Raw genomic sequence first — 115,343 nt, 5'->3', positions numbered from 1 at the left:
CGCCGTCAGCTCCAGCGGGTGCGCCGGCGGCAGCAGGAGCGGGGCAGCGTCGGCGAGGTAGAGCGAGACCCAGCCGTCCTTTCCCGGCAGGGCACCGGCGCCGGCCCAGACGATCTCCCCGGCCGCGGTCAGCTCGTCGAGCATCGCGGGCGTGTAGTTCGACACGCGGGACGGGAGGACCAGCTTCTCCAGCGCGGACGCCGGCACGGACGCGCCCTGCAACTGCTCGACGGCACGGACCAGTCCGTCGACCCCGCGCAGGCCGTGCCCGCTGTCGACGTGCTGCCACTGCGGGAGGAACTGCGCGAGCGCGGCGGGCGGAACCGGCTCCAGCTCGTGGCGCAGCGCGGCCAGGGACCGGCGGCGCAGGCGGCGCAGGACGGCCGCGTCACACCACTCCTGGCCGATGCCCGCGGGATGGAACTCGCCCTGCACGACACGTCCGTTGGCCGCGAGCCGCTGAAGCGCCCCCTCGGTGACGGCCGTGCCGAGCCCGAAGCGGCCCGCTGCGGCGGCCGACGTGAACGGGCCGTGCGTGCGCGCGAACCGGGCGAGGAGGTCGCCCAGCGGGTCCTTGACCGGCTCGGTGAAGGCCTCCGGGACACCGACGGGCAGGGCCGTGCCCAGCGCGTCGCGCAGCCGGCCGGCGTCCTCGATCGCCGCCCAGTGCTCGGCACCGGCGATCCTGACCCTGATGGCACGGCGCGCCCCGGCCAGCTCCTGGGCCCACTGCGGCTCGGCGCCGCGCTCGGCCAGTTCGGCGTCCGTGAGCGGGCCCAGGACGCGCAGCAGGTCGGCGACGCCCTCCGCGTCCTTGATCCGGCGGTCGTCGGTGAGCCACTGGAGCTCCCGCTCCAGCTCGGTCAGCACGTCGGCGTCGAGCAGCTCGCGAAGCTCCGCCTGTCCCAGCAGCTCCGCCAGCAGCCGCGAGTCCAGCGACAGCGCGGCGGCGCGCCGCTCGGCGAGCGGCGAGTCACCCTCGTACAGGAACTGCGCGACGTACCCGAAGAGCAGGGAGCGGGCGAAGGGCGACGGCTCCGGTGTGGTGACCTCCACCAGGCGCACCTTGCGCGACTCGATGTCGCCCATCAGCTCCGTGAGGCCCGGTACGTCGAAGACGTCCTGGAGGCATTCGCGGACCGCCTCCAGGACGATGGGGAACGAACCGAACTCGCTCGCCACCTGGAGCAGTTGGGCCGCGCGCTGCCGCTGCTGCCACAGCGGGGTGCGCTTGCCCGGACTGCGGCGGGGCAGCAGCAGCGCGCGGGCCGCGCACTCGCGGAACCGGGACGCGAAGAGGGCCGACCCGCCGACCTGGTCGGTGACGACCTGGTCGACCTCGCCCTTGTCGAAGACGACGTCCGCGGCGCCGACGGGCGCCTGCTCCGCGTCGTACTCCCGGCCGAGCTTGACGGGCTCCTGGTCGAGGAGGTCCATGCCCATCAGGTCGGCGTCGGGCAGCCGCAGCACGATGCCGTCGTCGGCGTGCATCACCTGGGCGTCCATGCCGTACCGCTCGGAGAGCTTGGCGCCGAGCGCGAGCGCCCAGGGGGCGTGCACCTGGGCGCCGAAGGGGGAGTGCACGACGACCCGCCAGTCGCCCAGCTCGTCACGGAACCGCTCGACGACGATCGTGCGGTCGTCCGGGATGTGCCCGCAGGCCTCGCGCTGCTCGGACAGGTACGACAGCACGTTGTCCGCGGCCCAGTCGTCGAGGCCGGCGGCGCGGAGCCGCACCCGGGCGGCGTCCTGGGACAGCGAGCCGACCTCGCGCAGGAACGCGCCGAGCGCGCGGCCCAGTTCGAGGGGGCGGCCCAGCTGGTCGCCCTTCCAGAACGGCAGCCGCCCGGGGACACCGGGCGCGGGCGAGACGAGGACCCGGTCGCGGGTGATGTCCTCGATGCGCCAGGAGCTGGTGCCCAGTGTGAAGACGTCGCCGACCCGGGACTCGTAGACCATCTCCTCGTCCAGCTCGCCGACCCGGCCGCCGCCCTTCTTCGGGTCGGAGCCCGCGAGGAAGACGCCGAAGAGGCCGCGGTCGGGGATCGTGCCCCCGGAGGTGACGGCGAGGCGCTGGGCACCGGGGCGGCCGGTGATCGTGCCGGTGACCCGGTCCCACACCACGCGCGGACGCAGCTCCGCGAAGGCGTCCGACGGATAGCGGCCCGCGAGCATGTCGAGGACGGCCGTGAACGCCGACTCCGGGAGCGCGGCGAAGGGGGCGGCGCGGCGCACCGTGGCCAGGAGGTCGTCGAACTGCCAGCTGTCGAGGGCGGTCATGGCGACGATCTGCTGGGCCAGCACGTCCAGCGGGTTGGCCGGGACCCGGAGGGACTCGATCGAGCCGGTGCGCATCCGCTCGGTGACCACGGCGGCCTGGACGAGGTCGCCCCGGTACTTCGGGAAGACGACACCCGTGGACACCGCGCCGACCTGGTGACCGGCGCGGCCCACGCGCTGCAGGCCGGAGGCCACGGACGGCGGCGACTCCACCTGGACGACGAGGTCCACGGCTCCCATGTCGATGCCGAGTTCCAGGCTGGACGTGGCGACCACCGCGGGCAGGCGGCCGGCCTTGAGGTCCTCCTCGACGAGGGCGCGCTGCTCCTTGGAGACGGAACCGTGGTGGGCGCGGGCGATGACCGTGGGGGCACCCTGGGCCGCGCCCGAGCCGCCCATCAGCTCTGCCGGGGAGTGGTGCTCGTCCAGGGGCTCGCCGGTGGCCCGCTCGTAGGCGATCTCGTTGAGCCGGTTGCACAGGCGCTCCGCCAGGCGGCGCGAGTTCGCGAACACGATCGTCGACCGGTGGGACAGGACGAGGTCGGTGATCCGCTCCTCCACGTGCGGCCAGATGGAGGGCTTCTCGGCTCCCTCCTTGCCGTCGGAGGCCGGGGAACCGCCCAGCTCACCCAGGTCCTCGACCGGGACGACGACGGAGAGGTCGAACTCCTTGCCCGACGGCGGCTGGACGATCTCCACCTTGCGGCGCGGTGAGAGATAGCGGGCCACCTCGTCCACCGGGCGCACCGTGGCCGACAGGCCGATGCGGCGGGCGGGCCTGGGCAGCAGCTCGTCCAGGCGCTCCAGGGACAGCGCCAGGTGCGCGCCGCGCTTCGTGCCCGCGACGGCGTGCACCTCGTCCAGGATCACCGTCTCGATGCCGCTCAGCGCGTCGCGCGTGGCCGACGTGAGCATCAGGAACAGCGACTCCGGGGTCGTGATCAGGATGTCCGGCGGGCGGGTGGACAGGGCGCGGCGCTCCGCGGGAGGCGTGTCCCCGGAGCGGATGCCCACCTTCACCTCCGGCTCGGGCAGGCCGAGCCGGACCGCCTCCTGCCGGATACCGGTCAACGGGCTGCGCAGATTGCGCTCCACGTCGACCGCGAGGGCCTTGAGCGGTGACACGTACAGCACCCGGCAGCGCTTCCTCGGGTCCGCCGGCGGCGGGGCCGACGCCAGCTGGTCCAGCGCGGACAGGAAGGCGGCCAGGGTCTTGCCGGAACCGGTCGGGGCCACCACCAGCACGTCCGAGCCCTCGCGGGTCGCCTGCCACGCACCGGCCTGGGCCGCGGTGGGCGCGGAGAAGGCCCCCGTGAACCAGCCGCGGGTCGCGGGGGAGAAGCCCTCCAGGGCTCGATGCGCAGAGCTCGCCATGCGTCCATCCTGCACCCGGCCACTGACATCGCGCCTGACCTGCGGAAACGAGGCGTGTGCGGCGGCGGGGGGAGGGCAGGGGCGGGGGCGGGCGCAGAATGGAGGACATGGCGGGTTCCGGGGAGCGGGCACGGCACTGGCAGTACGCGGAGCTGCCCGGTGTCGACCTGCTGCGCGCCAGCTACGTAGAAAAGATCTTTGTGCGGCACACCCACGAGAACTTCGTGATCGCCGCCATCTCCGAAGGCGTCGAGGTCTTCCATCACGGCGGCGCCGACCAGTACGCGGGCCCCGGCTCCCTGGCGCTGGTCAATCCGGAGACCCCGCACACGGGCCGGGCGGGCGTCCCGGAGGGCTGGCGGTACGGAGCCGTGTACCCGTCGCCCGACCTGGTGGCGGAGATCGCCGCGGAGACCACCCGCATCAAGGGAACGCCCGGCTTCACGAGCCCGGTGCTCGACGACCCGTACGCCGCCGGCCTGGTCCACCAGGTGCTCCGGGCGGCCGACGAGGGCAACGCGCTCGCCGCCGACACCCTCCTGCGGGTGGCCGTCACCCGGCTGCTGCGGCTGAACGGCGGACCGATGCCGCGCCGCGCGGTACGCACCGCGGGCGCCCGGATCGCGGCACGCGCGCGTGCCGTGCTCGAGGAGCGCATGGCCGACCCGCCGTCCCTGGAGCGGCTCGCCGCCGACCTCGGTGCCGGCCCGTTCGCGCTCCTGCGCGCCTTCCGGGACACCTACGGGATGCCGCCCCACACCTGGCTGACGGACGCCCGGGTACGCCGGGCACGGCACCTCCTGGACGCCGGTACCACCCCCGTGGAGGCCGCGGTCGCGGTCGGTTTCACCGACCAGCCGCATCTCAACCGCCACTTCACGCGGATCGTGGGGGTGCCTCCGGGGGCGTACCAGCGGGAGCGCCGGAAGACGGCCGAAGGCGTGCGCGAGCGCGGCAGCGACCGGCCGCGCAAGAACGTACAAGACCCACCGGACGGGCTTCTCCTACCGTCACGGGTGTGGGAGAACAACCAGCGATCGCAGACACACGCGGCCAGGACCGACCCGGCGGTCCCGGCGGCCGGACCCGACGGGACGCAGACGCGGAGGATATCCGGGGAGCAGGAGTCGACCAGGACACAGGCGGGCACGGAAGGCACGCGGGGAAACCCGACGCCGCCGTCGTACGAGACGCACTCGGAGTCGGGGTCGCCGTCGGCCTGTCCGGTTTCGCCTTCGGGGTGACCTCGGCGGGCAGCGGGCTGACGCTGTTGCAGACCTGCGCGCTCAGCCTCCTGGTGTTCACCGGCGCCTCCCAGTTCGCGCTGGTGGGCGCGCTGGCCGCCGGGGGCAACCCGCTGACGGCCGCGGCCGGAGCGTTCTTCCTGGGGGTGCGGAACGCCTTCTACGGGCTCCGTCTGTCGCAGTTGCTGGCCCTCCCGCGCGCGTTGCGGCCGCTCGCCGCGCAGTGGGTCATCGACGAGACCACCGCCGTGGCGCTCGCCCAGCCCACGCGGCGCAGCGTCCGTATCGGCTTCACCGTCACCGGCCTCACGCTCTACGTGCTGTGGAACCTGACCACGCTGCTCGGCGCGATGGGCGCCGAGGCCATCGGTGACACCGACGCCTGGGGGCTGGACGCCGCCGGACCCGCGGTCTTCCTCGCGCTCCTCGCGCCGATGCTGAAGTCCGGGACCGAGCGCGCGGTGGCGGGCGTCGCCGTCGTCCTGGGACTCGGCCTGCTCCCCGTCCTGCCCGCCGGCGTGCCCGTCCTGGTGGCAGCGCTGGCCGCCCCCGCCGTCCTGTGGGCGACCGGCCGCCGCGGGGCGACCGAGGCCGGCGAAGAACGGAAGGAAGACCGGTGAACATCTGGATCGCGATCGGCGTCACCGCCGTCGGCTGCTACCTCGTCAAGCTCCTGGGGCTGCTGGTCCCAGCCGGAGTCCTCGAACGGCCCCTCGTCCAGCGCCTCGCGGCACTCCTGCCGGTCGCCCTGCTCGCGGCCCTCACGGCCCAGCAGACCTTCGCGGACGGACGCGCGCTGGTGCTGGACGCCAGGGCCGCGGGACTCGCGGCGGCCGCGGTGGCCCTGCTCCTGCGCGCGCCCTTCCTGCTCGTCGTGGTGGCGGCGGTGGCGGTGACGGCCGGGGTGCGGGCGCTGACGGGCTGACGGGGCGGTGGGACGGCGGTCGGGTGGCCTCGGCCCGGGGGCCGGCCACGGCGGCGGACCGTCGCCGTGTGGGGCGTCAGCCAGAGGGCCGACACGGCGACGGGGCGGCGGCCCGGGCGCCAATGCCCCGGTGGTCGGCCACGGTGACGGGGTGCGGCCGGGTGAAACGCGGCTCCGCCGAGACGGCCTGGTCCGTCCGGCAGGCGGGGCCGCGCCCGCCGGCACCGTCAGCCCACCGGCCGCCCGTACGCGCGCAGCGTGCGCAGTGCCTCGATCGTCACCATGGGGCGGCACTCCAGGGCCGTCCCCGGCGCCCACTGGCGCCAGCGGACCGGCCAGCCGCCGTCCTCCCGCTGCTCGCCCGCCAGATGCTCCAGGGAGCGGGCCATCTCGTCGTCCGTGAACCACGCGCGCGCGAGGGAGTCCGGCGTCCGCGCGTAGTCGTACGGGAAGTGGTGCTCGCCGGGCGCGTAACCGGGGGCCACCGGGTACGCGTCCGGACGGGCCGGATCCAGCACCGCGAGCCGCTGCTCGCGCACCAGTCGGCCCAGCCGGTCGGCGGCGGCCTCCGCGCGCGAGCGGTCGGGCGCCGCGTCCAGGAAGGCGACCGCGGCCTCGATCTCGTACGGATGGGATTTCTTCAGGGAATCCACCGCCTGCCAGCAGAAGTCGGTGGCCCGGAACAGCCAGGCGTGCCACACCTCATTGCGGTGCAGCAGGCCCACCACGGGGCCGGTGGCCAGCAGATCGCTCGGCGGGTCGTCCACCACCGGCACGAACGGGGCCGCCGGATAGCCGCGCTGGCTGGGATGGATCGCGGGCAGGGCACCGTCCGGTGTCGACACGGAGGTCAGATAGCGGCACACCCGCTCCACCCGCTGTCCGCCGCACCGCCCGATGGAGTCGAGCACGCGCAGCGCGTGCGCGGTGTGCAGCGGCTGGCTCACGGGACCGCGCAGGTCGGGTTCGAGCGCGTGACCGTACCCGCCGTCCTCGTTGCGGTACGCGGCCAGCGCGGTCTCCACCGCGTCGGCGTTCCCTTCGCCGTCGTTGAGGAAGTGGTACGTGAACCGCCGCTGCTCCAGCACGCGCGCGGTGAGCCAGACGAAGTGCTCGGCGCGCGAGAGCGGGGTGCGCGCCGGGGGCGTCGGGGGGAGTGGGGATGCTCCGGTTTCGGCCATGGGTCAGACCGTAGGGCGGAAAGCGTTTCCGGCAAGGGGTACCGGCCGGGGCCCACTCTCAGGGGCGGGATACTGGAGTCATGCGGTTGACGGTCTTCTGGCAGCGAATGGCGGATCACTTCGGAGCGGGGTACGCCGACACCTTCGCGCGCGATCACGTGATGACGGAACTCGGCGGGCGCACGGTGCGGCAGGCGCTGGACGCGGGCTGGGAGGCCAAGGACGTGTGGCGCGTCGTGTGCACGGCCATGAACGTGCCGCACGAGAACCGCTGACACGTCGGGAAAGCGAAAGCCGGGCCAGGGCCGCGGGCGCCGACGGGCCTCGGAGCCCGCGCCGGAGTCCGGCCGCCGGGAGTCCGCGAAGCCTGTGAGTCCGGCCGCCGGGAGTCCGCGAAGCCTGTAAGCCCGGCCGCGGGGAGTCCGCGAAGCCTGTAAGCCCGGCCGCCGGGAGTCCGCGAAGCCTGTGAGTCCGGCCGCCGGGGTCCGTGAAGCTTGTGAACCCGGCGCCCCGAGCCGCTGAAGGGTCACGAGATCGGACGAGTGGAGCCGATTGTCGGTGGCGTGGGCGAGACTTGCACCGTGGCCCCGACAGACGAGACCTCGCAGGTCGCCCAGCACCCGTCGCCGCTCGGCACGACGCCGCCCGCAGGTCCTCCGGCCGGGGACGCCGCCGGGCAGGGCGGTCGCATGCCCCGGTGGCTGCCGCGCGCGATGGTGCTCGCCCTCGCCCTCGTCGCCGTCTTCCAGCTGGGCAGTTGGGCGTTCCACCAGCTCACCGGCCTGCTGATCAACATCCTCATCGCGTTCTTCCTGGCGCTCGCGATCGAGCCCGCGGTGAGCTGGATGGCCGGCCACGGGATGCGCAGGGGGCTCGCGACCTTCCTCGTCTTCCTCGGCGCGATAGTCGTGGCCGCCGGTTTCGTCACCCTCCTGGGCTCGATGCTCGCCGGTCAGATCATCAAGATGGTCGAGGGGTTCCCGGAGTACCTCGACTCGGTCATCAACTGGATCAACGGGACCTTCCACACCGATCTCAGACGGGTGGACATCCAGGACAGCCTGGTCCACTCGGACTGGCTGCGGAAGTACGTGCAGAACAGCGCCACGGGCGTTCTGGACGTGTCCGCGCAGGTGCTGGGCGGCCTCTTCCAACTGCTGACGGTCGCGCTGTTCTCGTTCTACTTCGCCGCCGACGGGCCGCGGCTGCGACGCGCGCTCTGCTCCGTGCTGCCGCCCGCCCGGCAGGCCGAGGTGCTGCGCGCCTGGGAGATCGCCGTCGACAAGACCGGCGGCTACCTGTACTCGCGCGGTCTGATGGCACTGGTCTCGGGCGTCGCGCACTACGTCCTCCTCCAGGCTCTGGGCATCCCCTACGCGCCCGTGCTCGCCGTCTGGGTCGGCCTGGTGTCCCAGTTCATCCCCACCATCGGCACCTATCTCGCGGGCGCCCTGCCGATGCTGATCGCCTTCACGGTCAACCCCTGGTACGCGCTGTGGGTGCTGCTCTTCGTCGTGGTCTACCAGCAGTTCGAGAACTACGTGCTGCAACCCAAGCTGACCTCGAAGACCGTGGACATCCACCCCGCGGTCGCCTTCGGCTCGGTCATCGCGGGCACCGCGCTCCTCGGCGCCGTCGGCGCGCTCGTCGCCATCCCGGCGGTCGCCACGCTCCAGGCGTTCCTGGGCGCCTACGTCAAGCGGTACGACGTCACGGACGACCCGCGGGTCCACGGGCACCGGGGGCGCAGACCGGGCAGCCTCCTGAGACGCGCGCGGGGGCTGCGCACAGGGCAGGAGCCGGAGTCCGGGGACGAGTAGCCCTCAGGGGCCGAGCAGCGCCCACACCCCCGCGGCGGCCACCGCCGTCCCGTAACCGGCCACCGCCGCGAGCACGAGCCGCCGCCTCGTCCGGTCGCTCCACGACGTGCGCGAGAGGAACCAGGCCAGCGCCGGCAGCACCAGCACGGCGTGCAGGCTGACGCCGTGCAGCGGCTTGAGCGGTGCCGTCGAGTCGTACGCCGCCGTCTGGTGGCCGGTCCGGGTGAGCACGACGCCGCGCGCGATCATCGCGGCTCCCGACAGGAGCGCCACGAGCAGGATCGCGAACCCGGCACGCAGGGCCAGCGGCATCCCCGCCGGGCCGTCGGGCGGCCGCCGGAACGAGGCGAGCGCGAACGCGGTGAGCACCACGACGAGCACGCCGCCGCCCACCGCGAGCGTCATCGACACCCCGGTGTCGAAGGCGGTCTCCATGTTGAGGTGCGAGGGCACCCGGCGCCAGGCCTGGAGGGTGATGCCGCCGACCTCCAGGACGCAGTCCGCGGCGAAGACGACGAGCAGCGCGGTCCGCGGCCGGGCCCCCATCTGCAGATACGAGGTGACCCAGGTGACCGCCATCAGCGTCAGTCCGAAGGAGAGCCCGAAGGTGACGGGCTTGCGCCAGGAGACCGGTCCGTCCCACGGGCCGCCGTCCACGGCGAACACCGCCAGGTGGGCCAGACCGGACAAGGTGAGCGCGATGCCGGTGCCGTAGCAGAGGCGCTCGGCGGCACGTGCCGGGCGCCACGGGGCACGTGCGCCCGCGCGGGCGGTGAGCGGTGCGGCCGGGGGAGCGGGCGCCGGGACGGCGATGCCGACGGGGGTGCGGGAGCCGCTGCGACGTTCCATGGGCTCAGCTTCGGCGGGACGGGCCCTCGGGGTCGTCGTACGGCCGAAGTCTCCTGCCGTACGCCCTCGGGAGTAGGGGCGGGTCAGTAGGGCAGTAGGGGCGGGGCGGCGGCCGGACTCGGAGCGGGGCGAGGGCCGGGCTGGGAGCAGGGGAGCCGGGGTCCGGGAGCGCTCGCCGAGCCCGATGTCGGGCGGGCGGAAGCGCCCGGTTTCAGGGAGGGGGAGTGCTCGGTTTCGTGGCGGGGGAGCGCTCGACGTCCGGCTCGGTGTCGGGGGCCGCAAGTAGGGTCACTCGCATGCCGTGAGCCCGCGTGGTGCGCTTGACACTGAAATCGAACATCCATTCTTATGGAGTCTCCGGCCGGGCTTTCGACGGGGATTCAGGCAGAAGTGTCCGAGTTATCCACAGGGCGGGCGGCCGTCGAGGCGCATTGTCAGTGGCAGGCGTTAGCGTCTTTGACGTGAAGCGATCGACTCAAGCAAATCGGGTGGAACCCATGGCAGGAACCGACCGCGAGAAGGCGTTGGACGCCGCGCTCGCACAGATTGAACGGCAATTCGGCAAGGGCGCGGTGATGCGCCTGGGCGAGCGGCCGAACGAGCCCATCGAGGTCATCCCCACCGGCTCGACCGCCCTCGACGTCGCTCTCGGCGTCGGCGGCCTGCCCCGCGGCCGCGTCGTGGAGGTGTACGGCCCGGAGTCCTCCGGTAAGACGACCCTGACCCTGCACGCGGTGGCCAACGCCCAGCGGGCGGGCGGCCAGGTCGCGTTCGTGGACGCGGAGCACGCCCTCGACCCCGAGTACGCGAAGAAGCTCGGCGTCGACATCGACAACCTCATCCTGTCGCAGCCGGACAACGGCGAGCAGGCCCTGGAGATCGTCGACATGCTGGTGCGCTCCGGCGCGCTCGACCTCATCGTCATCGACTCCGTCGCGGCCCTGGTGCCGCGCGCGGAGATCGAGGGCGAGATGGGCGACTCGCACGTGGGTCTCCAGGCCCGTCTGATGAGCCAGGCCCTGCGCAAGATCACCAGCGCGCTGAACCAGTCGAAGACCACCGCGATCTTCATCAACCAGCTCCGCGAGAAGATCGGCGTGATGTTCGGCTCCCCGGAGACCACGACCGGTGGCCGGGCGCTGAAGTTCTACGCCTCGGTGCGTCTGGACATCCGCCGTATCGAGACGCTGAAGGACGGCACCGACGCGGTCGGCAACCGCACCCGCGTCAAGGTCGTGAAGAACAAGGTCGCGCCGCCCTTCAAGCAGGCCGAGTTCGACATCCTCTACGGACAGGGCATCAGCCGCGAGGGCGGCCTGATCGACATGGGCGTGGAGAACGGCTTCGTGCGCAAGGCGGGCGCCTGGTACACGTACGAGGGCGACCAGCTCGGCCAGGGCAAGGAGAACGCGCGCAACTTCCTCAAGGACAACCCCGACCTCGCCAACGAGATCGAGAAGAAGATCCTGGAGAAGCTGGGCGTCGGAGTGAAGCCGGAGAAGCCCGCAGCGGCCGAGCCGGGTGCGGACGCGGCGGCCCCGGTCGCCTCGGACGACGCGGCGAAGACGGTGCCCGCTCCCGCGGCCAAGACGACCAAGGCCAAGGCCGCGGCGGCGAAGAGCTAGTCCGTGACACGGCGAACCGACTGGGCCGAGTACGCCGGACCCGTCGCCCCCGAAGGGCGGTCGTCCCGACGGGACGGCACTCCGTCCCCGGACGGCGACGGGTGGAAGGCCGAGGTGTACGACGCCGAAGGGCCGTACGACGGTGACGCTCACGGCACTGCCGGGCCGTTCGGCGACGGAGCCGACGGGGGCCCTGCCGACGGTGAGGGAGCGTCGGCGGGCGGACCGCGCCGCGGCGGTGGCAGGCGGTCGGGTGACGGGGGTCCGCGCGGGGGCGGACGAAACCGGGGCCGCCGGCGGCGCGGGGGATTCGGCGACCCGTCCGGTGACACCTCCACCGCACAGGACGGAGGCCCCCCTTTCTCGTCGAGGGCCGAGAAGGGGGAGCCCCCGCGGGACCCGGCTGAGCAGGCACGGGCGATCTGCCTGCGCCTGCTCACCGGGACCCCGCGCACACGCAGGCAACTGGCCGACGCGCTGCACAAGCGCGAGATCCCGGACGACGTGGCGGAGGAGGTGCTGTCCCGGTTCGAGGAGGTCGGACTGATCAACGACAGCGCCTTCGCGGACGCCTGGGTGGAGTCCCGGCACCACGGCCGGGGCCTGGCCCGCCGGGCGCTCGCGCGGGAGTTGCGGACGAAGGGGGTGGACTCGACGCTGATCGACGAAGCCGTCGGCCGGCTCGACTCCGAGCAGGAAGAGACGACGGCGCGCGAGCTCGTGGCCCGCAAGCTGCGTTCCACCCGTGGCCTCGACCGCGACAAGCGGCTGCGCCGACTCGCGGGCATGCTGGCCCGCAAGGGCTACTCCGAGGGCATGGCGCTCCGGGTGGTCCGACAGGCCCTGGAGGAAGAGGGCGAGGACACGGAAGGGCTGGGGGACGAGGGTTACTGACCCCCGGGGAAGGCCCGGGACGCCCTGGTCGTCGTCGATGGGGAAGCGGCTTGCGTCCGGGGCGGGGGAGCCCGCCGGGGTAGGCACGGCGGCTGGGCAGGCGTGCCGAAGCGGTCGTGCGGGGACGACTGCGCGGGGGTGCCGGAGCAGGTGGGCGTCACGAGCGGGAATGCGTCAGAGCGGGGGCGGGCGTGGCGACTTGGCGTGTGGGTGCGGAAGCGGACGGGCGTGCCGGAGTAGGCGCGTGTGAGAGACCGGCCAGCCGTGTCGGGCCCGGTGCGCGTGACGGCGCGGCGGGTGTGACGACGGGAGTCCGTTCCGTGGCGGGCGTGACGCTCCAGCCGCGGTAGCTCGGAGCGGCGCGCGCAGCGGCAGTCCGGTCACGGCCCCTGAACTCGGCGGACGCGCGGGGGTGCCGATCGTTCGGGACTGGACGCGGGGCCAGTGGGCGTGACGGATGAGGTCCGTTCCGTGGTGGCCGGGCAGGTCTGGCCCCGGTAGCCAACATCGGCGCCCACACCGGCAGTCCGGTCACGGGCCCTGTACTCGGTGGACGCGCGGGGGTGTCGACCGTCTTCGGGGTCTGGACGGCGGGTCGCGGTGGGCGTAACAGACGGCGGTCCGCTCCGTGGTGGGCGAGCCGGGCCGTGCTGGCCGGGGTATCTCACACCAGCACCCTCGCCGACGGTCCGGTCACGGCCTTGTACTCGGTGGACGCGCGGGGGCGCCGACCGCGCTCGGGACTTTGGCGGTGTAGCGCAGCGGTGTAGCAGCGCCTCGCGCGTACCCGGCTGCGGGTCGCCGCGCACATGGCGCTCCCCGCCCGACGGCTACTCCCCGCCCGACGGCTAACCCCGCCCGACGGCTAACCCCCGCCACACCGCCTCCGTACCGCGGTCGCGGCAACTCCCTCTGCCCGAGGTGGGGTTAACCCCCGTCCAAGACGCCGGGCCACCGCAATGCACAGGCACCTGTGCACAGACGACTGTGTACGCATGGCACAGGAACCCGGCGCGAAGGAATCTCCGCAGACGTCGCCCGCCCCCGTCGAGCTTTCCGACCTCGGGGCACTGAAGGCGCTTGCGCAGCCCCGACGGCAGCGCATGCTCCAGCACCTCACGGTGCACGGTCCCGCCACCTCGGCGACACTCGCCCGCGCGCTCGGACTCAACACCGGAGCGACCAGCTACCACTTGCGTGAACTGGCGCGCTACGGCTTCGTGGAGGAGACGACCGAGGCGAATGGCCACGGTCGCGAGCGCTGGTGGCGAGCGGTACCCGGCGACCGGCGGTTCCCGCCGCGCAGCCGCCAGAGCCCCGAGATGCGCCTCGTGATGGACGAGCTGAACCATCACGCGTACGCCGCGGACCTCGAACTCTTCGAGCGGATGCAGCTCCAGCAGAGCGGGGCCGACGACCCGTGGGCCGACGCCTTCCCGTACTCACGCGGCGCCATCCGGCTGACGCTGCCGGAACTCCGGGAGTTCTTCGAGGAGTACATCGCCCTGCTCAACCGCTACAAGCGCTCCGACGACGCGACCCCGGCCGGCGCCCGCACGGTGCTCACCCGGTTCCTGGCCTTCCCCGCCGCAGATCCCGCGGACGGTACCGCCGTTCCCGCCGACAGCGCCGCCGATTCCGTCGGCGACACGGCCGCCGAAGTCACGCCGCCCACGATTGCTCCCCCCTCGGCCGCTCCCACCGGAACCGTTCCCGCCACCACCGCTCCCCCCACGCCTGCTTCCGCAGGGACCGCTCCCGTCGAGTCCATCTGTGTCACCCGCCCGGGCAGCCATGAGATGCCCGACCACACAAGCGAGGCCGATCCGTCATGATGCTGCGCTACGCCCTTCGCACCGTCCGCGCCCGCAAGGGCGGTTTCCTCGGTGCCTTCCTCGCCCTGATGTGCGCCGCGGCCCTCATCACCGCCTGCGGCACCCTCCTTGAAACGGGACTGCGCGGCACGATCGGCACGGAGCGCTACGCCGCGGCCCCCGTCGTCGTCTCCGCCGACCAGAATGTCCACCAGACCACCGTCAAGCACAAGAAGGGCAAGACCAAGGTCAAGCACAAGGCCAAGCCGATCGCCGAGCGGGCCTGGCTCCCCGAAGGCCTCGCCGCACGCCTGCGCGACGCCCCCGGTGTCGGCCGCGTGATCCCCGAACTGACCTTCCTCGCAGAGCCGTTGATGCCGGACGGCGATGGTGTCGAGAAGTCGAGACCCGCCTACGGTCACGCCTGGGACTCCGCCGCCCTCACCCCCTACCGGCTCACCGGCGGCACGGCGCCCCGGTCGGCCGGTGAACTCGTCGTCGACCGGCACTTCGCCGAACGCGCTCACCTGAAGCCCGGCGACCGCCTCACCGTCCAGTCCACGAGCTCACCACGCACGTACCGTGTGAGCGGCGTGGCCGCACCGCGAGGAGCGGTATGCCACCAGACCGCCCTCTTCTTCTCCGCCGAGGAGGCCCGGCGTCTGGCGGCGCACCCCGGCAAGGTCACCGCGTTCGGCGTCCTCCCGGCCAAGGGCACGGACACGGCAGCCCTGGAGAAGGCCGTCACCAAGGCGCTGCGCGGCACGACCGCGCAGGTAAGCACCGGTGCGGACCGGGGACCCGTGGAGTTCCTGGACGCGGCGGACGCCCGCGTCAGGCTGGTCAGCATGGGGGGCGCCATGGGCGGCACCTCCCTGCTCGTCGCGGTCCTGGTGGTCGTCGGCACCTTCGCTCTCTCCGTGCAGCAGCGCCACCGCGAACTCGCCCTGCTGCGGGCCATCGCCGCCACCTCGGGTCAGGTCCGCGCCCTCCTCGGCCGGGAGGCCCTGATCGTCGGCGCGCTCGCCGGCACCACGGGTGCCCTGCTCGGTCTGCCGCTCGGTGCCTGGCTGCACGGCCGCTTCGTGGCCATGGACGCCGTACCCGCCACGCTGGAACACAAGGCCAGCGTCTTCCCGTTGTTCGCCGCGGTCGCCGCCACCCTGCTCGGTGCCTGGGCCGCTGCCCGGATCACCTCACGACGGGTCTCCCGCATCCGTCCGGCGGAAGCGCTCAGCGAAGCCAGGGCCGAGCGCACCCGTCCGGCCTGGGGGCGGATCCTCGCCGGGCTCGTGACGCTGGCGGGCGGCGTCGTCCTGATCGCCGTGCTCAGCGGCCTGCGCACGGAGCCCGCCTCGACCCCCGTCACCTTCCTCGCGGTCGTCGTCCCCGCCGGTGCCGTCGCGCTGCTCGGTCCGCTGCTGGTCAGGGGAGCGGTTGCGGTCCTCGGGGGCCCGCTGCGGCTGCTCGGCCCGGGCGGCAGGCTCGCCAGGGCCAACCTGCGCGGCAACGCGACCCGCATGGCCTCCGTCGTCACGCCGCTCACCCTCCTGATCGGCATGACCTGCACTGTCCTGTTCGTCCAGCCGACCCTCGGCGACGCCGCCCGGGCGCAGGCCCGCGAGGGCATCCAGGCCGACTGGGTGGTGGCCGCCCAGGGCCCCGGCGTGCCGGCCGAGGCCGCACGGCAGTTGCGTGAGCAGCACGACACCGTCACCGAGATCGTCCGCACGACGGTCCGCGTCGGCCTCGACAAGTACGCCGCCCAGGGCGTCACCCCGGCCGGACTCGCCCGCACCTGGAACCCGGACGTCACCGCGGGGTCCCTCGCCCGACTCAGGAACGACACGGTCGCCGTCAGCGAACTCGCCGCCGATCACAAGGGCTTGAAGCCCGGCAGCACCCTGAAACTCACCCTCGGTGACGGCACGCCCGTCCGACTGACCGTCGCCGCCGTCTACGCCAAGGGTCTCGGCTTCGGCGACCTCACCCTCGCCCACGACCTGGTCGCACGCCATGTGGACAACCCCCTCGCCTCCTCCGTGCTGGTCGGCACCGACCGCACACAGGGACAACTCGCGACCACGCTCCGTGATTTCCCGGGCGTCCAGGTGCTCGCACCGGCCGCCGCCGACTCCGTGCAGGCCGAACGGCAGCAGGCGAACGCCGTGGTGAACTACCTGGCCATGGGGCTGGTCCTGGCCTTCACCGCCATCGCCGTCGTCAACACGCTCGCCATGTCGGTGTCCGAGCGCTACCGGGAGTTCGCGATGCTCCGCCTCGCGGGTGCCCGCCGCCGCCAGGTGCTGCGGATGCTGCGCACCGAGGCGCTGTCGGTCCTCCTGCTGGCGACCGCGCTCGGCAGCGGCATCGCCTTCGCGGTCCTCACGGCGTTCAGCGCCGGCATGACCGGAGGCGCGGTACCCGCCGTCCGGCCGCTCGTGTACGTCGCCGTGATCGCGACCGCCGGGACGCTGGCCCTCGTCGCCACCGCCGTGCCGGGGCGGGTGGCCCTGCGGATCCGCCCGGTCACCGTGGCCACCGCCCAGGAGTAAGGAGCGATACGCAATGGTGGGCGCCCCTTACGGCAAGGGGCACCCACCTCCGCGTACGACCGCCGGAACCGGCACTTCGGTGCGGAGGACGGTCCTACGGTGCCGGGACCCGCACCGGCGCCGTAGGACCGTCCTCTTTATGAGGAAGTAGGGAACCGCACTCCGGTGCGGAAGCCGCCCTACGGTGCCGGAACCTGTCCCGGCGCCGCAGGGCCGTCCTCGTGTGAGGGAGCGGTCACGGGGAAGCCGGCCGCCTTCCATGCCTGGAACCCGCCGATCAGATCGGTGGCCCGCCGCAGCCCCAGTTGCCGCAGCGACGCCGCCGCCAGACTCGACGCGTAGCCCTCGTTGCAGACGACCACGACGCGCAGGTCATGGTGCGTGGCCTCCGGCGCGCGGTGGCTGCCCTGGGGGTCCAGGCGCCACTCCAGTTCGTTGCGCTCGACGACCAGGGCGCCCGGGATGAGTCCGTCGCGCTCGCGCAGGGCCGCGTACCGGATGTCGACCAGCAGGGCCTCGTCCGTGCGGACGGCGTCGTACGCCTCCCCGGCCGTCACGCGGTCGAGGCCCTCGCGGACTCGCTCAAGCAACTCGTCGATGCCGACGGGGAGTTCGGGGTGGGTGCTCACTGCCAGTCCTCCGGACGCTCGACCTGCTCGAGACGCAGCACCTGGCCTGTACGGCTGTAGCGGCGGATCTGCGGCAGGGGCGGATAGTAGGCGTGCACGGAGATCGCGTGCTCCTCGGTGGACTCGTTCAGCACCTCGTGCACGTGGTGACGGCCGAAGGAGCGGCCCTTGCCGGCGGTCAGGCGCCGTTCCCGGTCCACGCCCTCGGTGAGTTCCAGGGTCCGCCAGCCGTCGGTGGGCAGACGGGCGGCCAGCGAGTTCTCCTTGAGCTCGCCCGACGCGATGAGGAAGGCGCCGACCGACTCGGCGTGGTCGTGCCAGCCGGTCCCCGTGCCGGGCGGCCAGCCGATGAGCCACGCCTCGCTGCCGCCGGGGCCTTCGAGGCGTACCCAGGTACGGCCCTCGGGGTCGAGCGGAAGGGAGCCGATCAGCGCGGCGTCGGCGGCCGCGCGGCGCACGAAGTCCAGCAGTTCGGCCTGGGTGGGGGTGTGCGCGGGGGCGGAGACAGAGGGGGACACAGACACGGGTACCGTCCTGGGCTTTTCGCGTGGGGGCGCGCCGCGCCGAGGACGGCGGGCACGCGGGAGGAAAGAGGCGAATTCAGCAGGACGGACGACACACGCAGCCCGCATAGCGGACGAGGTCCATGTGGACCCTCCGCCACAGGTGCACGCAGGTGTCGGTCACGATCGGGAGTAGACCACGACGACGCGGGCGGTTCAACTCACTGTCACCATGTGGACCGCGCGGCAGCCCGGGAGTCGGCCGGACACCGGGTGACCTGGCCCGTCAGCACGGCGGCTCGCGTCCGGCCCGAGCGCCGCTCGGTTCCGGTTCGGGGGACGCCCGCGGCGGGGTCGCGGCGGGACGGTGGCTGGGCGCCCCGGCGCGTCCGCGGAGCCGTGGAGCGCGCCCACTCCGGGCCCGTACGAGGGAGCGTCGAGCGCGCCACGACCCGGACGCGCCCGCGCCTCAGCTCTTGCCCGCGGTCGCCTGCGCCCCCGTCCGTGCCGGTCCGCCGAGGGTCGCCTCGGCCGCCGCGTAGAGGTCGGCCGGGCGGACGCCGCTGAGCGCGGTGACCAGGTGGCCGTCGGGCCGGACGAGCAGCACGGTGTGCGCGGCGGCGCCCGGATAGCTCTCCGCGACCAGCAGCTCGGCCGGATGCGGCAGCGCGGTCACGGCGGCGGCGAGCCGGGGCATGATCCCCGCCGAGACCCAGTGCTTGCGCTCCCACACGCCCGTTCCCGGCGCGATCAGCACCACGAGCAGCGCCGCCCGGCCCAGCCGGTCGCGGAGCCGCACGAAGGAGCCGTCCTCGGCGGTCACCCGTACGTCCGTCACCGGCGAGCCCGGCGCCGTGGCGACCGCGGCCGCCGCCTCGCTGGGCTCGGGGGCGAGCGGCGAATCGGCGTACGCCCCCGGCGCGCCCAGCGAGCCGCGCCCCAGGTGGCCGTCGGTGAGCAGCGCGTCGTGGCCGCGGGCCGAGCCGGGGACGTACGAGCGCAGCCCTCCGCCCCCGCGCAGCAGCGGGAGCGCCTGGTCGGCGGCGCGGAGCCGGGCGGCGACGACGGCGCGGCGCTCGGCCTGGTAGCTGTCGAGTAGTGCCTCGTGCGGGCCGTGGTGCCAGGCCAGGGCCAGTTTCCAGGCGAGGTTGTCGGCGTCCCGGAGCCCCTCGTCCAGGCCCTGCGTGCCCAGCGCGCCGAGCAGGTGCGCGGAGTCTCCCGCGAGGAAGACCCGGCCCACGCGCCAGCGGCGGGCGAGGCGGTGGTGGACGGTGTGGACGCCGGTGTCGAGCAACTCGTACGGCGGTGTCGGGCCGCCCTCCCAGCCGGCCAGGGTCTCCCGGATGCGGGCCACCAGCAGGTCCGGGGTGACCAGGTCCTTGCCCGGCGGCAGCAGCCAGTCCAGACGCCAGACACCGTCCGGCAGCGGGCGTCCGGTCACCTCACCGGCCGAGGGGCCCGAGGTCCGCCAGGGCGGCATCCGGTGCAGCACCGCCTCGCCGGGCCAGGGCAGCTCGGTGCGCAGCGCCGCCACGGCGTGCCGCTCCACGGCCGTACGCCCCGGGAAACGGATGTCGAGGAGCTTGCGCACGGTCGAGCGCAGACCGTCGCAGGCGACCAGGTGGCTGCCGCGCCACCAGGTGCCCTCGGGTCCGCGGGTGCGGGCGCTGACGCCGGACTTCTCCTGCTCCAGGGCGTCGAGCCGGCTGTTCACCGCGATCCTGACCAGCGGCTCGCGGGCGACGGCCTCGCGCAGTACGGCGGTCAGGACGTGCTGGGCGAGGTGCAGCGGCGGCGCCTGACCGGCGTCGACGGGTCCCTGGGCGGCGGCCGGGCCCTGGGCGGCGCCGTAGCCACCCGCGCCGACGGAGCCGCGCCCGCCGCCGGGCTTCTGCGCCGGCACCACGGCGCCACCGGAACGCTCCGCGCCGCCTTCCGCGGCGGCCGTGTCGTCCCCGCCGAACCTGATCTCGCGCATCACCTGCTTGCGCCGCATCGACCGCCATCCGGCCCAACGCAGACCGGCCGCGTCCAGCGGGAAGCCGGTCAGCCGCTCGACGAGCGCGGCGGTGTCCTCGCGCAGGACGACGGTGCGTGCCAACCGCTGCTCGTCCTTGCCCGGGCTCTCGTCGAGGACCACGGACGGGACCTCGTGACGGGCCAGCGCAAGGGAGAGCGTGAGCCCCACGGGCCCCGCGCCGACGATGATCACCGGATCCACGACGCGGTGCCCCCTGCCCGGAGCGGAGTCCTCGAAGACGTACGGAAACAGGCAGTTGGAGCGGGGTGCACGATCACAGAACGTATGCAACCCATTGCCGGTGCTTGCGTCAAGTGACGGAGGCAGCGGGTCCCCGGCCGGACGCCGGACGACACCCGGGCGGGGTGCGGCTCGTGCCGTCCGGCCGGCACGCGCCCCTCGCCCGCCCCTCGCCCGTCTGCCGGCCGGTCCGGGCACCGGCGGAGCGGCCGCCGCCGCCAGCGGGACGTGCGGGCGGGCTAGCTGTTCTTGCCGTGGAAGAGCGGGACGGGCGGGCGGGCTGCCTGTTCCAGCCGTGGGGGAGCGGGACGTGCGGGTGGCCTGCTCGTTCCCGTGAAGCCAGGCACATGCGGGCGACCCGTGGGCTCCTCGTGTCGGCCAGGACGGCGAACGGGGGCGGCAGGAGTCCTGCCGCCCCCGTCAGGAGCCTTGAGCCTTGCCGCCGGGACGGCCGTCGGCCGGGGCGGTCGCATCGTGCGCGGTGTCCCGCCGTGAGCCACCGTCATGCGGCCGGGTCGGGCCAGACGGCCCGGCGTGGGTCAGACCCCGCCGCCTCCGGCACCGGTTCCGAAGGTGCCACCTACCTCGGCGGCGTTGATCTCTTCCACGTCCTTGGTGCCGAGGACCGCGCCGGTGCTCTTCTTGCTGCGGCGCAGCCTGCCTTCCAGCCAGCTCGCGAAGCTGGTGAGGATGAAGTTCAGCACGATGTAGAGGATCGCGACGACGATGAAGCTCGGGATGACGTTGGCGTAGTTCGCGGCCAGCGTGGCGCGCTCGCTGAGCAGCTCGGTGAAACCGATCATCACACCGCCGAGTGCGGTGTCCTTCACGATGACGACGAGCTGGCTGACGATGGCCGGGAGCATGGCCGTGACCGCCTGCGGGAGCAGGATGCTGGACATCGTCTGGCTTTTGCGCAGGCCGACCGCCATGGCGGCCTCGGACTGCCCCTTGGGGAGGGAGAGGATGCCCGCCCGGACGATCTCCGCGAGGACCGAGGCGTTGTAGAGCACCAGGCCGGTGACGACCGCGTACAGGGGCCGGATCTCGCTGGTGACGTCCGTGGAGCGGACGTAGACCTCGTTGGCGAAGAGCATCAGCAGCAGCACCGGGATGGAGCGGAAGAACTCCACCACCACGCCGGCCGGGACGCGCACCCAGCGGTGGTCCGACAGGCGGGCGATGCCGAAGACCGCGCCCAGCGGAAGGGCGATGACCATGGCGAGCGCCGCGGCCTTCAGGGTGTCCGCGAGGCCCGGCAGGAGATAGGTCGTCCAGGCCTGACCCGTGGTGAAAGGCTCCCACAGCGCCCACTCCAGCTGGCCCTTCTCGTCCAGCTTCGTCCAGACCCACCACAGCACCAGGGCGAGCAGCACGAAGAAGACACCGGAGAGGACCACGTTGCGCCGCTTGGCGCGGGGGCCCGGGGCGTCGTAGAGGACGGAGGTCATCGCTTCACCGCCAGTCGCTTGCTCAGCCAGCCGAGGATGAGACCGGTGGGCAGGGTCAGGAGCACGAAGCCGAGGGCGAACACCGCGCCGATGGCGAGGGTCTGGGCTTCGTTCTCGATCATCTTCTTCATCAGGAGAGCGGCCTCGGCGACGCCGATGGCGGCGGCCACGGTGGTGTTCTTGGTCAGCGCGATCAGGACGTTCGCCAGCGGGCCGATCACCGAACGGAAGGCCTGCGGAAGCACGATGAGCCGCAGCACCTGGCTGAAGCTCAGGCCCAGGGCGCGGGCGGCCTCGGCCTGGCCGACCGGCACGGTGTTGATGCCGGACCGGATCGCCTCGCAGACGAAGCAGGCGGTGTACGCGATCAGACCGAGCACGGCCAGCCGGAAGCTCTGATCGTCGAAGTTGTCGGGTGCGCCCATCGTCATGCCGAAGATGTCGGCGAGACCGAGTGAGGTGAAGACGATGATGACGGTCAGCGGGATGTTCCGGACGATGTTCACATAGGCGGTGCCGAACCCGCGCATCAGCGGGACCGGGCTGACCCGCATCGCGGCGAGGAGCGTGCCCCAGATCAGCGAGCCGATGGCGGACAGGACGGTGAGTTTCACCGTCATCCAGAACGCCCCGAGGACGTCGTAACCTTCAAGAAAGTCGAACACGATCTCCCGCGCTTCCGGGTGTGTGGAGTACGTGGCTACGGGGCGGACACGGCGCGCCGCCGCCGTGATCGCGGCGGGCGGCGGCGCGCTGTGGACCTGCGGGAACTGCGTTACTTGACGATGACGCCGATCTTCGGCGCCGGCTCGTTCTTGTACTGGGCGGGACCGAAGTTGTCCTTCACGGCCTTGTCCCAGGCGCCGTCGCTGACCATCTTCTCGAGGGCGGCGTTGATCTTCTTCTCGGTCGCGGCATCGCCCTTCTTGATGCCGATGCCGTAGTTCTCGTTGCTGAGCTTGAGGCCCGCGAGCTTGAACTGGCCCTTGTACTTGTCCTGCGCGGCGAAGCCCGCGAGGATCGAGTCGTCCGTGGTCACCGCGTCCACGGCGCCGCTCTGCAGGCCCGCGATGCACTCGGAGTAGCCGGCCTGCTGCTTCAGCTGGGCCTTCGGGGCGATCGTCTTCTGGACGTTCTGCGCCGAGGTGGAGCCGGTCACGGAACACAGCTTCTTGCCGTTGAGGTCCGTGCCCTTGGCGATGTCCGAGTCGGCCTTGATCAGCAGGTCCTGGTGGGCCAGCAGGTACGGGCCGGCGAAGTCGACCTTCTGCTTGCGCTCGTCGTTGATCGAGTAGGTGGCCGCGATGAACTTGACGTCGCCGCGGGCCAGCGCGTTCTCGCGGTCGGCGCTCTTGGTCTCGACGAACTCGATCTGGTCGGGCTTGTAGCCGAGCTCCTTGGCCACGTAGGTGGCCACGTCCACGTCGAAGCCGGAGAACGAGCCGTCCGGCTCCTTCAGGCCGAGACCGGGCTGGTCGTACTTGATGCCGACCTTGATCTTGCTGCCGCCGGAGCCCGAGCCGGAGTCGTCCTTGTCGTCGCCGCCGCACGCGGTGGCGCTGAGGGCGAGAGCCAGGACGGCGGCCGAGGCGGCGGTTACCTTGCGGAGCTTCATCGTGAACATCCTTTGATGGTGAAGAGATGCAGGTCTTCAGTACGGAAGAGATGCGGGCCGTGTCAGTGGTGCAGGATCTTCGACAGGAAGTCCTTGGCCCGGTCGCTGCGAGGGTTGCTGAAGAACTGGTCCGGCACAGCCTCTTCGACGATGCGTCCGTCGGCCATGAACACCACCCGGTTGGCAGCCGAACGAGCGAAGCCCATCTCGTGGGTGACGACGACCATGGTCATGCCGTCCCGCGCGAGCTGCTGCATGACCTCCAGGACCTCGTTGATCATCTCGGGGTCGAGGGCCGAGGTCGGCTCGTCGAAGAGCATGACCTTCGGATCCATGGCCAGCGCCCGCGCGATCGCGACACGCTGCTGCTGTCCGCCGGACAGCTGGGCGGGGTACTTGTCCGCCTGCGTGCCCACGCCGACGCGGTCCAGGAGCTCGCGGGCCTTCTTCTCGGCGACCTTCCTGTCGGTCCTGCGGACCTTGACCTGGCCCAGCACCACGTTCTCGAGCACCGTCTTGTGCGCGAAGAGGTTGAAGGACTGGAAGACCATGCCCACGTCGGCACGCAGCCGGGCGAGCGCCTTGCCCTCGGCGGGCAGCGGCTTGCCGTCGATCGAGATGTGGCCGGAGTCGATCGTCTCCAGACGGTTGATGGTGCGGCACAGGGTGGACTTCCCGGACCCGGAGGGTCCGATGACCACGACGACCTCGCCACGGGCGATCGTCAGGTCGATGTCCTGGAGCACGTGCAACGCGCCGAAGTGCTTGTTGACGCTCTTCAGGACGACCAGCTCGTCGGTCGCGGCCACGGCGTCCTTGGCCACCGATACTTCGGTCATCGCTCTGGGGCTCCGTCCTCCTCGGTTTCGGTGGACAGTAGTGACCCCGCACGACCAGCGTCATTACATCTGAGGGAATATTGAGCATAACGATCCGATAGCGTGCGGCCACTCACCGTGACGGCGGCGAACGGAGCGCGTACCGGCTGGGTAACGGAAGCCGCCCCGCACCGGAACTCTCTTGACGCCGTCGTCGTCCATCGGCGTGACTTCCAGAGTGCACACACGTGTGCCCATCAGTACAAGCCCAGACCGTACGACCGATGAACCGGAGGGGGCCGGGATGAGACTGCTCCTCGTCGAGGACGACAACCACGTCGCCGCCGCCCTGTCCGCGGTCCTGGCCCGGCACGGCTTCCACGTGACGCACGCCCGCAGCGGCGAGGAGGCGCTCCAGGCGCTGGTCCCCGAGGGCGCCGGGTTCGGTGTCGTCCTGCTCGACCTGGGACTGCCCGACCAGGACGGCTACGAGGTCTGCGGCAAGATCCGCAAGCGCACCAGCACCCCGGTGATCATGGTCACCGCCCGTGCGGACGTACGCTCCCGGATCCACGGACTCAACCTCGGCGCCGACGACTACGTGGTCAAGCCGTACGACACCGGTGAGCTGCTGGCCCGCATCCACGCCGTCAGCCGGCGCACCGTCCCCGAGGACGCCGCGGCCGGCGGCGAGAGCGCCCTGCGGCTCGGCGCCGTGCGCATCGAGCTCCCGACCCGCCAGGTCAGCGTCGACGGCACGGTCGTCCAGCTGACCCGCAAGGAGTTCGACCTGCTCGCCCTGCTGGCCCAGCGCCCCGGTGTGGTGTTCCGCCGGGAGCAGATCATCAGCGAGGTCTGGCGCACCAGCTGGGAGGGGACCGGGCGCACCCTGGAGGTGCACGTCGCGTCCCTGCGCGCCAAGCTGCGCATGCCGGCGCTGATCGAGACCGTGCGCGGCGTCGGGTACCGGCTCGTCGCCCCCACGTCGTAGCGTGCACCGGTGCGCACTCGCCTTCTTCCGCTGCTCATCGTCCTGATGGCCGCCGTACTGCTCGCGCTCGGGGTGCCGCTGGCCGCGAGCCTGGCGGCCGCCGAGCAGCAGAAGGTGGTCGTCGACCGCATCGACGACACCGCGCGCTTCGCCGCCCTCGCCCAGTTCGTGACCGACCGCCCCTCCGGCTCCCGGCAGAACAGCGGCAGCGACGACGAGCGCGGCAGGATCCTGCAGAACGAACTCGACACCTACAACCAGGTCTACGGGATCAGGGCCGGCGTCTTCTACCGCACCGACCAGGCGCCCATGGCCAACGCCCCGGAGAACTGGTACGTCCCCGCGAAGGGCGAGGGCCGCGACGCGTTCCAGGAGGCGTTCCTGGGGCGCCGCAGCCACGACCCGAAGCAGGTCTGGCCCTGGCAGCGGCGCCGGCTCGTCGTCGCGTCCCCGGTGATCCGCGACGGCGACGTCGTCGCGGTCGTCGTCACCGACTCGCCCACCGGGGAGCTGCGTTCCCGGACACTGCACGGCTGGCTCTGGATCGGCGCCGGCGAGATCGCCGCCATGCTCCTCGCCCTCGGTGCCGCGCTGCGGCTGACCGGCTGGGTCCTCAGGCCCGTACGCGTCCTGGACGCGACCACCCACGACATCGCGACCGGACGGCTGAAGTCGCGGGTCGCGGCAGCCGGGGGACCGCCGGAACTGCGGCGCCTGGCCCGGTCGTTCAACGAGATGGCCGACAACGTCGAGGACGTCCTGGAGCAGCAGCGCGCGTTCGTCGCCGACGCCTCGCACCAACTGCGCAACCCGCTCTCGGCACTTCTGCTGCGCATCGAGCTGCTCGCGCTCGAACTGCCCGAGGGCAACGAGGAGATCGCCTCGGTCCGCACCGAGGGCAAGCGCCTGGCGCAGGTCCTGGACGACCTGCTCGACCTGGCGCTCGCCGAGCACGCCGAGGCGGACCTGTGCCTCACCGACATCGGCGAGCTGGCGGAGGAGCGGGTGGCGGCCTGGGGACCGGTCGCCGACAGCAAGGGCGTCCGGCTCACCGGGACCTGCCCGGCCACCACCGGCTGGGCCGACCCCGTCGCCCTGTCCAGCGCCCTGGACGCGGTGATCGACAACGCGCTCAAGTTCACCCCCGAGGGCGAGAGCGTCGAGGTGCTGGTGGCGTCGAACGGCGAGACGTCGAGGGTCGTCGTCACCGACCGGGGACCGGGCCTGACCGACGAGGAGCTGGCCCGCGTCGGCGACCGCTTCTGGCGCAGCGCGGGACACCAGAACATCAAGGGCTCGGGGCTCGGCCTGTCCATCTCGCGGGCGCTGCTGTCGGCCGGCGGCGGCTCGATCGCGTACGCCCGTCACGAGCCGCACGGACTGCGGGTGACGGTCACCGTGCCGAGGACCCGCCCGGCCTCCTGAGGACGGCGCAGGGCGGCTCCAGGCGCCCTACGGCGTCATGCGGTCACGGCTTCACCGAGCGGTAGTAGCGCTTCGCGCCCTCGTGCAGATCGAGCGGGTCGGTGTACAGGGCCGTGCGCAGGTCCACGCGCTGTGCCGCGTGCACCTTCTCGCCGATGGAGTCACGGCTGGCGATCACCGTGCGGGTGAGCGCCTCGGTGAGGTCCTCGTCCATGTCCTCCCGGGTGATGAGGAGGTTCGCCACCGCCACCGTCGGCACCGGGGAGCCGTGCTGCGCCTTGGGATACGCCGTGGCGGGCATCACCGCGGCCCGGTAGTGGCGGGCCGCGTCGCCCTGGGCCTGGAGGCGCTCGACGACCTCGCCGTCGATCGGGACGAGCCGGACGGGGAACCGGTCCGACAGGGTGGTCACCGCGCTCGTCGGCAGGCCGCCGGACCAGAAGAAGGCGTCGATCTCGTGGTTCTCGAGCTTCCGGGGCATGGTCTTTATGCCGTCCGGCAGCGGGTCGACGTCCTTCCGCGGGTCGAGGCGGGCCGCCTCCAGGACGCGGTCCGCGATGAGCCGCACCCCGGAGCCGTCCGGCCCCACCGCCACCCGTTTGCCCTTCAGGTCCGCCACCGAGCGAACCTTCGATTTCTCGGGGACCACCAGGTGCACGTAGTCGTCGTAGAGCCGGGCGCAGCCCCGCAGCTGCTCCGCGCCCTCGCCCCCGCGGTCCTTGTACGTCTCCACGGCGTCGGCCGCGGCGATGCTGAAGTCGGCCTGGTCGGTGGCCACCCGCCTGACGTTGTCCTGCGACCCGTCGCTGTTGCGCAGCCTGACTTTCAGGTCCGGCATGTCCTTGGCCGCGGCCTGCTGGAGCAGGTCCCCGTACGTCTGGTAGACCCCGGTCGGGGTCCCCGTGCTGAAGTTGATCTCCCCGCTCGGCGACTTCCCGCCCAGCGGCAGCAGCCACCACAGCAGCAGCGCGACGACGACGAAGGCGGCCGCCGCACCGAGCAGTGCGGGCCGTCGGCCGGTACGCGCGAGTGCCTGGAACATGCGCGCGATCCTGCCAGCCCGGACGCCCTGCTGACCAGGCCGGCCCGGCCGGCCTCTCCCGGAGCCGCCCGCAGCACCGACGGGAGGGTCCTCAAGGGGGAGCGCCACCGCGCCCCGGACGTCGCGGAGGTCCTCCGCCGCCAGGGCTGGACGCCCGTGCGGGGACGGCCCGGCCGGACCCGCTCCGGGCACCGCCTACCCTTGTCACATGAGCAGCAGCGACCGGAGCCAGGCAGTGGGCGTTCAGGAATCGAAGACCTACGAAGTACGCACCTACGGGTGCCAGATGAACGTCCACGACTCCGAGCGGCTGTCCGGACTGCTGGAGGACGCCGGGTACGTCCGCGCGCCGGAGGGCTCGGACGGGGACGCGGACGTCGTCGTCTTCAACACCTGCGCCGTCCGTGAGAACGCCGACAACCGGCTCTACGGCAACCTCGGCCGCCTCGCCCCGATGAAGACGAAGCGCCCCGGGATGCAGATCGCCGTCGGCGGCTGCCTCGCCCAGAAGGACCGCGACACGATCGTGAAGAGGGCGCCCTGGGTGGACGTCGTCTTCGGCACGCACAACATCGGCAAGCTGCCCGTCCTGCTGGAGCGCGCCCGCGTCCAGGAGGAGGCGCAGGTCGAGATCGCCGAGTCGCTGGAGGCGTTCCCCTCCACGCTGCCGACCCGCCGCGAGAGCGCGTACGCCGCCTGGGTCTCCATCTCCGTCGGGTGCAACAACACGTGCACCTTCTGCATCGTCCCCGCGCTGCGCGGCAAGGAGAAGGACCGCCGCACCGGCGACATCCTCGCGGAGATCGAGGCCCTGGTCGGCGAGGGCGTCTCCGAGATCACGCTGCTCGGCCAGAACGTGAACGCGTACGGCTCCGACATCGGCGACCGTGAGGCGTTCAGCAAGCTGCTGCGGGCCTGCGGGAAGATCGACGGCCTGGAGCGCGTCCGCTTCACCTCGCCGCACCCGCGCGACTTCACCGACGACGTCATCGCCGCCATGGCCGAGACGCCGAACGTGATGCCCCAGCTGCACATGCCCATGCAGTCCGGCTCGGACACGGTCCTGAAGGCGATGCGCCGCTCGTACCGGCAGGAGCGCTTCCTCGGGATCATCGACAAGGTGCGGGCCGCGATCCCGCACGCGGCGATCACCACCGACATCATCGTGGGCTTCCCCGGCGAGACCGAGGAGGACTTCGAGCAGACCCTGCACGCCGTGCGCGAGGCCCGCTTCTCGCAGGCGTTCACCTTCCAGTACTCCAAGCGCCCCGGCACCCCGGCGGCCACCATGGAGGGGCAGATCCCCAAGGAGGTCGTCCAGGCGCGCTACGAGCGTCTCGTCGCGCTCCAGGAGGAGATCTCCTGGGAGGAGAACAAGAAGCAGGTCGGCCGCACCCTGGAGCTGATGGTCGCCGAGGGCGAGGGCCGCAAGGACGGCGCCACGCACCGCCTCTCCGGCCGCGCCCCCGACAACCGCCTCGTGCACTTCACCAAGCCGGACCAGGACGTGCGCCCCGGTGACGTGGTCACCGTCGAGATCACGTACGCCGCCCCGCACCACCTGCTCGCCGAGGGCACCGTCCTGGACGTACGGCGCACGCGCGCGGGTGACGCCTGGGAGAAGCGCAACGCCGCCGAGGCCGCGAAGCCGGCCGGTGTGCTGCTGGGGCTGCCGAAGATCGGCGTGCCCGCGCCGCTCCCGGTGGCCACGGGCAGCGGCTGCGACTGACGGACAGGGCGGGTCCCCGGGGCGCCGCCGGCCGGCCCGCCCGGGCCCGTTCTGTCCGCCGAGGCCGCCCGGTGTCCGTTCGGGGGCGGGCGTGGGCCAATGCGTCGACCGCCTGTCGAGCGCGGCCGGCTCCGGGCGGACTGGACCGGCGCACCGTCCGCCTTGCGCCACGCGTTCCTCCCCCGACCGACCGGCGGGACCCGCGGACCGATCACGGGTTCGGCGCGTACGCTGCCGATCATGCTTGTTGCCGCCGCCGTCTGTCCCTGTCCGCCCCTGCTCGTACCCGAAGTGGCCGCCGGGGCGGCCTTCGAGCTGGACGCCCTGCGCGCCGCCTGCGCCGACGCGCTGGGCGTGCTCGCCGCGGCGCGTCCCGACCTGCTGGTCGTCGTCGGACCGGCCGGGGAGGACGCGCGCGGGCCGCATCCCGCCGGCACCCCGGGCTCCTTCCGCGGCTTCGGCGTGGACCTGGAGGTACGCCTCGGGGGAGGGGAGCCAGGGGCGCGGGAGCGGGAGCTTCCGCCGTCGCTCGCCGTCGCCGCCTGGCTGCTGGAGCGCACCGGCTGGGCCGACGCGCCGCTGGAGGGCCTCGGTGTGGGGGAACCGCTCGCGCCCGACCTGTGCTTCCGGACCGGACAGGACATCGGCGCCCGGGCCGAACGCGTGGCGCTGCTGGTCATGGGCGACGGCAGCGCGTGCCGGACGGTCAAGGCGCCGGGCTACCTCGACGAGCGCGCGGAGGACTTCGACGCGGGCGTCGCGCGGGCGCTGGGGGCGGCGGACGTGGCCGCCCTGAAGGCACTGGACGCCGGCCTGGCGTCCGAGCTGAAGGTCTCCGGGCGTGCCCCCTGGCAGGTCCTCGCGGGTGCGGCGGACGGCGCGGGCCTCGGCGGGGCCCTGCTCCACGACGAGGCGCCCTACGGCGTCGGGTACCTGGTGGCGGCCTGGTCGTAGGGGCCGCGGCCCCCGCCGTCGTCAGGGCGGACGGTGCGTGCCCTCGTACGGCCGCGGCGGCGGCCGTACGAGGGAAACGGCGCGGCGGACGCCCGGGAGCCCTGAGTGCTCCACGGCCGTCCGCCGATGCGCCGCGGGTCAGGAGGCCGGGGGCGGCGTCGGCGCGTCCGGCGGAGGCGTCGTGCCGCCGTCCTTGTGCGCGAGCCGGTCCATGGCGCCCTTGGCCTTGCCCGTGCCCGTATGGATCCTGTCGCTGTACTTGCCCTTGGTCTTCTCGTCGGCCACTCTCGCGGCCTTGTCCAGACCGTGCTGGATCTTGCCCCCGTGCTGCTGGGCCAGGTCGGAGACCTTGTCCTTGGCCGGGGCGAGCTTGTGTTTCAGATTGTCCAGAAGACCCATGGCGCACCTTCCCGCGAGGGGGCAGTCACTTGCGGGCGCCCTCGCCGGCCTCACTGTCGGCGGCCTCGTCGGCGGACTGCTGCTTGGGGATGTCCACGCCGTCCGACGCGCCGGCCTCGGAGGACTCCTCCGCCGCGGCCTCGCCCTCGGTCCCGGGACGGCCCTTCGCCTCGTCCGGCGCCTCCGCGTCGGTGGCGGCCGTCACCGTACCGGCCTCCGCCTCGGCGGTCGACGCCTCCTCCGCTGCCTTCGACCTCCGGAGAAGTCGTGCAAAAACGCCCATATCCACTCCATACGTTACTCGTGCGGGCGATATCCCGCGTCGACCGGTGCGTCCGTTTGCGTCGCCCGGGTCACCGGCTCTCGACACCGGCGGCTGAAACCTCGCAACAGGCAACGACCCCAAACCCGTCGCGTCACGTAGCTCGTTCGAGGACCGGTCCCGGGGTTTGCGAGACTGGGGCGGTGAGCAGCGCACCCCCCGCCCCCCGCGTCATCGCCGTCGTCGGACCGACCGCGGCCGGAAAGTCCGATCTCGGCGTCTTCCTGGCCCAGCGCCTGGGCGGCGAGGTCGTCAACGCCGACTCCATGCAGCTCTACCGAGGGATGGACATCGGCACCGCCAAGCTGACGCCCGAGGAGCGCCGGGACGTCCCGCACCACCTCCTGGACATCTGGGAGGTGACGGTCACCGCGAGCGTCGCCGAGTACCAGCGGCTCGCGCGGGCCCGGATCGACGCGCTGCTCGCCGAGGGCCGCTGGCCGGTCCTGGTGGGCGGCTCCGGACTGTACGTCCGCGGCGCCGTCGACAACCTGGAGTTCCCCGGCACCGATCCCGACGTGCGTGCCCGGCTGGAGGAGGAGCTCACGCTCCGCGGCCCCGGCGCGCTGCACGCCCGGCTGGCCGCCGCCGACCCGGAGGCCGGCCACGCGATCCTGCCGAGCAACGGGCGCCGGATCGTCCGCGCCCTGGAGGTCATCGAGATCACCGGCAAGCCCTTCACCGCCAACCTGCCCGGCCACGACTCCGTCTACGACACCGTCCAGATCGGCGTCGACGTCGGCCGCCCCGAACTCGACGAGCGCATCGCACGCCGCGTGGACCGGATGTGGGAGGCGGGACTGGTCGACGAGGTGCGCGCACTGGAGGCGCAGGGGTTGCGCGAGGGGCGTACGGCGTCCCGGGCGCTCGGCTACCAGCAGGTCCTCGCCGCGCTGGCCGGTGAGTGCACCGAGGACGAGGCTCGGGCCGAGACCGTACGCGCCACCAAACGCTTCGCGCGCCGTCAGGATTCGTGGTTCAGGCGCGACCCCCGGGTGCACTGGCTCAGTGGGGCTGCGGCGGATGTCACAGAACTCCCCGAGCTCGCACTGGCGTTGGTCGAACGACCGGTCACAGCCTGATCACGTCCTGGCATCGGGACGCTCCGGCCGTCATCCCGGCATCCGGCGGCGTGCCATCATCGAGCTTCGATCGACCAGTGAAGTCCGAGTTGGGAGGGCGCGTGGCGATGGAGGCCGGCCCTCGTGACACCGCACGTGACGCTGAGCACGACGCCGATCCGGACGGACAGCCTCCGGGCGTCGGTCCGGACGGGGAGAACCTCGGCGTGGACCCGGACGCGGACGGTCCGGACGTCGTGAGCCTGAGCTCCGACGGACCCGAGGACACCCAGGGCGGAGTGACCGCCGACGGGCCCGGGCCCGACGAGCTGTCCGCGCAGACCGAGGTCGAGGTGGTCGAGCTGCGCCCGCAGCGCAGGCTGCGGATCTGGCAGCTCGCGCCCATCGTGGCGCTGGCGGCCGTCGGCTCGCTGATGTTCGCGTTCCCGCTCGCCTTCGAGTTCGGCGACGGCGGCGCGGTCGTCGCCATGCTCGGCCTGCTGATCTGCGCCTGCTCCGCGGGCTGGGGCATGATGGCCGCCCGCCGCGTCGGCTACACCTGGCCGGGCCTGCCGCAGCGCGGCTCCGGCCGCCGGCCGGACTGGCGGGTCGTGATCGCGTACGCCGTCGTCGTCGCGGCGGTGGCGGTGCTCGCCGTGTGGCGCGTGGCCCGGCTGCGCTGACCAGGCCGGTCCGCCCCGCGGACCGGATCGGCCCCCTGTCGTACCCAGCCCGTACGATCGAGGGATGAGCACGCGGATCGCCTTCCTCAAGGGCCACGGAACCGAGAACGACTTCGTGATCCTCCCGGACCCGGAGAACGCCATCGAGCTGCCCCCGGCCGCCGTCGCCGCCCTGTGCGACCGCCGCGCGGGCATCGGCGGCGACGGGCTGCTGCACGTCGTGCGGTCCGCCGCGCACCCCGAGGCCGAGGCCATGGCGGGCGAGGCGGAGTGGTTCATGGACTACCGCAACGGCGACGGCTCGGTCGCGGAGATGTGCGGCAACGGCGTGCGCGTGTTCGCCCGCTACCTCCAGCACGCGGGCCTGGTGACCGAGGGGGACCTCGCGATCGCCACGCGCGGAGGCGTCAAGAGCGTCCACATCGCCAAGGGGTCCGGCGGCTCCGCCGCCGGTGACATCACCGTCGGCATGGGCCGGGCCCGGCTCTCCGAGGGCGACGTCGGCGTGAGCGTCGGCGAGCGCAGCTGGCCCGCCCGCAACGTGAACATGGGCAACCCGCACGCCGTCGCGTTCGTGGACGACCTCGCGCACGCCGGCGACCTGTTCACCCCGCCGCCCTTCAGCCCGCCCTCCGCCTACCCGGACGGGGTCAACGTCGAGTTCGTCGTCGACCGCGGCCCCCGGCACGTCGCCATGCGCGTGCACGAGCGCGGCGCGGGCGAGACCCGCTCGTGCGGCACGGGCGCGTGCGCGGTGGCCGTGGCGGCCGCCCGCCGCGACGGCGCGGACCCGGCGGTGACGGGCGTCCCGGCGACGTACACGGTGGACCTGCCGGGCGGCACCTTGGTGATCACCGAGCGTCCGGACGGCGAGATCGAGATGACCGGCGCCGCGGTGATCGTCGCCGAGGGCGAGATCGACGCGGACTGGCTCGCCGCCGCGCTCGCCTAGGCGCTGCCGTCCGGAGCGGCCCGATCGACGCGGCCGGCAGGGCGCCGCCGCTCGCCCGCCGCCGGCGCGGATCAGGCCCGGTCAAGGCGGCCTGTCGCAGTGGGCTCCTGGCGGCGGGGCCCTCGCCTTGGGGCCCTGTCGTCCGCACCCCTCCCATCCGGTCCACCCGGCGACCGGCGGTCACGGCCGTACCGAGTACAGGGCCTGGACGGCGGCCGGCCGCCCGGCTCGCCCGCAAAAGATCCGAAACCGTAAACCCGCCAAGCATCGCTCGAATGGGTGATCCGTTTCACGCTCGGCGAGAGGCGGTCAGCCGGGCGTGGTGGGCTCGGTAGCATCAAGCACCGGCCCGGACGGGGGAACGACGCCAGCCCCTGAGCCGTGTACGCCATGGGGCGCCCCGTCCGCCGGTCTACGCAGCCGGAGGTGCCCATGAGTGCGGAGGCGACGAATCCCGCGACGCCAGGCCCAGTGACGCCGTCCCCCGGGCTCCCGGCCGAGCAGGGCGCGCGACCGCACCGCAGGAAGGGCCGCCCCCGGATCGACCTGCGGCGCCTCGGCCGGGCCGCACTCCTCGGCCCCGCCGTCCGCGACCGGCTGCCGGACGCCATCGGGCACGTCGCGGAGGCCCACCGGGCCCACCATCCCGACGCCGACCTGGAGCCGCTGCGCCGGGCGTACGTGCTCGCCGAGTCCTCGCACCGCGGCCAGATGCGCAAGAGCGGCGAGCCGTACATCACGCACCCGCTCGCCGTGACGCTGATCCTGGCCGAACTCGGCGCGGAGACCACGACGTTGACCGCCTCCCTGCTCCACGACACCGTCGAGGACACCGACGTGACGCTCGATCAGGTGCGCGCGGAGTTCGGCGAGGAGGTGTGCTACCTGGTCGACGGCGTCACGAAGCTGGAGAAGGTCGACTACGGGGCCGCCGCCGAGCCCGAGACGTTCCGCAAGATGCTCGTCGCCACCGGCAACGACGTCCGCGTGATGTCGATCAAACTCGCCGACCGCCTGCACAACATGCGCACCCTGGGCGTCATGCGTCCCGAGAAGCAGGAGCGCATCGCCAAGGTGACCCGCGACGTGCTCATCCCGCTCGCCGAACGGCTCGGCGTGCAGGCCCTCAAGACCGAGCTGGAGGACCTGGTCTTCGCGATCCTGCACCCCGAGGAGTACGAGCGCACCAGGGGGCTGATCGACGACGACGCGGCCCACGGCGGCGACCCCCTCGCGGAGATCGCGGAGGAGGTGCGCGGCGTCCTGCGCGACGCCGGCATCCAGGCCGAAGTGGTCATCCGGCCACGGCACTTCGTCTCCGTGCACCGGGTCTCGCGCAAGCGCGGCCGGATGCGCGGCTCGGACTTCGGACGCCTCCTCGTGCTCGTCGGGGAGGACGCCGACTGCTACGCGGTCCTGGGCGAACTGCACACCTGTTTCACCCCGGTCGTCTCGGAGTTCAAGGACTTCATCGCGGTACCGAAGTTCAACCTGTACCAGTCGCTGCACACGGCCGTCGCGCGGGACGGCGAGGTCGCCGAAGTCCTCATCCGCACCCACCAGATGCACAAGGTGGCCGAGGCCGGGGTCATCGCCCTGGGCAACCCCTACACCGCGCCCGCGGAGGAGCAGACTGACGGCGACGGCGAGCGCGCCGACCCCACCCGCCCCGGCTGGCTCTCCCGCCTCCTCGACTGGCAGGAGGCCGCGCCGGACACCGACACGTTCTGGTCCACCCTGCGCGAGGACCTCGCCCAGGACCGTGAGATCACCGTCTTCCGGGCCGACGGGGGCTCGTTGGGGCTCCCCGAAGGCGCCAGTTGCGTGGACGCCGCGTACGCCCAATACGGCGAGGACGCGCACGCCTGCATCGGGGCACGCGTCAACGGCCGTCTCGCGACGCTCAGCACGGTCCTGCGGGACGGCGACACCGTGCAGCTCCTGATGGGCCAGGACCCCGCCTCGGAGCCCTCCCGGGAGTGGCTGGAGCACGCCCACACGCCCGCCGCGCGCATCGCCATCCAGCGCTGGCTGGCCGCCCACCCCGCTCCGCGCGACACCGAGGCCCCGGAGGCACCCGCGGCCGCCCCCAGGCCCGCCGCCGAGGCCCCCCTCACGCGGCCCGGCTCCGCCAGCGCCGTCGTCGACCAGCCCGGCGCCTCCGTGCGCCTCGCCGGCTGCTGTACGCCCGTACCGCCCGACGAGGTGACCGGCTTCGCCGTACGCGGCGGAGTGGTGACCGTCCACCGCCTCGGGTGCGCCGCCGTCGACCGCATGAAGAGCGTGGGCCGCGCGGAGGTCGGGGTGAGCTGGGGCGACACCACCGAGTGCCGGGTCACGCTCGTCGCCGAGTCCTTCGGACGGCCCCACCTCCTCGCCGACCTCACCGAGGCCATCGCCCTGGAGGGCGTCGCCATCGTCTCGGCGACCGTCGAACCGCCCAGCCAGCAGCGCGTCCGGCACACGTACACCCTCCAGCTCCCGGACGCCGCGCACCTGCCCGCCCTGATGCGGGCGATGCGCAACGTCCCGGGCGTCTTCGACGTCAACCGCGCGCAGCACCAGGCCGCCGCCGCTCGCTGAACCGCGAGCGGGGCGTCCGACGGGACCCCGTTCGGGTGGGCCCGGTGCGCGTCGTCACCGCGGGGCCGGTGCGCGCTGGTAGCGGTGGTCCATGCTGCTCACCCCCCGCCCCGGCGGGCGACGCGCCACGACGGCGCTGCTCGCCTCCGCCGTGTCCGTCTGCCTCCTCGCCGCGAGCGCCCCCTCACCGGCAGTGCCCCTCGGCGTCGGCGACCGCCTCTTCCCGCACCTGGGCAACCCCGGCTACGACGTCACGTCCTACGACCTCGCCTTCACCTACTCCGGCGCGAACGACAAGCCGCTCACCGCCGTCACCACCATCGACGCGCGCACCACCGCCGAGCTGGAGCGCATCAACCTGGACTTCGCGCACGGCACCGTGCGGGGCGTCGAGGTCGACGGCGCACCGGCGTCCTTCACGAGCGCCGGCGAGGACCTGGTCGTCACCCCGGAGGCGCCCATCCCGGCGGGCAGCGCGCTGCGCGTCACCGTGCGGCACACCAGCGACCCCGTGTCCGCCCCGGGCCGGGACGGCGGCTGGGTGCGCACCGCGGACGGACTCGCCATGGCCAACCAGGCGGACGCCGCCCACCTGGTGTTCCCGTGCAACGACCACCCGTCCGACAAGGCGATGTTCACCATCCGCGTCACCGCCCCCGAGGGGTACACGGCCGTCGCCAACGGGCTGCCCGCGGGAACGGACCGCCGTGCCGGGGCCACCACCTGGACCTACCGCACCGAACACCCCATGGCCACCGAGCTGGCCCAGGTCTCCGTCGGGCGCTCCACCGTGGTGCACCGGAGCGGACCGCACGGACTCCCGCTGCGCGACGTCGTGCCCACCGCGGACCGCGACCGCCTGGAGCCCTGGCTGAAGAAGACGCCCGGGCAGATCGCCTGGATGGAGGAGAAGGTCGGCCGGTACCCGTTCGAGACGTACGGGCTGCTGATGGCCCAGGCGCAGACCGGCTTCGAGCTGGAGACCCAGACCCTCTCGCTGTTCGAGAAGGAGATCTTCACCGAGCCCGCGTACCCGAAGTGGTACGTCGAGTCGGTCATGGTGCACGAGCTGTCCCACCAGTGGTTCGGCGACAGCGTCAGCCCCCGCACCTGGTCCGACCTGTGGCTCAACGAGGGCCATGCCACCTGGTACGAGGCCCTGTACTCGGAGGAGAAGGCCGGCCGGCCGCTGGAGACGCGCATGAAGGCCGCCTATCGCGCCTCCGACTCCTGGCGGGCGACCGGCGGGCCGCCCGCCGCGCCCAAGGAGCCCAGGCCGGGACAGAAGATCAGCATCTTCCGGCCGAACGTCTACGACGGGGCCGCCCTCGTGCTGTACGCACTCCGGCAGGAGATCGGGCGCCCCGCCTTCGAGCGCCTGGAGCGCACCTGGGTGGCCCTCCACCAGGACGGCACGGCGACCACCTCGGACTTCGTGAACCTCGCCTCGACGATGTCCGGGCGCGACCTCAGCGGGTTCTTCGCCGCGTGGCTGCACGACGCGAAGACACCGCCCATGCCGGGGCACCCGGACTGGAGGAGCGACGCCCCGCAGGCGGTGCGGAACAAGGGATAAGTCGCGTGACGAGACGGGGCGTGCCGTGCGACCATCGTTCAGGTCGGCGGCACCGCCCCCCCCCGGGGCGGGCGCCGCGGACCCGGGAATGTCCCGGGGCCCCCGGGCGTTGTCCCCCATGTCGGGTGACGTCCGTCGCCGACTCGCAGGTCTCCATCGACGTAAGGATCCAATGACCTCCTCTTCTTCCCCTTCCCAGGACGCGCAGAGCCTCGTGCAGAACTACCCCGACGGTCTTCGGGCCGATGCCCTGATGGAAGAGGACGTCGCCTGGAGCCACGAGATCGACGAGGAGCGGGACGGCGAGCAGTTCGACCGTTCCGAGCGCGCCGCGCTGCGCCGCGTCGCGGGCCTCTCCACCGAGCTCGAGGACGTCACCGAGGTCGAGTACCGGCAGCTCCGCCTGGAGCGCGTCGTGCTCGTCGGTGTGTGGACCACGGGCACCATGACCGACGCCGAGAACTCGCTGGCCGAGCTGGCCGCCCTCGCGGAGACCGCGGGAGCGCTCGTGCTCGACGGCGTGGTGCAGCGCCGCGACAAGCCCGACGCGGCCACGTACATCGGATCCGGCAAGGCCGCCGAGCTGCGGGACATCGTCCTGGAGACCGGCGCCGACACCGTGATCTGCGACGGTGAGCTGAGCCCCGGCCAGCTGATCCACCTCGAGGACGTCGTCAAGGTCAAGGTCATCGACCGGACGGCCCTGATCCTGGACATCTTCGCCCAGCACGCCAAGTCCCGTGAGGGCAAGGCGCAGGTCGCCCTCGCGCAGATGCAGTACATGCTGCCGCGACTGCGCGGCTGGGGTCAGTCGCTGTCCCGTCAGATGGGCGGCGGCAAGGGCGGCGGCCTCGCCACCCGTGGTCCCGGTGAGACCAAGATCGAGACGGACCGGCGCCGTATCCGCGAGAAGATGGCGAAGATGCGCCGGGAGATCGCGGACATGAAGACGGGCCGCGAGATCAAGCGCCAGGAGCGCAGGCGCCACAAGGTGCCCTCGGTCGCCATCGCGGGCTACACGAACGCCGGCAAGTCCTCGCTGCTCAACCGCCTCACGGGCGCGGGCGTGCTCGTCGAGAACGCGCTGTTCGCGACCCTCGACCCGACCGTGCGCCGGGCCGAGACCCCGAGCGGCCGGCTGTACACGCTGGCCGACACGGTCGGGTTCGTACGGCACCTGCCGCACCACCTGGTCGAGGCGTTCCGCTCCACGATGGAGGAGGTCGGCGACTCCGACCTGATCCTGCACGTGGTGGACGGTTCGCACCCGGCCCCGGAGGAGCAGCTGGCCGCCGTGCGCGAGGTCATCCGCGACGTGGGCGCCACGAAGGTGCCCGAGATCGTGGTGATCAACAAGGCGGACGCCGCGGACCCCCTGGTGCTCCAGCGGCTGATGCGCAACGAGAAGCGCTCCATCGCGGTCTCGGCCCGTACCGGCCGGGGCATCGCCGAGCTGCGCGCGCTCATCGACAACGAGCTGCCGCGTCCCTCGGTGGAGATTGAGGCGCTCGTGCCGTACACGCAGGGCCAGCTGATCGCCCGGGCGCACGACGAGGGCGACGTGGTCTCCGAGGAGCACACCCCGGAGGGCACGCTGCTCAAGGCGCGCGTGCACGAGGAACTGGCGGCGGACCTCGCGCCGTACGTCCCGGCCCCGCTCGCCTGATCCGGCCGCCCGGCGGTACGCACCGCCGGGCGCACACGAAGGCCCGCCCCTCTCCAGCCTTGGCGCTTTCGGGGGCGGGCCTTCGTGTGCGCGCGTACGGGGGCGGCGGTTACCGGCCGCCGTACTTCTTGCTCATGTTCTGGTACAGCGCCTCGGCGCCCTCGCCGAGCTGCGGTCCGGCGAGCCAGGTGTTGTCGGACGGGCCGATCGACGTGTTCGAGACGAGCTTCGTCCTGCCGTCGACGACGCGGAACCAGCCGCCGCCCGACGAGCCGCCGGTCATGGTGCAGCCGATGCGGTACATCGTCGGCAGACCCGGCCTGAGCGAGAGGCGGCCCGGCCGGTCGACGCACTTGAACATGCTCAGACCGTTGTACGGGGGCGCCGCGGGGTAGCCCCAGGCGCCCATGGAACCCGCGTCGCGGGCGGACGGCGCGGAGAAGTCCACGTCCAGCGCGTTGCCGACCGTCTCCTCCAGGGACTTGCCGCCCTGCTCCGGCTTCACGTGCAGCACGGCGTAGTCGTACGGGGCTCCCGCGCCGCCGGTCTCGTCACCGCCGGAGATCCACTGGTCGGAGGTGGCGGCCCAGTCGGCCCACCACTGGCCGTAGGGGGCCATCTCCTGAGCCGTGGCGCCGCTCAGCTGGGCCTCGGACGTGTTCAGGTCGTTGTAGGACGGGACGAAGGCGATGTTGCGGTACCAGCCGCCGCTGCCGCCGGCGTGCACGCAGTGGCCCGCGGTCCACACGAGGTTGGACCTGCCCGGGTGGTTGACGTCCTTGACGACCGTCCCGGAACAGACCATCGACCCCTCGGGGGAGTCGAAGAAGACCTTGCCGACCGGCGCCGCGTTCTCGTGGTACGGCGTCTTCTCCGCCTTGGCCGGGACCGGCTCGGGCGCGGGATCGCTGACGCCCTGGTCGGCGGACGCGTCCTTGGCCGAGATCGTCTTGTCGGGGTCCTCGGCGGACTTCATGCGCTCGGGCTTCCACAGCCCGTCGATCACCGGGTTGACGAAGTCCTTGGCCTCACTGAGCCACTTGTCCCTGTCCCAGTTCCTCCAGCCGCCGTCCTTCCACCGGTCGACGTCGATGCCGTGCTCCTTGAGCCGGTCCGCGAGGTCGCCGGGGACCCGGGCGCCGTCCTCGTCGGCCGCCCCGGACGCGGTGGCGGCGGGCTTGTCGCCCGCCGTGTCGTCCCCCGCGCCGCAGGCGGTGGCGGTGAGCGACAGGGCCGCGAGGAGCCCCGTGGCGAGCAGGACGCCGCGACTGCCGGGCCGGCGCGCGACGGACGTACGTACGGAACGCATGCTGTGGTAACCCCCGTTGAAGCATTGCTGTCATGTGCTTGTCAGGCGCGGAGCCGGGTCTCCGTGGACCCGCTCGAACGCGACACCCCACTATGCCCGGGCAATTGCGCGCGGACGACGGCGGGACGGTGAAGGTTTGCGGACAGGGCCCCTGCGCCGGGGCACACACCGGCCGTACCTCCCGCCGCCCGGCCGGGGCGCCGTCGGGCACCCCGGCCGGCGCGCGTCCTTCGCCGCCGTGGCTCCGCGCCGGGTCAACCGGCGCGAGTCACCGCCCGGCGAACTTCCCGCTCACCGAGTCGTACACGCCCTTGGCCTCGGCCCCCAGGTGCGGACCCGCCAGCCAGCCCGAACTCACCGGACCGATCGAGGTGTTGGAGACCAGCGCGGGCTTGCCGTCGGCGCCCTTCGCCACCCAGCCGCCGCCGGACGAACCGCCGGTCATGGTGCAGCCGATGCGGTACATCGTCGGGTCGGACTTCACGATCGACAGCCGCCCCGGCTCGTCCGTGCACTGGAACAGCTTCTGCCCGTCGTACGGCGCCGCCGCCGGGTAACCGGTCGCGGTGATGCTCGACACCTCGGGCACGGCCGGCGCGTTGAACTCCACCGGCAGGGCCGAACCGACCGTCTCCTCGAGGGACTTGCCGTCGCTGCCCTTCTCCGGAGTCACGTGCAGCACCGCGAAGTCGTACGGCGCGCCCTCGCCGCCGGTCGCGCCCCCCTGCTCGATCCACTGGTCGGAGGTCTGCGCCCAGTCGCTCCACCACACCCCGTACGGAGCGATCTCGGCCTTGCTCGCGTCCTGCAACTGGGCGGCGTTCTCACCGGCGTTGTTGTACGCGGGCACGAACGCGATGTTGCGGTACCAGCCGCCCTTCTTGCCCGCGTGCACGCAATGGCCCGCCGTCCACACCATGTTCGACTTGCCCGGGTGGGCCGGGTCCTTCACCACGGTCGCCGAGCAGACCATGGTGCCCTCGGGGGAGTCGAAGAAGACCTTGCCCGCCTCGGGCGCACTGTCGTGGTAGGCGGCCGGCACGCCACGGGCGGTCACCGGAACCGGCGTTGCGTCGGTGACACCCTGGTCACCGGAGATGTCGTTCTCGTCGACGCCCTTGTCCTGGTCCGGGTCGTCCGCGTCCCGCATCCGGTCCGGGTCCCACAGGTCCTTGATGATCGGGTTGATGAACTCGTCGGCCTCGCGCATCCAGTCGTCCCGGTCCCAGTCCTTCCAGGCGCCGCCCTTCCACTTGTCCAGGTCGAAGCCGTGCTCCTTGAGCTTGTCCTTGACGCTGTCCGGGATCTTGATCTTCCCGTCGCTGCTCTGGGTCGCGGACGCCTCGGCGTTCGTCTGCTCGTCGCCCGAGCCGCACGCGGTGGCGGTGAGCGCCAGCGTCGCCGTCAGACCCACGGCGACCAGTACGGGGGAGGTCCTGCGGCGCTTGCTCCCCCCTCGGCGGGCGGTGAAGGGCGGGCGTATGGATCGCATGGTGTGAACTCCCCCTGGGACGTGAGAAACAACTGCGCCGCCGAGGCGGCGGCCGTACGCGGGCAGCCGGGCACGGACCCGCCGGCGCGGCCCCCTGACCGGGGACCGTGGGGCGCGGCGGCCGGGCCTGCGGCCCGGATTCCGTACTCCTGAACGGCACCACACACTATGCGGTCGTCGTGGGGGACTTCCCACGGAACGGCAACGGTTCCGTCACGGCAAGGATCTTCGGCTCACCCGCTTCCCCTCGCCCGCCGCGTCGTTGGTAGGTACGGGGGGCGTCCCGCCTGCGTTCGAAACCCCCGCCAACTCGCCTGTGCACAGCGGGAGGACCGGTAGTCGTGGCCGTGACGGAGTCTGCGGTGATGGGGCGTGAGCCCGACGGGGCGCACGCGGAGGACGGTTCCCCCGAGGCGCACACGGCGCACGAGGGGATTCTGCGGCGCCAGTCGGCGCGTGAGTCCGCCGCGCGCACCTACGCGCGCGCCCTGCCCGTCGTGCCCGTCCGCGCGCGCGGGCTGACGATCGAGGGAGCCGACGGGCGCCGTTACCTGGACTGCCTCTCCGGAGCCGGCACCCTGGCCCTCGGGCACAACCACCCGGTGGTCCTGGAGGCGATCAGGAAGGTCCTCGACTCGGGGGCGCCGCTGCACGCCCTCGACCTCGCCACCCCCGTCAAGGACGCCTTCACCACCGAGCTGTTCCGCACGCTGCCGCCCGCGTTCGCCGACCGGGCGCGGGTGCAGTTCTGCGGGCCCGCGGGCACGGACGCCGTGGAGGCCGCGTTCAAACTGGTGCGCGCCGCGACCGGGCGCACCGCGATGCTCGCCTTCACCGGCGCCTACCACGGCATGACGGCGGGGGCGCTCGAAGCGTCCGGGGGCGCGACCGAGGTACGGGTGGCGCGGCTGCCGTACCCCCAGGACTACCGGTGCCCGTACGGCGTGGGCGGCGACCGCGGTGCCGAACTCGCCGCCCGCTGGACCGAGTCGCTCCTCGACGACCCCAAGTCGGGCGTGCCGCACCCCGCCGGGATGATCCTCGAACCCATCCAGGGCGAGGGCGGGGTGATCCCCGCGCCGGACGCCTGGATGCGGCGCATGCGCCAGATCACGCGGGCCCGGTCCGTCCCGTTGATCGCCGACGAGATCCAGACGGGGGTCGGCCGCACCGGCGCCTTCTGGGCCGTGGAGCACAGCGGCATCACCCCGGACGTGATGGTCCTCTCCAAGGCCATCGGCGGCAGCCTCCCGCTGGCCGTCGTCGTCTACCGCGAGGAACTCGACGTGTGGCAACCGGGCGCCCACGCGGGCACCTTCCGCGGGAACCAGCTCGCCATGGCCGCGGGCACGGCGACCCTCGCACACGTCCGCGAGAACCGTCTCGCCGAGCGGGCCGCCGACCTGGGCGCCCGCATGCTCGGACAACTCCGCGCGCTGGGAGAGCAGTTCGACTGTGTCGGCGACGTGCGCGGCCGGGGGCTGATGATCGGCCTGGAGCTGGTCGAGCCGGACGCCGCCGGCACGGACCCGCCTCCCGCCGCGCCGCACCTCGCCTCCGCCGTCCAGCGGGAATGCCTGCGACGCGGCCTGATCGTCGAACTCGGCGGCCGCCGCGAGAGCGTCGTACGCCTGCTCCCGCCCCTGACGATCACGGACGAACAGGCGAACGCCGTCCTGGAGCGGCTCGCGGACGCGGTGGAGGCGGTGGCCCGGGGCCCCGCGGAGACCGACCCCGCCGGGCGGCGGCACGGCGGTCCGGGTCCTGACGTACGGGGCCGTGCGGGGGCCGGGCGGGACACGGAGGGGACCGGGTAGCTCGGGGCGACGCGGGCGGACGGCACCGTGGCGGCGACCGGGCTCGGGCGTGGGCCACGCGAGGCCGGCCGGGCGTGGGTGCAGGCCACGCGAGGGCCGGCCGGGGTGGGTCGGACGACGGCCCCGGGTGGCGGCAGGCCACCGCTCCCGGCGTACGGCTCACGGGACGGCACCGGTGGCACGGGTGCCTGGTGACGACGGTCGTGCCGCCCTCGGGTCGACGACCGCCCTCGGCCGGACGCGCGGTCGCCTCCGCCGGGGCCCCCGCGCGCACGCTCCCGTCACCGCCGCCCGCGCCCCGGTGACGTCCGCCCGCGGATGTCCTCTCCGCTCAGCAGCGGTGCCGTCCGCGGCAGCCAGGAAAGGCGGCCCCGGCGGCCCGTGCGGCCCCCGCACCCGGCCCGTCCCGGCGCACCACAGACCGACAGCACGAACCCAGACCCAGACCACGAGGAACGCCCGTGAATCCGACCCCAGCATCCGACGGCTCGCCGCAGGGCCCCACACCGGACGGCGACGGCGTCCAGTCCGCCCCGGTCGTGCCGGAGCCCGTGTCGGTCCCGCGGCAGAAGGACGGGACGCCGACGGCCGAGAGGCCGCGGTCGCGCGATGCCACGGACCCGATCGAGCACCCGGATCCGCACACCGCGGCCCAGGCGGCGGCCATCGAGAACCTGCTGCGCTGCTGGGTGCGAGAGAACGACCTCCCGGCCCCCGGGGACGGCGTCCTCCGCATCCCCCTCCGGGCGACCGGAACGGTCCTCCTGGCTCCCGTCCGCTACTGGTCCCCGAGCGGATGGCACCGCTTCGGACTCCCGTACGTGGACACCGCCCCGCACTGGGCACCTCCCGTCGACGCGGTGACGGTCGCGGCCCTGCTGTCCCGCGAGACGGCGGCCGGCGCCGAGGCGGGCCCGTCGGACGGCACGCCCGCCCCGCCGGTGGACGCCCCGCAGGCGCCGCCCTCCGGGGAAGGGCACTCGACGCAGGCACCGCCCGCCCCGGCCGGGCATGGCCAGCAGGCACCGTCCACCCACACCGGAGGGTCCGGCCACGCACCGCCGGCCTCGGCAGGGCGTCCTGACAAGGCGCCGGCCGCCCCCACCGGGGGTGCCGAGCAGGCGTCGGCCGCCCTGGCCGGGCACCCCCGGCAGGCGCCGCCAGCCCTCATCGGAGGCCCCGACCAGGCGCCACCAGCCCCCATCGGCGGCCCCGACCAGGCGCCACCAGCCCCCACCAGCGGCCCCGACCAGACACCTGCCGTCCCGCCGCTGACCCCGACCACCGCCCCGCCCGCGCCCGCCCAGGACGCCTCGGCCGCCGTCGCCTCGATCCCCGCCGACGGCGCCCCCGGTCCCACTCCCGCCGCCCACTCCGTACCCCGCGGCGGGATCGGTGACGTGAACGACCTGGTCGGACGCGTCGCCGACTCCGTGCGGCGCACCGCCGCCTTCGTGGCCGAGCGGCGCGAGCGCCCCGGCGACGGCCCCGACCTGTTCCTCTCCGCCGAGCAGTCGCTGCTCCTCGGGCACCCGCTGCACCCGACGCCGAAGAGCCGCGAGGGGCTCTCCGACGCGGACGCCCGGCGGTACTCGCCCGAGCTGCGCGGCTCCTTCCCGCCGCACTGGATGGCGGTCGCCCCCTCGGTGCTCGCCGCGGACTCGGCGTGGACCGAACGCGGACGCCCCGTCTCCGCCGGAGAGCTGACCGCGCGGCTCGCCGGTGCCGGGCTGCCGCTGCCCGACGGGCACACCGCCCTGCCCCTGCATCCCTGGCAGGCCCACGAGATCCGGCACCGACCGGAGGCCGAGGCGCTGTTCGCCGCCGGGCTGCTCCGCGACCTGGGCTCCCACGGACCCCCTTGGCACCCCACCTCGTCCGTGCGCACCCTCTACCGCTCCGGCGCCCCCGCGATGCTCAAGCTGTCGCTCGCCCTGCGCATCACCAACTCCCGCCGGGAGAACCTCCGCAAGGAACTCCACCGCGGCGTCGAGGTGCACCGGCTGCTGCGCGCCGGGCTGTCCCGGCGCTGGCACGCCGCGCACCCGGGCTTCGGCATCGTCCGCGACCCAGCCTGGCTCGGGGTCGACGGCCCCGACGGGGAGCCTGTGCCGGGGCTCGACGCCGTGATCCGGCACAACCCCTTCGGCCCGACCGACGACGTCTCCTGCGTGGCCGGCTTCGTCTCGCCCCGGCCGCGGACCGACTCCCGCGACCTGTCCCGCCCCGTCATGAGGTCCCGGCTGGCCGAGGTCGTCACCCGGCTCGCCGCCCGGACCGGGCGCTCCCGCGGCGCCGTGGCCACCGAGTGGTTCCTGCGCTACCTCGAACAGGTCGTGCGCCCGGTGCTCTGGCTCGACGGCGAGGCCGGGATCGCCCTGGAGGCGCACCAGCAGAACACCCTGCTCGTGCTGGACCCCGACGGCTGGCCGGCCGGGGGCCGCTACCGGGACAACCAGGGCTACTACTTCCGTGCCTCACGCCGTGCGGAGCTCGACGCCCGGCTCCCCGGCATCGGCGAGCGGAGCGACACGTTCGTCTCCGACGAGGTCACCGACGAACGCTTCGCCTACTACCTCGCCGTCAACAACGTCCTGGGCCTCATCGGCGCCTTCGGCTCCCAGCGCCTGGCCGGGGAACCCGTACTGCTCGCCGCCTTCCGCCGCTTCCTCACCGACGTGGCGGCCGGCCCGGACCGGCTGCGCAGCACTCTCCCCGCGCACCTCCTGGAATCGCCCGTCCTGCGCTGCAAGGCCAACCTGCTGACCCGGCTGCACGGCCTCGACGAACTCGTGGGCCCGGTGGACACCCAGTCCGTGTACGTCACGATCACCAACCCGTGCCGTCCCTGAGGAACATGACCCATCCCGTCTCCTGAGAGGAGCGTCGCCGTGCCTTCCACCGATGCGAGCACCGACGCCGCAAGCGTCCCCGTCACCGGCCCAGGTGCCGAGCGGGGGCCCGGACCGGACTCGGACGGCGAGGACACCCTGGACCTGCGCCTGACCGACGAGTTCCTCGCCCTCCTCGCCGAGGAGGCCGGGCCGCACGCCGCGTCGGACGGGGCGGGGGAGGCGACGGCGGACGCGGCCGCTCCGGCCGGCGAGGACCTGCTCGACCGCGTCGGCACCTGGGGACCAGCGGCCACCCCCGTGGGCGTCTTCCAGCTCGTCCCCGTCCGGCTCGGGCGCGACCTCGCGCTCATCACGCGGTGGATGAACGACCCCGCCGTCGCCGCGTTCTGGGAACTCGCCGGACCCGAGGCGGTGACCGAGCGGCACCTGCGGGAGCGGCTCGCCGACGACGGACGCAGCGTGCCCTGCCTGGGCGTCCTCGCCGGCACCCCGATGAGCTACTGGGAGCTGTACCGGGCCGATCTCGACCCACTGGCCCGCCACTACCCCGCCCGCCCGCACGACACCGGGGTCCATCTCCTGATCGGCGGCGTCGCCGACCGGGGGCGGGGCGTCGGCTCCGCACTGCTCCGCGCCGTCGCCGGCCTCGTGCACGAGAACCGCCCGGCCTGCGCGCGCGTCGTCGCGGAACCCGACCTGCGCAACACCCCCTCCGTCTCGGCGTTCATGAGTGCCGGTTTCCGGTTCTCCGCCGAGGTGGACCTGCCGGGCAAGCGGGCCGCGCTCATGGTCAGGGACCGGGGCCTGCGCGATGCGCTGTAGCGCGGACGCCCGCCGGCGCGCAGACCGCACGGGACCGGCGACCGGCCGAGAAGTACTCCCTCGCGGCACGTCCCGCTCACCCGCCCCGCACGGGGACCCGCGACGGAACCCGCGCCCCGATCCGCGCCCGCACCCCGCTTCCGTGGCCGCGACGATCCGCCCGGTGCCCGTACGGCACCCGCGCTCGGGTCGCGCCGCCCCCGTCCCGATCACGCCCTCCGCCACCGGCGTGATCGCCCGGTTGTCAGTCCTGCCCCGTAGGGTGGTCGCGCTATGACGAAGCCCTCACTCCCCGAACTCCTGCACGCCGCCGTCACCGCCGTCGGCGGTACGGAGCGTCCCGGCCAGGTGACCATGGCCGAATCCGTCGCGGGCGCCATCGACGACGGATCCCATCTCCTGGTCCAGGCCGGCACCGGCACCGGAAAATCGCTCGGCTACCTGGTGCCCGCGCTCGCGCACGGGGAGCGCGTCGTCGTGGCGACGGCCACCCTGGCGCTCCAGCGGCAGCTCGTCGAGCGGGACCTCCCGCGGACCGTCGACTCGCTCCATCCGCTGCTGCGCCGCCGCCCCTCGTTCGCGATGCTCAAGGGCCGGTCGAACTACCTGTGCCTGCACCGGCTGCACGAGGGCATGCCGCAGGACGAGGAGGAGGGCCTCTTCGACCAGTTCGAGGCGGCCGCCCCCACCAGCAGGCTCGGACAGGACCTGGTCCGCCTGCGCGACTGGTCGGACGAGACGGAGACCGGGGACCGGGACGACCTGACCCCCGGTGTCTCGGACCGCGCCTGGGCACAGATCTCGGTGTCCTCCCGGGAGTGCCTGGGAGCCACGAAGTGCGCGTACGGCGCCGAGTGCTTCGCCGAGATGGCGCGGGAGCGCGCCAAGCTCGCGGACGTCGTCGTCACGAACCACGCGCTGCTCGCGATCGACGCCATCGAGGGCGCCCCGGTCCTCCCGCAGCACGAGGTCCTCATCGTGGACGAGGCCCACGAGCTGGTCTCCCGGGTCACCGGCGTCGCCACCGGCGAGCTCACCCCCGGCCAGGTCAACCGCGCCGTGCGCCGGGCGGCCAAGCTGGTCAACGAGAAGGCCGCCGACCAGCTCCAGACCGCCGCCGAGGGCTTCGAGCGGCTCATGGAGCTGGCCCTGCCCGGCCGCTTGGAGGAGATTCCCGAGGACCTCGGCTACGCGCTCATGGCACTGCGTGACGCCGCCCGTACGGTGATTTCGGCGATCGGCGCCACCCGCGACAAGTCCGTGCAGGACGAGGACGCGGTGCGCAAGCAGGCCCTCGCGTCGGTGGAGTCCGTGCACGACGTGGCGGAGCGCATCACCAACGGCTCGGAGTGGGACGTCGTCTGGTACGAGCGGCACGACCGGTTCGGGGCCTCCCTGCGGGTCGCGCCCATGTCGGTGTCCGGGCTGCTGAGGGAGAAGCTCTTCACCGACCGGTCGGTCGTGCTGACCTCGGCGACTTTGAAGCTGGGCGGCGACTTCAACGGCGTGGGGGCCTCGCTCGGCCTCGGTCCCGAGGGCGTGGCGGACGAGGACCTGCCGCAGTGGAAGGGCGTCGACGTCGGATCGCCGTTCGACTATCCCAGGCAGGGCATCCTCTACGTCGCCAAGCATCTGTCGCGTCCCGCGCGTGACGGCGACCGCGCGGACATGCTGGACGAGCTGACGGAGCTGATCCAGTCGGCGGGCGGCCGGACGCTCGGGCTGTTCTCCTCGATGCGGGCCGCTCAGCTCGCGGCCGAGGAACTGCGCACGCGCATCCCCGAGTTCCCCATCCTGCTCCAGGGCGAGGAGACGCTGGGGGAGCTGATCAAGAACTTCGCCGCCGACCCGAAGACCTGTCTGTTCGGCACGCTGTCCCTGTGGCAGGGCGTCGACGTGCCAGGACCCAGCTGCCAGCTGGTCGTCATGGACAAGATCCCGTTCCCGCGCCCCGACGACCCGTTGATGAGCGCCCGCCAGAAGGCGGTCGAGGAGGCGGGGGGCAACGGTTTCATGGCCGTCGCCGCCACCCACGCCGCGCTGCTGATGGCCCAGGGTGCCGGCCGCCTCGTACGGGCGTCGGGGGACCGCGGGGTGGTCGCCGTACTGGACCAGCGGCTGGCGACGGCCCGCTACGGCAGTTACCTCAAGGCCTCGCTGCCCGACTTCTGGTACACGACGGACCGCAACCAGGTGCGCAGGTCACTGGCCGCGATCGACGAGGCCGCCCGCAAGGCGGAGGACGCGGCCGTCGAGGACAGCGAAGTTTCGTAGGCATGGGTTCGGGCCAGCCCCCCGAAGGGGGCGGGCCCGAAGCGCGCCGCCGCTGAGCGGCGGGGACAGCGCAGGGCCCCGGAACCGGCGCAGGTGGTCCCGGGGCCCGGTCTGAGGGGCGGGCGATGGAGCAGGGAGCCCGCCGCGGCGGGTCACACCCGCCGCAGCACCGCGACCACCTTGCCCAGGATGGTGGCCTCGTCGCCCGGAATCGGCTGGTACGCGCTGTTGTGCGGCAGCAGCCACACGTGGCCGTCCTCGCGCTTGAACCGCTTGACCGTGGCCTCGCCGTCGAGCATGGCGGCCACGATGTCGCCGTTCTCCGCCACCGGCTGGCGGCGGACCGTCACCCAGTCCCCGTCGCAGATGGCCGCCTCGATCATCGAGTCACCGACGACCTTCAGGACGAACAGCTCGCCGTCGCCGACCAGCTGCCGGGGGAGGGGGAAGACGTCCTCGACCGACTCCTCGGCGAGGATCGGACCGCCGGCGGCGATACGGCCCACGAGCGGCACGTACGACGCGGCGGGCTTGCCGGCGGTGTCCGTGGGCTGCACGGAGGACTGGTCGGAACCGCGGACCTCGTACGCCCGGGGGCGGTGCGGGTCGCGGCGCAGGAAGCCCTTGCGCTCCAGCGCCATCAGCTGGTGGGCGACGGACGACGTGCTGGACAGGCCGACCGCCTGACCGATCTCCCGCATCGACGGCGGGTATCCGCGCCGCTGCACGGAGTCCCTGATGACCTCGATCACCCGGCGCTGTCGGTCCGTGAGCCCGGAACTGTCCGCCCGGATGCCTGGAGGTCGGCCGGGCAGGGACCGCTTGGTCCCCTCAGGATTCATGGCTTCGTTCATCGCATGCACCGGCTCGAGTCGGCCCTGGGAGCGGTCCTGGGCGGTGATGGTGGCGCTGTCTGCGGTCGTGGTCACGTCGGCCCCTCTCGATGGTCTCCCTGCTGGACAACGGTAGTGGCTTTCGAAAGGTTGCGCCAAACACACGTTCGAGTGAAAAACCGGGATTTCACTGACGTGATCATGTGTCTGGGTGTAATGACCGACGTGGTGCCCGGCGGACAGAACGGCTGATTCCTGTACTCTTCACCGCCGGAGCGGCGACCGCACCGACGGCCGTGGGACCGCGGCCAGTCTGCCATCACGTGCCCCGCGGGCCGTGAACCGGCCCCTCCCGTGCGTCGCGCGCCGCGTCCCGCCCGGCCCGTCCCCCGGTACGCCCGCGTGGCACATGCCAGTACGGGTGCGACACGCGCGCCCCGTGTGGATTTACGTGCCTGGCACCACATGTAGTGGTTGGATTGCAACAGCAGCCCAGAAGTTGTGGTCCCCCGGGTCTTTCCGCCCCAGGGCATCGCCTATGCTGGGGGCTGCTTCGAGGGGCCCGAGAGGTCCCTGAGGTCTATGAGTCGTGCCGTGAAGGAGGGATGGAGCCATGCACTGCCCCTTCTGCAGGCACCCAGACAGCCGCGTCGTCGACAGTCGTACGACCGACGACGGCACGTCGATCCGCAGGCGCCGCCAGTGCCCCGACTGCTCCCGTCGTTTCACGACGGTGGAGACGTGCTCGCTGATGGTGGTCAAGCGGTCCGGGGTCACCGAGCCCTTCAGTCGCACCAAGGTCATCAACGGCGTGCGCAAGGCGTGCCAGGGACGGCCTGTCACCGAGGACGCGCTCGCCCAGCTCGGCCAGCGGGTCGAAGAGGCGGTGCGCGCCACCGGAAGCGCCGAACTGACCACCCACGACGTGGGGCTGGCCATACTCGGCCCGTTGCGGGAGCTCGACCTCGTCGCCTATCTGCGGTTCGCGTCCGTCTACCGGGCGTTCGACTCGCTGGAGGATTTCGAGGCCGCCATCGTGGAACTCAGGGAAGACGGGCAGCGCCCCGCCGCGGACGGTGACGACGCGGACGCGGAGCGCCGGACGACCGACCGCGGGTCCGGAGAGACCGCTCAGGTCCCCGAACCGGCGAACGCCGCCGACTGACCGGCGGGCCGGCCCGGACCAACCGTCCGGCCCCGGCCGACCGGCGGCGACCCAAGACCTGCTGCGGGGGACCGCGTTTCGCGGCTCGCGCAGTACCAGACACACAACGTGCCATAGGAAGAACGTGGCACTTCAGGGCGTTTTAGCCTGATACAGGGAGGCGGCATGACAGAGACGGCGAGCGGTCCGGCACGGAGTTCCCGCGCCAAGGGCACCAAGGCGAGCAAGGGACTGCGTGTCGAACGCATCCACACCACCCCCGGCGTGCACCCGTACGACGAGGTCGAGTGGGCTAGCCGTGACGTCGTCATGACCAACTGGCGCGACGGCTCGGTCAACTTCGAGCAGCGTGGCGTCGAGTTCCCCGACTTCTGGTCGGTGAACGCGGTCAACATCGTCACCAGCAAGTACTTCCGCGGCGCTGTGGGCACCCCGCAGCGAGAGGTGAGCCTCAAGCAGCTCATCGACCGGATCGTGAAGACGTACCGGAAGGCCGGCGAGGACTACAACTACTTCGCCTCCCCCGCCGACGCCGAGATCTTCGAGCACGAGCTGGCCCACGCCCTCCTGCACCAGATCTTCAGCTTCAACTCGCCGGTTTGGTTCAACGTCGGCACGCCGCAGCCCCAGCAGGTCTCCGCCTGCTTCATCCTGTCCGTCGACGACTCCATGGAGTCGATCCTCGACTGGTACAAGGAAGAGGGCATGATCTTCAAGGGCGGCTCCGGCGCCGGCCTGAACCTCTCCCGCATCCGCTCCTCCAAGGAGCTCCTCTCCTCCGGCGGCAACGCCTCGGGTCCCGTCTCCTTCATGCGCGGCGCCGACGCCTCCGCGGGAACCATCAAGTCGGGCGGCGCCACGCGCCGCGCGGCCAAGATGGTCATCCTCGACGTCGACCACCCCGACATCGAGGACTTCATCGAGACCAAGGTGAAGGAGGAGGAGAAGATCCGCGCCCTGCGCGACGCGGGCTTCGACATGGACCTGGGCGGCGACGACATCACGTCCGTCCAGTACCAGAACGCCAACAACTCGGTCCGGGTGAACGACACGTTCATGAAGGCCGTCGAGACGGGCGGCAAGTTCGGCCTCACCTCGCGCATGACCGGCGAGGTCATCGAGGAGGTCGACGCCAAGTCGCTCTTCCGCAAGATGGCCGAGGCCGCTTGGGCCTGCGCCGACCCGGGCATCCAGTACGACGACACGATCAACCACTGGCACACGTGCCCGGAGTCCGGCCGTATCAACGGCTCGAACCCGTGCAGCGAGTACATGCACCTGGACAACACGTCCTGCAACCTCGCCTCGCTGAACCTGATGAAGTTCCTCAAGGACGACAACAAGGGCCACCAGTCCTTCGACGTCGAGCGCTTCGCGAAGGTCGTCGAGCTGGTCATCACCGCGATGGACATCTCCATCTGCTTCGCCGACTTCCCGACCCAGAAGATCGGCGAGAACACCCGCGCCTTCCGTCAGCTGGGCATCGGCTACGCCAACCTCGGCGCCCTGCTCATGGCGACCGGCCACGCGTACGACTCCGACGGCGGCCGCGCCCTCGCCGGCGCCATCACCTCCCTGATGACGGGTACGTCGTACCGCCGCTCCGCCGAGCTCGCCGCGGTCGTCGGCCCGTACGACGGCTACGCCCGCAACGCGCAGCCGCACCAGCGCGTCATGAAGCAGCACTCCGACGCCAACGCCGTGGCCGTCCGCATGGACGACCTGGACACCCCGATCTGGGCCGCCGCCACGGAGGCCTGGCAGGACGTGCTCCGCCTCGGCGAGAAGAACGGCTTCCGCAACGCGCAGGCCTCGGTCATCGCCCCGACCGGCACCATCGGTCTCGCGATGTCCTGCGACACCACCGGCCTGGAGCCCGACCTCGCCCTGGTCAAGTTCAAGAAGCTGGTCGGCGGCGGCTCGATGCAGATCGTCAACGGCACCGTGCCGCAGGCCCTGCGCCGCCTGGGCTACCAGGAGGAGCAGATCGAGGCGATCGTCGCCCACATCGCCGAGAACGGCAACGTGATCGACGCCCCCGGTCTCAAGCAGGAGCACTACGAGGTCTTCGACTGCGCCATGGGCGAGCGTTCCATCTCCGCGATGGGCCACGTCCGCATGATGGCCGCGATCCAGCCGTGGATCTCCGGCGCGCTGTCCAAGACGGTCAACCTGCCGGAGACGGCGACCGTCGAGGACGTCGAGGAGGTCTACTTCGAGGCGTGGAAGATGGGCGTCAAGGCGCTCGCCATCTACCGCGACAACTGCAAGGTCGGCCAGCCCCTCTCCGCGAAGACCAAGGAGAAGGAGAAGGCGGAGGTCACCGCCACGGCCGAGGAGACGATCCGTACCGCGATCGAGAAGGTCGTCGAGTACCGCCCGGTCCGCAAGCGCCTCCCCAAGGGCCGGCCCGGCATCACCACCTCCTTCACGGTGGGCGGCGCCGAGGGCTACATGACCGCCAACTCCTACCCGGACGACGGTCTCGGCGAGGTCTTCCTGAAGATGTCCAAGCAGGGCTCGACGCTCGCGGGCATGATGGACGCCTTCTCCATCGCCGTCTCGGTGGGCCTGCAGTACGGCGTGCCGCTGGAGACGTACGTCTCGAAGTTCACCAACATGCGCTTCGAGCCGGCCGGCATGACGGACGACCCGGACGTGCGGATGGCGCAGTCGATCGTCGACTACATCTTCCGGCGCCTGGCGCTCGACTTCCTCCCCTTCGAGACGCGCTCCGCGCTCGGCATCCACTCCGCCGAGGAGCGCCAGCGTCACCTGGAGACCGGCTCGTACGAGCCGACCGACGAGGAGATGGACGTCGAGGGCCTCGCACAGTCCGCGCCCCGCGCGCAGGAACTGAAGGCCGTCGCCACGCCCAAGGCCGAGGTCGAGGCGGTCAAGCCCGCCCCGCAGCAGGCGCACACCAGCGCCGAGCTGGTGGAGATGCAGCTGGGCATCCAGGCGGACGCCCCGCTGTGCTTCTCCTGCGGCACGAAGATGCAGCGCGCCGGTTCCTGCTACATCTGCGAGGGCTGCGGCTCGACCAGCGGTTGCAGCTGAGACTGAACGCCCGCCGGGGCTGAGGCATCCGGCGTGAGTGGGGAGCCGGCAGGACGCCGGCTCCCCACTCGGCGTTTGCGGGGAGGGCCGCGTCGCGTCCGGCCCCCGCCCCCGGCTCAGCCGGCCTCGGGTGACGGTGACGGCGCCTCGGACGCCACCCGCTCGCGTGCCCGTTCGATGTCGTTGATGTGTGCCTCCGTCCACTCCCGGAGCACGGTGACCGGTTCCGCGAGGCTGCGGCCGAGCTCCGTCAGGTCGTACTCGACCCGCGGCGGGACGGTGGGGTACACCGTGCGGCGGACGAAGCCGTCGGCCTCCAGGCCGCGCAGCGTCCGGGTCAGCATCTTCTGCGAGACCCCCTCGATGCGGCGGCTCAACTCCGAGTAGCGCAGGGTCCCTTGAAGGAGAGCGTCCACGACCAGGATCGTCCACTTGCCGGAGATGTGGTCGAGGACCTGGCGGGTCGGGCACTTGGCGGAGTAGACGTCGGCCGGCAGTCCGGAGGATTCCACGACGGGCTTCATGCGGGGGAGAGTAACGCACTAAAAGGTGCCTACTTCCTGCTGGAGAGTCACTCTCCGATAGTGAGTGCCATGACGACTCACACCCTGTCCGTCGCGGACGCCATCCGCCTCCGCCGCACGATCCGCCACTACCGGCCCGACCCTGTACCGGAGACCGCGCTCGCCGCGCTCCTAACCCTGGCCGTCGAGGCGCCCACCAGCTGGAACCTTCAGGACCGCTCGATCGTCGTCGTCACCGGCGACGAGGGGCGGCAGGGGCTCGCCCGGGCCACCGGAGGGCAGCCGCAGCCCCGGGAAGCCCCCGTCGTGCTCGTCTTCGTCGCCGAGTCGCAGTCCTGGCGCGAGGACCACGGCGACGTCTACGCGCAGGCCCGCGCCAACGGTGCCTGGAGCGACGACTTCGCCGCCATGTTCTCCGCCGCGTCCACGGCCTTCCAGGAGGACCTCGACGAACGGGGACTGCTCAGGGAGTACGCGGTCAAGGACGCCGTGATCGCCGCCTCCTTCCTGATGCTCGCCGCGACGGAACTCGGCCTGGCCACCTCGCCGATGAACGGCTGGGACGAGGCGGAGGTGAAGAAGGTGATCGGGATCGACGGCCGCGACGACCTCGCCGTCGCCCTGCTGGTCTCGGTGGGCCACGCCGCGGAGACCCGGCCGCACCCCGGCCGGCGCGCCCCCGAGCGCAACGTCTTCCGCGAGCGCTACGGCGTGCCCCGGCGCGCCCCGCGAGCCGGGTGAGCGCTCGCCGGCGCTCGACGCGTGCCTTCTTCGCTCCGGACGGAACGCCAGGGGCGGCACGGCCTCGGCCGTACCGCCCCTGGCGTCACCACGCGTTCAGTGCATGCCGCGAAGCCGCCCTTGTGCGCGGCGGCCGGCTCACTCCTCCCGGCGGGCGCCCATGATCCTGGTGAAGGACGCCGGGTCCGTGTCGAAGCCGTCGATCCCGGGGTGGAAGGTCCACTCCCCGGACTCGTCGCGCACGAACTCCCCGACGGTCGCCGCCGTCGCCCGCGGCACCCCGCTGAAGTCGTCCTCGGCCAGGACCGTGTAGCCCTCCCGCATGCGCAGCCCGGGGTTGACCACGTCGGTGAACGTCTTGTGACCGGAACGCTGCTGTATGACGACGCCGACCACCACGCGCGCGTAGCGGGCGTCCAGCCGGTTCAGCTCCAGCGTCATGACCTCGTCCCAGCCGAAGCCCTTGCCGTTCTGGCTGTCCCGGTCGAGATAGATGGTGCCGTCGGGGGACCGGCTGTCGAAGTGCACGACGTAGTCGGGATTCCCGTACGGATCGTCCGCCAGGTACGTCGCGGCGACGACGTCGAGATCGGTGTCCGGCTTCCCGGCGGGACTCGGGTCCCACTTCACCGACACCTCGACCTTGCGGATGCCCTTGCTGAGACCGTTCACCGGATCTCCCCTCCCCGTAGCCACTGTCTGTCTGCCCCAACTGGGCGGATCTAAAGGACGGTTGCACATCGTGCCATGCGCGCCGGGGAGCCCGCTCGGGTGCACTCCGCCGGAGCGTGACCGGCGCCACGCCCGTGGCCTTACGATGGCGCGGTGCTGGTCAAGTGGATTCGCTGCACCGTGGTGGACCGCCGCGGTTTCGAGCGGGGGCAGCGGAAGTGGGCGGGGCTCCTGGGCGAGCCGGGTTTCCGGGGCCAGGGCGGGGGCTGGAGCCGGGGACGGCCGGGGGTGGCGCACATCTTCGCCTTCTGGGAGAGCCGCGCCTTCTACGACTCCTTCATGGCCCGTTCCCACGACCGTCTCGCGGCCGCGCAGTCGGGCACCTTCAAGGACGCCCAGGCCAAACTCTTCGACCACCGCTTCGACGTGAAGACCGGCTTCGAGCCGCGCTTCACCGACGCCGACCTGGTGCGGGTCGCCCACTGCCGGGTCCACGAGGAGCGCGCCGAGCACTTCGCCCTCATGCAGGAGAAGGTGTGGAACCCCGCGATGGCGGGTTCGCCCGGCATGATCCGCGGACTCTTCGGTGAGGCACCCGGCCAGGAGTTCCTGATCCTGTCCATGTGGCAGTCGGCGGCGGAACACGGCAAGTACCGCACCGAGCGGGTCGAGCGCCTCGCCGTGCGCGCCCAGACGGAGGCGGACGTCGCCGCCCTCGCCGGCGACATAGTCCAGCTGGAACCCTCCTGGATCGTCTGAGATCCGGGGGCGCGCCCGGGCGCACATCGCGTCCGAGGTCGCTCCCACGAGGCCGAATTGTGTGATCTACGCCGTATGGAGCCCGTACGAGTGCTCGATCGGGCGTCACTCGATCTAGGGTTTCGGCATGGCTCGACCACGGCGCATCGTTCTTGTCCGGCACGGCGAATCGGCGGGCAACGCCGATGACACCGTGTACGAACGCGAGCCCGACCACGCCCTGGCGCTCACCGAGACCGGCTGGCGGCAGGCGGAGGAACGAGGCAAACAGCTCCGGGAACTCTTCGGCCAGGAGCGCGTAAGCGTTTACGTGTCCCCGTACCGACGCACCCATCAGACGTTCCGGGCCTTCCACCTCGACCCCGAACTGGTGCGCGTGCGTGAGGAGCCCCGGCTGCGCGAGCAGGACTGGGGCAACTGGCAGGACCGCGACGACGTACGCCTGCAGAAGGCGTACCGGGACGCCTACGGCCACTTCTTCTACCGCTTCGCCCAGGGCGAGTCCGGCGCCGACGTGTACGACCGGGTCGGCAACTTCCTGGAGAGCCTCTACCGCAGCTTCGAGGCCCCCGACCACCCGCCGAACGTGCTCCTGGTGACGCACGGACTGGCCATGCGGCTGTTCTGCATGCGCTGGTTCCACTGGACCGTCGCGGAGTTCGAGTCGCTGGCGAACCCGGGGAACGCGGAGATGCGCATGCTCGTTCTCGGGGACGACGGCAAGTACACACTTGACCGGCCTTTCGAACGCTGGCGTGATCCGGAACCGTACGGAGTCACCGGATAGAGTGGCAGGGCGATGACCGCTGACTCCTCTCCCGACGGGCGCCTGAGCCGCGCCCTGTCCAGCCTGCGCGGACTCGCCGTGGGAGACGCCCTGGGCTCGCAGTTCTTCCTGCCCGTGAACTACCCGCTCCTCAAGCGCCGCGAGCTGCCCGGCGGTCCGTGGCGGTGGACCGACGACACCGCGATGGCCTCCTCGGTCGTGGCCGTACTGGCCGCGCACCACCGGATCGACCAGGACCGGCTCGCCCTCTCCTTCGCCGAGCACCACGACATCGACCGCGATTACGGCCCCGCGGTCGACCGGCTGCTGCGGCAGATCCGGGACGGCGGCGACTGGCGTGAGCTGTCCTCCGCGCTCTTCAAGGGCCAGGGCTCCTGGGGGAACGGCGCCGCCATGCGGATCGCCCCGCTCGGCGCCTGGTACGCGGACGACCCCGAGCAGGCCACCCATCAGGCCGAGATCTCCGCCTACCCCACGCACCAGCACCGCGAGGCCGTCGTCGGCGCCATGGCCGTCGCCGCGGCGGCCGCCCTGGCGGCCGACCCGGCAGGCCCTCCCGGACCCGAGGCGCTGCTCGACGGCGTCATCGCGCTCGTGCCGCGCAGCGCCGTCGGCGCGGGGCTGCGGCGCGCCCGGGACATGCTCGACTACGGCGACACCGCCACGGTCGCCGCGGTGCTCGGCTGTGGACGGCGGACCACGGCCCACGACACGGTGCCGTTCGCCCTCTGGTCGGCGGCACGGGCCCTCGGCGACTACGAGGAGGCCTTCTGGGCGACCGCCCAGGTGGGCGGCGACATGGACACGACCTGCGCCATCGTGGGCGGCGTGGTCGCCTCCGCCGAGGCCGGCGCCCCACCGAGCACCTGGCTGGAGCGAACGGAACCGCTGCCGGAGTGGGTGGCCGTTCCGGCGTGACCGGGACGGGGGTGTTCGTCACCTGGCTGCGAGGGTGAGAGGTTCTGCGCCTGACTACGGGGGCCGGTGTCTCGACCTGGCTCCCATGGTGGGTTGTCCTCGACCACCTGGCCCCAGGGGTGGGTTGTGCTTCCCCTCCTCCGGGGGTGGGGGTTCTCGACCTGGCTCCGGAACGGGTGCGTGTTCTCCCCGTGGCTCCGAGGTCGCGGTGTTCTCCGCCCGGCTCCGGGGGTGACCTGGCTCCCGGGTGGGGTGTTCGCCACCCGGGGTCGCGGGTCGGGTGTTCTCCGCCTGGCTCCAGTGCGGCTCGCTCGTCCGGTCCGGATAAACGGCTGATTTCCCACCACACGCCACACCGGCCCCGTCTGTCACAGGCTTGCTACAGCACGCCCTCACCCGGCCGGTAGTCGTCGCCCGTGGATAACCTTGCCGCCACGCCGCCTGTTGATCTTGCCGGGCGAGCGCCGACGAGACACCGGTCACCAGCCCCTTCCGCCGCTCCGGCGCGTTCGTGGGCTGCGGAGGGGCCGGCTGGGAGGGGGTCCCGTGTCCGATACACCGTCCACGTCCGAGCCAGGAGATCCGGAGCCGAAGGAGCTGACGGGGGGTGCCGCTCTGGTCAAGAGCGCCGAGCCCGACGACGCCGTCCCGGAGAGCGACGCGGCCGAGGAGCAGGGCGCCGACGAGGACGACTGGGCCGCCCCGGCACCGAGTCCCGTGTCCTGGCTCGCCGATCTCCGCGTCGCCACGCCCGCCCCGATCCGTACGGACACCCTGTGGGCCGTGCTCGCCACCGGCCTGCTGAGCATGCTGCTCCTGGGTGACGGCGTGGGACTGAACCTGCTTCTCGTCGCGGTCCCGGCCGCGCTCGCCGGCTACTTCGCCGCCCGGGCCGCGGGGCGCCGCACACGCGCGTGGACCCTCGCCTGGGGCATCGGCGGACTGGCCCTGCTGGCGGTGCCGGCGCTGCGCGACGCCGACTGGCCGTCCTTCCTGGCCGTCGTCGCCGCGGTCGCGCTGGGCTCCCTCGCCCTGAACGGCGGCCGCGGCTGGCTCGCCGTTCTGCTGAGCCCGCTGGGGATGTTCAACTCCGTCGTCACCGGTCCCGTCTGGGGCTGGCAGGGCCTGCGCGAGCGGGTGGGCGGCGCCCGGGGACGCGTCGGTCCGGTGCTGCGCGCCCTCGTGGTGACCGCCGTCCTGCTGCTCGTCTTCGGCGCGCTCTTCGCCGGCGCCGACGCCGCGTTCGCCGACCTGCTCGGCAGCCTGCTCCCGGACGCCTCCGTGTCCGGCGGTCCCTGGCACCTCCTGCTGCTCGTCTTCGGACTGGTCCTCGGACTCGCCGCCGCGCACACGGCGGCCGCGCCCGTCCACTGGGACCGCGCCGAGATACCCGAGGGCCGTGCCCGCGGCCGCTTCGAGTGGGCGCTCCCGCTGATCGTGCTCGTGGTCCTCTTCGCGGCCTTCAACGCCGTCCAGCTCGCCGTCCTCTTCGGCGGCTACGACGCCGTGCTGGAGCAGACGGGCCAGACCTACGCCGAGTACGCGCGCCAGGGCTTCTGGCAGCTGCTGATGGCCACCGTCCTGACCCTGCTCGTCATCGTCCTGGCGCTGCGCTGGGCACCGCGCGACGGAACCGGCGACCGGACGCTGGTGCGCGGCGTGCTGGGAACTCTGTGCGCGCTGGCGCTCGTTGTCGTGGCGTCCGCGGTGCGGCGCATGGACATGTACGTGGAGGCGTACGGGCTGACGCGGCTGCGGGTGTCGGTCGTGGCGGTGGAGCTCTGGCTCGGCCTCGTCATCGTGCTCATCATGGCGGCCGGTGTCTGGGGAGCCCGCTGGCTGCCCCGCGTCGTCGCCGCCTCCGCCGCCGCCGGAGTGCTCGCCTTCGGCCTGATGTCGCCGGACGCGCTGATCGCCGAGCGCAACGTCCAGCGGTACGAGGACACCGGCAAGATCGACGTCGAGTACGCGCGCAGCCTCTCCGCCGACGCCGTACCGGCGCTCGACCGGCTGGAGGAACCGCTGCGCAGCTGTGTGCTCCAGTCCGTCGCCGAGGACCTTTCGGAGGGCGACGAGCCCTGGTACGCCACCAGTTGGGGCGAGTCCCGTGCCCGGGACATCATCGCCGAGCGACCCCTGTCGGTAGCCGCGGACTGGTCCGTGTGCAGCCGCCTGAGCGAGCAGATGCTGTACCGCTAGCGCACGGGGGCGTGCGAGATCCATGGGCAGGCCGGTACCGGTGAAGGCTTGGCACCGTGAAGGCCGAGCCAGCGTGAAAGCCTGGACCGCGGAGGCCGACACCGTGAAGGCATGTACCGCGAAGCCGGGATTGTGAAGCCCGGCACCGCGAAGGCCGACCACGGAGGCCGGGACCGCGAAGGCCGGGCCGACGTCCTTGCCGTCGGACTCCCGGGCGCGGCCCGGCCTTCGCGGTACCCGGGTCAGCCCGCGGCGGGTCCCGCCGTACCGGCGAGCGCGTCCAGGTCGCTCTTGCGGACCTTGATCACCAGCGTGGCGACGATCAGGGCGAGCACGGCCATGGCAGCTGCCGGGACGAAAGCCCCGGAGATGCCCTCCGCGAGCACCTCGTGACCCCAGGGAGCGGGCAGCTGGTGGGTCTTGGCGAACTCGGCCTTCTGCTCGGGCGAGGCGTCGGCGAGGAAGCTCGGCAGTTGCTTCTCCGCCTCGTCACGGCTGGCCGAACCGAAGACCGTGGTGAGGATGGAGAGACCGAGCGAACCGCCCACCTGCTGCGTGGCGTTGAGCAGCCCCGAGGCCGCGCCGGCCTCGTGCGAGGAGACGCCGGAGACCGCGGTGAGCGTCAGCGTCACGAAGTTCAGCCCCATGCCGAAGCCGAAGAGCAGCATCGGGCCGAGGATTCCGCCGGCGTAGGAGCTGTCCGGGCTGATGAAGGTCAGCCAGCCGAGCCCGAGCGCGACGAGCGACGAGCCCACGACCATGAACGGCTTGGGGCCGAGCACGGGCAGGAACCGCTGCGACAGTCCGGCGCCCGTGACGATCGCGACGGTCACCGGGAGGAAGGCCACTCCGGCCGAGATCGGGCTGTAGCTCAGCACGTTCTGCACGAAGAGGACGATGTAGAAGAACATGCCGAACATGGCGGCGGCCAGGCTGAGCATGATCACGTACGTGCCGGAGCGGTTGCGGTCGGCGAACATCCTGAGCGGAGTGATCGGCTCCTTGGCCCGCATCTCGACGAGCCCGAAGAGCAGCAGCAGGACCACCGCCGCGCCGAAGGAACCGAGGGTGAGGCTGTCCCGCCAGCCCTCCTCCGCGGCCCGGATGAAGCCGTAGACCAGGGATGCCATGCCGAGCGTCGAGGTGAGCGCTCCCGCGATGTCGAAACGGCCCGGGTGGCGTTCGGACTCGCTGATGTACATCGGGGCGAGCACCGCGATCAGGAGCCCGATGGGCACGTTCACGAAGAGCACCCAGCGCCAGTCGAGCCACTCCGTGAGCATGCCGCCCGCGAGGAGGCCGACAGCGCCGCCGCCCGCGGAGACCGCGGCGAAGACACCGAAGGCCCGGTTCCGCTCCGGACCCTCCGGGAAGGTGGTGGTGATCAGCGCCAGCGAGGTCGGCGACGCGATCGCGCCACCCACGCCCTGGAGGGCGCGCGCGGCCATCAGCTGCCAGGGTTCCTGGGCCAGACCGCCCAGCAGCGAGGCCGCCGTGAACAGCAGGATGCCGGTCATGAAGACCCGCCGCCGCCCGAGGATGTCACCGGCCCGCCCGCCGAGGAGCAGCAGGCCGCCGAAGGTGAGGGTGTAGGCGCTGACCACCCAGGTCAGGTCGGTGGTGCTGAATTCGAGCGCGTTCTGAATGTGCGGGAGCGCGATGTTCACAATCGTCGCGTCGAGGACCACCATGAGCTGGCAGGCCGCGATGACCGCGAGTGCTATGCCGGGATGTCCTTCCCGGCGGGCCGCCCCGGGCTTCTGTTTGGGAATCAACTGAGAGGTCGTCACTATGGGTCCCCCACAAGTACGTTAGTGAACGCTCGCGTTCACTGGCGCGTCAACGGTAGTGACTCCCCAACAGTGAACGCAAGCGTTCACTGAAGTCGCCACCGCTTTTCGTGTCGTGCTTGCTCGTCCCCACCGGAATCCCCAATTCCGCATGCTTGACGGAGAGACTCAGATGGATACTTCGCGCTGGACGGCCGCCCCCGCTCAGGCGGCCTCCCCGCGTCGCCGCGGCGCCGTACTCGAACGGGCGATCCTCGAAGCCGCCCTGGAGCAGCTCGGCACGGTCGGCTGGAACGGCCTCACCATGGAGGGGGTCGCCGCGGGCGCCCAGACCGGGAAGGCGGCGGTCTATCGCCGGTGGCCCTCCAAGGAGGACCTCGTCGTGGACGCCCTGCAGGCCGGGCTGCCGCGGCTGAGGGAGGCGCCCGACCTCGGCAGCGTCCGCGCGGATCTCCTCGAACTCTGCCGGCGCGTGCGCGAGGCCATGTACTCGCGCCCCGGGCTCGCCCTGCGTTCCGTCCTTCACGAATGCGACGCGGCCCAGGCCGAACGCTTCCACGGAGTCATCCTCGGCGGGGTCGTCGAGCCGACCATGCAACTGCTCCGGGAGGTCATCCACCGCGGGATCGGCCGTGGTGACGTGCGCCCCGACGCCGCGAACGCGTACGTGTTCGACGCCATCCCGGCGATGATGATGTACCGCTCGAAGGTGTGCGCCAGCGAATGGAGCGAGACGGACCTCGCCGAGATGATCGACCACCTGATGATGCCGCTGCTGCGCCCGGACCCCGTCTGACCAAGCGGTTTCCCGCGGCGGCCGAGGGCCCGGGGCCGTCCGGGCAAACCTGGGTGTCGCCGCGGCTCCCGGGCGGCGTACGCTAAGGGCGCCATGCCGTACGAACCTCCCACCCACACTGTCGAGCGCTCCCTCCGCGCCACGACCGGAGCGAAGGTCATTGCCGGTGTCGACGAGGTGGGGCGGGGTGCTTGGGCCGGTCCCGTCACCGTCTGTGCCGCGATCACCGGACTGCGCCGACCGCCCGAAGGCCTCACCGACTCCAAGCTCCTCACCGTCAAGCGCCGCACCGTGCTCGCGGAGGAACTGCGGACCTGGGTGACGTCGTACGCCCTCGGGCACGCCTCCCCGGAGGAGATCGACGGCATGGGCATGACCGCCGCCCTGCGACTCGCGGCGGTACGCGCCCTGGAGACCCTTCCGGTGCGCCCCGACGCCGTCATCCTCGACGGCAAGCACGACTACCTCGGCTCCCCCTGGCGCGTCCGCACCGTGATCAAGGGCGACCAGTCCTGCGTGGCGGTCGCCGCCGCCTCGGTGATCGCCAAGGTGCAGCGCGACAAAATGATGGCCGAACTGGGTATCGACCATGCAGACTTCGGTTTTGCGGCCAACGCCGGGTATCCGTCCCCGGTGCACAAGGCCGCACTGGCGGAGCGGGGCCCCACCCCGTACCACCGGCTGACGTGGGCGTATCTTGATGCGCTGCCCCAGTGGCGGCACCTCAAGAAGGTCCGCGCCTGGGCGGACGGAAACCTTCCGCAGATCGAGGGCCAGCTCGGCTTCGATTTCTGACGGTCCCGTTCGCACTTGTGTGCCACCCGCCGAGGCGTGTCGCACCGGCGTTTGATAGATATCAGCTCATGCCTCTCCTTCCCGAGGAGCCTCAGATTCACGAGAGTGCCCAGGGTCCCCGCGCCACGTCGGCCAGTGGCCGCACCGCGCCGACCCCCCGCCCCGTACCCGGCCCCCGTCCCGCGGCTCCGCCGCGTCCCGGCCGTCCGGGTCCTGTCCGGCCCATGCCGGTCCAACGCACGTCCCGCGAACCGGCCGTGACCAAGCCCGGGCCCCCGGCCCCGGCGGCCGCCAAGGCCGGTTCCACCCCGCAGGTCCAGTTGATCCCGGCCTCGGCCGAGGGTGCGCTGGACGCCGCGGAAGAAGCCGTCGACCTGCTGCTCGAAGCGGGCCGCGCCCCGGGTGAGGTGCTGGTGATCACCACCGGCGACCCGCACCCGTGGGCCGCGCACGAACTGTCCTTCGGCGAGACCGCCTACTGGGGTCTGCACGACGCCGGGGACGACGTCTTCTACGCCGGCGCGTCCGTCGCGGGCCGGGCCTCCTCCCGACCCGTCGTCGTGGTCGCCGTCAACGGCGGATCCGCCGCCGCGGTCGCCTCCGCCCTGCCGCTGGCCCTTGGCCGGGCCGGTGCCCTGCTGATCGTCTGCGGTGACCCGCAGCAGATCAACTCGGTGCTGGGCGCGGGAGTCTGAGCCGGTTCCGGACGTCGTCCGGAACCGTTTCGGCGTCCGCTCCCGACAGTGTCGGGCGCGGAACGAGCCCGGGCAGTCGCCGTCGGGGGTGCCGCATCGCGGCACCTGCACGGTGGCGCCTGCATCGCGGCACCTGCACGGTGGCGCCTGACGGCGGCGCTGCATCGCGGCGCCTGCACGGTGGGCGTTCCCTCGTACCTCGGAGCCGAAGCCGGATGTCGAGGTCGAAGCAGGGCGGGCGCTTCAGCGTGCCTGTCACCTTGTCCTGTCCTGGTGACCTCGACCGGTGGGTCGTAGGTGCTGTTGTGCATACCAATGGATGCGGGTGACCGTTGGTGTGGGCCGGCGGGGGGCGGCGACACCGACTGTGTCGCCGTACATCCGCCGGACGTCGGCCAGTTGGCCACCGCACGTCCGCACTCCCGCACGTCCGCTGCCGGGACGTCCGCTGCCGTCACGCCGGGGCCCCGTGAGAGGCAACCCGGCACCACGAGCGGTGGGGCCGCCGGCGTCTCAGGTGCCGTGTGTTCCCGGCGCTCGCGACTCCGTCATCACCGCCGCGCTGTCGGGCCGTGTCGTGACGGGTCCTGGCGGCGACGAACGCCTCTGCTCCCGACGCGTGGACTTGGCGTTTTCGGTCGTCCTCAGCGGGCGGCGGCCCGCCGCAGCAGTTCCGACGCGGCACCCCCGGTGCGCGGCGCCGGGAGTGGCGCGTCGGCCGTGGCGAAGGGCTCCGGCGCCGAGTCGACGCTGGGCCGGCGCCCTCCGCGACCCTCACCTAGAACCTGCCAGCCGTCACGCGTCAGGGTGATGTACGCCCCGCAGCGCAGGCCGTGCAACGTGCAGGCGTCCCGCAGTCCCCACATCCACGCCCCGTCCTCCTCCGTCCACCGGGCGTCACCGTCACGGCAGTAGAGCAGCACGGCCGTACGGACCGGAGTACGGCGGCGCAGGTCGTGCGGGATCACCCGGCGCAGCTGCGCGAGCAGCACGTTGCGGAACATCCACCCGTCGGCCGGTGCCGGCCGCCGCGTGAACGAGGCGCTCGCACTCAGCCGTTCGTCCGGGTCGAGGACGGCCACGATCACGGTCGCGGGCCCGGGGCGGTGCCGGGAGTGCAGCCCGCTGACGACCTCGCGGGGGTCACGCAGCAGGGGGATTCCCGCGGCGGCCCACTCGGCCGGCTCGAGCATCCTGGTCAGTGGATTGGCGGAAGCGGCGGACAGGTCGGCAGACGTCGACATGGATGCCGCCGAGGACGGAGCGAATCCGAAGGTCACGGTCCTCCCTTCGGCTACGCGCCCACACTTCGGGCGAGGGTCGGACTTGGGGGAGCGCGCACCGCAACAGAGCCCTACCGGACCACGGACGAGCCGTGCGGGGAGCGGAGTTCAATTCTTCCTGTCGAACTTGGTTGCGGCAACGAGCAATTGGGGCCACGGGCGGTTTTGCGGCGAAAGGCCGTCTATATCCCTGCCCACTGTTCCCGTCGACGACGCATGGGGTCACGCTTGCACGGCGAGGACCAGCGGCAACACCCCCTGTGCACCGGCTCGTCGAAGAAGTCGTGCGGCCACCGCCAGCGTCCAGCCGGTCTCCATGGCGTCGTCCACGAGCAACACGGGCCCGTCGGCCTCCTTGAGTACGGCCGCCAGCTCCGGCGGCACGGTCAGCGCGCCGTCGAGCGCCTTCAGCCGCTGGGCACTGTTGCTTCGCGAAGCCGGTGAGATCTCACCCGTGTACTCGACGGACCCGAGCAGCGGCAGCCGGCCGATCTCCGCGATCCGCGCGCCGAGCGACTGGATCAGCTGCGGACGTGATCGCGAGGCCATGGTGACGACACCGGCCGGGCGCGGCTGCGCGTCCGGCTGCCCCGAGGCCCAGCCTCCGGGTCCCTTCGCCCAGTCGGCCAGCACGCCCACCACCGCCTGGGCGACGTCGTCGGGCACCGGTCCGTCCGGGGCCTGGGGTGCGAGCATCGGCCGCAGCCTGTTGCCCCAGCCGATGTCCGAGAGCCTGCCGAGCGCCCGCCCGGGAGACAACTGCTCCCCGGCCGGAATGCGCCCCTTCAGGTCGACGCCGACCGCGGGAAGACCGGTGGGCCACATCTTCCGGGGCTCGACCTCGACACCCGCGCGTCCCAGCTCCCCGCGTGCCGCCTCCAGCGAGGTGGAAGAGACCGAGTCCGTGAACCGCGGCCCCGCGCAGTTGTCGCACCGCCCGCAGGGTGCGGCGGCCTCGTCGTCCAGCTGCCGGCGCAGGAACTCCATCCGGCAGTCCGTGGTCGTCACGTAGTCGCGCATGGCCTGCTGCTCGGCGGCCCGCTGCTTCGCGACCCAGGCATAACGCTCCGCGTCGTACGTCCACGGGACTCCCGTGGAGATCCAGCCGCCCTGGACCCGCCGCACCGCACCGTCCACGTCCAGGACCTTGAGCATCGTCTCCAGCCGGGAACGCCTCAGCTCCACGAGCGGTTCGAGAGCGGGCAGCGACAGCGGTCGGCCGGCCCCGGCGAGCACGTCGAGGGTCCGGCGGACCTGCTCCTCGGGCGGGAAGGCGATCGACGCGAAGTACTGCCAGATCGCCTGGTCCTCCTTGCCCGGCAGGAGCAGCACCTCCGCGTGCTCCACACCTCGGCCCGCACGCCCCACCTGCTGGTAGTAGGCGATCGGGGACGAGGGCGACCCGAGGTGCACCACGAAGCCGAGGTCGGGCTTGTCGAACCCCATGCCCAGCGCGGAGGTGGCGACCAGGGCCTTCACCCGGTTGGCGAGCAGGTCCTCCTCGGCCTGCTGCCGGTCAGCGTTCTCCGTCTTGCCCGTGTACGACGTCACCGTGTGCCCGCACTGGCGCAGGAACGCGGTGACCTCCTCGGCGGCGGCCACGGTGAGCGTGTAGATGATGCCCGACCCGGGCAGGTCGCCGAGGTGCTCGGCCAGCCAGCCCATGCGGGTGGCCGCGTCCGGCAGTTGCAGCACCCCGAGACTGAGGCTCTCCCGGTCCAGCGGTCCGCGCAGGACGAGCGCGTCCGTGCCGCCGCCCGTGCCGAGCTGCTCGGCCACGTCGGCCGTCACGCGCGCGTTGGCGGTCGCCGTGGTGGCGAGTACGGGAACGCCGGGCGGGAGGTCGGCGAGCATCGTTCGCAGTCGGCGGTAGTCGGGCCGGAAGTCGTGGCCCCAGTCGGAGATGCAGTGCGCCTCGTCCACCACGAGCAGACCGGTCGCGGCGGCCAGCTTGGGGAGGACCTGGTCGCGGAAGTCCGGGTTGTTGAGCCGCTCCGGGCTGACCAGGAGCACGTCGACCTCACTCGCGGCCACCTCGTCCTGGATGGTGTCCCACTCCTCCGGGTTGGACGAGTTGATCGTGCGGGCCCGGATGCCGGCTCGGGCGGCCGCCTCCACCTGGTTGCGCATGAGCGCGAGGAGCGGGGACACGATGACCGTGGGTCCGGCGCCCCGCTCCCGCAGCAGGGCCGTCGCGACGAAGTACACCGCGGACTTGCCCCAGCCGGTGCGCTGTACGACCAGGGCTCTGCGCTTGTCGGCGACCAGGGCCTCGATGGCGCGCCACTGGTCCTCGCGCAGCCGGGCCTCGCCCGCCGGCGCACCGACCAGCCGGGCGAGTACGGCATCGGCCGCGGTGCGCAGGTCTTCGTCGGCCCTCGGGCGCTGGTCTTCGTTGCTCATGGCTCCATGCAACCCGATGGGTCGGACAAAGCGCGAACGAGCGGCTCGACCTGTGGACAAGTCCTGTCGTGCCCACGCCCATGGTTATCCACAGGCTCCAGCGAGTTTTTCCGTTTCGCGGGATGGTCACGGCATGACGAATCACAGCGAAACGACCGGCACCTCCGGCGAGGGCGACATCACCACGCGGGCGGAGCAGGAGGACGCGCGATGGGCGGACTATCCGCAATCGCCCTTTGGTGCGGGCGAGCACGAGGCGGGGGAGGAGCCGGTGAGGGAGCGGCCGATCGGGGAGGAGCCGATGGCGGAGCGGCCGACTGGGGAGGAGCCGGTAAGGACGTGGCCGACAGAGGAGGAGCCGGCGGGGGAGCCGCCGACCGGGGTGGCATCGACGGCGGCGCAGCAGGATCCCGGCTCGGAGCCGGACGAGTCGGAGCCGGACGGGTCCGGCGCGGCCCGGTGCGACTTCTCGACAGCTCTGGCTCTGGAATCGGGGTTCAGTGATCCGGGGTCCGACGACCGTGGACGGAGTCCGGGCTGCGAGGTGTCGGCTGGGCGCGGGAGCCCTGTCGAGCCGCTCACCTTCGTCGGGCACGGCACGGTCCCGGACCTCTCCGGTCAGCAGCAGGTCACGCTCCGGACGCCCGCGGAGCTGGCCGACGCGCTGCCCTACCTTCTGGGCTACCGACCCGAGGACAGCATCGTGCTGGTGGCCCTCCACGACCGTGAGCAGCGCGGCCGCTTCGGAGGCAGGGCGCGACTGGGAATCCCCGCTCAGACGGACGACTGGTCCTCGGCGGCGGGCCAGTTGGCGCGGGGACTGGTGCTCGGGAGCGAGCGCAGGGGCGCCCGGCCGGAGGCCATGGTCGCCTACCTCTGTCAGGAGCCGCGGATCGGGGAGTCCGGGCGGGACGTCATGGAACGGTTGCGTCCTCTGGCGCAGCTGCTCCGCACGGCCTGCGGGACCTTCGACGTCCCGGTGGTCGAGGCGCTGTGCATCGCGGACGGCCGCTTCTGGTCCTACTGCTGTCCGAGCGAGGACTGCTGTCCGCCGCACGGTGAGCCGATGGGACTCCCGGGCACGTCCGTCCTCGCTGCCGCCGCGACCTATGCCGGACTCCAAGTACGGGGCAGCCTGCGCGAGTTCAGGGCCCGGCTCGTTGCATGGGAGACGGCGGCTGCGCTGGACCAGGAAGCCGCTCTGGACGCCGCGAGCATGTCCCTGGTCCCCCGGATCCTCGACGCCGGCAGCCGCACGGAGGTCGCGGAGGAGACCCTCGACCTGGCCCGCAAGGCCATGGGGCGTATCGCCGGCACCCGTCCGGTGTCCGGCACGCTCGAGTCGGACCGACGCGACGACGAACTCCTCGGGCACGACGAAGCCGCCGCCCTCATTCTCGGCCTCCAGGACCGCACGACCCGCGACCGGGCCGCCGAGTGGATGGAAGGCGAGGAAGCGGACCCTGCTCTGCGTCTCTGGCGCGCACTGGCCCGGCGCTGCGTCGGCCCGTACGCCGAGCACGCGGCGGCGCCTCTCACGCTCGCGGGATGGGTCGCGTGGTCGTCCGGCGACGAGCTGGAGGCCCGCGAAGCCCTGGCCATGGCCATCGGGGTCGACCCCGACTACCTGTTCGCCCGCCTTCTGCACCAGGCCTGCAACGAAGGCCTGGACCCGGAGTCGGTCCGCCGGTGCCTGCGATCGGAGCGAAGTGGTCGCTCGGCGGACTCCGCAGGCCCGGCCCCAGTGACCCCGTTGTCCCCATCGGCCCCTTCGAACCGCTCCGACGGCCCGGGCTCCTCCGGTGCGACTGAGCTGTCGCCGTGCGCCCCTGGGCCCGGTGAGGAGGTGCAGTCGTCGCCCTCGCGTCGGCGGCGTCGCCGGGTACGCACGGCGGAGGACGGCGCGATGCATCCGAGTCGCCGTGCGTCCAGGGTCGCCGCCGCTCGACGTCGTCGCGCTGCCGAGAGCCCCGCGTCGGAAGGCGGCAGCGCGTCCCTCGCCGCCGGCGGCCCCAGGATTCATCCCCAGCTCCGCCGCCGGACCACTGGCCCGGGAACCGGGGAGAACAGGTGAGGTCCGAGCCCGGGACGGGGAGGCACGGAGTCTCGACCCGTTTGTCGGCTTGGCTGGGCCACCGGCTGAAGTGCCGCTGGCGCCCTGCCGCGCCACCTGCGCCCGGCGGCGTTTCGCCCCGCTTGCTGGGTGGGATCAGCCCTCTGCTGAAGCGCCGGTGGTGCCCCGTCTCGCCGCCCGCACCCGGTGGAGTTTCGCCCCGCCTTGTGGGTTGGCTCGGCGACGGGCCGGGGTGCCGCTGGTGCCCCGCCCCGCGACCTGCACCTCGTGGAGTCTCGCCCCTCCTCCTCAGCTGGCTCGGTCACCGGCTGAAGCGCCGCTGGCCCCCCGCCTCGCCGCCCGCACCCGGCGGAGTTTCGCCCCGCTTGCCGGGTGGGATCAGCCCTCTGCTGAAGCGCCGGTGGTGCCCCGTCTCGCCGCCCGCACCCGGTGGAGTCTCGACCCGCTGGCTGGGTTGGCTCGGCCCCCGGCTGAAGCGCCCCTCGGGCCCCACCTCCCCACCTGCACCGGGCCGCCGCCATCCGGTCGGCTTCTCCCTCCGGGGGCGTGACCCCCGGGAGGGCCGCTCCGTTCACCTGAGTGGCGGATCTCGTGGCCGTGCCGCGCCGCCGCACAGCCCACGGTCATCCGGAGCCCGCCACCCGGCACCGAGCGTGCCCCAGGCGTACCGAGCGCAGGAGAAGCCGCCCCATGCCGCTGTCAACCCCGTCCTCCACCCCCGACGGCGACCGACCGCCTCCTCATCCGTCCACCCGTCCCTCCACACGCGCGGGGGTCCCACCGCCCGCGTCCGAGGACACGGGCAGGTCAGCGGCACGGCGAACCGCCGAAGCCGACTTGTCGACTCGGCAGCAGGGAGCGACGGATCCCTCGACGAGGCCCCCCGGCACGACCGGCCCGGTCGCTTCGAGAGCACCGCTGCCCACCCCGCGCAAGGCCCTGGAGCTGCCGCCCGCGCACACCGCGCTGGTCTGCGTAGCACTACCGGGGCTGGCCATCTCCACAGATCAGGGGCAGTTGACGGGTCGGGGACTGGACGGGTTCTACCGGGCGGGCCGGCGGCTGCTCTCCCGTTGCCAGGTCCGGGTGGCGGGCAGGGAACCGCTCGCCGTGCAGGCCCGGACCACCGCCGCCGACCGAGCCCGGTTCGTGGGGACGCTGCGAGCCTCTCCCGACGGCGGGCCGGACCCGGACGTGGTCGTGGAGCGCATCAGGAGCGCCGACGGCACGGAGCGGATCTCCTTGCACAGCTCGGCCCGCCGCCCCTTGCGCCTACCGGTCGAGGTGGCCCTCGGTACGGATCTCGCGGAGCTCGGTGCGATCGCCTCCGGCGGGGCGGGACCGGAGCTGCCCGCCAGTGTCCACGCCTCCGGCCTGCGCTGGACGGCACCGGGTGGCCGCTCGGCGACGGTGACGGCCGAGCCGCCGCCCACCGACGCGCTCGCTACCGCAGGGCTGCTGCGCTGGGAGGTGGAGCTGCCGCCCGGCGGCACGCTGACCCTGGAGCTGCGCGTACGGCTGGACGGGGCGGGACCCGGCAGAGTGGTGGGGCGGGGCGCGCCGAGCCCGCTGGCCAGGGCCGGAGCCACCGGCGAGGACGCCCGGGCGCAGGCACTGCTCAACACCTGCGTCGAGGACCTGGAGGCACTGCTGCTGCGCGACCCGGAGCACCCGTCCGACGTCCTTGTCGCCGCGGGAGCCCCCTGGCGCTGCGGCGTGGCTCCCGCGGAGGCGCTCGTCTCGGCACGGATGACGCTGCCGCTCGGCACCCGGCTCGCCGCGGGCACACTCAGGTCCCTCGCACGCACGCAACTCGGCGGTTCCGGGCCTCAGTCCGGCATGATCCCGGGACCGCGCAGGGACGCCGGCCCGCACCTGCCGCCGGGCTGCACGTCCACCGAGGCGACACTCCTGTTCCCCACGCTCCTGGCGGAGGCCCGGCGATGGGGACTTCCGGACCAGGAGACCGAGGAACTGCTGCCCGCGGCCGAGCGCTGCCTCGATTGGCTGCGGACCACCGTCGGCGACGGCACCTATCTGCCCGACCCGCATCCCGGCGGCCCGCAGCGCTGCGAGACACAGGCGTACGCCCACCGCGCGGCGCTGCTGGGTGCCGACCTGCTCGATGCCTACGACAGACCGGGTGCCGAGGGGCTGCGCCAGTGGGCCCAAAGCTTGCGCGGGGCGTTTCGCACCCACTTCTGGCTGGAGGATCGGGCAGGCGGCAGACCGGCGGCGGCCCGTGCACCGGACGGGCGCCTCGTGCCCCACCTGGGCGCGGGCGCCGTGCACCTCCTCGACACCGGTCTGCTCGGCGCCGGGACGCCCGCCCCGGGGCTGCTCGACAAGGTGCGGACCGAGCAACTCGCCCGCTTGCTCGGCGGCCCGGCCATGGACTCGGGCTGGGGGCTGCGCAGCCTCGGGGCGAAGGAGGCCGCGTACAACCCGTTCGGGCATCGTGGCGGTGCCGTGCGTGTGCAGGAGACCGCCGTGGCGGTCGCGGGGCTGGCCGCGGCCGGATACGAGAAGGAGGCGGGCTCGCTGCTGCGGGGTGTGCTGGGGGCGGCCGAGACCTTCGGACACCGGCTGCCCGAGATGTACGCGGGGCAGCAGCGCGTGGAAGGCGCTGCTCCGCTGCCGCATCCCGCGGCGTGCCGGCCGGCGGCCACCGCCGCGGCCGCCGGGGTGCTCCTGCTCACCTCGCTCGCCGGGATCCGGCCAGACGCCCCGGCCGGGACGGTGACCCTGCGTCCCCTGCGCAGCGCGCCCCTCGGGGAGATCGGGCTCACGGGGCTGCGCGTGGCGGGCGCGCCCTTCTCCGTACGCGTCAGCCGGCTCGGCGTCGCCATGGTCGAGGAGGCGGGCGAGGGACTGCAGTTGGGGGCGTGAGCTGGCACGACGCTGAAGGGGGAGTCGCTGCGGAGGTCCATGGAGCACGGCTCGCAGCGCAGTGGACAAGCCATGGATGCGGCCGACGAAGGGAGTGTTTATCGTCAGGCAGACGACTATGATCGCGGCATGCCCTACGACCCGTCGGCTTACCCGCCCTTCGCCGTGACCGTGGACCTGGTCGTGCTGACCGTACGACGCCATGCCCTGTGCGCGTTGGCGGTAAGGAGGGGCGAGCAGCCGTTCCAGGGGCGGTGGGCGCTGCCGGGCGGCTTCGTGCGGACGGACGAGGACCTGGCGCAGGCGGCGGCTCGCGAACTGGTCGAGGAGACGGGCCTGTGCGCACACGATCCCTCGGCTCCGGCCCAGGACAACGGCGCGCACCTGGAGCAGCTCGCGACCTACGGCGATCCCAAGCGCGACCCGCGGATGCGCGTGGTCAGCGTCGCTCACCTGGCGCTGGCACCCGACCTGCCCGCGCCCCGGGCGGGCGGCGACGCGAACAGCGCGCGCTGGGCGCCGGTCGAGGAGCTGTTGCAGCAGGGCGGTTACGGCCGGGACGGGGAGCAGGCCGCCCCCCTCGCCTTCGACCACGCCCAGATCCTGTCGGACGGGGTGGAACGCGCCCGGTCCAAGATCGAGTACTCGTCGCTGGCCACCGCCTTCTGCCCGACCGAGTTCACCGTCGGTGAGCTGCGCAGGGTGTACGAGGCCGTGTGGGGCGTGGCACTGGACCCGCGCAACTTCCACCGCAAGGTGACGGGCACGCCGGGCTTCCTCGTGCCCACCGGCGGCACGACCACCCGGCAGGGCGGCCGCCCCGCGCAGCTCTTCCGAGCGGGCGGCGCCACGCTGCTCAACCCGCCGATGCTGCGCCCCGAGGTCTGACCCCGCCGTCGAGCGAGAGCAGCCGCCGCCAGACACTCGCGACGGCTTCCGCCGGGCGGTCACGACGGCCTCCGCCCGACACTCACGACGGCTTGTGCCGGGCGGTCACGACGGCTTGTGCCGGGCGCGACGAGAACGCCCGGGCCTCGGGTCGCGGCCGACCCCGGCAGGCACGTGCGGAGACGGGCGAAGTCGGCCCGTAGCGGCGCCCCGAGGTGCCCGGAAAACGGGAAATGTACCGCTATCTTGCTCAGGGTGATCCAGGCCATCGGACTGACCAGCAACCCCCGCAAGGAGCTACCCCCCGCCCTCGACGACGTCTCCTTCGAGGCGCACGCGGGCCGTGTGACGGCACTCCTCGGAGCGCCGGGCGCGGGCAAGACGACGGCGCTGAGACTCATGCTCGAACTCCAACAGGGCCGCGGGACCGCCTACTTCAGAGGACGGCCACTGCACCGCATCGCCCATCCGTCGCGCGAAGTGGGCGTCCTGCTCGGCGACGTGCCCGGCCATCCGGCCCGCAGCGTGCGCGGACACCTGCGCATGCTGTGCGCGGCGGCCGGCGTGCCCATGCGCCGGGCCGACGAAGTCCTCGAAGTCGTGGGCCTCGTCAGCCTGCGTGACGAGCGCCTGGGCACCCTCTCGCGGGGAATGGACCGGCGGCTCGGTCTCGCCTGCGCGCTGCTGGCCGACCCGCACACGCTCGTCCTCGACGACCCCGCGGCGGGGCTCGCGCCGCGCGAGGCCCGCTGGCTGCACGAGACCCTGCGCGCGCACGCCGCGCAGGGCGGCACAGTGCTGTTCACCACCGAGGACTCCAAGGAGGCCGCCGGAACGGCCGACCGGGTCGTCACGTTGGCCGAGGGGAAGCTCGTGGCCGACCAGGACGTCGCGGACTTCGCCCGGACCCGGCTGCGCCCCCGGGTGGCCGTCCGCAGCCCGCACGCCGCCCGGCTCGGCGCCCTGCTCGCCCAGGAGGCCCGGGCGGGCCGGCGCTCCGTGGAGGTCGTCCACGAGGACGGCAACCGCCTCTCGGTGTACGGCAGCGCGTGTGCCGACGTCGGCGAGACGGCCTTCCGGCACGGCATCCTCGTACACCAACTCGCCGACGAGATCGGTGACATGGGGCCCCGCGCCGAAGTGGCCGACGAGGGGCGGGGGGAAGACGGGCCGCGACCGGTCGAGGTGCTGGACGCGGACGGCGACGCCTCTTCGCCCCTTCCACCGCCCATCAGCGTCCGGCAGGCGCCGAGCCCGCTGCGGCCGCTGCGCTACGAACTGCGCCGCGCCGCCGGAGTCGGAACCGGATACCTCACCGCGGCCGCCGTACTCGTCACCTCCGCGCTCGTCGCCGTCCTGCTGGCGAGGATCGGGCACACCCCGCAGGCGCGCCTTCTCGCCGCGTGGCCCAGGGAGTTTCCGTTGCCGCCCGCGGCGCTCGGCGCGGGACTGCTCGGTGCGATCGCCTTCGGCGAGGAGTTCCGGCACCCCGCCCTCGCCGCCGACCGCGGCACCGTGCCCCGGCGCATGGGCCTGCTCGTCGCCAAACTCCTCGTCAGCGGCGCCACGGCGCTGGTGCTCGCCTTCCTCACGGTCGCCTGCGACCTCGAGGTGCTCTACCTCCTGTACGGCGCCGAACTCGCCGGAGTCCCCGCCGACTGGCATTCGCTGGGCGTGAGTTGGGCAGGGATCGTCGTGGGGTGCGCCTGGGCCGGTGTGCTGGCCGCCGGCGTCTTCCGGTCCACGACGGCCGGACTCGCCGCCGTGCTCACCGTTCCGGTCCTCGTCGTACCGCTCGTACAGAAGGCCGTGGAGGGTCCGTCTGTGCGGTCCACGGCCGGGTTCTCCGTGCGGTTGCGTGAGCACTTGTTGTCGCAGTGGCCGTTCGGCGGAGAGCGTGTTCTGGCGGCCGCGGCGAGGGCGGTGGCCCAACCCGTCGGCGGCGCGCTGACGTTGTCGCTGGCCGCTCTGCTCTGCGCATATCTGCTCACGACCCTGCGCGGCAAGGTCCGATGACGACCGTCGACGCCCTTCCCTTCCGGCGCTGCACACAACTCCCCGGGGAACGCCCATTTCTTTCCGATAAGGCGTCAATTGCGACGGGGTGAGCGATCACCCTTTCGTGTGCTTTTCACCAAAGACCTCAAGGGAGTTGAACGGGGCGCCGACAAAGGATCCGTGAGTACCCTTGCGCACACCATGATGACCGCCGCCCGCTCCGCAGACTCCGGCCTGGCCGGCCCGGGCGGACTCGACCGCTACCCCTACGCCGAAGGCCCCGGTGTCGACCGCGTAGGCATTCCCGCCTGGGAGCACTCGGAGCCGGAGCTCGGACGCGTGGGCCGGCGCGCCGCCGGCAGCCGCGGCCGCGGACTGCACGGCCAACTCGTTCAGCAGCTCGGCCAGATGATCGTCTCCGGCGACCTGGGCGCGGACCGCCCGCTCGTTCCCGAGGAGATCGGCCAGCGATTCGAGGTCTCCCGCACCGTCGTCCGCGAGTCGCTGCGCGTTCTGGAGGCCAAGGGCCTCGTGAGCGCGCGGCCGAACGTGGGCACGCGCGTGCGTCCGGTCAGCGACTGGAATCTCCTCGATCCGGACATCATCGAATGGCGGGCCTTCGGACCGCAGCGCGACGACCAGCGCCGGGAGCTGAGTGAGCTGCGCTGGACGATCGAGCCGCTTGCCGCACGCCTGGCCGCAGGTCACGGACGCGAGGAGGTGCAGCAGCGCCTCGGCGACATGATCGAGATCATGGGCCACGCCATGGCACAGGGTGACGCCCTGACCTTCTCCCGCGCCGACTCCGAGTTCCACTCGCTTCTGATCCAGGTCGCCGGCAACCGCATGCTGGAGCACCTCTCGGGCATCGTCTCGGCGGCGCTCCAGGTCGCAGGCAACCCGGTCACCGGCTGCGACCGGCCGACCGAGGCCTCGCTGTCGTACCACGCGCGGATCGTCGACGCCCTGGCCGCGAGCGACGGTGCGGCGGCCGAGGCCGCCATGCGTCAGCTGCTCACCGTCCACCCCGAGGTGGAGCGTGTGGTGCCCGCGCCGCGCGAGCACTGACGCGCACCAGGCGTGGCGCGGCCGACGGCGGGTGCCCGCGAGAGGCATCGCGCGGCCGGCGCCGCATGTCGCGCCGGACCCCGTCTGATCCTCCGGGATCGATGGGGTCCGGTGGCGCGAGGGGCCGAGAAGCCCGCAAAATGACCACCTCTGACCATATCCAGTCGTTTTTGTGCGCTTACGGGGTGTGACTCGGGCCACGCAGATTGGGCGTAACGCTCTTCGGAACCACGCGATGACCTAAGAGGTGACAGCCGAGGAAGGAATACGGACGCCGTTCATGGCGCTGTGCATCTTCCCGGCCCCCGCCCGCGCCGTCGGCCCATCCCCAAGTCGGCGGTCGTCGGCTCCTGTCCGTATCGGACGGAGCCGGAAGCCGTTTTCCAACGTTCCGAGAGGTTGTTCGTGTCGGCCAGCACATCCCGTACGCTCCCGCCGGAGATCGCCGAGTCCGTCTCTGTCATGGCGCTCATCGAGCGGGGAAAGGCTGAGGGGCAGATCGCCGGCGATGACGTGCGTCGGGCCTTCGAAGCTGACCAGATTCCGGCCACTCAGTGGAAGAACGTACTGCGCAGCCTCAACCAGATCCTCGAGGAAGAGGGTGTGACGCTGATGGTCAGTGCCGCGGAGCCCAAGCGCACCCGAAAGAGCGTCGCAGCGAAGAGTCCGGCCAAGCGCACCGCGACCAAGACCGTCGCGGCGAAGACGGTGACGGCGAAGAAGGCCACCGCCACCACTGCCCCGGCGGCCCCCACCGCGGACGAGCCGGCTGAGGACGCGTCCGCCAAGCAGGCCGCCGCAAAGAAGACGACCGCCAAGAAGGCCGTCGCGAAGAAGACCGTCGCCAAGAAGGCGACGGCCAAGAAGGCCACGTCCAAGAAGGACGACGCCGAGCTGGTCGACGACGAGGCGGTCGAGGAGACCGCCGGTGCCGTCAAGCCCGGCGAGGAGGAAGAGGAAGGGACCGAGAACAAGGGTTTCGTCCTCTCCGACGACGACGAGGACGACGCGCCGGCCCAGCAGGTCGCCGTCGCCGGTGCCACCGCCGACCCGGTCAAGGACTACCTCAAGCAGATCGGCAAGGTCCCGCTGCTCAACGCCGAGCAGGAGGTCGAGCTCGCCAAGCGCATCGAGGCCGGTCTGTTCGCCGAGGACAAGCTGGCGAACGCCGACAAGCTCGCCCCCAAGCTCAAGCGCGAGCTGGAGATCATCGCCGAGGACGGGCGCCGCGCCAAGAACCACCTGCTGGAGGCCAACCTCCGCCTGGTGGTCTCCCTGGCCAAGCGTTACACCGGCCGCGGCATGCTGTTCCTGGACCTCATCCAGGAGGGCAACCTCGGTCTGATCCGCGCGGTCGAGAAGTTCGACTACACCAAGGGCTACAAGTTCTCCACGTACGCCACCTGGTGGATCCGTCAGGCGATCACCCGCGCGATGGCCGACCAGGCCCGCACCATCCGTATCCCGGTGCACATGGTCGAGGTCATCAACAAGCTCGCGCGCGTCCAGCGCCAGATGCTCCAGGACCTGGGCCGCGAGCCCACCCCGGAGGAGCTGGCCAAGGAACTCGACATGACCCCCGAGAAGGTCATCGAGGTCCAGAAGTACGGTCGCGAGCCCATCTCGCTGCACACCCCGCTCGGCGAGGACGGCGACAGCGAGTTCGGTGACCTCATCGAGGACTCCGAGGCCGTCGTCCCGGCCGACGCGGTCAGCTTCACGCTGCTCCAGGAGCAGCTGCACTCCGTCCTGGACACCCTCTCGGAGCGCGAGGCGGGCGTCGTCTCGATGCGCTTCGGTCTCACCGACGGTCAGCCGAAGACCCTCGACGAGATCGGCAAGGTCTACGGCGTGACCCGCGAGCGGATCCGCCAGATCGAGTCCAAGACGATGTCGAAGCTGCGCCACCCGTCGCGCTCGCAGGTCCTGCGCGACTACCTGGACTAGGCCTCGGCCGTACGTCTCTCAGGGCCCGGCTCCCCAGGGGAGCCGGGCCCTCGACGTGTCCGGGCGCGCCGCCTCCGGTCATCCGGGCGGGTTCCCGTCCACGCGTATGTGCGAACGTCCTCCGTGCGTGTGCGCGGGGTGCGGGTCCGTCGCCGCTGGATCACTCTGGGTCTTCCACGACCACCCCTGAGTGAGGAGAGCGCATGCGCCGTCCCTTCGCCCGAGTCCTGGCCCTGGCGGCCACGGCGGCCGTGATACCGCTGGCGTCACCCGCCCACGCGGCCCCCGACAGCGTCGTCATCGGCGGCTATCCGGTCGAGATCTCCCAGAGCCCCTGGACGGTGGCGCTGGCCAGCCGTGACCGGTTCGGAGGTACGCGGGCAGGACAGTTCTGCGGCGGCGTGGTGATCGGCCGGTCCACCGTCCTGACCGCGGCGCACTGCCTGAGCGAGGACGTGCTCGGCGCGTCGCCGCAGCAGGTCCGGGACCTGAAGGTCATCGCGGGCCGGGGAAACCTGACGTCGGACGCCGGCCAGGAGATCCAGGTCCGCGACACCTGGGTGAACCCCGCGTACGACCACCGCACGAAGGCCGGAGACTTCGGGACGCTCACTCTGGCGAGCCCCCTGCCCGAGAGCTACGTCATCCGTACCGCGCCCAAGGGCGATCCCGCGTACGCCCCCGGGACGGTCGCCGAGGTCTACGGCTGGGGTGACACCACGGGCGCCGGTGACTACGCGAGCGGCCTCCGGGCGGCGCGGGTGAAGGTGCTGCCCGACGCGGCCTGCGAGGAGGCCTACCCGGGCAGCTCGGACGGTACCTACCGAGCGGCGTCCATGCTGTGTGCAGGGGAGGTCAGGGGCGGGCGGGACGCCTGTCAGGGGGACAGCGGAGGGCCGCTGGTGGCCCAGGGGCGGCTGATCGGCCTGGTGTCCTGGGGGAGCGGCTGCGGGCGCGCGGGGAGCCCCGGCGTCTACACGCGGGTCTCGGACGCCGTGCGGCGGCTCGAAGGGCACTGAGGTCCACCCGGTGCCGGTGCCGGTGCCGATGTCCTCCGGCGATGATCGCCCGTTCGGGGCGCCCGTGAACGGGCCCCAGTAGCGTCCGCCGGGTCCGGCGGTCCGGGGCTGGTCGAGGTGCCGAGCCCGTCTGCGGGCTCGGCTGCCGACGCGGCCAGGACGGGTCGCGGTACGAGTACGGGCGGCCACTCCCCGTGTCGAGGGGGTGGTCGCCCGTGGACCGGCCTGATGCCGGCACTCGCTCGTCGTTGACGCGAAGGGTCAGCGATCTTCGTCGTTGACCGTCGGAACGGACGTCAGCCGCTCCGTCTCGTCCTGTATCTCAGCGGCGATCTTCTTGAGTTCCGGCTCGAACTTGCGACCGTGGTGGGCGCAGAAGAGCAGTTCTCCGCCGCTCAGGAGGACGACGCGCAGATATGCCTGGGCGCCGCAACGGTCGCAGCGGTCAGCGGCCGTCAGCGGGCTCGCGGGGGTCAGAACAGTAGTCACGTCGCCTCTTCTCTAGCTCGACGAGCTGTCGTACCAGGGTCAACATCCAACCAGGCCGAAAACGTTCCCGCTCGTGGCTTCTCCTCGAAAATTTCTTTCCGAGGTGGCTGTCTGCTGCCGGTTGGCGGCGAATGTGCCGTATTACGTGGTTCGCGTCTTACGGGTTCGCGTTGTCTGTCAGTGTCGGTCCTCCCGGCTGGCTTGCCGGGTTGTTCATGAGGACGTGCCCGGAGCCTAAATGGTTCATGCCTGGAAGGGAACGTGATATGTACTTCACTCCATCGAGGGATCGAACACCTATACGACTCTCGACTAGTCTACGTTCGGACGAGGGTGGCGCTACAACGGCTCTACCAGGCCTCGGTACCCTCTGAGCGGCGAACCAAGCCGGGCCCTTACCCATCAGGGCACCATTTGAAATTCAGCGAGGAGCGAACCGCGTGACCGCCGAGACGTCCGTGCCGTCCACAGCGCTGCTGACCGGAGCAGACCGGGACGGTTCCAACTACACCGCGCGGCACCTGCTCGTCCTCGAGGGGCTCGAGGCCGTACGCAAGCGCCCCGGTATGTACATCGGCTCGACCGACAGTCGCGGCCTGATGCACTGCCTCTGGGAGATCATCGACAACTCCGTCGACGAGGCCCTCGGCGGCTACTGCGACCACATCGAGGTCATCCTCCACGACGACGCCTCGGTCGAGGTCCGGGACAACGGCCGCGGCATCCCCGTGGACGTCGAGCCCAAAACCGGCCTTTCCGGTGTCGAGGTCGTCATGACCAAGCTGCACGCCGGCGGAAAGTTCGGCGGCGGCTCCTACGCGGCCTCCGGCGGTCTGCACGGCGTGGGCGCCTCCGTGGTGAACGCGCTCTCCGCCCGGCTGGACGTCGAGGTCGACCGCAACGGCCACACGCACGCCATCAGCTTCCGGCGCGGTGTGCCGGGCGCCTTCGCCGGCGCCGGTCCGGACGCGAAGTTCGACGCGGGCAGCGGCCTCCGCAAGACCAAGAGGATCCCCAAGGCGCGCAACGGCACGCGCGTCCGTTACTGGGCCGACCTCCAGATCTTCCTCAAGGAGGCCAAGCTCTCCCTGGAGAACCTGCATCAGCGGGCCCGCCAGACGGCCTTCCTGGTGCCGGGCCTCACGATCGTCGTCCGTGACGAGTTCGGGCTCGGTGAGGGCGGCAGCAAGGGCGAGGAGTCGTTCCGCTTCGACGGCGGCATCAGCGAGTTCTGCGAGTACCTCGCCAACGACAAGCCCGTCTGCGACATCCTGCGCTTCTCCGGGCAGGGCAGCTTCAAGGAGACGGTCCCGGTCCTCGACGACCACGGCCAGATGACGCCCACCGAGGTCACCCGTGACCTCGGCGTCGACGTCGCGCTGCGCTGGGGCACCGGCTACGACACGACGCTCAAGTCGTTCGTGAACATCATCGCCACCCCCAAGGGCGGCACCCACGTCGCCGGCTTCGAGCAGGCCGTCGCCAAGACGGTCAACGAAGTCCTGCGGGCCAAGAAGCTGCTCCGCGTCGCCGAGGACGACATCGTCAAGGACGACGCCCTGGAAGGGCTGACCGCCGTCGTCACCGTGCGTCTTGCCGAACCTCAGTTCGAGGGGCAGACCAAGGAGGTGCTCGGCACCTCAGCGGCCCGGCGGATCGTGACCAACGTGGTCTCCAGGGAGCTCAAGGCGTTCCTGACCTCCACGAAGCGGGACACGGCCGCGCAGGCGCGGGTCGTCCTGGAGAAGGCCGTCTCCGCCGCCCGTACGCGCATTGCGGCCCGCCAGCACAAGGACGCCCAGCGCCGGAAGACGGCCCTGGAGTCCTCCTCGCTGCCCGCCAAGCTCGCGGACTGCCGCAGCGACGACGTGGAGCGCAGCGAGCTCTTCATCGTCGAGGGCGACTCCGCGCTCGGCACCGCGAAGCTCGCGCGGAACTCCGAGTTCCAGGCGCTGCTGCCGATCCGCGGCAAGATCCTCAACGTTCAGAAGTCGTCCGTCACGGACATGCTGAAGAACGCCGAGTGCGGCGCGATCATCCAGGTCATAGGGGCGGGGTCCGGCCGGACCTTCGACATCGACGCGGCGCGCTACGGGAAGATCATCCTCCTCGTCGACGCCGACGTGGACGGGGCCCACATCCGGTGCCTGCTGCTGACGCTGTTCCAGCGCTACATGCGGCCCATGGTGGAGGCGGGGCGGGTGTTCGCCGCCGTGCCGCCGCTGCACCGGATCGAGCTCAGCCAGCCCAAGAAGGGCCAGGACAAGTACATCTACACGTACTCGGACCGTGAGCTCCGGGAAACGCTGCTGGAGCTCCAGCGCAAGAACGTGCGCTACAAGGACTCCATCCAGCGGTACAAGGGTCTCGGTGAGATGGACGCCGACCAGCTGGCCGAGACGACGATGGATCCGCGCCACCGCACACTGCGCCGGATCAACATCTCCGACCTGGAGGCGTCCGAGCAAGTGTTCGACCTGCTGATGGGTAACGACGTGGCACCGCGCAAGGAGTTCATCTCCAGCTCGGCGGCCACGCTGGACCGGTCCCGTATCGACGCGTAGGCGGTGGAGTAGGCGGGGCGGGGGCGAGCATCGGAGCCTGTTCGGCTCGGTGGTGCTCGTGCCCGCCCCGTCCTGTGTGGTCGGGCGCTGCCTGCCTGCCTGTCGATAGGTGGGTCGGGTCGGCGGCATTCGGCTGCGGGTATCGGTATGCGTGCCGCTAGGGGCGGGACGGCTCGGCGCAGGCGGCGCCCCGCATGTGACGCTTCGCCCTCGCACTCTTACCCGCTCCACGCAGCGCCGGTACTGATGCGCCCGGGCGGTACCCCTTCCATGCGCCGGGTTGATCAAAGCGACATCGGCGTTCGCGACGATGTTGATTGGCCGTGGGGTTCAGGCGCGAGTCCACCCGTGGGTGGAGTGGGAGTCAACCGTTGATCCACCCAGGGGCCGATCTGCGGAGTCGGCGACTTCCGTAGGGTCGGTGGCATCGACGGCAACGTGGCTCCGCGTCGCTTGTACGCACGAAACCCGCGGGTCGGGGTTGATCAATACCTTGATGATCGTCGGCCGTCTTCCTGGTGCGGCGTCCCGGTCTCCGCGGCGAATGGCGTGCCGGGGGCGCCCCGTACGGTGACGGCATGGGGCGGGCGGCCTGGAAGGGGCGCGCATGACGGGGAACGCGTGGACGCGCTGGCCCTCCCGGGAAGCGTTGTCCCGGGCAGGAGTGCCGACACCCCGGCGTGCGCTGGCCTGGACCGTGCGGCTCCTCGCCCTTGGCGCCCTTCTGTGGACGACGTTCGCGGACGGGAGCCTGCGGGGCTGGGCCGCCGCCGCGGCCGTGCTGGGAGTCGTGGTGTGCGCCCTGTCCGCATGGGGCTTCTTCCGGACCACGCTGGAGCACCGTCTGCTGCCGTCCCTCGGACTGTTCGGGCTGCTGCTCGCGGTCGCCGCGACGGCCCACGGCACCGGCTTCAGGATTCCGGCGCTGGTGCTGTGGTGCGCGTGTGCCGTCAGCGCCATCGAGCGCCTGCCCCTGGCGGCCGCGCTGCCCGCCATGGCCTTGGCGCTCGGCGCGTACGCGGTGGCCGACAACGACGACTGGCCGGCGACCCTGACGACGGCGGGCGGTCTTGCTCTGGCCGGTTACGTCCTGCGGCTCGACGCCGAGGCGCGCGGCAACGCCCAGCGGCTGCTCGCGCAGGAGCGGGCGGCTCGCGTCGCCGAGGCGGAGTCCGCCGCGCTCGCGGAGCGGGCCCGGATCGCCCGGGAGATCCACGACGTGCTCGCACACAGCCTCTCCGCCCAGCTCGTGCACCTGGAGGCGGCCCGGCTGCTGATCGAGCGGGGCGCCGACCAGGAACGGATTCTGGAACGGGTGGTGGCGGCAAGGGGGATGGCCCGGGAGGGCCTCGCGGAGACACGGCAGGCGCTCTCCGCCCTGCGAGGCGAGACGGCCCCGCTGGAGGACTTCCTGAGCGAACTCGTCGCCACGCAGGACGGCGCGGACATGACGGTGTCCGGTGAGAGACGGCTCCTGCCCGCCGAGGCATCCCAGGCGGTGCGCAGGGTCGCGCAGGAGGCCTTCACGAACGTCCGCAAGCACGCGCGCGGCGCCAGGGTCCACGTGAGCCTGGAGTACGGGGATCGCCAAGTACGCCTGGACGTCCGGGACTCGGGAGGCTCGCCGGGGGAGATGTCGGGCTCCGGTGCCGGGTACGGTCTGCTCGGCATGCGGGAGCGTGCCGAGTTGCTGGGCGGCTCGCTCCGGGCCGGGCCGCAGGAGGAGGGGTTCCTCGTGACGCTGAAGGTGCCCGTATGACCGGAGAGGCGGGCGACAGGCCGGCGCGGGTCCTGGTGGTGGACGACCAGACCGTGGTGCGCGAGGGCATCGTCATGCTGCTCGGCCTGCTCCCCGGGATCGAGGTCGTCGGCGCGGCGGGCGACGGTGACGAGGCCGTGGCCCTGGTCGCCGAACTGGCCCCGGACGTCGTCCTGATGGACCTGCGGATACCCCGGTGCGACGGCGTCGAGGCGACCCGACGGATCAGGACCGGGCACCCCGGCACCCAGGTCGTGGTGCTGACCACGTTCGCGGACGACGAGTCGCTGTTCCCCGCGATCAGAGCCGGCGCGCGCGGGTACCTCACCAAGGACGCGGGCGGCGACGAGATCGTACGGGCGGTGCGGAGCGTGCTGTCCGGCGAGGCCGGCCTGTCACCCGGCATCCAACGGCGGCTGCTGGAGCGGCTGTCGGAGCCCGAGCGGGAACCGGCACGGCCACCCGAGGTGCCGGACGGGCTTACCGCCCGGGAGGTCGAGGTGCTGGTGCTGATCGCCGAAGGTCTGACCAACCAGGAGATCGCCCGCGGGCTGCACGTGTCCACGGCGACCGTGAAGACCCACATCAACAACCTCTTCGCCAAGGCCGGGCTCAAGGACCGCGCGCAGGCGGTCCGTTACGCCTATGGGAAGGGCCTCGTGCGTCTACCGGGGAAGTGAGTCACCTGATGGAGTGAAGACCACCGATTGAAGAGTCCGGGATCTTCCCGTTCTGCCCATCCTTGGGCATGCAGTCAAGGAACGGTCGTCCCCGCCTGCGCGGGGAGGGTCCTGAGAGTCCGTCCGAGGACCACGAAGGGCGTCAACGTGTCCCCGCGCAGCAGGTGGAGACCGGAACGGCGGGGTACGACGACCCCTGGTACGACGCGTTGGCGTCCGGCTGGGGCGAGTTGGACAGCACGGGCGCGCCCGCTCCCGTCGAGCCCTCCGTGCGCCGGGAGGACCGGCCGGGGGCCCTCGGCGCGGCCGATGTCTACCTGGAGGTGCAGCGCAGCGCGGCCTTCCAGGAGGTACGCGGCCGGTACCGCCGTTTCGTGTTCCCGGGCGTCGCCGTGTTCCTGACCTGGTACGTGGGCTACGTGGTCACCGCGACGTCCGCCCCGGAGCTCATGGCGCGCCCCGTGGCGGGTGCGGTGAACGTCGCCATGCTGGCGGGGCTGGGGCAGTTCCTCACCACGTTCCTGTTCACCTGGGCGTACGCCCGTCACGCCCGGCTGCGCAGGGACCGGGCCGCGCTCGACCTGCGCTGGGACACCCAGGAGCTGACGCGGAGCGTCGGGGGTGGGCAGCGGTGACGGGACACCACCAGACTCTGGCGCTGCTGCTGTTCAGCGTGTTCGTAGCGGTGACGCTGGGCATCACGACGTGGGTGAGCCGCAACCGGCACGGCTCCGCCGAGGAGTTCTACGCGGGCGGGCGATTGTTCTCCCCGATGGAGAATGGTTTTGCCATCTCCGGCGACTACATGTCGGCCGCGTCCTTCCTCGGCGTCACGGGACTCATCGCGCTGTTCGGCTACGACGGGCTGCTCTACGTCGTGGGCTTCCTCGTGGCCTGGCTCGTGGTCCTCTTCCTGGTCGCCGAACTGGTGCGCAACTGCGGACGGTTCACCCTGGCCGACGTGGTGGCGGCGCGCATGAGCGAGCGGCCGGTGCGGATCGCGGCGGGAACTTCGTCGGTGACCGTGTCCGTTCTGTACCTGGTGGCGCAGATGGTCGGTGCGGGCAGCCTGGTCGCGCTGCTGCTGGGAGGCACGAGCGGGGCGGCGCGGAACTGGACGGTGATCGGCGTCGGGGCACTCATGGTGATCTACGTGTCGATGGGAGGGATGCGGGCCACCACATGGATCCAGATCGTCAAGGCGGTCATGCTCCTGGGCGGCACGGTCGTGCTGACAGTGCTCGTCCTCGTGCGCTTCCACGGCGACTTCGACGAACTGCTGCGCACTGCGGCCGCGCGCAGCGGGCACGGTGACGCGTTCCTGGCACCGGGACTGAAGTACGGGGGGACCTGGACCGCGCGCTTCGACTTCATCAGCCTGGGAATCGCTCTGGTCCTCGGCACGGCCGGGCTGCCGCACATCCTGTCCCGGTTCTACACGGTGCCGACCGCGCGGGCGGCGCGTCGGTCCGTGGTCTGGGCGGTCGGACTCATCGGCGGCTTCTACCTGATGAGCATCGTCCTCGGCTTCGGTGCGGCGGCGATCGTGGGCCCCGAGGCGGTCCGCGGGTCGAACGCCGCCGGGAACACGGCCATGCCCCTGCTGGCCCTCGACCTGGGCGGTGGCGCGGGCTCCACGGGCGGAACGGTTCTGTTCGCGGTCGTCGCCGCGATCGCCTTCGCCACGATCCTCGCCGTGGTCGCGGGCATCACGCTCGCCTCCTCCGCGTCCGTGGCCCACGACCTGTACGCGTCGTTCGGACGCCGGCACGCGAAGCCGCGCAGCGAGGTCGCCGTGGCACGGACGGCGGCGGTCGGCATCGGCGTGGTCGCCATCGCGCTCGGACTGCTGGCGCGCGACCTGAACGTGGCCTTCCTGGTCGGCCTCGCCTTCGCGGTCGCCGCCTCCGCGAACCTCCCCGTGCTGATGTACTCGCTGTTCTGGCGGAACTTCACGACACGCGGCGCGGTGTGGTCCGTGTACGGCGGCCTGGTCCCGGCGCTGCTCCTCGTGGTCCTGTCGCCGGTGGTGTCGGGCAGCCCGGAGTCGCTGTTCCCGGGTGTCGACTTCCAGTACTTCCCGCTGCAGAACCCCGGTCTCGTCTCCATTCCGCTGGGGTTCGTCGCTGGCTGGCTCGGCACGGTCACCTCGGCGGAGCCGCCGGACGAGGCGAAGCACGCGGAGACCGAGGTGCGGTCCCTCACCGGCGCCGGAGCGGTCTGAGGGCACCGGGTGCGTACCCGGGTCGAGGCGTTCCCGGCGTCTGATGCCGGAACCGGGTGCCGGACGCACGTGGGACGCGTACCGGGCGGCACGCGGGCGTGTGCCGGGCGGCGCGTCCCGCGTACGCCGGTCGAGGTATTTCCGGTGTCGGACGCCGGACGCCGGACGGCACATGGGACGCCTACCGCTCGGCACGCGGGCGTGTGCCGAGCGGGCGTAGGCGTGTGCCGCGCGCGGGTCGCGAAGCACGCCTGGGGGAGTCGGGTCAGGGGGCGATCAACGCGTACTGGTGTTCGGGGCGCCCGGTGTCGCCGTACTTGAGGGAGAGGCTCAGGCGTCCCGCCTGTTCCAGGTGGCGGAGGTAGCGCTGGGCCGTGGAACGGCTCAGTCCCGCCTCGGCGGCGACCTCGACGGCGGAGAGCGGACGGCCCGCGCGGTGCAGCACGCCGCAGATCAGATCCGTGGTCGCTTCCGAGTGACCGCTGGGGAGTCCGGGTGCCAGGGGCGTGGGCGCGGCGCGCAGCGCGCCGAAGATCCGGTCGACCTGTTCCTGGTCCGCCGGACCGTGTCCGCCCACCCGGTCCACGGTGTGGCGCAGCGCGGCGTACGACTCGAGCCGGGTGCGCAGGGCGGCGAAAGTGAACGGCTTGACCAGGTAGTGCAGGGCGCCCAGCCGCAGCGCGGCCTGCACGGTGTCGACATCGCCAACGGCCGTGATCATGATGACGTCCGTGCCGTGGCCGTCCTCCCTCAGACGGCGGACCAAATCGAGGCCGGTCCCGTCGGGCAGGCAGTGGTCGAGCAGCACGAGGTCGACGGGGGCGCGTTCCACGGCGGCCAGCGCCTCGGCGGCGCTGTGGGCGCGGGCGACGACCCGGAACCCGGGCACCTTCGCCACGTACCGGGCGTTGATCTCGGCAACGCGGAGGTCGTCGTCCACGACCAGGACGTCCAGCATGAGCCCTTCTTTCCCCTCTCCGTCAGGGCCGGTCGAGCGCGGAACCCGTATCCGGTTCCGCTGTTGTAGCGCGTGTGGAGTGAGCGCGACAGACGGCAAGCGGAAGAGGACCTCGCGCCCGGAGAGTCGTTCCCCTGGGGCGCGCCACGGCCGTGGGCCGTCCTCACCTGCGGGTCGCCCAGACGTAGCGATGCTCCGGGCGTCCCGCGTCGCCGTACCGGAGCGTCAGCCGGGCGCGCCCCGTGCGCTCCAGGAGCTTCAGATAGCGCTGGGCGGTCTGCCGGCTCAGCCCGGTCGCCTCCGCGATCTCCTGGGCCGACAGAGGTCCCTCGGCGTTCACCAGGGCACGGCGTACGAGTTCGGCGGTGGTGGGGGAGTGCCCCTTCGGCAAGTCGGGCTCCGCGCCCGTCGAGAGGGCGCCGAAGATGCGGTCCACCTCGGCCTGTTCGGCCTCGCCGCCGCCGTCGAGGGTGCGGCGCAGACCCGCGTACGCCTCCAGCTTGGCGCGCAGACCGGCGAAGGCGAACGGCTTGACCAGGTACTGGAGCGCGCCCTGCCGCATGGCTGCCTGTACGGTCGCGACGTCCCGGGCCGCCGTCACCATGATGACGTCGGTCTGGTGGCCGCGGCGCCGCATCTCCTGGACGACGGCCAGGCCCGTCTCGTCCGGCATGTAGTGGTCCATGAGGACCAGGTCCAGGCGCGGCAGCGTCTCCATCAGGTGAAGCGCCTCGGCGGCGGTGTGCGCCTCACCCGCGACATGGAAGCCGGCCACCTTCTGCACGTACGCGGCGTTGACCCGCGCGACACGGACGTCGTCGTCCACGACGAGTACCTCGATCATCGCGACTCCTCCTTGGCGGGCGTGGGGACAGCGGGGGCCGGAACGGACGCGGAGGACACCGTCCCGGCCGCGTCGTCCGAGACGGCCCCAGGGGCGGCCTCGTGCCCGCCTCCCGGCACCGACTCCCTCCCCGGCGGGAGTGTCCATCCGGTGCCGTCTCCGAGCTCCGGTCCGGCTCCGCCCGCCGGCCCGGGTCCCGCTTCCGGCGTGAGGCCCGGCCCGGTGAGCGCCTCCGGCAGGACGACGGTGAACTCCGCGCCCCCGCCGGCCGCCTCCGCGACCTCGGCGCTCCCACCCTGCCGCTCGGCCAGCCGCCGCACCAGGGAGAGGCCGATCCCGCGCTTGCCGTGCGCCGGGGGCTTCTTCGTGGACCACCCGTCGGTGAAGACCAACTGGCGCTGCTCCGGCGGAACGCCGGGCCCGGTGTCCCGCACCCGCAGCACCGCCGTACGGCCCTCGGCGCGCAACTCGACCTCCACGCGCGCGTGCGGTGTGCCCGCGACGGCGTCCAGCGCGTTGTCGACGAGGTTCCCCACGACGGTGACCAGCCCCCGGGGATCGATCAGCCGGTCCGGCAGAAACGTCCGGTCCGAGATCCACAGGGCCACCCCGCGCTCCGCGGCGACGGTGGCCTTGCCGACCAGCAGGGCGGCGAGCAGCGGGTCCTGGATCTTCTCCGTGACCTGTTCCGCGGTGGCCCGGTGATCACCCACCACCTCGCCGACGAACTCCACGGCGTCGTCGTACATCTCCAGTTCGAGCAGTCCCAGGAGCGTGTGCATGCGGTTGGCGTGTTCGTGGTCCTGGGCGCGCAGGGCGTCGATCAGACCGCGCGTCGAGTCCAGCTCGCGGCCCAGCTGCTCCAGCTCGGTGCGGTCGCGCAGGGTGGCGACGGCGCCCCCGTCGTCGGTGGGCATGCGGTTGGCGACCAGGACGCGCTGACCCCGGACGGTGAGGAGATCGGTGCCGGTGACCCGCCCGGCCAGGACGTCCGTGGTGCGGCCGGGGCCCAGCGTGTCGTCGAGAGGGCGTCCGATGGCCTCCGCGTCGAGCCCGAGCAGCCGCTGCGCCTCGTCGTTCAGGAGCCGCACCCGGCCGCCGCGGTCCAGGGCGACGACGCCTTCACGGATGCCGTGCAGCATGGCCTCACGTTCCGCGAGCAGCGCCGAGATGTCCGAGAACGCCAGGTCCCGGGTCTGCCGCTGCACCCGCCGGGAGATCAGGTAGGCGGCCAGCGCCCCGACCGCCATGGCCCCGCCCGCGTACGCGAGCAGTCCCGGGATCGCGTGGATCAGCCGCGCGCGCACGCTGTCGTACTCGATACCGACCGAGACCGCGCCCACGATGGCGCCGGACTCGTCCCGCAGCGGCACCTTCCCGCGCGCCGAACGGCCCAGCGTGCCGGTGTCGATCTGCATGACGTCCCGGCCGGCCAGGGCCGGCCGGGGGTCCGTCGAGACGACCCCGCCGATCTGAGCCGGGTCGGTGTGCGACCAGCGCACGCCGCGCATGTCCATCACGACGACGTACTCGGCCCCGCTGGCCTCGCGGATGCGCTCGGCCTCGTCCTGGACGGGCCCGTCCACCGACGGCCGTGTCGACCGCAAATCCTCGGCGATCTGCGGCTGGGCCGCCGTGGTCTGCGCGATCGCCAGCGCCCGGCGCATCGCCTGGTCGTCCAGCTGCTCGCTGAGCGGGGCGAGGAACAGCCCGGTGGCGAGCACGGCGACTCCGGCGGCGATCGCCACCTGCATCAGCAGCACCTGCGAGAACATCCGCCGCGGCAACCCGAGACGGAGCCGACGGACCGGGGGAGTGGGGCGCATGCCTATGACGGTACGGGGGCGGGCGGCGGAGTCCGTAGGGGGTGTGGCGGGGATCTCCCGCATGCCGCACCGGAACAACGTCACCAGCTGTCCGGGCGCGCGAGTCGCGAGCGCCCAGGGCTGGCGGGGGCGCTCATGACTTGAAGGCCCACGGCTGTCGGGGCGAGTGGGACGTGAAGGCCCACGGCTGTCGGGGCGGGTGGCTCGAAGGCTCACTGTGTCGGAGGCGCCTGGGCTCCGAGGGCTCACGGCTGTCCGGGGGCGCGTGAATTCCAGGGCTCACAACCGTACGGGGTTGCGTGGGCGCCGAAGCTCCGGATGCGCACGCGTCTCCTCCGCTCCGGTGGTGCAAGCGGTTGCGCCCTCTTTCCCCGCGTCGTCGGCCTCAGCGCCCGCGCGGACTGTAGGCTGCACCCGCCTGTTCCGGACACTTGCTCCGCGCAGGCGCGTAGGGCTGTCGGTCCTCACCGGAACCAGCGGCCCTTCATGAGCATCCGTGGGCCCTCTCATGAGCTTCACTGGGCGCCGGAGAGGCCATCCACTCGCACAGCGTCCGGGGCGCACGCGTCCGGCCCGTCCCTCGATCCACTTAGGAACGGACTTGAAGATCGTGCGTCGAGTCGGCGCCTCGCCCCGGGAGCGCGGCAGCGCGACGGGCCAGACGTGCCCCGACATCTTCGAACTGAGCGACGGCAACTTCGCGGTCATCGGCACCGAAGCCACCAGCGCCCTTGACCCTGAACTGCCCCCGGACGCCGCGCGTGCGGACTATGAACGGATCGTCGTGATCACTCGCGAGACATTGCTGAGAGCGAAGGCCGACATCCCCGACTCTTGACGTCCTCCGGCGCCCGGCCCCCCGGGCGCCGGAGAAGCACCGGCCATCAGGCCACCGCCGGGACCCTCTGCGGCGCCGGCTCACCCACGTACCGGGCCGCCGGTCGGATGATCTTCGAGTCCTCCGCCTGCTCCAGGAGGTTGGCACTCCAGCCGACGACGCGGGCAGCGGCGAACGTGGGCGTGAACATCTCCCGGGGCAGCCCGCACAGCTCCATGACGACTCCGGCGTAGAACTCCACGTTCGTGTGCAGTTCCCGGCCCGGCTTCAGCTCGGCCAGGATCTCCTCGACCCGCTGCTCCACCTCGACCGCGAAATCCACCAGAGGACCGCCGAAACTCTGGGCGATCCCTCGCAGCATGCGGGAGCGCGGATCCTCCGTTCGGTAGACGGGGTGGCCGAAGCCCATGATGCGGTCGCCGGCCAGGACGCGTTCGCGGATCCAGGCGTCGATGCGGTCGGGTGTGCCGATCGCGTCCAGCGTGTCCAGGGCGCGGCTGGGGGCGCCACCGTGCAGCGGGCCGGAGAGGGCTCCCACCGCCCCGACCAGACACGCGGCGACGTCAGCTCCCGTCGACGCGATCACCCGCGCGGTGAAGGTTGACGCATTGAATCCGTGATCAATGGTGGAGATCAGGTATTGCTCGATCGCCCGGGTGCGCGTCTCGTCCGGCTCCGAACCGGTCAACATGTACAGGTAGTTCGCCGCGTACGACAGGTCGTCGCGCGGCTCCACCGGGTCGAGTCCGAGCCCGAGCCGGTACAGCGCCGTGAGCAGCGTCGGTACGGCGGCGGAGGCGGCGAGGGTGTCCGCGCGACGCCGGTCGGTGTCGATGTCGTACACCGGCTGGAAGCCCGAGGCCGCGCCGAACAGGGACAGAGCCGTGCGCATCCCGGCGAGGGCGCCGCTGCCGGCGCTGCCGGCAGCGATGCCCGGCAGGGCCGCGCGCACCGCCTCCGGCAGCCGTCGCAGGGCGGCCGTCCTCGCGGTGAACTCGGCCCGCTGCGCCGGGTCCGGCAGTTCGCCGTGGACCAGCAAATGCCAGACGTCCTCGAAGCCGCGGGTCTGTGCGAGTTCGACGGCCGAGTACTGGCGGTAGTGGTAGAAGCCCTCTCGGCCTCTCACGTCACCGAGCGTGGTGTCGGTGACGACGACGCCCGCGAGTCCCCGCGGGACACCAACAGGAGTGAGAGAAGCGGTGGCGCTGGCGGCCCGGTTGTTCGACATGGTTCCTCCCTGGACTTGATTCGACTGTCCATGCTTGACTCAATTGTTGTCAACATTGATTGCATCAATGTGAATCAACCCAGTCGAGATATGGATACGGTGACGCCATGAGGGATCAGGAACCGTCGACTCCCAGCCACGACACGGGACGGCGGCTCAACACCAAGGAGACCGCCGAACTGCTCGGCGTGAAGCCCGAGACCGTCTACGCCTACGTGAGCCGAGGCCAGCTCACCAGCCGGCGCGACCCGGGCGGGCGCGGAAGCACCTTCGACGCCCAGGAGGTCGAGGCGCTCGCGCGGCGCAACAGGCGTGACGGCACCGGGAGTCCGAGCGCGGCAGGTGAGCTGTCGGTCCGTACCCGCATCACCTTGATCGACACGGACCGGTACTACTTCCGCGGCGTCGACGCGACCGAACTGGCCACCCGGTACTCCTACGAGGAGATCGCCGAGTGGCTGTGGACGGGAGAACTGCGCCGCGGCGTCACGTTCACCGCCCCAGAAACCTCCGTCGCCCTGGCGCGCCGGGCTGTCGAGTCCCTGCCCGAACACAGCGGCCCGACCGACAGGTTGCGGGTCGCCGCGATCGCGGCCGCGGCCGCGGACCCGCTGCGCTTCGACCTCTCCGAGGAGGCGGTTCTCGGCACCGCGCGCACGCTCATCCCCACCCTCGTCGCGGCCCTCCCGCCGAAGCGGCGCGACCACCGAGACCACGGACCGCTGGCCCACAGGCTGTGGGCACGGCTCAGCGGCCGCACGCCTGACGATCCGTCATTGCGCGTACTCAACACGGCGCTCGGGCTGCTCGTCGACCACGATCTCGCCGCCTCGACCCTCGCGGTCCGGGTCGCCGCGTCCGCCCGGGCGCACGCCTACGCGGCCGTCTCCGCGGGCCTCGGCGTCCTCGAAGGCCCCCTGCACGGTGCGGCCAGTGGCCTCGCGCACCGGCTGCTCCTGGAGGTTCTGGACAGGGGGACCGCCGTCCCGGTGATCGCCGACGAGTTGCGCGCCGGTCGCCGTATTCCAGGGCTCGGGCACCGTCTTTACCAAGGGGAGGATCCCCGCGCGCGTGCCCTCTTCGCCCTCCTGGAGGACGTGCCGCAGGCGGCGCCGGCCCTCGCGGCCGCCCGGGACGTCGCGACCACCGCGGCCCGTCACACCCCGCTGCACGCCAACGTGGACCTCGCCCTCGCCGTCCTCACCGTCGCCTCCGGGATGCCGTCCACCGCCGGCGAGACGGTCTTCGCCGTCGCGCGCACCGCGGGCTGGATCGCGCACACCCTGGAGGAGTACGGGGAGAGGCCGCTGCGCATGCGGCCCAGCGGGCACTACGTGGGCGCTCGCCCGCCCCAGCCGTTCCCGGGTGAGTGAGCGGAGCGAGTGAGCGGGCCCTTTCGGGAAACCCGGTCGCCACCTCGCGGCGAGGGTGTACCGGATATAACCTCGTACGCCGGGTATGGGGTTTATGTGCCCCCATGGGGCCGCTGGAAGCCGTTCAACCGAACTCAGGTTAGGCTCACCTCTGTGAGTACGTGCACGACCGCGTCCCGGGAGCTCGACGAGCCCCTCGCGGGCACCGCGGCCACCGCGAGAACCTGGCTGCTGCTGGAGCAGCCGGGACCCTGGGGTGCCAAGGCGCTCACCTCGAGCCACCTGGATCCCGCACTGGGGCGTGCCCTCGAAGCCGCCGCCAAGGGCACGGGCGTACGTATCGCACTCATTCGGCGTCCCGGCCGTCACGCCGACTGCGGCACGCCCACCGAGCGTCAGGTGTACGCGGCGCACACCGTCCCCGGGAACGCGTGGCTGCGCAGCGCCACGGTGTCCGATCCGCAGCAGCTCCTCGACCTCGACTTCGCCGCGCTCGGCGGGGGCGACCACCACACCTTCGACTCGGCCCTGCGAGGCGGGCCGCACACCGCCGCCCCGCTCGCGCTCGTCTGCACCAACGGCAAGCGTGACCGCTGCTGCGCGCTCCTCGGGCGCCCTCTCGCGGCCGAACTCGCGGCGTCCGGTGTCACGGGCGCCTGGGAGGTCACCCATCTCGGCGGCCACCGCTTCTCACCCACCCTGCTCGTCCTGCCGTTCGGCTACGCCTACGGGCGGCTCGGAGCCCACCAGGTCAAGGAAGTGCTCCAGGGCGTTCGGGAGGGACGTGTCGTCACCCACGGGTGCCGCGGAAGCTCCGCCTGGGAGCGTCCCGCACAGGCCGCCGAACTCGCGGTGCGCACCGCGACCGGGGAGCACGCCGCGGACGCGCTGACCGTCCTGCGGACGGACGGGGCGGCACCGCGCTGGGAGGTGACGATCGCCCACGCGGACGGCCGGCTCTGGCGTGTCGTCGTCGCCATGGGCGCGTCCGAGCCACCCCGCGAGGAGAGCTGCGGCTCGCCACTCGGGTCCCCGGCCCGCATGGATGTCGTGGCGGTACGGGAACTGCATCGGGCGGATCTTCCCGTACCGCACTGACTCCGTTCGCCTGCATGACGCATGACACCTGCTGTCCGCCGCCTGACGCTCGGCTGCTGCCTGCCGGCTGATGCCTGATGCCTGACGGTCTGAGGGCGGGTGATCGGGTCCCGGGCGTACCAAGGGCGCGCCACGTGCATACCGAAGGCGGGTGGACCGCGCCACGTGCATACCGAGGCTGGCGCGTGTCACTCCTCGGGTGGTTGCCCGATGACCCACCAGACGTCGAGGTCTCCGTCGTCGGGTTCCTGGACGAGGTCATCCATGTTCTGGACCAACTCGTCCATCATCCGACCGAGTTCGGCCTCCTCCGATGCCCCGGGCAGGCTCTTCCGGTGGTGGCGGGTGGCTGCCCAGTACTCACGGAAGATGTGGTTGCGGCACATCACCCGCAGGTGCCCGTACAGTTCCGGCAGGCTGAGGGCGCCGATGCGGTGGAAATACAGTGCGTTGACGTAGAGGGCGTTCGCGAACAGGTACTGGCGCTGCTTCTCGGCGGGAACGGCGCTCTCGTAGGTGTCCAGGACGGCGGCGAGCGCCGGATCGGCCATGGCCTTGCACAGCAGGTCGAAGTGGAGCCGGTGCTGCTCGGCGAGGATGGCGCGCCTGCGCTGCCTGGTGCTCCGCTCCGCGACGGCATGTGCGGCGAGCGCGAGCTTGGACCTGGTGGCGGAACCCAGCCTCCGCACCCCGGAACTCTGTGTGGCCATGTCAACCCCCGAATCAGGCGACCGTCCGCCGGTCGTCGGGTGTGGGGCGACAGGGAGCGGACCGGCGAGCGATGGGCGGCGCTTGCCGTCTCCCAGTTTTGCCGAGCGGCTCTGATCGGCAGGGAGGCGGAGAGGAGGCGCACGGAGGGAAGTGCGGGTTGCGTACCCCGGCGCCATGCCCAACGTGTGCCCCGCGAGCGCTGCTAACAATCGTTCACTCAGCGCCGTTTCCTCCCGCTCGTATCCTGGTCCGGCATTCGTTTCGCGCACGAAAGCCGGTCCACGAGCCGGTGCACGCTCAGGTACAGAGAGGGCGCATGTCGAGCCAGCCGAGCCAGCCGACCCAGCCGACCCAGGGGAGTCAGCCGAGTGAGCCGAGCCAGACGGGACAGTCGAGCCAGTCAAGCCACGCGAGTGAGCTGAGCCAGCCCAGTCAGCCGGGTCAGCCGAGTGGGCCGGGCCAGTCGGGTCGGCCGAGCCGGCCGAGTCCGCAGATTCCGGTCGTCGTCCTCGCGGGTTTCCTGGGCTCGGGCAAGACCACCCTGCTCAACCATCTGCTGCACCACAGCGGAGGCAGCCGTATCGGGGCGATCGTCAACGACTTCGGGGCGATCGAGATCGACGCCATGGCCGTCGCCGGGGCGCTGGGCGACTCCACCGTCGCCCTCGGGAACGGCTGCCTGTGCTGCGCCGTCGACGCCGGTGAGCTCGACGACTACCTGGAGCGGCTCGCCAGGCCCTCGGCCGGGATCGACGTCATCGTCATCGAGGCGAGCGGGCTGGCGGAGCCGCAGGAACTCGTGCGGATGGTGCTGGCCAGCGAGAACCCGCGCGTCGTCTACGGCGGGCTCGTCGAGGTCGTGGACGCCGCCGAGTTCGATGCTACGCGGGCCAGGCACCCCGAGATCGAGCGGCACCTCGCCCTGGCCGACCTCGTCGTCGTCAACAAACTCGACCGAACCGTCGTGGGGCGGCAAGGGCACACCGACGGCTCGAACGGCTCGAACGGCTCGAACGGCGCGAATGGCTCCGACGGCCCCGACGGGTCGAACGGCCCCGACGGCCCGCGCTCCGGGGACGCGCCCGTCACCGACGGTGAGCGCGTGCTCCGGACCGTCCGGGAGCTCGCCGGCCGCGCCGCCGTCGTACCGGCGGCCTTCGGGCGTGTCGACCCCGAGTTCCTCTTCGACTGCAGGCCGTCCGAGGAGCGCATCGGGCAGTTGTCCTTCGACGACCTCCACGTCCACGCGGAAGGAGACCCGGGCGGGGACGGCGGGGACCACGGCGGGCATCTGCACTCCGCCTACGAGTCGTTGTCCTTCACCTCCGGCGTCCCGCTCGCGCCCCGCCGCCTGATGGACTTCCTCGACAGCAGGCCCGAGGGGCTCTACCGCATCAAGGGGTACGTCGACTTCGGCCCGGCCGACCCGCGCAACCGGTACGCCGTGCACGCCGTCGGGCGCTTCCTGCGCTTCTACCCGGAGCCCTGGACGGGGACCGGGGAGCGGCTGACCCAGCTCGTGCTCATCGGGGCCGGCATCGACACCCGCGCGCTCGGCAAGGAACTGGAGGCGTGCAAGGAGGACGCCCCGCACGCCGATGAGCACAGCATGTGGGGCGTCCTCCGCTACGTACAGGAGCAGGATCCGCGGGAGTGACGAGCGGTCACACCGGTCCGGCCACCACCGCCACCGTCTTCGCCAGGGACACGCCCGAGCCGTCGCGGCGCGGGTCCATCTCGGGCAGCTCGGCCGGTGTGCCGTTCTTCTGCGCGGCCCGCGCCGGGGCGGGACCGGCCCAGGCCAGCGACAGGCAGTCCTCGCCCTTCAGGAACCGCTGGCAGCGGACACCGCCCGTGGCGCGGCCCTTGCGCGGGTACTGGTCGAAGGGGGTCAGCTTGGCGGTCGTCTGGACCGAGTCGTCCAGGGTGCCGCGCGAGCCCGCCACCGTGAAGACCACCGCGTCCGCGGCGGGGTCGACCGCCGTGAACGAGATGACCTTGGCGCCCTCGGTGAGCTTGATGCCGGTCATACCGCCCGCGGGGCGGCCCTGCGGGCGGACGTGCGCCGCCTGGTAGCGCAGCAACTGGGCGTCGTCGGTGATGAAGACGAGGTCCTCGTCGCCGGTGCTCAGCTCGACGGCTCCGACGATGCGGTCGCCCTCCTTGAGCGTGATGACCTCCAGCTCGCCCTTGTTCGACGGGTAGTCCGGGACGACGCGCTTGACGACGCCCTGCGCCGTGCCGATCGCGAGGCCCGGCGACGACTCGTCCAGCGTCATCAGGCAGACCACCGTCTCGTCCGCCTCCAGGGAGGGCAGGAACTCCGAGATCGGCGCGCCCCCGGAGAGGTTCGGCGCCGTCGCCGAGTCCGGCAGCTGCGGGAGGTCGATGACGTTCAGGCGGAGCAGGCGGCCGGAGGAGGTGACCGCGCCGATCTCGCCACGGGCCGTCGCCGGCACCGAGGAGACGATCACGTCGTGCTTGGTGCGCTTGCCGTCCGCGTCCTCCGCGAAGGGGTCGCCGTTCGCCGTGCGGGCGAGCAGGCCCGTGGAGGACAGCAGGACCCGGCACGGGTCGTCGGCGACCTGGAGGGGGACGGTGGCCGCCGGGGAACCGGCGGACGCCAGCAGCACCGTGCGCCGGTCGGTGCCGAACTTCTTGGCCACGGAGGCCAGTTCGCCGGAGACCAGCTTGCGCAGCTCCGCGTCCGACTCCAGGATGCCGGTCAGTTCGTCGATCTCGCCGTTCAGCCGGTCGCGCTCGGTCTCCAGCTCGATGCGGTCGAACCGGGTGAGCCGGCGCAGCGGCGTGTCCAGGATGTACTGCGTCTGGATGTCGCTGAGCGAGAAGCGCCCGATCAGACGCTCCTTGGCCTGGGCCGAGTTGTCGCTGGAGCGGATCAGCCGGATGACCTCGTCGATGTCGATCAGGGCGATCAGGAGCCCGTCGACGAGGTGCAGCCGGTCGCGCTTCTTGGTGCGCCGGAACTCGCTGCGCCGGCGTACGACGTCGAAGCGGTGGTCCAGGTAGACCTCGAGCAGTTCCTTGAGGCCCAGGGTGAGGGGCTGGCCGTCGACCAGCGCCACGTTGTTGATGCCGAAGGACTCCTCCATCGGCGTCAGCTTGTAGAGCTGTTCGAGGACGGCCTCCGGCACGAAGCCGTTCTTGATCTCGATGACCAGGCGCAGTCCGTGCGAGCGGTCGGTGAGGTCCTTGACGTCGGCGATGCCCTGCAGCTTCTTCGCGCCGACCAGGTCCTTGATCTTGGCGATGACCTTCTCGGGGCCCACGGTGAAGGGCAGTTCGGTGACGACGAGGCCCTTGCGGCGCGGTGTCACGTTCTCCACGGCGACCGTGGCGCGGATCTTGAAGGTGCCGCGGCCCGTCTCGTACGCGTCCCTGATCCCGGAGAGACCGACGATCCGTCCGCCGGTGGGCAGGTCGGGGCCGGGGACGTACTTCATCAGCGTGTCCAGGTCGGCGCCCGGGTGGCGGATCAGGTGGCGGGCGGCCGCGATGACCTCGCCGAGGTTGTGCGGCGGCATGTTCGTCGCCATGCCGACGGCGATGCCGGAGGCGCCGTTGACCAGAAGGTTCGGGTACGCCGCCGGGAGGACGCCGGGCTCCTGCTCCTGCCCGTCGTAGTTCGGGGCGAAGTCGACGGTGTTCTCGTCGATCGACTCCGTCATCAGGGACGTGGCGTCGGCCATCCGGCACTCGGTGTACCGCATGGCGGCGGGCGGGTCGTCGTTGCCCAGGGAGCCGAAGTTGCCGTGGCCGTCGACCAGGGGGAGCCGCATGGAGAAGGGCTGCGCCAGCCGCACCAGGGCGTCGTAGATCGACGCGTCGCCGTGCGGGTGCAGCTTGCCCATGACCTCGCCGACGACGCGGGCGCACTTCACGTAACCGCGGTCGGGGCGCAGGCCCATCTCGTTCATCTGGTAGACGATGCGGCGGTGCACGGGCTTGAGGCCGTCACGTGCGTCCGGCAGGGCGCGCGAGTAGATGACCGAGTACGCGTACTCGAGGAAGGAGCCCTGCATCTCGTCGACGACGTCGATGTCGAGGATCCGCTCCTCGAAGTCGTCGGGCGGCGGGGTCTTCGTGCTGCGGCGGGCCATCGCTGCTGCGGCTCCTTCACCAACATGAACGGGATCTGACGCGCACCATTGTGGACCGCCGCACTGACAACGCCGACCACGACCCGTCCTTAAGGGCCCCGGGCAGGGCCGTGGACCCGCACCCGCCGGGCGCGCGCACCCCGTCCCCAGCAGCACACCCGCCACCTGCCGTGGCCCCCGGTCCACTCCCTCCGGCCACGCCGTCCGACCCTCCGGACCCCCGCACCCCGACCCGCCGGGACCTTCCCGTCCCGCCCCGGACCGCCCCCTCCGTCCCGGCCGGCGTCCGCTCGGGCGGCCGGCCCCTCCGGTTCGCACAACGGTCCGCCCCGGCGCCACGGAAGTCTCGCTGTGGGCGTACGGGGTGCGGGAACTTCGCCAGGCGTCCGCGCGCTTGCATACAGTGGCAGGACCGGCAGGGATTCTGCAGTTTTCCGCGATCGAAGGGACGTACATGCCCATGGGTCACACGGCCACAGCTGAGGCAGGCTCCGGCGGCCTGACAGCGACCGAGCACCGCCTGGCCAACGGCCTGCGCGTGGTGCTCTCCGAGGACCACCTGACCCCGGTCGCGGCGGTGTGCCTCTGGTACGACGTCGGTTCGCGCCACGAGGTCAAGGGCCGTACCGGCCTCGCCCACCTCTTCGAGCACCTGATGTTCCAGGGCTCCGGCCAGGTGAAGGGCAACGGCCACTTCGAGCTCGTCCAGGGCGCGGGCGGCTCGCTGAACGGCACGACGAGCTTCGAGCGCACCAACTACTTCGAGACCATGCCCGCGCACCAGCTGGAGCTCGCCCTCTGGCTGGAGGCCGACCGCATGGGCTCGCTCCTCGCCGCACTCGACGAGGAGTCCATGGAGAACCAGCGGGACGTCGTCAAGAACGAGCGCAGGCAGCGCTACGACAACGTGCCCTACGGCACCGCGTTCGAGAAGCTGACCGCCCTCGCGTACCCGGAGGGTCACCCGTACCACCACACCCCGATCGGGTCGATGGCGGACCTGGACGCGGCCACCCTGGAGGACGCCCGCGCGTTCTTCCGCACCTACTACGCGCCCAACAACGCGGTGCTGTCGGTCGTCGGGGACATTGACCCGGAGCAGACGCTCGTCTGGGTCGAGAAGTACTTCGGTTCCATCGCCGGGCACGACGGCAAGCCCGCCCCGCGCGACGGCTCCCTGCCGGAGGTCATCGGCGAGCAGCTGCGCGAGGTCGTCGAGGAGGAGGTCCCGGCCCGCGCGCTGATGGCCGCCTACCGCCTCCCCGAGGACGGCACGCGCGCGTGCGACGCGGCCGACGTGGCGCTCACCGTCCTCGGCGGCGGCGAGTCGTCCCGGCTCTACAACCGCCTCGTACGCCGGGACCGTACCGCCGTCGCGGCCGGGTTCGGCCTGCTGCGGCTCGCCGGGGCGCCCTCCCTGGGGTGGCTCGACGTGAAGACGTCCGGCGACGTCGAGGTGCCGGTCATCGAGGCGGCCGTGGACGAGGAGCTCGCCCGGTTCGCCGAGGAGGGCCCCACCGCCGAGGAGATGGAGCGCGCCCAGGCCCAGTTGGAGCGCGAGTGGCTGGACCGGCTCAGCACGGTCGCCGGCCGCGCCGACGAACTGTGCCGCTACGCCGTCCTGTTCGGCGACCCGCAGCTGGCCCTGACCGCCGTGCAGCGGGTGCTCGCCGTCACCCCCGAGGAGGTGCAGGAGGTCGCCAAGGCCCGGCTGCGCCCCGACAACCGCGCGGTGCTCGTCTACGAGCCCGTCGCCGCCGAAGAGGCGCAGGCCGCCGAAGCCACCGACGAGGACGAGGAGTCGGCCAAGTGACCGAGCTCGCGACCATGGAGTTCCACCCGCGTCCCCAGGCGGGCGAGGCCAAGCCGTGGGCGTTCCCGGCGCCCGAGCGCGGCACGCTCGACAACGGCCTGACGCTCCTGCACTGCCACCGCCCCGGCCAGCAGGTCGTCGCCGTCGAGGTGTTCGTCGACGCGCCCCTGGAGGCCGAGCCGGCGGGCCTCGACGGTGTCGCCACGATCATGGCCCGCGCCTTCTCCGAGGGCACCGACAAGCACTCCGCCGAGGACTTCGCCGCCGAGCTGGAGCGCTGCGGCGCCACCCTCGACTCGCACGCCGACCACCCGGGCGTACGCCTGTCCCTCGAAGTCCCGGTCTCCCGGCTGGAGAAGGCGCTCGGGCTGCTCGCCGACGCGCTGCGGGCCCCGGCGTTCGCGGACAGCGAGATCGAGCGGCTGGTGCGCAACCGGCTCGACGAGATCCCGCACGAGGCCGCCAACCCGGCCCGCCGTGCCGCCAAGGAGCTCTCCAAGGAGCTGTTCCCGGCCACCTCGCGCATGTCGCGACCGCGGCAGGGCACCGAGGCGACGGTCCAGAAGATCGACGCGGCGGCCGTCCGCGCCTTCTACGAGAAGCACGTCCGCCCCGCCACCGGCACCGCCGTGATCGTCGGCGACCTCACCGGCGTCGACCTGGACGCGCTGCTCGCGGACACGCTCGGCGCCTGGACGGGCTCGTCGGCCGAGCCGCGCCCGGTGCCGCCGGTGACCGCCGACGACCGGGGCCGGGTGGTCGTCGTCGACCGCCCGGGTGCCGTGCAGACGCAGCTGCTCATCGGCCGCGTCGGAGCCGACCGGCACGACCGGGTGTGGCCCGCCCAGGTGCTCGGCACCTACTGCCTCGGCGGCACGCTCACCTCGCGCCTGGACCGCGTCCTGCGCGAGGAGAAGGGCTACACCTACGGAGTGCGGGCGTTCGGCCAGGTGCTGCGCTCGGCCCCGGACGGCTCGGGCGCCGCGATGCTCGCCATCAGCGGCTCCGTCGACACGCCCAACACGGGTCCCGCCCTGGACGACCTCTGGAAGGTCCTGCGCACGCTCGCCGCGGAGGGTCTGACGGACGCGGAGCGCGATGTGGCCGTGCAGAACCTGGTGGGGGTCGCCCCGCTCAAGTTCGAGACGGCGGCGGCGGTCGCGAGCACGCTCGCGGACCAGGTCGAGCAGCACCTCCCGGACGACTACCAGGCGACCCTCTACCAGCAGCTCGCCGCGACGGGCACGGTGGAGGCCACCGCCGCGGTCGTGAACGCCTTCCCGGTGGACCGGCTGGTGACGGTCCTGGTGGGCGACGCCGCGCAGATCGCGGAGCCCGTCAAGGCGCTCGGCATCGGTGAAGTCACCGTCGTGCGGGCCGAGTAGAGCCCCGCGGAGAGTCGTACCCGCCCGGCAGAGCGGTGCGGAGAACGGGCCCCGGTGACCGAAAGGTCGCCGGGGTCCTCGCGTTTGACCGCCGCCGTCCGGGGTTTCGCGCGCGCTTACCCCGGCTTCGTCCTCAATATGTCCGTATTGCTAGGCGGTTGCCCTTCTGCCCTGTGGCATGCGCTACAAAAACCGCGATCCGTTTGTCGATCGAAAGACGGCCCCCTTAGCGTCGATCCGGCTGTTCGTCAGGCAGTGCGCCGCGTCCGCGGCACCGGACAGTCATCGCCGAGTCCCCGTACGGCGCGAGCCAGGGGAGCCGGGGACCCATCGCAGTCCCTGGGGTGAATCGGGCGTCCTTCCCCGCGGAGGAGGCCCGTAGGAGACCTTCCTGCTCCGAACCCGTCAGCTAACCCGGTAGGCGAGAGGGAAGGAAAGGACCAGCCCCTTCATGGCGTTCACCCGTGCCACCGGGAAGCATCGTCGTCCGAGCCGGATCACGCGGACCACCAAGAGTGCGGCCGGCGTGGCGGCGCTCACCACCACCGGTGTCATCGGAACCCTGGCCGCCCCCGCGTTCGCCGCGGACACCGCCGTCCAGCAGACCGGACTCACCCAGGCCATCACGATCGGCGACACGGTCGCCGAGCAGATCGACGCGCAGGCCGCCGCCCAGCAGCACGCCGCCGAAGAGGCAGCGGCGCTGAAGAAGGCCGAGGAGGCCGCGCGGCAGCGGGCGCTGGCCGAGGTCAAGGAGGAGCGCGCGGCCAAGGCGCGCGCCGCCCGCGCCGCCGAGCGCAAGCGCCTCAACACCTTCGTCTCGCCGATCTCCGGCTCCTACGTCTCCACCGGCTACAAGACCGGCGGCACCCTCTGGTCCTCCGGCAGCCACACCGGCGTCGACTTCCACGCCGCGTCCGGCACCGTGGTCCACGCCGTCGGCGCGGGCACCGTCGTCACGACCGGCTGGGGCGGCGCCTACGGCAACCAGGTCGTCATCAAGATGCACGACGGCACGTACACCATGTACGGCCACCTGTCGTCGATCAGCGTCACCGAGGGGCAGACGGTCACCCCGGGACAGCAGATAGCCCTCTCCGGGTCGACCGGCAACACCACCGGGCCCCACCTCCACTTCGAGGCCCGTACGACGGCCGAGTACGGCTCGGACATCGACCCCGTCTCGTACCTGCGCTCGCACGGCGTCAGCCTCTGACACCGGTACGACTTCAGCAGGCCCCGGCTCGTCGAGCCGGGGCCTTCGTCGTTTCGAACGGCCGTCTGTCCAAAAAATATCCCTGGATTCCGGTCCGCCGTCGGAAATTGACTCCCGCTGCAATAGAGTCACTGAACGGACGTCAATCGACGGCGTTTCGCGAGGATTAAGGCGGAGGTCCGCTCATGCGCATTCCGGCGCACTCGGTATGCACGGCGATCCGTGACGACATCGTCGCGGGTGTCTACGAGCGCGGCGGCCGGCTCACGGAGGAACTGCTCGCCCGCCGCTACGGCGTCTCGCGCGTCCCGGTGCGCGAGGCGCTGCGCACCCTGGAGGCCGAGGGTTTCGTCGTCACGCGGCGGCACGCGGGCGCGTGCGTGGCGGAGCCCACCGAGCAGGAGGCGGCCGACCTCCTGGAGATGCGGATGCTGCTGGAGCCGCTGGGTGCCGCGCGGGCCGCGCAGCGCCGCACCGAGGCCCACCTCAAGGTGCTGCGGGGGCTGGTCAGGCTGGGGCAGGAGCGGGCCAGGAGGGGCCACAGCGAGGATCTGCGGTCCCTGGGGAGCTGGTTCCACGAGACGCTCGCGCAGGCGTCCGGGAGCCCCGCGCTCACGTCGACGCTCGCCCAGCTGCGGCACAAGATCGCCTGGATGTACGCGGTGGACGCCCCGGCCAGCCCCGCGGAGTCCTGGGCGGAGCACGGCGGCATCGTGGACGCCGTCGCCCGCGGGGACAGCGAGCGGGCCCGCGCGATCACCGCGCTGCACACCGAGCGTGCCGGCTCCTCGCACCGCTTCCGCGCGCACGGCCGGGGCGACCTCGCGGACCGTGTGAGGACTTCGCAACATCCCGTAAACACGTCGGGCCTGCGGCATTAACAGAAGCGCCGTATACAAAGAGGGATATGCGGCGGGGAAGTAATTCCGCTGCCTTCTTTTCCGTGCGCCGCCAATTCACGGGGGCGCCTTTTCCGCATGCTCCGGACGTCGGGTTCGGGCCGTGCGCGGAAAAGGCCGGGGGCGGTGTACGGAAAAGGCCCGGACGGGAGTGGGGGACTTCCGGCGGGTGCACGGAAAGCAGCGAAGCCGCGTCGGCCCGGTCCGGGCCGACGCGGCTTCGCCGCACGCGGGTGTCCGCGGGGTCAGACGGTCTCGGGAAGCTCGTCGAGACCCTCGGAGACCAGCTTGGCCAGACGGTCGAGCGCGGCGTCCGCACCCTCGGCGCCGGAGGCGAGGACGATCTCCTCGCCGCCGTGGGCGCCCAGGCCGAGGACCGCGAGCATCGACGCGGCGTTGACGGGGTCGCCGTCCGCCTTGGCGATCGTCACGGGGACGCCGGAGGCCGTGGCCGCCCGGACGAAGATGGAGGCGGGGCGGGCGTGGAGGCCCTCGGCCCAGCCGACGTTGACGCGGCGCTCAGCCATGTGATGCTGCCCTTCGAGTGTTTCAGGGTTGTCTAGACCAGTGTCCCATACGGTGGAGCGTGTCCCGGCGGCCCGCGAACGGGGCCCGGACGGACTCCGCCTCCAGGATGCCCCCGAAGCCGCCGCCGGACCCGCCCCCGGGGGGTGTCGCGCCCTCGGCCTGCCCCGCGACGGTGTCGGACCCGAGCCGTACGCTGGGCCCCATGCAGACGTCGTCGGACCGGCACGAGTACCCCGCCCACTGGGAGGCCGACGTGGTGCTGCGCGACGGCGGCACCGCGCGGATCCGGCCCATCACCGTCGACGACGCCGAACGGCTGGTCAGCTTCTACGAGCAGGTTTCGGACGAGTCGAAGTACTACCGCTTCTTCGCGCCCTACCCGCGCCTGTCCGCCAAGGACGTCCGCCGCTTCACCCACCACGACTTCGTGGACCGCGTCGGACTCGCGGCCACCATCGGCGGCGAGTTCATCGCCACCGTGCGCTACGACCGCATCACCGCCGACGGACTGCCCGCCTCCTCCCACCCCGCGCCCGCCGGCCCCGACGGCGGGGAGGCGCCCCCCGTCTCCGAGGAGGCCGAGGTCGCCTTCCTCGTCCAGGACGCCCACCAGGGGCGCGGCGTCGCCTCGGCCCTCCTGGAACACATCGCGGCGGTGGCCAGGGAGCGCGGCATCCGCAGGTTCGCCGCCGAGGTGCTGCCGGCCAACAGCAAGATGATCAAGGTGTTCACGGACGCCGGGTACCAGCAGAAGCGCAGCTTCGAGGACGGCGTCGTCCGCCTGGAGTTCGGCCTGGAGCCGACGGACCGCTCGCGCGCCGTCCAGTGGGCCCGGGAGCAGCGGGCCGAGGCGCGGTCCGTGCAGCGGCTGCTCGCACCGGGCTCGGTGGCCGTGATCGGAGCGGGCCGCACACCCGGGGGAGTCGGCCGCAGCGTCCTGGACAACCTGCGCGACGCCGGCTTCACCGGCCGCCTGTACGCGGTCAACCGGGCGTTCGAGGAGAAGGAGCTGGAGGGCGTCCCGGCCCACCGCTCCGTCCGGGAGATCGCCGAGCCCGTCGACCTGGCGGTCGTCGCCGTCCCCGCGGAACACGTGCCCGGGATCGTCGCCGAATGCGGCGAGCACGGCGTGCAGGGACTCGTCGTGGTCTCCGCCGGATACGCGGAGAGCGGCCCCGAGGGACGCGAGCGCCAGCGCGAGCTGGTCCGCCAGGCCCGCACGTACGGCATGCGCATCATCGGGCCCAACGCCTTCGGGGTCATCAACACCTCCCCCCGGGTGCGCCTCAACGCCTCACTCGCCCCGGAGATGCCGCGCGCCGGCCGGATCGGCCTGTTCGCCCAGTCGGGGGCCATCGGCATCGCGCTGCTGTCCCGGCTGCACCGGCGCGGCGGCGGCGTCACGGGCGTCACCGGCGTGTCCACGTTCGTCTCGTCCGGCAACCGCGCGGACGTGTCCGGCAACGACGTGCTCCAGTACTGGTACGACGACCCCGACACCGACGTCGCCCTGATGTACCTGGAGTCCATCGGCAACCCCCGCAAGTTCACCCGGCTCGCCCGGCGGACCGCGGCGGCGAAGCCGCTGGTCGTCGTCCAGGGAGCGCGGCACGGCGGGGCGGCCCCGCAGGGCCACGCCGTACGGGCCACCCGGCTCCCGCACGCGACCGTCTCCGCACTGCTGCGGCAGGCCGGCGTCATCCGCGTGGACACGATCACCGAGCTCGTCGACGCGGGCCTGCTGCTGGCCCGCCAGCCCCTCCCGCAGGGCCCCAGGGTCGCGATCCTCGGCAACTCGGAGTCGCTCGGGCTCCTCACCTACGACGCCTGCCTCGCCCAGGGACTGCGCCCGCTGCCCCCGCTGGACCTGACCACGGCGGCCTCGGCGGACGACTTCCACGCCGCGCTGGCCCACGCCCTGGCCGACGACGACTGCGACGCCGTGGTGGTGACCGCCATCCCGGCGGTGGGGGAGACCTCGGCCGCCGACGCGGCGCTGGCCGAGGCGCTGCGCTCCGCCGCCGCGGCGGCCCCCGCCAAACCGGTGCTCGTCGTCCACGTCGAGCTGGGCGGTCTCGCCGAGGCGCTGTCCGCCGCCGCGAGCACCGCCCCCCAGCCGGCCGGCGCCCGGATCTCACCGGCACCCTCCGAACGGACCGCCGGGCCGCCGCGCCCGGCGGAGCGCCCGTCCGGCGACGCCCCCGCCACGAGCCCGGGCCCCCGCCTCATCCCGGCGTACCCCGCCGCCGAGCGGGCCGTCCGCGCCCTCGCCGAGGCGGTGAAGTACGCCCAGTGGCGCCGTGAGGCCGCCGACCCCGGCAAGGTCCCCGAGTGCGAGGACATCGACGAGCGGGGCGCCGCCGCGCTGATCGACGGACTCCTCGCGCACAGCGAAGGGCTCACGCTGGGCCCGGACCAGACGTGCGACCTGCTCGCGCGGTACGGGATCGCCGTCCGCAGAGCCCTGCCCGCGCCCACGCCCGACGACGCCGCCGAGGCCGCCCGCACCCTCGGCTACCCCGTGGCGCTCAAGGCCACCGCCCCGCACCTGCGCCACCGCGCCGACCTGGGAGGCGTCCGGCTCGACCTCGCCGACGAGGAGCAACTGCGGCGGGCGTACGCCGAGTTGACCGAGCTGTTCGGCACGCCGGAGGAGCTGCGGCCGGTCGTCCAGGCCATGGCACCCCGCGGGGTCGACACCGTCGTACGGGCCGTGATCGACCCGGCGGCCGGACCCGTGCTGTCCTTCGGGCTGGCCGGGGCCGCGTCCCAGCTGCTCGGCGACACGGCGCACCGCCTGATCCCGGTCACCGACCGGGAGGCGGCCTCCCTGGTGCGGTCGGTGCGGACGGCGCCGCTCCTGTTCGGCTGGCGCGGCTCCGCGCCCGTCGACACGGCCGCCCTGGAGGAGCTCATGCTGCGCCTCTCGCGGCTGGTCGACGACCACCCCGAGGTCGTCGCGGTCTCCCTGGAGCCGGTCGTCGTCGCGCCGCACGGCCTGAGCGTCCTCGGTGCCACCGTCCGGCTCGCCCGTCCGCCCGCCCGCGACGACCTGGGCCCCCGCACGCTTCCGGTCGTCTGACCCGCCCCGCCGCCGGTGCCGCACGGTCCCGTCCCCGGCCGACACCCGCGAGCGGTGCCTCGCAGCCGGTGCGCCACCGTAGGATGGACGTCATGGCCAAGACCAGTACGACGACCCAGGGGCTGCGAGCGGCGATCGAGCGCAGCGGCTACTACCCGGCTCTCGTGGCCGAGGCGGTGGAAGCCGCCGTCGGCGGCGATGCCGTCAGGTCGTTCCTGGTCCACCAGGAGACGACGTTCGACGCGAACGAGGTCCGCAGGCACGTCACGGTGCTGGTCCTCACCGCCAACCGCTTCATCGTGAGCCACACCGACGAGCAGGCGGCCGACACCACCTCCCCGACGCCGTACGCCACCACGTCGACCGAGTCCGTGAAGCTCAGCCGGATCTCCTCGGTCGTGGTCAGCCGGGTCGTGGCGAACCCCGAGTCGTACGCGCCCGGCACGCTGCCCCGCGAGGTCGTCCTGACCATCGGCTGGGGCGCGGTCTCCCGCATCGACCTGGAGCCGGCGGCCTGCGGCGACCCCAACTGCGAGGCCGACCACGGCTACACCGGCAGCTCCACGGCGGACGACCTGAGCCTGCGCGTCAGCGAGGCCGGGGACGGTCCGGAGACGGTGCGCCAGGCCCTGGCCTTCGCGCAGTCCCTCTCCGAGGCGACCGCGGACGTCACGCGCTGATGGCTCTGCCCGCCTGGGACCACCCGGAACCGCTCGCCCTCGACTCCGCGCCCGTCCCCGAGTACGGCACCGGTTCGCTGGCCGACCTGCTGCCCACGCTCGCCGCGGGCATGGAGGTTCCGGGCGCGACCGTCGCCATACCGGAGCTGACCGCGGCCGACCGCAACTGCGTCTTCCTGATCGACGGTCTCGGCTGGGAGCAGCTGAAGGCGCACCCGGACGAGGCCCCGTTCATGACCTCGCTGCTCGCGTCCTCCCGAGGGGGCACGGGCCGCCCGATCACCGCGGGCTACCCGGCCACCACGGCGACCTCGCTCGCCTCGGTCGGCACGGGCCTGCCGCCCGGCGCGCACGGCCTGCCCGGATACACCGTGCGCAACCCGGACACGGGCGCGCTGATGAACCAGCTGCGCTGGAACCCGTGGACGGAACCGGGCGTCTGGCAGCCCTACCCCACCGTCTTCCAGTTGGCGGACGCGGCCGGCGTGCACACCGCCCAGGTCTCCTCGCCCGGCTTCCAGAACACCCCGCTGACGAAGGTCGCGCTCAGCGGCGGCACCTTCCACGGCCGGCTGACCGGCGAGGAGCGCATGGACTTCGCGGCCGAGCAACTGGCCGCGGGCGACCGCTCCCTGGTCTACACGTACTACGCGGAGGTGGACGGCAAGGGCCACCGCTTCGGCGTCGACTCCGACCCGTGGCGCGGCCAGCTGATGTACGTCGACCGGCTGGTCCAGCGCCTGGCGGAACAGCTGCCGCCGCGCACCGCCCTGTACGTCACCGCCGACCACGGCATGATCGACATCCCCTTCGACGAGCAGCACCGCATCGACTTCGACGAGGACTGGGAGCTGAGCGCCGGCGTCGCCCTGCTGGGCGGCGAGGGCCGCGCCCGCCACGTCTACGCGGTGCCGGGCGCCGCGGCGGACGTGCTGACCTGCTGGCGCGAGGTGCTCGGCGAGCAGTTCTGGGTGGCATCCCGCGACGAGGCCGTCGCGGCGGGCTGGTTCGGACCGCACATCGACGAGCGGGTCTACGGGCGGATCGGCGACGTGGTCGCGGCGGCCCGGGACGACGTCCTGCTCATCGCCTCCGAGCGCGAGCCCAAGGAGTCGGCCATGGTCGGCAACCACGGTTCGATGACCCCCGTCGAACAACTGGTCCCCCTGCTCCAAGTACGCTCCTGAGTCGTCCGCCCGATCCGCAAGCCCCCGAACCCCCGCCGACCTCCCGCCGAAAGGTGCTCGACCCGCCATGCCCGAGCTGGTGTTCTTCTCCGGAACGATGGACTGCGGGAAGTCGACGCTGGCTCTCCAGATCGAGCACAACCGTTCCGCGCGGGGCCTGCAGGGCCTGATCTTCACGCGGGACGACCGCGCCGGTGAGGGCAAGCTCTCCTCCCGGCTGGGGCTGGTCACGGACGCCGTCGAGGTGATGGCGGACCAGGACGTGTACGCGTACGTGGTCGACCACCTCTCGCAGGGCGGCCGCGCGGACTACGTGATCGCGGACGAGGCGCAGTTCCTCGCGCCGGAGCAGATCGACCAGCTGGCGCGCATCGTGGACGACCTCGGCATCGACGTCTTCGCCTTCGGCATCACCACGGACTTCCGCTCCAAGCTCTTCCCCGGCTCCCAGCGCCTGGTGGAGCTGGCCGACCGGGTCGAGGTCCTCCAGGTCGAGGCGCTGTGCTGGTGCGGCGCCCGGGCCACGCACAACGCCCGCACGACGGGCGGCGAGATGGTGGTCGAGGGCGAGCAGGTGGTCGTGGGCGACGTCAACCAGTCCGGCGCCGTCGGCTACGAGGTCCTGTGCCGCCGCCACCACCGGCGCCGTATGACCGCGGCCACCGCCCGCGCCGGCGCCCTGTCCCCGGACGTCCTGCCCATCGCCTCCGCCTGACACCGGCCGCCCGAGGCGGTTCAGGGCGTCGTGTGCAGCACCGAGAACACCGCGCCCTCCAGGTCCGCCACCGTGGCCATCCGGCCGTGCGGTGAGTCGTGCGGCTCCTTCAGGACCCGGCCGCCCAGCTCGACGACGCGGGCGGCGGCGGCCTCGGTGTCGGCGACCTCGAAGTACGTCAGCCAGTGCGCGCCCCGGTCGCGGGGCAGCGCGCGGCCCACGCCGTGGATGCCCGCCACCGGGCGCCCGTCGAGGAGGAGCGTGACGAGGTCGAGGTCGACGTCGGCGGAGCCCGCCGGCTCCCGTTCGAAGCCGAAGACGCCCTGGTAGAACTTGGCGACGCTCGCGCTGTCGCGGGTCAGCAGCTCGTTCCACGCGGGCGTGCCCGGCACACCGGTGATGCCGGTGCCGAGGTGGGCCGCCGCCTGCCAGACGCCGAAGACGGCGCCCGACGGATCGGACGCGATGGCGAGCCGGCCGGCGTCGGCCGCGTCCAGCGGGCCGACCCCGACGGTGCCGCCGGAGTGCCGCACGGTCTCGGCCGTCAGATCCACGTCGTCCGAGGCGAAGTAGGGCGTCCAGGCGACGGGCAGGTGCTGGTCGGGGGGCAGTTGACCGATCCCGGCGACCTCGTGGCCGTCGAGGAGCGCCCGCACGTAGGGGCCGAGCTGCCGGGGGCCCGGCTGGAACTCCCAGCCGAACAGCGCCGCGTAGAAGTCCTGGGTCGCGGCCGTCCCGTGCGCCATCAGGCTCACCCAGCAGGGCGTGCCGGGCGTGCGGCGGGCGTGCGTGGTGCCGTTCAGGCCGGCCGACCCCCATGCCTCGGTCATCGTCACTCTCTTCTCGGCCCCTCGCGGTGGCCGGTCGACTTCCGCCTGTGCATGCGCGTACGCCAGTCGGGTGCTTGCACGCCCCGTGCCGATGTTGGCACCACCGGTCGCACCGTGCGCTCCGGCCGCGCCGCCGGGTGCCGTACTCCCGCAAGAGGATGCCCGATATGAGAGCACTCATCCGTATCCGCGACATTGTCGGCCGGTGACCGTCAGCTGTACAGCATGTGCCCGATCCCATACGCCACGTGATCGGGGCTGTCCGGCGGAGCAGAGTAGCCGGACCTGGACGACGCGGCCACCCCGTGCGCGAGGATGGTGGCCATGAACGTCATCATCTCCGCCGCCGAACTCGCCGACGCGCTGGCCGGGCCGAACCCGCCGGTCCTCCTCGACGTCCGCTACCAGCTGGGCAGCCCGAGCCTGCGGCCCGAGTACGAGAAGGCCCATCTGCCGGGCGCCGTCTTCGTCGATCTGGAGTCGGAGCTGGCTGGTCCGGCGGGTGCCGGGGGCCGCCATCCGCTGCCGGACACCGAGGTGTTCGCCGCCGCGATGCGGGCCGCGGGGGTCTCCGCGCACCGCGACGTCGTGGTGTACGACGGGGGCCTCGGCTGGGCTTCCGCACGTGCGTGGTGGCTGTTGCGCTGGACGGGGCATCCGGCGGTGCGTGTGCTTGACGGCGGACTGGCCGCCTGGGACGGGCCGTTGACGTCCGAGGTGCCGGACCCGGCCCCGGGGGACTTCGAGCCCGCGCCGGGAGGGCTTCCGTTGCTGGACGCGGACGGTGCCGCGGCGCTCGCCCGTACCGGACTGCTCCTCGACGCGCGGGCGGGTGAGCGCTACCGCGGGGAGGTCGAGCCGATCGACCCGGTCGCGGGTCACATCCCCGGCGCGGTCTCGGCGCCGACGTCCGAGAATCTGGCCGAAAGCGGACGCTTCCTGCCCGCCGGGGAACTCGCCGCGCGCTTCCGCGCGCTCGGCGTGACGGAGGGGACGGAGGTCGGCGTGTACTGCGGCTCCGGCGTCTCGGCGGCGCAGCAGGTCCTCGCGCTCGCGATCGCGGGCATTCCGGCGGCCCTGTACGTCGGTTCGTGGTCGGAGTGGTCCCGGGACGCCGCCCGTCCCGTGGCCCTCGGCCCGGACCCCCAGTAGCCGACGACGGGACACGGGAAACGGAAGAGGGGGAGCGCACCCGGCCGGGTG

General features: G+C 72.4%; 88 protein-coding genes, 1 pseudogene and 1 riboswitch (1 of these 90 running past the window's edge). Of the genes and pseudogenes, 58 read left to right on the top strand and 31 right to left on the bottom strand.

What is annotated here, in order from left to right; all coding sequences use genetic code 11:
* Positions 1 to 3,654 carry the 5' portion of an ATP-dependent helicase gene (locus ACWGIS_RS19735; RefSeq protein WP_453363716.1) on the bottom strand. 1,440 nt of this gene lie to the left of the window's left edge, so only the first 3,654 of its 5,094 coding nucleotides appear in the window; it begins with the start codon at positions 3,652 to 3,654; the stop codon falls past the left edge of the window.
* 98 nt (positions 3,655 to 3,752) lie between these two features.
* Between ACWGIS_RS19735 and ACWGIS_RS19730 the strand changes: the two are divergent.
* From ACWGIS_RS19730 to ACWGIS_RS19720, 3 genes and pseudogenes are all read left to right on the top strand, one after another.
* Positions 3,753 to 4,511: pseudogene (locus tag ACWGIS_RS19730) on the top strand (AraC family transcriptional regulator); the annotation flags it as partial.
* 254 nt (positions 4,512 to 4,765) lie between these two features.
* The gene (locus ACWGIS_RS19725) at positions 4,766 to 5,518 is read left to right on the top strand and encodes an AzlC family ABC transporter permease (protein ID WP_453363732.1); all 753 of its coding nucleotides are present in this window, start codon (positions 4,766 to 4,768) and stop codon (positions 5,516 to 5,518) included.
* Complete coding sequence (locus tag ACWGIS_RS19720; protein WP_453363715.1) at positions 5,515 to 5,823, top strand: AzlD domain-containing protein; 309 nt, start codon at positions 5,515 to 5,517, stop codon at positions 5,821 to 5,823. The genes ACWGIS_RS19725 and ACWGIS_RS19720 overlap by 4 nt, the downstream gene beginning before the upstream one ends.
* A 227-nt stretch (positions 5,824 to 6,050) precedes the next feature.
* Here the strand turns inward: ACWGIS_RS19720 and ACWGIS_RS19715 are convergent, their stop codons facing one another.
* Entirely contained in the window at positions 6,051 to 7,004 is a 954-nt protein-coding gene (locus ACWGIS_RS19715) for a hypothetical protein (RefSeq protein ID WP_453363714.1), read from the bottom strand.
* 80 nt (positions 7,005 to 7,084) lie between these two features.
* On the opposite strand from ACWGIS_RS19715, the gene ACWGIS_RS19710 reads away from it, so the two are divergent.
* On the top strand, positions 7,085 to 7,279 hold the full coding sequence (locus ACWGIS_RS19710; protein ID WP_453363713.1) for a DUF3046 domain-containing protein: 195 nt from the start codon (positions 7,085 to 7,087) through the stop codon (positions 7,277 to 7,279).
* Between the two features lie 306 nt (positions 7,280 to 7,585).
* Entirely contained in the window at positions 7,586 to 8,824 is a 1,239-nt protein-coding gene (locus ACWGIS_RS19705; RefSeq protein WP_453363712.1) for an AI-2E family transporter, read from the top strand.
* Between the two features lie 3 nt (positions 8,825 to 8,827).
* Here the strand turns inward: ACWGIS_RS19705 and ACWGIS_RS19700 are convergent, their stop codons facing one another.
* Positions 8,828 to 9,673, bottom strand: a complete 846-nt coding sequence (locus ACWGIS_RS19700; RefSeq protein ID WP_453363711.1) for a hypothetical protein — start codon at positions 9,671 to 9,673, stop codon at positions 8,828 to 8,830.
* A gap of 497 nt (positions 9,674 to 10,170) precedes the next feature.
* Here ACWGIS_RS19700 and recA point away from each other — a divergent pair, with 497 nt between their 5' ends.
* The 4 genes from recA to ACWGIS_RS19680 all read left to right on the top strand — a co-directional run bounded on the left by recA (position 10,171) and on the right by ACWGIS_RS19680 (position 16,561).
* Positions 10,171 to 11,298 (top strand): recombinase RecA, encoded by a 1,128-nt coding sequence (recA, locus tag ACWGIS_RS19695; RefSeq protein WP_453363710.1) that lies wholly within the window; start codon positions 10,171 to 10,173, stop codon positions 11,296 to 11,298.
* 3 nt (positions 11,299 to 11,301) lie between these two features.
* Positions 11,302 to 12,192: a recombination regulator RecX gene (gene recX, locus ACWGIS_RS19690; protein WP_453363709.1), complete on the top strand. Its 891-nt coding sequence runs from the start codon at positions 11,302 to 11,304 to the stop codon at positions 12,190 to 12,192.
* Between the two features lie 995 nt (positions 12,193 to 13,187).
* Positions 13,188 to 14,027, top strand: coding sequence for an ArsR/SmtB family transcription factor (locus ACWGIS_RS19685; protein ID WP_453363708.1), 840 nt, complete (start codon positions 13,188 to 13,190; stop codon positions 14,025 to 14,027).
* Positions 14,024 to 16,561 (top strand): FtsX-like permease family protein, encoded by a 2,538-nt coding sequence (locus tag ACWGIS_RS19680; RefSeq protein ID WP_453363707.1) that lies wholly within the window; start codon positions 14,024 to 14,026, stop codon positions 16,559 to 16,561. The genes ACWGIS_RS19685 and ACWGIS_RS19680 overlap by 4 nt, the downstream gene beginning before the upstream one ends.
* Positions 16,562 to 16,740: 179 nt before the next feature.
* Here the strand turns inward: ACWGIS_RS19680 and ACWGIS_RS19675 are convergent, their stop codons facing one another.
* The 8 genes from ACWGIS_RS19675 to ACWGIS_RS19640 all read right to left on the bottom strand — a co-directional run bounded on the left by ACWGIS_RS19675 (position 16,741) and on the right by ACWGIS_RS19640 (position 23,858).
* Positions 16,741 to 17,190, bottom strand: coding sequence for a rhodanese-like domain-containing protein (locus ACWGIS_RS19675; protein WP_453363706.1), 450 nt, complete (start codon positions 17,188 to 17,190; stop codon positions 16,741 to 16,743).
* On the bottom strand, positions 17,187 to 17,714 hold the full coding sequence (locus tag ACWGIS_RS19670; RefSeq protein ID WP_453363705.1) for a cysteine dioxygenase: 528 nt from the start codon (positions 17,712 to 17,714) through the stop codon (positions 17,187 to 17,189). Before ACWGIS_RS19670 ends, ACWGIS_RS19675 begins: the two co-directional genes overlap by 4 nt.
* A gap of 76 nt (positions 17,715 to 17,790) precedes the next feature.
* Positions 17,791 to 17,862: a putative leader peptide gene (locus ACWGIS_RS19665; RefSeq protein ID WP_311710492.1), complete on the bottom strand. Its 72-nt coding sequence runs from the start codon at positions 17,860 to 17,862 to the stop codon at positions 17,791 to 17,793.
* 300 nt (positions 17,863 to 18,162) lie between these two features.
* The gene (locus ACWGIS_RS19660; RefSeq protein WP_453363704.1) at positions 18,163 to 19,914 is read right to left on the bottom strand and encodes an FAD-dependent monooxygenase; all 1,752 of its coding nucleotides are present in this window, start codon (positions 19,912 to 19,914) and stop codon (positions 18,163 to 18,165) included.
* A 578-nt stretch (positions 19,915 to 20,492) separates the two neighbouring features.
* The gene (locus ACWGIS_RS19655; RefSeq protein WP_453363703.1) at positions 20,493 to 21,404 is read right to left on the bottom strand and encodes an amino acid ABC transporter permease; all 912 of its coding nucleotides are present in this window, start codon (positions 21,402 to 21,404) and stop codon (positions 20,493 to 20,495) included.
* Positions 21,401 to 22,069: an amino acid ABC transporter permease gene (locus tag ACWGIS_RS19650; RefSeq protein ID WP_453363702.1), complete on the bottom strand. Its 669-nt coding sequence runs from the start codon at positions 22,067 to 22,069 to the stop codon at positions 21,401 to 21,403. The genes ACWGIS_RS19655 and ACWGIS_RS19650 overlap by 4 nt, the downstream gene beginning before the upstream one ends.
* Positions 22,070 to 22,179: 110 nt before the next feature.
* Positions 22,180 to 23,019 carry a glutamate ABC transporter substrate-binding protein gene (locus ACWGIS_RS19645; RefSeq protein WP_453363701.1) on the bottom strand — a complete coding sequence of 280 codons (840 nt, stop codon included), beginning with the start codon at positions 23,017 to 23,019 and terminating at the stop codon, positions 22,180 to 22,182.
* A gap of 62 nt (positions 23,020 to 23,081) precedes the next feature.
* Positions 23,082 to 23,858, bottom strand: a complete 777-nt coding sequence (locus ACWGIS_RS19640) for an amino acid ABC transporter ATP-binding protein (RefSeq protein ID WP_453363700.1) — start codon at positions 23,856 to 23,858, stop codon at positions 23,082 to 23,084.
* 283 nt (positions 23,859 to 24,141) lie between these two features.
* Between ACWGIS_RS19640 and ACWGIS_RS19635 the strand changes: the two genes are divergently transcribed.
* Entirely contained in the window at positions 24,142 to 24,828 is a 687-nt protein-coding gene (locus tag ACWGIS_RS19635; RefSeq protein WP_453363699.1) for a response regulator transcription factor, read from the top strand.
* 9 nt (positions 24,829 to 24,837) lie between these two features.
* The gene (locus ACWGIS_RS19630) at positions 24,838 to 26,253 is read left to right on the top strand and encodes an ATP-binding protein (RefSeq protein WP_453363698.1); all 1,416 of its coding nucleotides are present in this window, start codon (positions 24,838 to 24,840) and stop codon (positions 26,251 to 26,253) included.
* A 43-nt stretch (positions 26,254 to 26,296) separates the two neighbouring features.
* On the opposite strand, the gene ACWGIS_RS19625 is transcribed toward ACWGIS_RS19630, so the two are convergent.
* Positions 26,297 to 27,295, bottom strand: coding sequence for a TAXI family TRAP transporter solute-binding subunit (locus tag ACWGIS_RS19625; protein ID WP_453363697.1), 999 nt, complete (start codon positions 27,293 to 27,295; stop codon positions 26,297 to 26,299).
* 208 nt (positions 27,296 to 27,503) lie between these two features.
* Here ACWGIS_RS19625 and miaB point away from each other — a divergent pair, with 208 nt between their 5' ends.
* Complete coding sequence (gene miaB / locus ACWGIS_RS19620) at positions 27,504 to 29,024, top strand: tRNA (N6-isopentenyl adenosine(37)-C2)-methylthiotransferase MiaB (protein WP_453363696.1); 1,521 nt, start codon at positions 27,504 to 27,506, stop codon at positions 29,022 to 29,024.
* A gap of 240 nt (positions 29,025 to 29,264) precedes the next feature.
* Positions 29,265 to 29,978 (top strand): class III extradiol dioxygenase subunit B-like domain-containing protein, encoded by a 714-nt coding sequence (locus ACWGIS_RS19615; RefSeq protein ID WP_453363695.1) that lies wholly within the window; start codon positions 29,265 to 29,267, stop codon positions 29,976 to 29,978.
* 138 nt (positions 29,979 to 30,116) lie between these two features.
* On the opposite strand, the gene ACWGIS_RS19610 is transcribed toward ACWGIS_RS19615, so the two are convergent.
* Together ACWGIS_RS19610 and ACWGIS_RS19605 are read right to left on the bottom strand one after the other, a co-directional pair.
* A complete protein-coding gene (locus ACWGIS_RS19610) occupies positions 30,117 to 30,377 on the bottom strand; it encodes an antitoxin (protein WP_453363694.1) in 261 nt (86 codons plus the stop codon).
* A 25-nt stretch (positions 30,378 to 30,402) separates the two neighbouring features.
* Positions 30,403 to 30,660, bottom strand: coding sequence for a hypothetical protein (locus tag ACWGIS_RS19605; RefSeq protein ID WP_453363693.1), 258 nt, complete (start codon positions 30,658 to 30,660; stop codon positions 30,403 to 30,405).
* 182 nt (positions 30,661 to 30,842) lie between these two features.
* Between ACWGIS_RS19605 and miaA the strand changes: the two genes are divergently transcribed.
* The 6 genes from miaA to hflX all read left to right on the top strand — a co-directional run bounded on the left by miaA (position 30,843) and on the right by hflX (position 39,220).
* Positions 30,843 to 31,781 carry a tRNA (adenosine(37)-N6)-dimethylallyltransferase MiaA gene (gene miaA / locus ACWGIS_RS19600; RefSeq protein ID WP_453363692.1) on the top strand — a complete coding sequence of 313 codons (939 nt, stop codon included), beginning with the start codon at positions 30,843 to 30,845 and terminating at the stop codon, positions 31,779 to 31,781.
* A gap of 107 nt (positions 31,782 to 31,888) precedes the next feature.
* On the top strand, positions 31,889 to 32,443 hold the full coding sequence (locus tag ACWGIS_RS19595; RefSeq protein ID WP_453363731.1) for a hypothetical protein: 555 nt from the start codon (positions 31,889 to 31,891) through the stop codon (positions 32,441 to 32,443).
* 64 nt (positions 32,444 to 32,507) lie between these two features.
* Positions 32,508 to 33,395 (top strand): diaminopimelate epimerase, encoded by an 888-nt coding sequence (gene dapF / locus ACWGIS_RS19590; protein ID WP_453363691.1) that lies wholly within the window; start codon positions 32,508 to 32,510, stop codon positions 33,393 to 33,395.
* Positions 33,396 to 33,827: 432 nt separating this feature from the next.
* Positions 33,828 to 35,978, top strand: a complete 2,151-nt coding sequence (locus ACWGIS_RS19585; protein ID WP_453363690.1) for a RelA/SpoT family protein — start codon at positions 33,828 to 33,830, stop codon at positions 35,976 to 35,978.
* A 91-nt stretch (positions 35,979 to 36,069) separates the two neighbouring features.
* On the top strand, positions 36,070 to 37,554 hold the full coding sequence (locus ACWGIS_RS19580) for a M1 family metallopeptidase (protein WP_453363689.1): 1,485 nt from the start codon (positions 36,070 to 36,072) through the stop codon (positions 37,552 to 37,554).
* A 172-nt stretch (positions 37,555 to 37,726) separates the two neighbouring features.
* On the top strand, positions 37,727 to 39,220 hold the full coding sequence (hflX, locus tag ACWGIS_RS19575; RefSeq protein WP_453363688.1) for a GTPase HflX: 1,494 nt from the start codon (positions 37,727 to 37,729) through the stop codon (positions 39,218 to 39,220).
* Between the two features lie 109 nt (positions 39,221 to 39,329).
* Here the strand turns inward: hflX and ACWGIS_RS19570 are convergent, their stop codons facing one another.
* Complete coding sequence (locus ACWGIS_RS19570) at positions 39,330 to 40,529, bottom strand: trypsin-like serine peptidase (RefSeq protein WP_453363687.1); 1,200 nt, start codon at positions 40,527 to 40,529, stop codon at positions 39,330 to 39,332.
* Between the two features lie 268 nt (positions 40,530 to 40,797).
* Positions 40,798 to 42,021: a trypsin-like serine peptidase gene (locus ACWGIS_RS19565; protein WP_453363686.1), complete on the bottom strand. Its 1,224-nt coding sequence runs from the start codon at positions 42,019 to 42,021 to the stop codon at positions 40,798 to 40,800.
* A gap of 341 nt (positions 42,022 to 42,362) precedes the next feature.
* Between ACWGIS_RS19565 and ACWGIS_RS19560 the strand changes: the two genes are divergently transcribed.
* The 4 genes from ACWGIS_RS19560 to ACWGIS_RS19545 all read left to right on the top strand — a co-directional run bounded on the left by ACWGIS_RS19560 (position 42,363) and on the right by ACWGIS_RS19545 (position 49,789).
* The gene (locus ACWGIS_RS19560; RefSeq protein WP_453363685.1) at positions 42,363 to 43,838 is read left to right on the top strand and encodes a diaminobutyrate--2-oxoglutarate transaminase family protein; all 1,476 of its coding nucleotides are present in this window, start codon (positions 42,363 to 42,365) and stop codon (positions 43,836 to 43,838) included.
* A 941-nt stretch (positions 43,839 to 44,779) separates the two neighbouring features.
* Positions 44,780 to 46,690 (top strand): IucA/IucC family protein, encoded by a 1,911-nt coding sequence (locus tag ACWGIS_RS19555; protein WP_453363730.1) that lies wholly within the window; start codon positions 44,780 to 44,782, stop codon positions 46,688 to 46,690.
* Positions 46,691 to 46,729: 39 nt separating this feature from the next.
* A complete protein-coding gene (locus ACWGIS_RS19550; RefSeq protein ID WP_453363684.1) occupies positions 46,730 to 47,515 on the top strand; it encodes a GNAT family N-acetyltransferase in 786 nt (261 codons plus the stop codon).
* A gap of 273 nt (positions 47,516 to 47,788) precedes the next feature.
* Positions 47,789 to 49,789 carry an ATP-dependent DNA helicase gene (locus ACWGIS_RS19545; protein ID WP_453363683.1) on the top strand — a complete coding sequence of 667 codons (2,001 nt, stop codon included), beginning with the start codon at positions 47,789 to 47,791 and terminating at the stop codon, positions 49,787 to 49,789.
* 152 nt (positions 49,790 to 49,941) lie between these two features.
* On the opposite strand, the gene lexA is transcribed toward ACWGIS_RS19545, so the two are convergent.
* The gene (lexA, locus tag ACWGIS_RS19540; protein ID WP_453363682.1) at positions 49,942 to 50,718 is read right to left on the bottom strand and encodes a transcriptional repressor LexA; all 777 of its coding nucleotides are present in this window, start codon (positions 50,716 to 50,718) and stop codon (positions 49,942 to 49,944) included.
* A gap of 517 nt (positions 50,719 to 51,235) precedes the next feature.
* Here lexA and nrdR point away from each other — a divergent pair.
* Positions 51,236 to 51,787 carry a transcriptional regulator NrdR gene (nrdR, locus tag ACWGIS_RS19535; protein WP_453363681.1) on the top strand — a complete coding sequence of 184 codons (552 nt, stop codon included), beginning with the start codon at positions 51,236 to 51,238 and terminating at the stop codon, positions 51,785 to 51,787.
* 165 nt (positions 51,788 to 51,952) lie between these two features.
* On the top strand, positions 51,953 to 54,847 hold the full coding sequence (locus ACWGIS_RS19530) for a vitamin B12-dependent ribonucleotide reductase (RefSeq protein ID WP_453363680.1): 2,895 nt from the start codon (positions 51,953 to 51,955) through the stop codon (positions 54,845 to 54,847).
* A 116-nt stretch (positions 54,848 to 54,963) separates the two neighbouring features.
* Here ACWGIS_RS19530 and ACWGIS_RS19525 read toward each other — a convergent pair whose 3' ends face one another.
* Entirely contained in the window at positions 54,964 to 55,371 is a 408-nt protein-coding gene (locus ACWGIS_RS19525) for a winged helix-turn-helix transcriptional regulator (RefSeq protein WP_453363679.1), read from the bottom strand.
* A gap of 69 nt (positions 55,372 to 55,440) precedes the next feature.
* On the opposite strand from ACWGIS_RS19525, the gene ACWGIS_RS19520 reads away from it, so the two are divergent.
* Positions 55,441 to 56,112, top strand: a complete 672-nt coding sequence (locus ACWGIS_RS19520) for a nitroreductase family protein (protein WP_453363678.1) — start codon at positions 55,441 to 55,443, stop codon at positions 56,110 to 56,112.
* 138 nt (positions 56,113 to 56,250) lie between these two features.
* On the opposite strand, the gene ACWGIS_RS19515 is transcribed toward ACWGIS_RS19520, so the two are convergent.
* Positions 56,251 to 56,784: a TerD family protein gene (locus ACWGIS_RS19515; RefSeq protein ID WP_453363677.1), complete on the bottom strand. Its 534-nt coding sequence runs from the start codon at positions 56,782 to 56,784 to the stop codon at positions 56,251 to 56,253.
* Positions 56,785 to 56,937: 153 nt separating this feature from the next.
* Between ACWGIS_RS19515 and ACWGIS_RS19510 the strand changes: the two genes are divergently transcribed.
* The 4 genes from ACWGIS_RS19510 (at position 56,938) to ACWGIS_RS19495 (ending at position 61,447) form a co-directional block, all read left to right on the top strand.
* Positions 56,938 to 57,543 carry a YdbC family protein gene (locus ACWGIS_RS19510; protein WP_453363676.1) on the top strand — a complete coding sequence of 202 codons (606 nt, stop codon included), beginning with the start codon at positions 56,938 to 56,940 and terminating at the stop codon, positions 57,541 to 57,543.
* A gap of 127 nt (positions 57,544 to 57,670) precedes the next feature.
* A complete protein-coding gene (locus ACWGIS_RS19505) occupies positions 57,671 to 58,330 on the top strand; it encodes a histidine phosphatase family protein (protein ID WP_453363675.1) in 660 nt (219 codons plus the stop codon).
* Positions 58,331 to 58,342: 12 nt separating this feature from the next.
* A complete protein-coding gene (locus tag ACWGIS_RS19500) occupies positions 58,343 to 59,248 on the top strand; it encodes an ADP-ribosylglycohydrolase family protein (RefSeq protein WP_453363674.1) in 906 nt (301 codons plus the stop codon).
* A gap of 516 nt (positions 59,249 to 59,764) precedes the next feature.
* Entirely contained in the window at positions 59,765 to 61,447 is a 1,683-nt protein-coding gene (locus tag ACWGIS_RS19495) for a DUF4153 domain-containing protein (protein ID WP_453363729.1), read from the top strand.
* 242 nt (positions 61,448 to 61,689) lie between these two features.
* On the opposite strand, the gene ACWGIS_RS19490 is transcribed toward ACWGIS_RS19495, so the two are convergent.
* A complete protein-coding gene (locus ACWGIS_RS19490; RefSeq protein WP_453363673.1) occupies positions 61,690 to 63,237 on the bottom strand; it encodes an MFS transporter in 1,548 nt (515 codons plus the stop codon).
* A 172-nt stretch (positions 63,238 to 63,409) separates the two neighbouring features.
* On the opposite strand from ACWGIS_RS19490, the gene ACWGIS_RS19485 reads away from it, so the two are divergent.
* The 3 genes from ACWGIS_RS19485 to ACWGIS_RS19475 all read left to right on the top strand — a co-directional run bounded on the left by ACWGIS_RS19485 (position 63,410) and on the right by ACWGIS_RS19475 (position 65,523).
* The gene (locus tag ACWGIS_RS19485) at positions 63,410 to 64,033 is read left to right on the top strand and encodes a TetR/AcrR family transcriptional regulator (protein ID WP_453363672.1); all 624 of its coding nucleotides are present in this window, start codon (positions 63,410 to 63,412) and stop codon (positions 64,031 to 64,033) included.
* A 93-nt stretch (positions 64,034 to 64,126) separates the two neighbouring features.
* Entirely contained in the window at positions 64,127 to 64,828 is a 702-nt protein-coding gene (locus ACWGIS_RS19480) for a ribonuclease HII (RefSeq protein ID WP_453363671.1), read from the top strand.
* Positions 64,829 to 64,896: 68 nt separating this feature from the next.
* Positions 64,897 to 65,523 carry a hypothetical protein gene (locus ACWGIS_RS19475; RefSeq protein ID WP_453363670.1) on the top strand — a complete coding sequence of 209 codons (627 nt, stop codon included), beginning with the start codon at positions 64,897 to 64,899 and terminating at the stop codon, positions 65,521 to 65,523.
* 644 nt (positions 65,524 to 66,167) lie between these two features.
* On the opposite strand, the gene ACWGIS_RS19470 is transcribed toward ACWGIS_RS19475, so the two are convergent.
* Both ACWGIS_RS19470 and ACWGIS_RS19465 read right to left on the bottom strand, forming a co-directional pair.
* Complete coding sequence (locus ACWGIS_RS19470; protein ID WP_453363669.1) at positions 66,168 to 66,803, bottom strand: hypothetical protein; 636 nt, start codon at positions 66,801 to 66,803, stop codon at positions 66,168 to 66,170.
* 225 nt (positions 66,804 to 67,028) lie between these two features.
* On the bottom strand, positions 67,029 to 69,209 hold the full coding sequence (locus tag ACWGIS_RS19465; protein ID WP_453363668.1) for a RecQ family ATP-dependent DNA helicase: 2,181 nt from the start codon (positions 69,207 to 69,209) through the stop codon (positions 67,029 to 67,031).
* Between the two features lie 133 nt (positions 69,210 to 69,342).
* On the opposite strand from ACWGIS_RS19465, the gene ACWGIS_RS19460 reads away from it, so the two are divergent.
* The 7 genes from ACWGIS_RS19460 to ACWGIS_RS19430 all read left to right on the top strand — a co-directional run bounded on the left by ACWGIS_RS19460 (position 69,343) and on the right by ACWGIS_RS19430 (position 81,092).
* Positions 69,343 to 71,283 (top strand): DUF4192 domain-containing protein, encoded by a 1,941-nt coding sequence (locus tag ACWGIS_RS19460; protein WP_453363667.1) that lies wholly within the window; start codon positions 69,343 to 69,345, stop codon positions 71,281 to 71,283.
* A 918-nt stretch (positions 71,284 to 72,201) separates the two neighbouring features.
* Entirely contained in the window at positions 72,202 to 74,172 is a 1,971-nt protein-coding gene (locus tag ACWGIS_RS19455; protein ID WP_453363728.1) for a glycogen debranching N-terminal domain-containing protein, read from the top strand.
* A gap of 129 nt (positions 74,173 to 74,301) precedes the next feature.
* A complete protein-coding gene (locus ACWGIS_RS19450) occupies positions 74,302 to 75,060 on the top strand; it encodes an NUDIX hydrolase (RefSeq protein ID WP_453363666.1) in 759 nt (252 codons plus the stop codon).
* Positions 75,061 to 75,315: 255 nt separating this feature from the next.
* The gene (locus ACWGIS_RS19445) at positions 75,316 to 77,076 is read left to right on the top strand and encodes an ABC transporter ATP-binding protein (RefSeq protein ID WP_453363665.1); all 1,761 of its coding nucleotides are present in this window, start codon (positions 75,316 to 75,318) and stop codon (positions 77,074 to 77,076) included.
* A 162-nt stretch (positions 77,077 to 77,238) separates the two neighbouring features.
* Positions 77,239 to 78,126 carry a FadR/GntR family transcriptional regulator gene (locus ACWGIS_RS19440; RefSeq protein WP_453363664.1) on the top strand — a complete coding sequence of 296 codons (888 nt, stop codon included), beginning with the start codon at positions 77,239 to 77,241 and terminating at the stop codon, positions 78,124 to 78,126.
* Positions 78,127 to 78,531: 405 nt separating this feature from the next.
* On the top strand, positions 78,532 to 80,073 hold the full coding sequence (locus tag ACWGIS_RS19435) for an RNA polymerase sigma factor (protein ID WP_453363663.1): 1,542 nt from the start codon (positions 78,532 to 78,534) through the stop codon (positions 80,071 to 80,073).
* A 203-nt stretch (positions 80,074 to 80,276) separates the two neighbouring features.
* The gene (locus tag ACWGIS_RS19430; RefSeq protein ID WP_453363662.1) at positions 80,277 to 81,092 is read left to right on the top strand and encodes a S1 family serine peptidase; all 816 of its coding nucleotides are present in this window, start codon (positions 80,277 to 80,279) and stop codon (positions 81,090 to 81,092) included.
* Between the two features lie 261 nt (positions 81,093 to 81,353).
* Here the strand turns inward: ACWGIS_RS19430 and ACWGIS_RS19425 are convergent, their stop codons facing one another.
* Positions 81,354 to 81,581, bottom strand: a complete 228-nt coding sequence (locus ACWGIS_RS19425; RefSeq protein WP_453363661.1) for a DUF7455 domain-containing protein — start codon at positions 81,579 to 81,581, stop codon at positions 81,354 to 81,356.
* Between the two features lie 440 nt (positions 81,582 to 82,021).
* On the opposite strand from ACWGIS_RS19425, the gene ACWGIS_RS19420 reads away from it, so the two are divergent.
* The 5 genes from ACWGIS_RS19420 (at position 82,022) to ACWGIS_RS19400 (ending at position 88,808) form a co-directional block, all read left to right on the top strand.
* A complete protein-coding gene (locus ACWGIS_RS19420) occupies positions 82,022 to 84,145 on the top strand; it encodes a DNA gyrase/topoisomerase IV subunit B (protein ID WP_453363660.1) in 2,124 nt (707 codons plus the stop codon).
* A 607-nt stretch (positions 84,146 to 84,752) separates the two neighbouring features.
* Positions 84,753 to 85,904, top strand: coding sequence for a sensor histidine kinase (locus ACWGIS_RS19415; protein ID WP_453363659.1), 1,152 nt, complete (start codon positions 84,753 to 84,755; stop codon positions 85,902 to 85,904).
* Positions 85,901 to 86,584, top strand: coding sequence for a response regulator transcription factor (locus ACWGIS_RS19410; protein WP_453363658.1), 684 nt, complete (start codon positions 85,901 to 85,903; stop codon positions 86,582 to 86,584). Before ACWGIS_RS19415 ends, ACWGIS_RS19410 begins: the two co-directional genes overlap by 4 nt.
* A gap of 68 nt (positions 86,585 to 86,652) precedes the next feature.
* On the top strand, positions 86,653 to 87,219 hold the full coding sequence (locus ACWGIS_RS19405; protein WP_453363657.1) for a DUF485 domain-containing protein: 567 nt from the start codon (positions 86,653 to 86,655) through the stop codon (positions 87,217 to 87,219).
* Entirely contained in the window at positions 87,216 to 88,808 is a 1,593-nt protein-coding gene (locus ACWGIS_RS19400) for a solute symporter family protein (RefSeq protein ID WP_453363656.1), read from the top strand. The genes ACWGIS_RS19405 and ACWGIS_RS19400 overlap by 4 nt, the downstream gene beginning before the upstream one ends.
* 265 nt (positions 88,809 to 89,073) lie before the next feature.
* Here ACWGIS_RS19400 and ACWGIS_RS19395 read toward each other — a convergent pair whose 3' ends face one another.
* From ACWGIS_RS19395 to ACWGIS_RS19385, 3 genes are all read right to left on the bottom strand, one after another.
* Positions 89,074 to 89,766 carry a response regulator gene (locus tag ACWGIS_RS19395; protein WP_453363655.1) on the bottom strand — a complete coding sequence of 231 codons (693 nt, stop codon included), beginning with the start codon at positions 89,764 to 89,766 and terminating at the stop codon, positions 89,074 to 89,076.
* 163 nt (positions 89,767 to 89,929) lie between these two features.
* Positions 89,930 to 90,610 (bottom strand): response regulator, encoded by a 681-nt coding sequence (locus ACWGIS_RS19390; RefSeq protein ID WP_453363654.1) that lies wholly within the window; start codon positions 90,608 to 90,610, stop codon positions 89,930 to 89,932.
* Positions 90,607 to 92,436 (bottom strand): ATP-binding protein, encoded by a 1,830-nt coding sequence (locus ACWGIS_RS19385; RefSeq protein ID WP_453363653.1) that lies wholly within the window; start codon positions 92,434 to 92,436, stop codon positions 90,607 to 90,609. The genes ACWGIS_RS19390 and ACWGIS_RS19385 overlap by 4 nt, the downstream gene beginning before the upstream one ends.
* 601 nt (positions 92,437 to 93,037) lie before the next feature.
* Here ACWGIS_RS19385 and ACWGIS_RS19380 point away from each other — a divergent pair.
* Positions 93,038 to 93,274: a hypothetical protein gene (locus ACWGIS_RS19380; RefSeq protein WP_453363652.1), complete on the top strand. Its 237-nt coding sequence runs from the start codon at positions 93,038 to 93,040 to the stop codon at positions 93,272 to 93,274.
* A 46-nt stretch (positions 93,275 to 93,320) separates the two neighbouring features.
* Here ACWGIS_RS19380 and ACWGIS_RS19375 read toward each other — a convergent pair whose 3' ends face one another.
* Positions 93,321 to 94,502: a citrate synthase gene (locus ACWGIS_RS19375; protein WP_453363651.1), complete on the bottom strand. Its 1,182-nt coding sequence runs from the start codon at positions 94,500 to 94,502 to the stop codon at positions 93,321 to 93,323.
* Positions 94,503 to 94,609: 107 nt separating this feature from the next.
* Here ACWGIS_RS19375 and ACWGIS_RS19370 point away from each other — a divergent pair, with 107 nt between their 5' ends.
* The gene (locus ACWGIS_RS19370; RefSeq protein ID WP_453363650.1) at positions 94,610 to 95,875 is read left to right on the top strand and encodes a citrate synthase; all 1,266 of its coding nucleotides are present in this window, start codon (positions 94,610 to 94,612) and stop codon (positions 95,873 to 95,875) included.
* A 153-nt stretch (positions 95,876 to 96,028) separates the two neighbouring features.
* A complete protein-coding gene (locus ACWGIS_RS19365; RefSeq protein WP_453363649.1) occupies positions 96,029 to 96,973 on the top strand; it encodes a sucrase ferredoxin in 945 nt (314 codons plus the stop codon).
* Positions 96,974 to 97,161: 188 nt separating this feature from the next.
* On the opposite strand, the gene ACWGIS_RS19360 is transcribed toward ACWGIS_RS19365, so the two are convergent.
* The gene (locus ACWGIS_RS19360; protein ID WP_453363648.1) at positions 97,162 to 97,683 is read right to left on the bottom strand and encodes a DUF6082 family protein; all 522 of its coding nucleotides are present in this window, start codon (positions 97,681 to 97,683) and stop codon (positions 97,162 to 97,164) included.
* Positions 97,684 to 98,102: 419 nt separating this feature from the next.
* Here ACWGIS_RS19360 and ACWGIS_RS19355 point away from each other — a divergent pair, with 419 nt between their 5' ends.
* Positions 98,103 to 99,341 (top strand): CobW family GTP-binding protein, encoded by a 1,239-nt coding sequence (locus ACWGIS_RS19355; RefSeq protein WP_453363727.1) that lies wholly within the window; start codon positions 98,103 to 98,105, stop codon positions 99,339 to 99,341.
* Between the two features lie 7 nt (positions 99,342 to 99,348).
* Here the strand turns inward: ACWGIS_RS19355 and ACWGIS_RS19350 are convergent, their stop codons facing one another.
* Entirely contained in the window at positions 99,349 to 101,805 is a 2,457-nt protein-coding gene (locus ACWGIS_RS19350) for a DNA gyrase/topoisomerase IV subunit A (RefSeq protein ID WP_453363647.1), read from the bottom strand.
* A gap of 454 nt (positions 101,806 to 102,259) precedes the next feature.
* Between ACWGIS_RS19350 and ACWGIS_RS19345 the strand changes: the two genes are divergently transcribed.
* The 4 genes from ACWGIS_RS19345 (at position 102,260) to ACWGIS_RS19330 (ending at position 107,100) form a co-directional block, all read left to right on the top strand.
* The gene (locus ACWGIS_RS19345) at positions 102,260 to 103,618 is read left to right on the top strand and encodes a M16 family metallopeptidase (protein ID WP_453363646.1); all 1,359 of its coding nucleotides are present in this window, start codon (positions 102,260 to 102,262) and stop codon (positions 103,616 to 103,618) included.
* The gene (locus ACWGIS_RS19340) at positions 103,615 to 105,003 is read left to right on the top strand and encodes a M16 family metallopeptidase (protein ID WP_453363645.1); all 1,389 of its coding nucleotides are present in this window, start codon (positions 103,615 to 103,617) and stop codon (positions 105,001 to 105,003) included. Before ACWGIS_RS19345 ends, ACWGIS_RS19340 begins: the two co-directional genes overlap by 4 nt.
* A 276-nt stretch (positions 105,004 to 105,279) precedes the next feature.
* Positions 105,280 to 105,442, top strand: a riboswitch (cyclic di-AMP (ydaO/yuaA leader).
* A 12-nt stretch (positions 105,443 to 105,454) separates the two neighbouring features.
* On the top strand, positions 105,455 to 106,219 hold the full coding sequence (locus ACWGIS_RS19335) for a M23 family metallopeptidase (protein ID WP_453363644.1): 765 nt from the start codon (positions 105,455 to 105,457) through the stop codon (positions 106,217 to 106,219).
* A 185-nt stretch (positions 106,220 to 106,404) separates the two neighbouring features.
* Positions 106,405 to 107,100 (top strand): GntR family transcriptional regulator, encoded by a 696-nt coding sequence (locus ACWGIS_RS19330; protein ID WP_453363643.1) that lies wholly within the window; start codon positions 106,405 to 106,407, stop codon positions 107,098 to 107,100.
* 263 nt (positions 107,101 to 107,363) lie between these two features.
* On the opposite strand, the gene ACWGIS_RS19325 is transcribed toward ACWGIS_RS19330, so the two are convergent.
* A complete protein-coding gene (locus ACWGIS_RS19325) occupies positions 107,364 to 107,645 on the bottom strand; it encodes an HPr family phosphocarrier protein (RefSeq protein ID WP_453363642.1) in 282 nt (93 codons plus the stop codon).
* Between the two features lie 203 nt (positions 107,646 to 107,848).
* Here ACWGIS_RS19325 and ACWGIS_RS19320 point away from each other — a divergent pair, with 203 nt between their 5' ends.
* From ACWGIS_RS19320 to ACWGIS_RS19305, 4 genes are all read left to right on the top strand, one after another.
* The gene (locus tag ACWGIS_RS19320) at positions 107,849 to 110,728 is read left to right on the top strand and encodes a bifunctional acetate--CoA ligase family protein/GNAT family N-acetyltransferase (RefSeq protein ID WP_453363641.1); all 2,880 of its coding nucleotides are present in this window, start codon (positions 107,849 to 107,851) and stop codon (positions 110,726 to 110,728) included.
* Between the two features lie 92 nt (positions 110,729 to 110,820).
* Positions 110,821 to 111,408: a DUF5998 family protein gene (locus ACWGIS_RS19315; RefSeq protein WP_356173768.1), complete on the top strand. Its 588-nt coding sequence runs from the start codon at positions 110,821 to 110,823 to the stop codon at positions 111,406 to 111,408.
* Positions 111,408 to 112,595 carry an alkaline phosphatase family protein gene (locus tag ACWGIS_RS19310; RefSeq protein WP_453363640.1) on the top strand — a complete coding sequence of 396 codons (1,188 nt, stop codon included), beginning with the start codon at positions 111,408 to 111,410 and terminating at the stop codon, positions 112,593 to 112,595. Before ACWGIS_RS19315 ends, ACWGIS_RS19310 begins: the two co-directional genes overlap by 1 nt.
* 67 nt (positions 112,596 to 112,662) lie before the next feature.
* Positions 112,663 to 113,310: a thymidine kinase gene (locus ACWGIS_RS19305; RefSeq protein ID WP_453363639.1), complete on the top strand. Its 648-nt coding sequence runs from the start codon at positions 112,663 to 112,665 to the stop codon at positions 113,308 to 113,310.
* A 20-nt stretch (positions 113,311 to 113,330) separates the two neighbouring features.
* Here the strand turns inward: ACWGIS_RS19305 and ACWGIS_RS19300 are convergent, their stop codons facing one another.
* Positions 113,331 to 114,140, bottom strand: a complete 810-nt coding sequence (locus tag ACWGIS_RS19300) for a VOC family protein (RefSeq protein WP_453363638.1) — start codon at positions 114,138 to 114,140, stop codon at positions 113,331 to 113,333.
* A gap of 324 nt (positions 114,141 to 114,464) precedes the next feature.
* Between ACWGIS_RS19300 and ACWGIS_RS19295 the strand changes: the two genes are divergently transcribed.
* Positions 114,465 to 115,292, top strand: a complete 828-nt coding sequence (locus ACWGIS_RS19295) for a sulfurtransferase (RefSeq protein WP_453363637.1) — start codon at positions 114,465 to 114,467, stop codon at positions 115,290 to 115,292.
* Positions 115,293 to 115,343: the final 51 nt, after the last annotated feature.

It is taken from the genome of Streptomyces sp. NPDC054842, from assembly GCF_053611025.1.
This window is presented reverse-complemented; position numbering and strand designations above follow the sequence as displayed.

Bases quoted from the DNA above. Each gene is read 5' to 3' on its own strand.
- ACWGIS_RS19715 (WP_453363714.1), bottom strand. From the start codon at position 7,004: ATGGCCGAAACCGGAGCATCCCCACTCCCCCCGACGCCCCCGGCGCGC.
- ACWGIS_RS19710 (WP_453363713.1), top strand. From the start codon at position 7,085: ATGCGGTTGACGGTCTTCTGGCAGCGAATGGCGGATCACTTCGGAGCG.
- ACWGIS_RS19700 (WP_453363711.1), bottom strand. From the start codon at position 9,673: ATGGAACGTCGCAGCGGCTCCCGCACCCCCGTCGGCATCGCCGTCCCG.
- recA (WP_453363710.1), top strand. From the start codon at position 10,171: ATGGCAGGAACCGACCGCGAGAAGGCGTTGGACGCCGCGCTCGCACAG.
- ACWGIS_RS19685 (WP_453363708.1), top strand. From the start codon at position 13,188: ATGGCACAGGAACCCGGCGCGAAGGAATCTCCGCAGACGTCGCCCGCC.
- ACWGIS_RS19680 (WP_453363707.1), top strand. From the start codon at position 14,024: ATGATGCTGCGCTACGCCCTTCGCACCGTCCGCGCCCGCAAGGGCGGT.
- ACWGIS_RS19655 (WP_453363703.1), bottom strand. From the start codon at position 21,404: ATGACCTCCGTCCTCTACGACGCCCCGGGCCCCCGCGCCAAGCGGCGC.
- ACWGIS_RS19645 (WP_453363701.1), bottom strand. From the start codon at position 23,019: ATGAAGCTCCGCAAGGTAACCGCCGCCTCGGCCGCCGTCCTGGCTCTC.
- ACWGIS_RS19640 (WP_453363700.1), bottom strand. From the start codon at position 23,858: ATGACCGAAGTATCGGTGGCCAAGGACGCCGTGGCCGCGACCGACGAG.
- ACWGIS_RS19635 (WP_453363699.1), top strand. From the start codon at position 24,142: ATGAGACTGCTCCTCGTCGAGGACGACAACCACGTCGCCGCCGCCCTG.
- ACWGIS_RS19625 (WP_453363697.1), bottom strand. From the start codon at position 27,295: ATGTTCCAGGCACTCGCGCGTACCGGCCGACGGCCCGCACTGCTCGGT.
- miaB (WP_453363696.1), top strand. From the start codon at position 27,504: ATGAGCAGCAGCGACCGGAGCCAGGCAGTGGGCGTTCAGGAATCGAAG.
- ACWGIS_RS19615 (WP_453363695.1), top strand. From the start codon at position 29,265: ATGCTTGTTGCCGCCGCCGTCTGTCCCTGTCCGCCCCTGCTCGTACCC.
- ACWGIS_RS19610 (WP_453363694.1), bottom strand. From the start codon at position 30,377: ATGGGTCTTCTGGACAATCTGAAACACAAGCTCGCCCCGGCCAAGGAC.
- ACWGIS_RS19605 (WP_453363693.1), bottom strand. From the start codon at position 30,660: ATGGGCGTTTTTGCACGACTTCTCCGGAGGTCGAAGGCAGCGGAGGAG.
- ACWGIS_RS19595 (WP_453363731.1), top strand. From the start codon at position 31,889: ATGGAGGCCGGCCCTCGTGACACCGCACGTGACGCTGAGCACGACGCC.
- dapF (WP_453363691.1), top strand. From the start codon at position 32,508: ATGAGCACGCGGATCGCCTTCCTCAAGGGCCACGGAACCGAGAACGAC.
- ACWGIS_RS19585 (WP_453363690.1), top strand. From the start codon at position 33,828: ATGAGTGCGGAGGCGACGAATCCCGCGACGCCAGGCCCAGTGACGCCG.
- ACWGIS_RS19580 (WP_453363689.1), top strand. From the start codon at position 36,070: ATGCTGCTCACCCCCCGCCCCGGCGGGCGACGCGCCACGACGGCGCTG.
- hflX (WP_453363688.1), top strand. From the start codon at position 37,727: ATGACCTCCTCTTCTTCCCCTTCCCAGGACGCGCAGAGCCTCGTGCAG.
- ACWGIS_RS19570 (WP_453363687.1), bottom strand. From the start codon at position 40,529: ATGCGTTCCGTACGTACGTCCGTCGCGCGCCGGCCCGGCAGTCGCGGC.
- ACWGIS_RS19565 (WP_453363686.1), bottom strand. From the start codon at position 42,021: ATGCGATCCATACGCCCGCCCTTCACCGCCCGCCGAGGGGGGAGCAAG.
- ACWGIS_RS19545 (WP_453363683.1), top strand. From the start codon at position 47,789: ATGACGAAGCCCTCACTCCCCGAACTCCTGCACGCCGCCGTCACCGCC.
- nrdR (WP_453363681.1), top strand. From the start codon at position 51,236: ATGCACTGCCCCTTCTGCAGGCACCCAGACAGCCGCGTCGTCGACAGT.
- ACWGIS_RS19530 (WP_453363680.1), top strand. From the start codon at position 51,953: ATGACAGAGACGGCGAGCGGTCCGGCACGGAGTTCCCGCGCCAAGGGC.
- ACWGIS_RS19525 (WP_453363679.1), bottom strand. From the start codon at position 55,371: ATGAAGCCCGTCGTGGAATCCTCCGGACTGCCGGCCGACGTCTACTCC.
- ACWGIS_RS19520 (WP_453363678.1), top strand. From the start codon at position 55,441: ATGACGACTCACACCCTGTCCGTCGCGGACGCCATCCGCCTCCGCCGC.
- ACWGIS_RS19505 (WP_453363675.1), top strand. From the start codon at position 57,671: ATGGCTCGACCACGGCGCATCGTTCTTGTCCGGCACGGCGAATCGGCG.
- ACWGIS_RS19500 (WP_453363674.1), top strand. From the start codon at position 58,343: ATGACCGCTGACTCCTCTCCCGACGGGCGCCTGAGCCGCGCCCTGTCC.
- ACWGIS_RS19485 (WP_453363672.1), top strand. From the start codon at position 63,410: ATGGATACTTCGCGCTGGACGGCCGCCCCCGCTCAGGCGGCCTCCCCG.
- ACWGIS_RS19480 (WP_453363671.1), top strand. From the start codon at position 64,127: ATGCCGTACGAACCTCCCACCCACACTGTCGAGCGCTCCCTCCGCGCC.
- ACWGIS_RS19475 (WP_453363670.1), top strand. From the start codon at position 64,897: ATGCCTCTCCTTCCCGAGGAGCCTCAGATTCACGAGAGTGCCCAGGGT.
- ACWGIS_RS19465 (WP_453363668.1), bottom strand. From the start codon at position 69,209: ATGAGCAACGAAGACCAGCGCCCGAGGGCCGACGAAGACCTGCGCACC.
- ACWGIS_RS19460 (WP_453363667.1), top strand. From the start codon at position 69,343: ATGACGAATCACAGCGAAACGACCGGCACCTCCGGCGAGGGCGACATC.
- ACWGIS_RS19450 (WP_453363666.1), top strand. From the start codon at position 74,302: ATGCCCTACGACCCGTCGGCTTACCCGCCCTTCGCCGTGACCGTGGAC.
- ACWGIS_RS19430 (WP_453363662.1), top strand. From the start codon at position 80,277: ATGCGCCGTCCCTTCGCCCGAGTCCTGGCCCTGGCGGCCACGGCGGCC.
- ACWGIS_RS19415 (WP_453363659.1), top strand. From the start codon at position 84,753: ATGACGGGGAACGCGTGGACGCGCTGGCCCTCCCGGGAAGCGTTGTCC.
- ACWGIS_RS19410 (WP_453363658.1), top strand. From the start codon at position 85,901: ATGACCGGAGAGGCGGGCGACAGGCCGGCGCGGGTCCTGGTGGTGGAC.
- ACWGIS_RS19405 (WP_453363657.1), top strand. From the start codon at position 86,653: ATGCAGTCAAGGAACGGTCGTCCCCGCCTGCGCGGGGAGGGTCCTGAG.
- ACWGIS_RS19395 (WP_453363655.1), bottom strand. From the start codon at position 89,766: ATGCTGGACGTCCTGGTCGTGGACGACGACCTCCGCGTTGCCGAGATC.
- ACWGIS_RS19390 (WP_453363654.1), bottom strand. From the start codon at position 90,610: ATGATCGAGGTACTCGTCGTGGACGACGACGTCCGTGTCGCGCGGGTC.
- ACWGIS_RS19385 (WP_453363653.1), bottom strand. From the start codon at position 92,436: ATGCGCCCCACTCCCCCGGTCCGTCGGCTCCGTCTCGGGTTGCCGCGG.
- ACWGIS_RS19375 (WP_453363651.1), bottom strand. From the start codon at position 94,502: ATGTCGAACAACCGGGCCGCCAGCGCCACCGCTTCTCTCACTCCTGTT.
- ACWGIS_RS19370 (WP_453363650.1), top strand. From the start codon at position 94,610: ATGAGGGATCAGGAACCGTCGACTCCCAGCCACGACACGGGACGGCGG.
- ACWGIS_RS19360 (WP_453363648.1), bottom strand. From the start codon at position 97,683: ATGGCCACACAGAGTTCCGGGGTGCGGAGGCTGGGTTCCGCCACCAGG.
- ACWGIS_RS19350 (WP_453363647.1), bottom strand. From the start codon at position 101,805: ATGGCCCGCCGCAGCACGAAGACCCCGCCGCCCGACGACTTCGAGGAG.
- ACWGIS_RS19345 (WP_453363646.1), top strand. From the start codon at position 102,260: ATGCCCATGGGTCACACGGCCACAGCTGAGGCAGGCTCCGGCGGCCTG.
- ACWGIS_RS19335 (WP_453363644.1), top strand. From the start codon at position 105,455: ATGGCGTTCACCCGTGCCACCGGGAAGCATCGTCGTCCGAGCCGGATC.
- ACWGIS_RS19330 (WP_453363643.1), top strand. From the start codon at position 106,405: ATGCGCATTCCGGCGCACTCGGTATGCACGGCGATCCGTGACGACATC.
- ACWGIS_RS19325 (WP_453363642.1), bottom strand. From the start codon at position 107,645: ATGGCTGAGCGCCGCGTCAACGTCGGCTGGGCCGAGGGCCTCCACGCC.
- ACWGIS_RS19320 (WP_453363641.1), top strand. From the start codon at position 107,849: ATGCAGACGTCGTCGGACCGGCACGAGTACCCCGCCCACTGGGAGGCC.
- ACWGIS_RS19315 (WP_356173768.1), top strand. From the start codon at position 110,821: ATGGCCAAGACCAGTACGACGACCCAGGGGCTGCGAGCGGCGATCGAG.
- ACWGIS_RS19310 (WP_453363640.1), top strand. From the start codon at position 111,408: ATGGCTCTGCCCGCCTGGGACCACCCGGAACCGCTCGCCCTCGACTCC.
- ACWGIS_RS19305 (WP_453363639.1), top strand. From the start codon at position 112,663: ATGCCCGAGCTGGTGTTCTTCTCCGGAACGATGGACTGCGGGAAGTCG.
- ACWGIS_RS19300 (WP_453363638.1), bottom strand. From the start codon at position 114,140: ATGACCGAGGCATGGGGGTCGGCCGGCCTGAACGGCACCACGCACGCC.
- ACWGIS_RS19295 (WP_453363637.1), top strand. From the start codon at position 114,465: ATGAACGTCATCATCTCCGCCGCCGAACTCGCCGACGCGCTGGCCGGG.